Source organism: Helicobacter pylori (genome assembly GCF_014497725.1).
Lineage (GTDB): Bacteria > Campylobacterota > Campylobacteria > Campylobacterales > Helicobacteraceae > Helicobacter > Helicobacter pylori_DE.
Genome location: NZ_JACTGF010000005.1, coordinates 1 through 96,368, shown reverse-complemented (window position 1 = coordinate 96,368; position 96,368 = coordinate 1). Strand labels below are relative to the sequence as shown.

At 39.7% G+C, this 96,368-nt stretch carries 88 protein-coding genes, 2 tRNA genes and 1 pseudogene; 65 read left to right on the top strand and 26 right to left on the bottom strand.

All coding sequences use genetic code 11. From position 1 onward, the window contains the following. On the bottom strand, window positions 1-1,504 hold a 1,504-nt coding region (locus H7N69_RS05295), incomplete at its 3' end, for a SabA family sialic acid-binding adhesin (protein ID WP_232260209.1). Between the two features lie 255 nt (window positions 1,505-1,759). Between H7N69_RS05295 and H7N69_RS05290 the strand changes: the two genes are divergently transcribed. Continuing rightward, the gene (locus H7N69_RS05290; RefSeq protein WP_187885025.1) at window positions 1,760-2,917 is read left to right on the top strand and encodes a SulP family inorganic anion transporter; all 1,158 of its coding nucleotides are present in this window, start codon (window positions 1,760-1,762) and stop codon (window positions 2,915-2,917) included. A 35-nt stretch (window positions 2,918-2,952) separates the two neighbouring features. Here the strand turns inward: H7N69_RS05290 and H7N69_RS05285 are convergent. From H7N69_RS05285 to kdsB, 3 genes are all read right to left on the bottom strand, one after another. Beyond that, a tRNA-Asn gene (locus H7N69_RS05285) sits at window positions 2,953-3,027 on the bottom strand. Window positions 3,028-3,156: 129 nt separating this feature from the next. Continuing rightward, the gene (gene hopA / locus H7N69_RS05280) at window positions 3,157-4,608 is read right to left on the bottom strand and encodes a porin HopA (RefSeq protein WP_187885024.1); all 1,452 of its coding nucleotides are present in this window, start codon (window positions 4,606-4,608) and stop codon (window positions 3,157-3,159) included. Between the two features lie 192 nt (window positions 4,609-4,800). Then, window positions 4,801-5,526 (bottom strand): 3-deoxy-manno-octulosonate cytidylyltransferase, encoded by a 726-nt coding sequence (gene kdsB, locus H7N69_RS05275; RefSeq protein WP_187885023.1) that lies wholly within the window; start codon window positions 5,524-5,526, stop codon window positions 4,801-4,803. A gap of 106 nt (window positions 5,527-5,632) precedes the next feature. Here kdsB and dsbK point away from each other — a divergent pair, with 106 nt between their 5' ends. Genes dsbK through H7N69_RS05255 form a run of 4 tightly spaced genes read left to right on the top strand, consistent with a single transcriptional unit; the run spans window position 5,633 to window position 8,822 of the window. Further along, entirely contained in the window at window positions 5,633-6,430 is a 798-nt protein-coding gene (gene dsbK, locus H7N69_RS05270; RefSeq protein WP_187885022.1) for a protein disulfide-isomerase DsbK, read from the top strand. Window positions 6,431-6,445: 15 nt separating this feature from the next. Further along, a complete protein-coding gene (locus H7N69_RS05265; RefSeq protein ID WP_078248457.1) occupies window positions 6,446-7,096 on the top strand; it encodes a UPF0323 family lipoprotein in 651 nt (216 codons plus the stop codon). A gap of 23 nt (window positions 7,097-7,119) precedes the next feature. Beyond that, on the top strand, window positions 7,120-8,292 hold the full coding sequence (locus H7N69_RS05260) for a glutathionylspermidine synthase family protein (RefSeq protein ID WP_187885021.1): 1,173 nt from the start codon (window positions 7,120-7,122) through the stop codon (window positions 8,290-8,292). Beyond that, window positions 8,292-8,822, top strand: coding sequence for a hypothetical protein (locus H7N69_RS05255; protein WP_187885020.1), 531 nt, complete (start codon window positions 8,292-8,294; stop codon window positions 8,820-8,822). Before H7N69_RS05260 ends, H7N69_RS05255 begins: the two co-directional genes overlap by 1 nt. A 740-nt stretch (window positions 8,823-9,562) precedes the next feature. Here the strand turns inward: H7N69_RS05255 and hcpE are convergent. From hcpE to H7N69_RS05195, 12 genes are all read right to left on the bottom strand, one after another. Then, complete coding sequence (gene hcpE, locus H7N69_RS05250) at window positions 9,563-10,630, bottom strand: Sel1-like repeat protein HcpE (protein WP_187885019.1); 1,068 nt, start codon at window positions 10,628-10,630, stop codon at window positions 9,563-9,565. A gap of 92 nt (window positions 10,631-10,722) precedes the next feature. Beyond that, window positions 10,723-11,094 (bottom strand): c-type cytochrome, encoded by a 372-nt coding sequence (locus H7N69_RS05245; RefSeq protein WP_187885018.1) that lies wholly within the window; start codon window positions 11,092-11,094, stop codon window positions 10,723-10,725. After that, window positions 11,094-12,014 (bottom strand): hydroxymethylbilane synthase, encoded by a 921-nt coding sequence (gene hemC, locus H7N69_RS05240; protein WP_187885017.1) that lies wholly within the window; start codon window positions 12,012-12,014, stop codon window positions 11,094-11,096. The genes H7N69_RS05245 and hemC overlap by 1 nt, the downstream gene beginning before the upstream one ends. A 10-nt stretch (window positions 12,015-12,024) precedes the next feature. After that, window positions 12,025-13,758, bottom strand: coding sequence for a proline--tRNA ligase (gene proS, locus H7N69_RS05235; RefSeq protein ID WP_187885016.1), 1,734 nt, complete (start codon window positions 13,756-13,758; stop codon window positions 12,025-12,027). A gap of 3 nt (window positions 13,759-13,761) precedes the next feature. Next, complete coding sequence (gene hemA / locus H7N69_RS05230; protein WP_187885015.1) at window positions 13,762-15,111, bottom strand: glutamyl-tRNA reductase; 1,350 nt, start codon at window positions 15,109-15,111, stop codon at window positions 13,762-13,764. Beyond that, the gene (locus H7N69_RS05225) at window positions 15,111-16,034 is read right to left on the bottom strand and encodes a polyprenyl synthetase family protein (RefSeq protein ID WP_187885014.1); all 924 of its coding nucleotides are present in this window, start codon (window positions 16,032-16,034) and stop codon (window positions 15,111-15,113) included. The genes hemA and H7N69_RS05225 overlap by 1 nt, the downstream gene beginning before the upstream one ends. A 9-nt stretch (window positions 16,035-16,043) precedes the next feature. Next, window positions 16,044-16,439, bottom strand: a complete 396-nt coding sequence (locus H7N69_RS05220; protein WP_187885013.1) for a hypothetical protein — start codon at window positions 16,437-16,439, stop codon at window positions 16,044-16,046. Continuing rightward, complete coding sequence (locus H7N69_RS05215) at window positions 16,432-16,716, bottom strand: DUF2018 family protein (protein WP_180576678.1); 285 nt, start codon at window positions 16,714-16,716, stop codon at window positions 16,432-16,434. Before H7N69_RS05215 ends, H7N69_RS05220 begins: the two co-directional genes overlap by 8 nt. Before the next feature lie 20 nt (window positions 16,717-16,736). Further along, window positions 16,737-17,171, bottom strand: coding sequence for a DNA starvation/stationary phase protection protein (gene dps, locus H7N69_RS05210; RefSeq protein WP_000846460.1), 435 nt, complete (start codon window positions 17,169-17,171; stop codon window positions 16,737-16,739). A 158-nt stretch (window positions 17,172-17,329) separates the two neighbouring features. After that, window positions 17,330-18,475, bottom strand: coding sequence for an acid survival sensor histidine kinase (flgS, locus tag H7N69_RS05205; RefSeq protein WP_089086595.1), 1,146 nt, complete (start codon window positions 18,473-18,475; stop codon window positions 17,330-17,332). After that, window positions 18,472-18,789, bottom strand: coding sequence for a hypothetical protein (locus tag H7N69_RS05200; RefSeq protein ID WP_000609410.1), 318 nt, complete (start codon window positions 18,787-18,789; stop codon window positions 18,472-18,474). Before H7N69_RS05200 ends, flgS begins: the two co-directional genes overlap by 4 nt. Next, a complete protein-coding gene (locus tag H7N69_RS05195) occupies window positions 18,786-19,814 on the bottom strand; it encodes a flagellar basal body P-ring protein FlgI (RefSeq protein ID WP_187885012.1) in 1,029 nt (342 codons plus the stop codon). Before H7N69_RS05195 ends, H7N69_RS05200 begins: the two co-directional genes overlap by 4 nt. A 185-nt stretch (window positions 19,815-19,999) precedes the next feature. Here H7N69_RS05195 and H7N69_RS05190 point away from each other — a divergent pair, with 185 nt between their 5' ends. Genes H7N69_RS05190 through H7N69_RS05180 form a run of 3 tightly spaced genes read left to right on the top strand, consistent with a single transcriptional unit; the run spans window position 20,000 to window position 23,130 of the window. Beyond that, window positions 20,000-21,475: a DEAD/DEAH box helicase gene (locus H7N69_RS05190; RefSeq protein ID WP_187885011.1), complete on the top strand. Its 1,476-nt coding sequence runs from the start codon at window positions 20,000-20,002 to the stop codon at window positions 21,473-21,475. Window positions 21,476-21,495: 20 nt separating this feature from the next. Continuing rightward, complete coding sequence (locus H7N69_RS05185) at window positions 21,496-22,584, top strand: prohibitin family protein (protein WP_001121051.1); 1,089 nt, start codon at window positions 21,496-21,498, stop codon at window positions 22,582-22,584. Window positions 22,585-22,590: 6 nt separating this feature from the next. Further along, window positions 22,591-23,130 carry a DUF2393 domain-containing protein gene (locus H7N69_RS05180; protein ID WP_187885010.1) on the top strand — a complete coding sequence of 180 codons (540 nt, stop codon included), beginning with the start codon at window positions 22,591-22,593 and terminating at the stop codon, window positions 23,128-23,130. Window positions 23,131-23,212: 82 nt separating this feature from the next. Here the strand turns inward: H7N69_RS05180 and H7N69_RS05175 are convergent, their stop codons facing one another. The 3 genes from H7N69_RS05175 to H7N69_RS05165 all read right to left on the bottom strand — a co-directional run bounded on the left by H7N69_RS05175 (window position 23,213) and on the right by H7N69_RS05165 (window position 25,973). Then, the gene (locus H7N69_RS05175; protein WP_187885009.1) at window positions 23,213-24,763 is read right to left on the bottom strand and encodes a dipeptide ABC transporter ATP-binding protein; all 1,551 of its coding nucleotides are present in this window, start codon (window positions 24,761-24,763) and stop codon (window positions 23,213-23,215) included. A 9-nt stretch (window positions 24,764-24,772) separates the two neighbouring features. Continuing rightward, complete coding sequence (locus H7N69_RS05170) at window positions 24,773-25,795, bottom strand: ABC transporter permease (RefSeq protein WP_000116882.1); 1,023 nt, start codon at window positions 25,793-25,795, stop codon at window positions 24,773-24,775. A 102-nt stretch (window positions 25,796-25,897) separates the two neighbouring features. Beyond that, window positions 25,898-25,973: transfer RNA gene (locus H7N69_RS05165), tRNA-Ala, on the bottom strand. 158 nt (window positions 25,974-26,131) lie between these two features. Between H7N69_RS05165 and hopF the strand changes: the two genes are divergently transcribed. From hopF to xseA, 7 genes are all read left to right on the top strand, one after another. Next, window positions 26,132-27,589 carry a Hop family outer membrane protein HopF gene (gene hopF / locus H7N69_RS05160; RefSeq protein ID WP_187885008.1) on the top strand — a complete coding sequence of 486 codons (1,458 nt, stop codon included), beginning with the start codon at window positions 26,132-26,134 and terminating at the stop codon, window positions 27,587-27,589. A 12-nt stretch (window positions 27,590-27,601) separates the two neighbouring features. Continuing rightward, complete coding sequence (gene hopG / locus H7N69_RS05155) at window positions 27,602-29,011, top strand: Hop family outer membrane protein HopG (RefSeq protein ID WP_187885007.1); 1,410 nt, start codon at window positions 27,602-27,604, stop codon at window positions 29,009-29,011. A gap of 98 nt (window positions 29,012-29,109) precedes the next feature. Further along, window positions 29,110-30,345, top strand: coding sequence for an adenylosuccinate synthase (gene purA / locus H7N69_RS05150; protein WP_187885006.1), 1,236 nt, complete (start codon window positions 29,110-29,112; stop codon window positions 30,343-30,345). Continuing rightward, window positions 30,342-30,770 carry a flagellar FliJ family protein gene (locus H7N69_RS05145; RefSeq protein WP_187885005.1) on the top strand — a complete coding sequence of 143 codons (429 nt, stop codon included), beginning with the start codon at window positions 30,342-30,344 and terminating at the stop codon, window positions 30,768-30,770. Before purA ends, H7N69_RS05145 begins: the two co-directional genes overlap by 4 nt. Beyond that, complete coding sequence (locus H7N69_RS05140) at window positions 30,763-31,434, top strand: MotE family protein (protein ID WP_187885004.1); 672 nt, start codon at window positions 30,763-30,765, stop codon at window positions 31,432-31,434. The genes H7N69_RS05145 and H7N69_RS05140 overlap by 8 nt, the downstream gene beginning before the upstream one ends. Continuing rightward, on the top strand, window positions 31,434-32,480 hold the full coding sequence (gene rseP / locus H7N69_RS05135) for an RIP metalloprotease RseP (RefSeq protein ID WP_187885003.1): 1,047 nt from the start codon (window positions 31,434-31,436) through the stop codon (window positions 32,478-32,480). The genes H7N69_RS05140 and rseP overlap by 1 nt, the downstream gene beginning before the upstream one ends. A 12-nt stretch (window positions 32,481-32,492) precedes the next feature. After that, window positions 32,493-33,755, top strand: coding sequence for an exodeoxyribonuclease VII large subunit (gene xseA, locus H7N69_RS05130; RefSeq protein WP_187885002.1), 1,263 nt, complete (start codon window positions 32,493-32,495; stop codon window positions 33,753-33,755). Window positions 33,756-33,773: 18 nt separating this feature from the next. Here the strand turns inward: xseA and H7N69_RS05125 are convergent, their stop codons facing one another. After that, the gene (locus tag H7N69_RS05125; RefSeq protein WP_187885026.1) at window positions 33,774-34,928 is read right to left on the bottom strand and encodes a DNA methyltransferase; all 1,155 of its coding nucleotides are present in this window, start codon (window positions 34,926-34,928) and stop codon (window positions 33,774-33,776) included. Between the two features lie 10 nt (window positions 34,929-34,938). Next, window positions 34,939-35,385: a hypothetical protein gene (locus tag H7N69_RS05120; protein WP_187885028.1), complete on the bottom strand. Its 447-nt coding sequence runs from the start codon at window positions 35,383-35,385 to the stop codon at window positions 34,939-34,941. Between the two features lie 356 nt (window positions 35,386-35,741). On the opposite strand from H7N69_RS05120, the gene H7N69_RS05115 reads away from it, so the two are divergent. The 19 genes from H7N69_RS05115 to H7N69_RS05025 all read left to right on the top strand — a co-directional run bounded on the left by H7N69_RS05115 (window position 35,742) and on the right by H7N69_RS05025 (window position 53,373). Next, on the top strand, window positions 35,742-36,431 hold the full coding sequence (locus tag H7N69_RS05115) for a BsaWI family type II restriction enzyme (protein ID WP_187885027.1): 690 nt from the start codon (window positions 35,742-35,744) through the stop codon (window positions 36,429-36,431). Then, window positions 36,428-37,186 (top strand): DNA-methyltransferase, encoded by a 759-nt coding sequence (locus H7N69_RS05110; protein ID WP_187885001.1) that lies wholly within the window; start codon window positions 36,428-36,430, stop codon window positions 37,184-37,186. Before H7N69_RS05115 ends, H7N69_RS05110 begins: the two co-directional genes overlap by 4 nt. A gap of 73 nt (window positions 37,187-37,259) precedes the next feature. Beyond that, a complete protein-coding gene (locus H7N69_RS05105) occupies window positions 37,260-39,830 on the top strand; it encodes an ATP-dependent Clp protease ATP-binding subunit (RefSeq protein WP_187885000.1) in 2,571 nt (856 codons plus the stop codon). A 57-nt stretch (window positions 39,831-39,887) separates the two neighbouring features. After that, complete coding sequence (locus tag H7N69_RS05100; protein WP_187884999.1) at window positions 39,888-40,607, top strand: cytochrome c biogenesis protein CcdA; 720 nt, start codon at window positions 39,888-39,890, stop codon at window positions 40,605-40,607. Between the two features lie 9 nt (window positions 40,608-40,616). Further along, the gene (locus tag H7N69_RS05095) at window positions 40,617-41,750 is read left to right on the top strand and encodes an amidohydrolase family protein (protein WP_187884998.1); all 1,134 of its coding nucleotides are present in this window, start codon (window positions 40,617-40,619) and stop codon (window positions 41,748-41,750) included. Further along, window positions 41,738-42,964 (top strand): aminofutalosine deaminase family hydrolase, encoded by a 1,227-nt coding sequence (mqnF, locus tag H7N69_RS05090; protein WP_187884997.1) that lies wholly within the window; start codon window positions 41,738-41,740, stop codon window positions 42,962-42,964. Before H7N69_RS05095 ends, mqnF begins: the two co-directional genes overlap by 13 nt. A gap of 60 nt (window positions 42,965-43,024) precedes the next feature. After that, complete coding sequence (locus tag H7N69_RS05085) at window positions 43,025-43,267, top strand: nuclease (RefSeq protein WP_000780053.1); 243 nt, start codon at window positions 43,025-43,027, stop codon at window positions 43,265-43,267. A 9-nt stretch (window positions 43,268-43,276) separates the two neighbouring features. Next, window positions 43,277-44,590 carry a tRNA (N6-isopentenyl adenosine(37)-C2)-methylthiotransferase MiaB gene (gene miaB, locus H7N69_RS05080; protein WP_187884996.1) on the top strand — a complete coding sequence of 438 codons (1,314 nt, stop codon included), beginning with the start codon at window positions 43,277-43,279 and terminating at the stop codon, window positions 44,588-44,590. Between the two features lie 39 nt (window positions 44,591-44,629). After that, the gene (locus H7N69_RS05075) at window positions 44,630-45,283 is read left to right on the top strand and encodes a lysophospholipid acyltransferase family protein (RefSeq protein WP_187884995.1); all 654 of its coding nucleotides are present in this window, start codon (window positions 44,630-44,632) and stop codon (window positions 45,281-45,283) included. Continuing rightward, a complete protein-coding gene (locus tag H7N69_RS05070; protein ID WP_187884994.1) occupies window positions 45,276-46,259 on the top strand; it encodes a hypothetical protein in 984 nt (327 codons plus the stop codon). Before H7N69_RS05075 ends, H7N69_RS05070 begins: the two co-directional genes overlap by 8 nt. Continuing rightward, window positions 46,249-46,782, top strand: coding sequence for a hypothetical protein (locus H7N69_RS05065; RefSeq protein WP_001879085.1), 534 nt, complete (start codon window positions 46,249-46,251; stop codon window positions 46,780-46,782). The genes H7N69_RS05070 and H7N69_RS05065 overlap by 11 nt, the downstream gene beginning before the upstream one ends. Continuing rightward, the gene (locus tag H7N69_RS05060) at window positions 46,779-47,318 is read left to right on the top strand and encodes a hypothetical protein (RefSeq protein ID WP_000803099.1); all 540 of its coding nucleotides are present in this window, start codon (window positions 46,779-46,781) and stop codon (window positions 47,316-47,318) included. The genes H7N69_RS05065 and H7N69_RS05060 overlap by 4 nt, the downstream gene beginning before the upstream one ends. Before the next feature lie 15 nt (window positions 47,319-47,333). Continuing rightward, window positions 47,334-47,732 carry a YkgJ family cysteine cluster protein gene (locus H7N69_RS05055; protein ID WP_187884993.1) on the top strand — a complete coding sequence of 133 codons (399 nt, stop codon included), beginning with the start codon at window positions 47,334-47,336 and terminating at the stop codon, window positions 47,730-47,732. A gap of 35 nt (window positions 47,733-47,767) precedes the next feature. Then, entirely contained in the window at window positions 47,768-49,063 is a 1,296-nt protein-coding gene (locus tag H7N69_RS05050) for a tetratricopeptide repeat protein (protein ID WP_187884992.1), read from the top strand. Next, entirely contained in the window at window positions 49,051-49,608 is a 558-nt protein-coding gene (locus H7N69_RS05045; RefSeq protein WP_187884991.1) for a beta/alpha barrel domain-containing protein, read from the top strand. The genes H7N69_RS05050 and H7N69_RS05045 overlap by 13 nt, the downstream gene beginning before the upstream one ends. A gap of 56 nt (window positions 49,609-49,664) precedes the next feature. After that, the gene (locus H7N69_RS05040) at window positions 49,665-49,919 is read left to right on the top strand and encodes a YfhL family 4Fe-4S dicluster ferredoxin (RefSeq protein ID WP_187884990.1); all 255 of its coding nucleotides are present in this window, start codon (window positions 49,665-49,667) and stop codon (window positions 49,917-49,919) included. 9 nt (window positions 49,920-49,928) lie between these two features. Further along, window positions 49,929-51,383, top strand: a complete 1,455-nt coding sequence (locus tag H7N69_RS05035) for a Ppx/GppA family phosphatase (RefSeq protein ID WP_187884989.1) — start codon at window positions 49,929-49,931, stop codon at window positions 51,381-51,383. Further along, window positions 51,380-52,390, top strand: a complete 1,011-nt coding sequence (waaC, locus tag H7N69_RS05030; protein ID WP_187884988.1) for a lipopolysaccharide heptosyltransferase I — start codon at window positions 51,380-51,382, stop codon at window positions 52,388-52,390. Before H7N69_RS05035 ends, waaC begins: the two co-directional genes overlap by 4 nt. Then, window positions 52,387-53,373 (top strand): lipid A biosynthesis lauroyl acyltransferase, encoded by a 987-nt coding sequence (locus H7N69_RS05025; RefSeq protein ID WP_187884987.1) that lies wholly within the window; start codon window positions 52,387-52,389, stop codon window positions 53,371-53,373. The genes waaC and H7N69_RS05025 overlap by 4 nt, the downstream gene beginning before the upstream one ends. A gap of 71 nt (window positions 53,374-53,444) precedes the next feature. Here H7N69_RS05025 and tgt read toward each other — a convergent pair whose 3' ends face one another. Next, window positions 53,445-54,560, bottom strand: coding sequence for a tRNA guanosine(34) transglycosylase Tgt (gene tgt / locus H7N69_RS05020; RefSeq protein WP_187884986.1), 1,116 nt, complete (start codon window positions 54,558-54,560; stop codon window positions 53,445-53,447). A 56-nt stretch (window positions 54,561-54,616) separates the two neighbouring features. On the opposite strand from tgt, the gene H7N69_RS05015 reads away from it, so the two are divergent. The 13 genes from H7N69_RS05015 to H7N69_RS04955 all read left to right on the top strand — a co-directional run bounded on the left by H7N69_RS05015 (window position 54,617) and on the right by H7N69_RS04955 (window position 76,678). Beyond that, window positions 54,617-56,053, top strand: coding sequence for a COG3400 family protein (locus tag H7N69_RS05015; protein ID WP_187884985.1), 1,437 nt, complete (start codon window positions 54,617-54,619; stop codon window positions 56,051-56,053). A gap of 4 nt (window positions 56,054-56,057) precedes the next feature. Continuing rightward, entirely contained in the window at window positions 56,058-57,089 is a 1,032-nt protein-coding gene (aroB, locus tag H7N69_RS05010) for a 3-dehydroquinate synthase (RefSeq protein WP_187884984.1), read from the top strand. Further along, window positions 57,080-58,651 (top strand): mechanosensitive ion channel family protein, encoded by a 1,572-nt coding sequence (locus H7N69_RS05005; RefSeq protein ID WP_079362357.1) that lies wholly within the window; start codon window positions 57,080-57,082, stop codon window positions 58,649-58,651. The genes aroB and H7N69_RS05005 overlap by 10 nt, the downstream gene beginning before the upstream one ends. Further along, on the top strand, window positions 58,648-59,904 hold the full coding sequence (mtaB, locus tag H7N69_RS05000; RefSeq protein WP_187884983.1) for a tRNA (N(6)-L-threonylcarbamoyladenosine(37)-C(2))-methylthiotransferase MtaB: 1,257 nt from the start codon (window positions 58,648-58,650) through the stop codon (window positions 59,902-59,904). Before H7N69_RS05005 ends, mtaB begins: the two co-directional genes overlap by 4 nt. After that, a complete protein-coding gene (locus H7N69_RS04995) occupies window positions 59,891-61,543 on the top strand; it encodes an AAA family ATPase (protein WP_187884982.1) in 1,653 nt (550 codons plus the stop codon). The genes mtaB and H7N69_RS04995 overlap by 14 nt, the downstream gene beginning before the upstream one ends. A gap of 2 nt (window positions 61,544-61,545) precedes the next feature. Beyond that, window positions 61,546-62,064: a pimelyl-ACP methyl ester esterase BioV gene (gene bioV, locus H7N69_RS04990; RefSeq protein ID WP_187884981.1), complete on the top strand. Its 519-nt coding sequence runs from the start codon at window positions 61,546-61,548 to the stop codon at window positions 62,062-62,064. 12 nt (window positions 62,065-62,076) lie between these two features. After that, window positions 62,077-62,550: a DUF4149 domain-containing protein gene (locus H7N69_RS04985; protein ID WP_187884980.1), complete on the top strand. Its 474-nt coding sequence runs from the start codon at window positions 62,077-62,079 to the stop codon at window positions 62,548-62,550. A gap of 53 nt (window positions 62,551-62,603) precedes the next feature. Next, complete coding sequence (gene imaA, locus H7N69_RS04980; protein WP_187884979.1) at window positions 62,604-71,324, top strand: immunomodulatory autotransporter protein ImaA; 8,721 nt, start codon at window positions 62,604-62,606, stop codon at window positions 71,322-71,324. A gap of 47 nt (window positions 71,325-71,371) precedes the next feature. Beyond that, window positions 71,372-72,589, top strand: a complete 1,218-nt coding sequence (gene lysA, locus H7N69_RS04975) for a diaminopimelate decarboxylase (protein WP_187884978.1) — start codon at window positions 71,372-71,374, stop codon at window positions 72,587-72,589. Between the two features lie 4 nt (window positions 72,590-72,593). Continuing rightward, window positions 72,594-72,896: a chorismate mutase gene (locus tag H7N69_RS04970; protein ID WP_033585622.1), complete on the top strand. Its 303-nt coding sequence runs from the start codon at window positions 72,594-72,596 to the stop codon at window positions 72,894-72,896. Between the two features lie 12 nt (window positions 72,897-72,908). After that, on the top strand, window positions 72,909-73,781 hold the full coding sequence (locus H7N69_RS04965; protein WP_033585624.1) for a DUF2156 domain-containing protein: 873 nt from the start codon (window positions 72,909-72,911) through the stop codon (window positions 73,779-73,781). Further along, a complete protein-coding gene (locus tag H7N69_RS04960) occupies window positions 73,782-75,461 on the top strand; it encodes a bifunctional chorismate-binding protein/class IV aminotransferase (protein ID WP_187884977.1) in 1,680 nt (559 codons plus the stop codon). Window positions 75,462-75,658: 197 nt separating this feature from the next. Next, window positions 75,659-76,678: an aliphatic amidase gene (locus H7N69_RS04955; protein WP_001215709.1), complete on the top strand. Its 1,020-nt coding sequence runs from the start codon at window positions 75,659-75,661 to the stop codon at window positions 76,676-76,678. Between the two features lie 325 nt (window positions 76,679-77,003). Here H7N69_RS04955 and flgL read toward each other — a convergent pair whose 3' ends face one another. Next, window positions 77,004-79,490, bottom strand: coding sequence for a flagellar hook-associated protein FlgL (gene flgL, locus H7N69_RS04950; RefSeq protein WP_187884976.1), 2,487 nt, complete (start codon window positions 79,488-79,490; stop codon window positions 77,004-77,006). Window positions 79,491-79,731: 241 nt separating this feature from the next. Between flgL and rplU the strand changes: the two genes are divergently transcribed. From rplU to H7N69_RS04865, 17 genes are all read left to right on the top strand, one after another. Further along, the gene (gene rplU, locus H7N69_RS04945) at window positions 79,732-80,046 is read left to right on the top strand and encodes a 50S ribosomal protein L21 (RefSeq protein WP_187884975.1); all 315 of its coding nucleotides are present in this window, start codon (window positions 79,732-79,734) and stop codon (window positions 80,044-80,046) included. Between the two features lie 14 nt (window positions 80,047-80,060). Beyond that, entirely contained in the window at window positions 80,061-80,327 is a 267-nt protein-coding gene (gene rpmA, locus H7N69_RS04940) for a 50S ribosomal protein L27 (protein WP_000940618.1), read from the top strand. Window positions 80,328-80,443: 116 nt separating this feature from the next. Beyond that, window positions 80,444-82,093, top strand: coding sequence for an ABC transporter substrate-binding protein (locus H7N69_RS04935; RefSeq protein WP_187884974.1), 1,650 nt, complete (start codon window positions 80,444-80,446; stop codon window positions 82,091-82,093). Between the two features lie 10 nt (window positions 82,094-82,103). Then, window positions 82,104-83,108, top strand: a complete 1,005-nt coding sequence (locus H7N69_RS04930; RefSeq protein WP_000948002.1) for an ABC transporter permease — start codon at window positions 82,104-82,106, stop codon at window positions 83,106-83,108. Next, window positions 83,108-83,965, top strand: a complete 858-nt coding sequence (locus H7N69_RS04925) for an ABC transporter permease (protein ID WP_000443357.1) — start codon at window positions 83,108-83,110, stop codon at window positions 83,963-83,965. The genes H7N69_RS04930 and H7N69_RS04925 overlap by 1 nt, the downstream gene beginning before the upstream one ends. Window positions 83,966-83,976: 11 nt before the next feature. Next, window positions 83,977-84,840: an ABC transporter ATP-binding protein gene (locus tag H7N69_RS04920; RefSeq protein ID WP_000599846.1), complete on the top strand. Its 864-nt coding sequence runs from the start codon at window positions 83,977-83,979 to the stop codon at window positions 84,838-84,840. Next, window positions 84,837-85,643, top strand: a complete 807-nt coding sequence (locus H7N69_RS04915; RefSeq protein WP_000770449.1) for an ABC transporter ATP-binding protein — start codon at window positions 84,837-84,839, stop codon at window positions 85,641-85,643. Before H7N69_RS04920 ends, H7N69_RS04915 begins: the two co-directional genes overlap by 4 nt. Window positions 85,644-85,662: 19 nt before the next feature. Continuing rightward, on the top strand, window positions 85,663-86,745 hold the full coding sequence (gene obgE, locus H7N69_RS04910; RefSeq protein WP_187884973.1) for a GTPase ObgE: 1,083 nt from the start codon (window positions 85,663-85,665) through the stop codon (window positions 86,743-86,745). Between the two features lie 36 nt (window positions 86,746-86,781). Continuing rightward, entirely contained in the window at window positions 86,782-87,777 is a 996-nt protein-coding gene (locus H7N69_RS04905; RefSeq protein ID WP_187884972.1) for an alginate lyase family protein, read from the top strand. A gap of 264 nt (window positions 87,778-88,041) precedes the next feature. Then, on the top strand, window positions 88,042-88,596 hold the full coding sequence (locus H7N69_RS04900; protein ID WP_187840398.1) for a YceI family protein: 555 nt from the start codon (window positions 88,042-88,044) through the stop codon (window positions 88,594-88,596). A 9-nt stretch (window positions 88,597-88,605) separates the two neighbouring features. Next, on the top strand, window positions 88,606-89,898 hold the full coding sequence (gene hemL, locus H7N69_RS04895) for a glutamate-1-semialdehyde 2,1-aminomutase (protein ID WP_187884971.1): 1,293 nt from the start codon (window positions 88,606-88,608) through the stop codon (window positions 89,896-89,898). 5 nt (window positions 89,899-89,903) lie between these two features. Further along, on the top strand, window positions 89,904-90,167 hold the full coding sequence (locus tag H7N69_RS04890) for an AtpZ/AtpI family protein (RefSeq protein ID WP_000743082.1): 264 nt from the start codon (window positions 89,904-89,906) through the stop codon (window positions 90,165-90,167). A gap of 15 nt (window positions 90,168-90,182) precedes the next feature. Continuing rightward, window positions 90,183-90,587, top strand: a complete 405-nt coding sequence (locus H7N69_RS04885) for a hypothetical protein (RefSeq protein WP_000336521.1) — start codon at window positions 90,183-90,185, stop codon at window positions 90,585-90,587. Window positions 90,588-90,670: 83 nt separating this feature from the next. Then, on the top strand, window positions 90,671-91,549 hold the full coding sequence (locus H7N69_RS04880; protein ID WP_187884970.1) for a carbon-nitrogen hydrolase family protein: 879 nt from the start codon (window positions 90,671-90,673) through the stop codon (window positions 91,547-91,549). A gap of 12 nt (window positions 91,550-91,561) precedes the next feature. After that, on the top strand, window positions 91,562-92,443 hold the full coding sequence (locus H7N69_RS04875) for a polysaccharide deacetylase family protein (protein WP_187884969.1): 882 nt from the start codon (window positions 91,562-91,564) through the stop codon (window positions 92,441-92,443). Window positions 92,444-92,489: 46 nt separating this feature from the next. Next, window positions 92,490-92,852 carry a hypothetical protein gene (locus H7N69_RS04870; protein ID WP_042633469.1) on the top strand — a complete coding sequence of 121 codons (363 nt, stop codon included), beginning with the start codon at window positions 92,490-92,492 and terminating at the stop codon, window positions 92,850-92,852. Further along, window positions 92,852-93,817, top strand: a complete 966-nt coding sequence (locus tag H7N69_RS04865) for a CobW family GTP-binding protein (protein WP_187884968.1) — start codon at window positions 92,852-92,854, stop codon at window positions 93,815-93,817. Before H7N69_RS04870 ends, H7N69_RS04865 begins: the two co-directional genes overlap by 1 nt. 5 nt (window positions 93,818-93,822) lie before the next feature. Here H7N69_RS04865 and H7N69_RS04860 read toward each other — a convergent pair whose 3' ends face one another. Beyond that, window positions 93,823-94,968: a YbfB/YjiJ family MFS transporter gene (locus H7N69_RS04860; RefSeq protein ID WP_187884967.1), complete on the bottom strand. Its 1,146-nt coding sequence runs from the start codon at window positions 94,966-94,968 to the stop codon at window positions 93,823-93,825. Window positions 94,969-95,117: 149 nt separating this feature from the next. On the opposite strand from H7N69_RS04860, the gene H7N69_RS07900 reads away from it, so the two are divergent. Further along, complete coding sequence (locus H7N69_RS07900) at window positions 95,118-95,285, top strand: hypothetical protein (protein WP_001003039.1); 168 nt, start codon at window positions 95,118-95,120, stop codon at window positions 95,283-95,285. 175 nt (window positions 95,286-95,460) lie between these two features. Here H7N69_RS07900 and vapD read toward each other — a convergent pair. Together vapD and H7N69_RS04850 are read right to left on the bottom strand one after the other, a co-directional pair. Next, window positions 95,461-95,747 (bottom strand): annotated as a pseudogene (vapD, locus tag H7N69_RS04855) (endoribonuclease VapD). Next, window positions 95,728-96,117: a type II toxin-antitoxin system HP0895 family antitoxin gene (locus tag H7N69_RS04850; RefSeq protein WP_187884966.1), complete on the bottom strand. Its 390-nt coding sequence runs from the start codon at window positions 96,115-96,117 to the stop codon at window positions 95,728-95,730. Before H7N69_RS04850 ends, vapD begins: the two are co-directional and overlap by 20 nt. Window positions 96,118-96,368: the final 251 nt, after the last annotated feature.

Genomic DNA, 96,368 nt, shown 5'->3' with positions numbered 1-96,368 from the left:
TAAAGGGGTTTTTGCCTAATTCTTGCGTGATGGTTTGGAGCTGGTTGTATTTGTTGGTATCCAAAGAATAAGTGAGCAGACCTTCTGGGGAATTAGGGTTTTGAGTGGAATGCGTCATGTTTTGAAGAGATTTAGCGTTAGGCAAGTTAGAGATACCGCTATTGATCGCTTTTGAGTCGTTCCCTAAAGTGCTAAGGGCTTCTTTAAAATTCAAAATGGTTTGAGCCAAAGCCCTATCCTGATTGACCTGATTGCCATAATAAGCGGTGTGTTGCTCTAAGGAATTGAGAGTCTCTTTCACAAACGCGCAGCCTGAACCCCAAGTGTTATTAGTGATCACGCCAGCCGATCCTGCTTTACATTCTTCTAAATCCCCTTGAATAGGCCCTTGAATGCTGTGGAAATTGTCCGCAACTTGCTTAGCTAAATTTAAAATCTCTGCTTGAGCTTCAGCTCTATTGAGCATTTCTTGAGCGAATTGCTTATTTTTAGAAGTGTAGGGGTTGAAATTGTTGGGTTGCGTGATTTGGGCGTTTTCATTAGCGTTAAGCTGTTGGGTTTTTGCTAGGGCTGTTTGAGCGTTTTTAATCATCTCGTTAATAGCGTTAAAAGAAGGGCCAAAAATATCCACTACATTCCCAGGCGTAGAACTCAACCCCCACGCTTTACCGCCATTGCTCGTTTGCACATGCGGTTTTTGAGTGGTAAGGACTTGCATGATAGTGGCGGCTTGTTGCAAAAGGTATTCAGCGTTATTATTGAATGTGAATTTTATTGAGAGTGGGAGTGCTGATCCGCCTGAATAAGAGGTTGGGATCTCTTTCCCATTCTCTGTATAATAATGCTCTATGATATTGTTTTGTTTAGTGGTCTTATAATTGGTTTGTTGTATGTTGACTACCCCTGTTTTGGTGGTGTCATTCAAGGCAGGCATTCCGCCTCCTTGGCTTTGGTTTAAAGCGGTTTGGATAATTTGATAAGCTTGGTTGAGTTTTTGGTATTCGTCAATGGATAGAATGCCATTAGGGCCTGTCCCATACGCTTGATTGCAAGTGGTGGTTGTCTCATTAAGGGCTGGTGTGTTACCAAACGATTGGTAGCTTTGATTGTTGGTAGGGCCAGGGCCACAGCCAATAAAAAGGGCTATGACTTGCCACATGCCCACAGCCGCATTGAGCGCTAAAGCCACAGCTTGATAGGCTGGGGAAGTGGTGGTGGCGCTAGTGAGATTGATCGCGCTTGAGCTTAGATTGTCAATCGCACCCGTGATTGCACTCGGCGTGCTGGCTAGATTGACTAACGAATTTAAGTAATTGTATTGGTTTAAAAGGTTGCTTAAGTTATCGTATCTGTCCGCAAGATTTTGCAATGCTCCTGTGTTTTTCACTTTTTGAACCGCTTCACCGATCTGATAGCCCACGCTCATAAAAAATCCGTCATCTTCAGCCCTTGATAATGAGAGCATGAGAGAAAGAGAGAGTAAGAGAGATTTTTTGATTTTCATGTTTTCTCCTTTTAATAGATTTTTGTTGGTTTCGCATTCCCATGATAGTCATGTTTATGAAATTTCGCCATTTTACCATAAAATGCTTATTCTTAACTTAAAATTTATATTTTGAAAAAAAAAAAAAACAATTTTAAGTATTTTTTACAATAAAATATCATATAGCTTGATTTACAGAAAAGGAATTTTATCTGGTTTGAAATTGGTTTTTAAATCTTTGGTTACAATCAAGCCATTCTAATGGGAAAGAAAGGCATGTTGGAAAAGATACAAAAAGAATGGCTGAGCAACATTCAAAAAGATTTGTTGTCTGGTTTTGTGGTGGGGCTTTCTGTGATCCCAGAGACGGCCGGTTTTGCGATCATGGTGGGTTTAGATGTGGGCGTGGCGTTTTATACGACCTTTTACATGGCTTTTATTTTGTCTTTTTTTGGGGCTAGAAAGGCGATGATTAGCGCAGCGGCCGGCTCAGTGGCGCTCATTTTAGTGGGCGTGGTTAAAAACTATGGGCTTGAATACGCGGGCGTGGCGACTCTTATGGCAGGAATATTGCAAATTCTTTTAGGCTATTTGAAAATAGGGAATCTTTTAAGATTTATCCCCCAATCGGTGATGTATGGCTTTGTGAACGCGCTAGGCATTTTGCTTTTAACAGAGCAGTTCAAATTCCTTGAAAACCAAAATTTAGGGGTGTTTGTCTTGCTCGCTATTGGGATACTCATCATTTACCTCTTCCCTTTAATCACTAAAAAAATCCCCTCTAATCTGATTTGTATCCTTGCAGTGAGCGCGATCGCTTTAATTTTTGATATGCATGCGCCGAATTTGGGGAGCATTGAGCAAGGGGTTTCAGGCTTTCATTTCATCATTATCCCCAAAAATTTGGATTTTAAAATCGTTATAGAATTGTTGCCTTACGCTCTTTCTTTAGCGCTAGTAGGCACGATAGAAAGTTTATTAACCGCTAAAACTTTAGACGTTATTTTAAAAGACGGCGTGAGCGATAAAAATAAAGAAACTAAAGCGCAAGGCTTGGGGAATATCATCTCAGGGCTTTTAGGGGGAATGACAGGGTGCGCTTTAGTGGGGCAGTCTATCATTAACGCAAAATCCGGGGCCAAAACAAGGCTTTCTACTTTTTTTGCCGGCTTTTCGTTAATGGTGCTAATATTAGTGTTTAATGAATACGTGGTTAAGATCCCTATTGTGGCGGTTGTAGCGGTAATGGTGATGATTTCTTTCACCACTTTTAATTTCCAATCCATTATTAACATTAAAAAAATCAAGCTCTATGACACGCTGAACATGCTCTTAGTCGTGGCGGTGGTTTTATACACGCATAATTTAGCGATAGGGGTTGTGGTGGGGGTGTTAGTCAATGCGTTATGGATCAAATCTAAAGGGATTGCGTGAAGTTTTGCTATAAGAAAAAAGATGAGTTAAAAGTATGGCTCCAGATGTAGGATTCGAACCTACGACCAAGCGGTTAACAGCCGCCTACTCTACCGCTGAGCTAATCTGGAATTTCGCTCAAAAAATAAAAGTAAATTTTAGTGTGTTTTTTGTAAAAAGTCAAGTAAAATGATGCCATTATTCACTTGAGAGCCAAAAAGTTGGCTTTGTTCTCATTAGTAATGAGAACTGATTCAATATCAATAAGCCAAAACATAATTGAGATACAAGCTATAAAGTCTTCTATAGGCTAATTTAGCGCCCATGAAAGAATAGTAATTCGTGTTGATGGTGGGGATTTTCACGCCTAATTCAACGCCATGGTGAATCCCTTGAAGCCTTAAACCGGTGTTGAATAAGAATTGGAAATTGGTGTTGTTGATTTTGGCGTTGTAGATGCTAGTGGTGGTTTTTAAATTCACCAATTGGGAATTAAGCCATGTCGTGCCTGCTAGAGCGATGCCTCCAAAAATGCCAAAAGAGATTTTGCGGTTTTTATCGGATCCGCCATTGATGAAATTCAATAAAAGATCACTGCCGGCGCCATAAGTGAAAACATTGGAAGCGGAGTTGAAAAAGTTGGATTTGATATAGGCATGGTTGTAATCAAAAAAGGCATAATAACGGATCCCAAAAAATTTATTTTTCCCAAAGAATTGCTTATAGCCTAATTGCACGCCCACGCCATTCATCGCCCCGTTATTGCTTTGAGAGTTGATTAAACCCACGCTTCTAAAGGGGTTATGGCCAAACTCTTTGGTGGTGGTTTGGAATTCAGAATATTGGGTTTCGTTGAGAGAATAACTATAGCTAGATCGGCTCACCAAACTGTGAAACCCTTTAGAATCGGGCGTTTTTTGAAGGGTGTTATAGATGGTTGCTAAATTGTCCCCTTTGAGGTAAGAGATAGTGTCATTGATAACGCTTGAGACTTGATTAAGGTTTTTAGTGAAATCAGCGTTGGTAAACGCGCTTGGTTGGTTTGGACCTTCTGGGTCAGTTCTTCGGGCTTGCTCGGCGGCTTTTTTAGCGCTATCAATCATGCTATTAATGGCGTTAAAGGTGTTGCCAAAAATAGTGCATGCGTTCCCGCTTGCATTAATGCCCCATGGTTTGCCATTGCCTCCGTCTATGCTTGGGCATTGGCTTTGAAGGGTGGTAATAATGGTGCTAGCTTGAGTTAAAAGCTGGTCATAGTCATTTTCAATTTTAAGATCATTGTTTTTATTTTCTAGGGTATTTTGGAGCAATTGAGAAATCGCATTGATTTCGTTGTATTTATTAGTGGGTAGCGAGTTATTGGCTAAATTAGAGGCTACCACTTGCCACATGCCCACCGCAGAGCTGAGCGCTGAGGACACGGCTTGATTAGCGGTATTGGGGGTCGTTTTCAATCTACTAGCGCTCTCTTTTAGATTATTAATCGCTTGAGTAGTGCTTGAATCGGTGTTAGAGGCCGTTTGTTTGAGTTCGTTATAGCGGGTTAAAAGATTGTTCAAATTTTCATAAGCGTTGGAGACTTTTTGGATTTCGCCGGTGTTTTTCACCATTTGAGCGGCTTCGCCGATTTGATAGCCCACGCTCATAAAAACGCCGTCATCTTCAGCAAGGAGCGATGAAACCATAAGAGAAAGTAAAATCGTTTTTTTCATAAAATGTTCCTTAAAGTAATGTTTTATTTGCAAAATCGTATCAAATTGAAACTTTATTTACAATGCGTTTAATTGTTCCATAAATTTATTGAATTTTTAATAAAATTGAGCAAAAATTAACAAATTTTGCTTTTTATTGGATTTAAAAAGAGGTTTTTGATGGTGAAAAATGCTTTGAGTAAATTTTAGCGCTCAAAGGAGATTGGGGCTAAAAATTTTCAAAGCGTTTTGCAAATCTTCTTTGGTGTCAATGCCCACGCTTTGGCTTTGAACGATTTTTACTGCAATCTTTTTTTGGTAATACAAAGCCCTTAATTGCTCTAATTTTTCTATTTCCTCTAAAACGCAAGGTTTTAAAGCGCATAATTCTTCTAATATTTCTTTATTGTGGAAGCCATAAATACCGATATGCCCTAAAAGGGGGGTTTGGCGTTTCGCATCAAAATCTCGTAAAAAGGGGATAAGGGAGCGCGAAAAATACAAAGCGTTATTTTGGCTATCTAAAACCACCTTGACTAAATTGGGGCTTTTGGCCTGCTCTTCATCAATGACTTTAGCGCAAGTCGCCATGAAAGGGGCGTTTTGGGTGGCTTCTAATAAGGCTAAAATGACTTCTTTTTCTAAAAAAGGCTCATCGCCTTGCAAGTTTAAAACCCTTTCATCGTTTTTTAACCCTAAAATTCGCGCCGCTTCCAAACAGCGTTCCGTGCCGCTATTATGGTGTTTGGAGGTTAGCACCGCTTTAATGCGGAATTTTTGGCACGCTTTCATGATGCTTTCATCATCGCAAGCGACTACGCATTCATCTACTAGATTCGCATTTTTAGCGCAACGGATCACCATAGGCAAGCCAAAAATATCTTCTAGCACCTTGTTTTCAAAACGACTGGATTTTAATCTGGCAGGAATGATAATCATCTTTAAACCTTTTTAAGCCAAAATAGGGGATTTTATGGTATTATACCCATTAAAAGCTTATTCCTTTTATTGTAGGGATTTAGGCTATTGAACTTTAGGAGTTTTAATGATATTAAGAGCGAGTGTGTTGAGCGCGTTACTTCTTGTAGGCTTAGGGGCAGCCCCTAAACATTCAGTTTCAGCTAATGACAAACGGATGCAAGACAATTTGATTAAAGTGATTGAAAAACAAACCAATAAAAAGGTGCGTATTTTAGAGACTAAACCCTTGAAATCCAATCAGGATTTAAAAATGGTCGTTATTGAAGATCCGGACACTAAATACAATATCCCGCTTGTAGTGAGTAAGGATGGTAATTTAGTCATAGGGCTTAGCAATATCTTTTTTAGCAATAAAAGCGAAGATGTGCAATTAGTCGCAGAAACCAATCAAAAAATCCAAGCCCTTAACGCCACCCAACAAAATAGCGCGAAATTGAACGCTATTTTTGATGAAGTGCCGGCTGATTATGCGATAGAGTTGCCCTCTACTAACGCTGAAAATAAGGACAAGATCCTTTATATTGTTTCCGATCCCATGTGCCCGCATTGCCAAAAAGAGCTCACCAAACTCAGGGATCACTTGAAAGAAAACACCGTGAGGATGGTTGTAGTGGGGTGGCTTGGGGTCAATTCGGCTAAAAAAGCGGCTTTGATCCAAGAAGAAATGGCGAAAGCTAGGGCTAGGGGAGCGAGCGTGGAAGATAAAATCTCTATTCTTGAAAAGATTTATTCCACCCAATACGATATTAACGCCCAAAAAGAGCCTGAAGATTTACGCACTAAAGTGGAAAATACCACGAAAAAGATTTTTGAATCTGGCGTGATTAAGGGTGTACCTTTCTTATACCATTATAAGGCATAATATAAGGCTACTCTCATGAAAAAACCCTACAGAAAGATTTCTGATTATGCGATCGTGGGTGGTTTGAGCGCATTAGTGATGGTGAGCATTGTGGGGTGTAAGAGCAATGCTGATGACAAACCAAAAGAGCAAAGCTCTTTGAGCCAAAGCGTTCAAAAAGGCGCGTTTGTGATTTTAGAAGAGCAAAAGGATAAATCTTACAAGGTTGTTGAAGAATACCCTAGCTCAAGAACCCACATTATAGTACGCGATTTGCAAGGCAATGAACGCGTGTTAAGCAATGAAGAGATTCAAAAGCTCATCAAAGAAGAAGAAGCCAAAATTGATAACGGCACGAGCAAGCTTATCCAACCTAATAATGGGGGTGGGAGTAATGAAAGCTCAGGCTTTGGCTTGGGGAGCGCGATTTTAGGGAGCGCGGCGGGGGCGATTTTAGGGAGTTATATTGGCAATAAGCTTTTCAATAACCCTAATTATCAGCAAAACGCCCAACGGACCTACAAATCCCCACAAGCTTACCAACGCTCTCAAAATTCCTTTTCTAAAAGCACGCCTAGTGCTTCAAGCATGGGTGGAGCGAGTAAGGGACAGAGCGGGTTTTTTGGCTCTAGTAGGCCTACTAGTTCGCCTGCAATAAGCTCTGGGACAAGGGGCTTTAACTCATAATTTAATCTATTTAAGGCTAAAAAATGCAAGTGATTCCTTTAAAACCTTTAGACAATAAGACCTTAGAAGAAATCGGCTTAGATTGGCACACTAATGATGACATGTCATCTTATATCGCTGATGAAATGGTAGTCGTTTCTCAAAAAGAAGCGGACGCTTATTATGACGCTTGCAATGAGCTTTATGACATGTTTGTAGAAACGGCTGAAGAGGCCATTAAAAACGATCGCTTTTTTGAATTGGATATTCCTAACGCGCTCATTCCTATGATCAAACAGAGTTTTGAAGAAGAAGTGCATTGGCATATTTACGGGCGTTTTGATTTAGCCGGGGGGCTTGATGGCAAGCCGATTAAATTACTGGAATTTAACGCTGATACCCCCACCATGCTCTATGAAACTGCGCTGATTCAGTGGGCGTTACTCAAAGCCAATGGCTATGATGAAAACAAGCAATTCAATAACCTTTATGAAGCGCTTGGCGAGAATTTTAAACGCCTGGTTACTTTGGGCGAAGACACGAGCCGTTTTGAGGAAATGTATGAGGGGTGGAAAATCCTTTTTTCAAGCGTTAGGGGGAATATTGAAGAAGAGCGCACCATGCGTTTTTTGCAAGACGCTGCTCAGAGCGTGGGGTTTGAAACGGATTTTTCTTACATTGATGAGGTGGAATTTAATATAGAAGAGGGTGTGTTTAAAAACGGCTTGAATTATGAGTTTTTATTCAAATTGATCCCATGGGAAAACATTGCTATTGATGAGCCAGAATTAGCCCTTTTGATGCAAGGCATGATGGAAAACAAAAACACGATTTTTTTAAACCCGGCTTATACGATCCTTTTCCAATCCAAGCGTTTTTTAAAACTTTTATGGGACAGATACCCCAACCACCCCTTATTGCTAGAAACGAGTTATGAGCCTTTAACCCATAAAAAGCAAATCAAAAAAGTGGCTTTTGGTAGGGAAGGGGCGAATAGCGAAATCTTTGAAGCTTCCATGCAATCGCTTTTAAAGACGGATGGCGTTTATTCTAACCACAAACCCGTTTATCAAGAATTTTACGAGCTCAATTCGCATAACGGGTTGTATTATCAGCCTAATGTGTTTTTTGCTTATGAATCTTGCGCGTTAGGGTTTAGAAAAGGGGGGCTAGTCTTGGATAATTTTTCTAAATTCGTGAGCCACAGGTTGCAGTAATGACTGCAATGATGCGTTATTTTCACATTTATGCGACCACTTTTTTCTTCCCTTTGGCACTTCTTTTTGCGATTAGCGGGCTTTCATTGCTCTTTGGGGTGCGCCAAGACACTGGCGCTAACATCAAAGAGTGGGTTTTAGAAAAATCCTTAAAAAAAGAAGAACGATTGGATTTTTTAAAAGACTTTATAAAAGAAAACCATATCGCTATGCCTAAAAAGATAGAGCCTAGAGAGCATAGGGGAGCGTTAATCATCGGCACGCCTTTGTATGAAATCAACCTTGAAACTAAAGGCGATCAAACCAAAATCAAAACCATTGAAAGGGGCTTTTTAGGCGCACTCATCATGCTGCATAAGGCTAAGGTGGGCATCGTGTTTAAGGCACTTTTGGGGATTTTTTGCGTGTTTTTATTGTTGTTTTATTTGAGCGCGTTTTTAATGGTGGCTTTTAAGGACACTAAACGCATGTTTGTAAGCGTTTTGATAGGGAGTATCGTGTTCTTTGGAGCGATCTATTGGTCTTTGTAGGGTTTAAAATATCAGCTCTGTTTTGGATATTGTTTATGAAATCTAAAAAAGGCTTTTGAGTGTTTTTCACAACCAAAATAAAAAAACTTGCGAATTAAAAAAGGGGGTTGTAGGGGAATGATTTCAAAATACCCCTTATCCTTTTATGAGTTTTAAAAACCCCATTTTTTAAAAATTAAAGAATAACTAAACCAACACAAAAAACCCTTAAAACTCGCACCTATCTTTAAACTAAAAGCGTTTTTATCTGTCTCATCTAATAACAATTTTTAAAAGAACGCCTGAGATTTAACTATTTTTCGTTATTTTTATCAAGTCTTTTTATAGCGTGTGCATACCGCTCTGTTATCGTGTGATTCGTGTTTGTAGCGTGCTTATAATAGCAACACGCAAAGCCATAAATTAAAGCCATTGGAAAAACACAACCAAACGCATATCTATCCCATAGCGCAAAAACACGCTAAAACGTTTTTATTTCACAGGACTTTTAAACCTAAAGCCCACTTCAAGCTAACCTAACAAAAATTTATACTATAAAAACACGCTAACAAACACAACCAAACAACCGCAAAAAACATTCAAAAAGTTTTCTTTTTGAAAATAGACAAAGCCCTAAAAACACTAAAGATTGAAAAATTAATAGGGTGGGTTTCTGCTTTAGCTCTTAAAACAGAGCCAAATCTTTGAAAAGTTTTGAGTCAAATAACAGATGATGATTGGGGGGGGATTGATTAAAATTTTCAATACCCCCTAAGTTTGGTAAGGTTTTCGCATGCCTGTTTCATGCCTAGCTTACAGCCCTTGTCATAAATCATTATGGCGTTTTCTTTATCTTTCATGTTGTAATACATGCCCGCTAGAGCGAAGCAACCCACTTCATCGCCCATATCGCAACCCCTTTCATAATTATCAAGGGCTTTCCTCAAGTCTTTTGGAACAGCGTCCCCTTGGGAATACATAAAGCCCATTCTAGAGCAACTCACCGCGCTCCCCATATCGCATGCTTGTTTGAAATAATCAAAAGCCTTTTGGGGATCTTTTTTGACATACCTGCCTAACATATACATAGAGCCTAAACTCGCGCAACCACCAGAATTGTTTAAAGCACAAGCTTTTTGCAAATAATCAAACGCCACTTCAAAATCTTCATCAAGCCCTGCATCGCCATTTTCAAACAAACTCCCTAACGCGCGGCAAGCCTGCCCATCATCTAATCGGCACGCTTTCAAATAATAGATGACGGCTTTATGGTTGCTCTGTTTGACTTCTAAAAAGCCTTTTTCATAAGCCACGCCCAAAACATAACACCCCTTAGCCATATCAAAATTACAGCTTTTTTGGTAGTAAGTAACCGCTTGAGCGGCATTGCCTTTGATTTTTCTATCATAAATAATGCCTAAATTGTAGCAACTCTCAGGGTGTTTTAAAACGCACGCCTTAGCATAAGCGTCAATGGCTTCTTGATAATTTTGAGCCGTGCCTAAACCCTCATCATAAAGCCCCCCTAAACCAAAACACCCTTCCCTATCATCAGCCTGGCATGCGGTTTTATAATATTCTAGGGCTTTTTTATAATCTATTCTAGTGCCTTGCCCGTTTTCATAAATGATTCCTAATTGCGTGCAACCTTCACTCACCCCATCGTTGCATGCTTTTTTAAAATAAGATGCCGCTTTAGAATAATTCCCGCTTTTATAGGCTCTTTCAGCAACCCCCAAAAAGCTATTGTCTTGTTTCCCCCATAAATGGGCATTCAAGCACCAAAAAAATAACCCACAAACTAATATTTTTAAAATTTTGACACCCATTTCTACCTTCTTTTAAATTCTGATTTTTAGAACCCTCTTCAATCAAAACAAAAAATGCAACGCTCCATTTTAGCATAAATCAAGCGCTTTGATTAAGGCTTAGGAGAATCCTTATGCTCTTCTTTATGCTCTAAAGAGGTGATGTAAAGATAAATCGCTTGGATTTCTTCTAAATTGAGATTGTATTTAGGCATCATGCCTTTGCCCAAACTCAAGGCGTCTTTAAAGGTTTTAAAATCTAAATGGTTGATTTTAGGGGCGTAGAGGATTTTTTTTTCGCCTTTTTCATAATAAAAAGTGATTTCTTGTTGTTCGCCTTTAATGCCATGGCATTTCGCGCACGCAACACCCCTAGGGTTTTTATAAAGAGCCAGCCCGTATTCAAAATCAGAGATGAAATCCGCTTCCTTAGCGTTCAAGCTTAACCACCACCAAAACAAAACTAGTGCGATAAACAAACGCATTAAAACAACTGCGCCTTTTCTAAAATCTCTTTCGCCCCGCTTTGTAAAAATTCTTCTAAAAGCTCTTGAACTAAATCAAACGCCTTAGTTTTATCCCCTTGCTTTTCTTTAGTGATGACTTCTTTCCCATTAGGCAAGCCCAAAACCGCCTGGATTTTAACCCTATCACCCACTAAACTCGCATGCACGCCAATAGGGATCTGACACCCCCCATTAAGCCCTTTGATAAATTCCCTTTCTAAATGGCAGCAAAACGCGCTTTTTGCATCGTTGAGTTTTTGAAGCGTAATAAAATGCTTGTGGTTTTTGAGCATTTCTACCCCTAAAGCCCCCTGACCCATGCTAGGAATCATTTCTTCTACGCTAAAAGCCTTGCGGTATTTCGCTCCTTGAATTTCTAAACGCTGCAGTCCGGCTTCAGCTAAAATGATAGCGTCAAATTCTCCGCATTCAAGCTTTTTCAAACGGGTTTGGACATTCCCCCTTAAGCTTTCTGTGTCTAGATCCTGGCGCTTCAGTTTGAGCTGCATGGAGCGCCTTAAAGAAGTCGTGCCAACCTTTGATCCTTTAGGCAAGCTCATCAAATCAGGGAATTTCACGCTCAAAAAAGTGTCCCTCACATCAGCCCTTTTGGTGATGCATGCCAAGTCTAACCCCTTTTCAAACACAACCGGCACATCTTTTAAAGAATGCACCGCCAAATCAATTGCGCCTTTTAAAAGCAATTCTTCCAATTCCTTAGTGAATAGCCCCTTACCGCCAATCTTATTTAAAGGTGCGTCTAAAATCTTATCGCCTGTGGTTTTAACGATTTGAATCTCGCTTTCCATAGAGCATTCTTTTTTCAAGCGTTCTTTAATGTGATTCGCTTGCCATAAGGCCAATTCGCTCCCCCTAGAGCCAATCACTAATTTTCCCACTCAATCCCCCTTATTCGCTCGCTAACATTTCTAAAATTTTTTCTTCTAATTCGGTGTCTTTAAGCGTTTGTTTTTCTAAATTAGCGCGTTTGATGCATTCAAATTCTTTATTCTCTAAAGTTTGCTTCCCAACAATCAGCGCCAATCGTTCCCCAATCAATTCAAAATCCCTCATCTTCGCCCCAAAACGAGCGTCTCTGTCATCTAACAGCGTATCAACGCCCTTTTGGAGCAGCCTTTCATACACTTCAAAAGCGAGTTTTTTTTGCGCTTCATCTTTCAAATTAGAAACCACGATCACCACATCAAAAGGAGCGGTATTTTTCGTCCACACACAGCCTAGATCATCGCTTTTTTGCTCTAAAATCGCGCTGAGCAACCGGCTAATGCCTATCCCATAGCACCCCATTTCAAAAAATTGCTCCTTACCATTCTTATCCAAGAAACTCGCCTTCAAGCTTTTAGCATAGCCTTGCCCGAGTTTGAAAATATGCCCCACCTCCAAACTCTTATGGTATTTCAACGCTCCTTGACAATTAGGGCAACGATCGCTCTCTTTAACCTGGACAATATCCGCATAAACAAGGTTTTCAAACCCTTTTAAATCCACGCCCACCGCATGAAAATCCTTTTCATTAGCCCCAACAATCAAGCAATCGCTATCTTTTAAATCTTCATCAAAGATAATATAACAAACATGCTTTTTCAAGCCATAAGGCCCTATAAAGCCCGCTATTAACCCTGCGTGGTTTAAATCTTCTTCATTGGCTTCTCTTAATTCCAAAGCGTTCGCCCCCAAAAGATTCAAAGCGTTTAGGGCTTTAGTCTCTTCTAAATTGTCATCGCCCCTAACAAAAAAGCACGCCAAGGTTTCTTTATCTTTATGGATCACTTTTTTAACAAGCGCTTTTAAGACAAAATAAGGCTCTGTTTTAAAAAACTCCGCCACGCTTTGAGCGCTGGTGGTATTAGGGGTAGGGAATTTCGCTAATTGCGCTTTGGGGACATTTAAAGGCTCAGTTCTTTTAGAGCGTTTAGCGATTTCAATATTGGCGGCATAATCGCAATTTTGACACACCACGATCGTGTCTTCCCCGCATTCAGTTAAAACGACAAATTCCCTGCTTTTACTCCCTCCAATCGCCCCGCTGTCCGCTTCCACGATGCGAAAATCCAAACCCAAATCGCTTAAAATCTCTTTATAAGCGCTTTGCGTGTTTAAAAATTCCTTATCCAAGCTCTCAGCGTCTTCATGAAAGCTATAACCATCTTTCATGATAAATTCCCTCGCTCTCACCAGCCCAAATCTTGGGCGGATTTCATCACGGAATTTCGTGTGGATTTGATAGAGATGTATGGGTAATTGCTTGTAGCTTTTAATGAAATTAGCGGCAATTTCGGTGATATTTTCTTCTAAAGTGGGGCTTAAAACAAAATCATTGTCTTTTCGGTCTTTAAAAACCAATAATTCCTTGCCGTATTTATCCAAACGGCCTGATTTTTCCCACAAACTCGCCAAAACCACAAAACTCATTAAAATATTTTGCGCCCCATGCTCTTGCATGCGTTTGTGCGTGACATTTTCTATTTTGTCTAGCACTTTTTTAGCTAAGGGTAGGAAATTATAAATCCCACTGCCTATTTGATAAATGTATCCTGCTTGAGCTAAGTGCTTATGGCTTTTTAACACGGCGTCTTTTGGGGGTTCTTTGAGCGTTGGGGCAAAGAGTTTTGAAAATAGCATGCATTATTCCTCGTAATATTCGCATTTATAGAGATTCAAATTCTGGACATGGTTAGCGTTAGATTTGTCTAAATTAAACAAGTTTTTAATCGCGCCCACAAGCATATCGGATTCTTCTTTTTGGGCGTTCTTTTTTAAAGCGATGGTCGGGTGGTGCAAAAAGGTGTTGAAAGCGTTGTGCAAGATCTTTTCAATATTGCCTTCGTATTCTTTAGGCACGTAGCGTTTTTTGAGCGCCTTTTGCAATTCCTTTTGGGCTGAAATCCTAGCCAATTCCCTTAAATCCTTAATCAAAGGCTCTACTTCTAAGCTTTGGATCCATTGGTAAAACTCCATTGTGGCAAGCCCTACAATCTCATAAGCTTTCGTTCGGCTTTCTTGCCTGTTTCCCACATTTTCTTTCACCATAGGCTCTAAATCATCCACGCTGTATAAGAAAATATTATTTAGCGTCGGCTTTTCAATATTTCGTGGCACGGCCAAATCAAACCAAAAACGCCTGAAAATCGTTTCTTTTAACATGGAATTTCGCACGATAAAGTTCGGCGAAGAAGTGGCGCAAAAAAGCAGTTCGTATTCGTTGATATAAGCGTTTAAATTTTCTATATTTTGGAAGCCCACTTTTTTAGGCTCTTCTAATTCCTTGACAAAATCTTCAAATTTAGCCGCATTACGCCCTAAAATAAGCGCTTCAAATTGCTTGTTTAAAAGGTGCTTGATGACCAATTGAGCCATCTCGCCAAGCCCTATCACAAGGGCTTTTTTATCCTTAATCCTTTCTTTTTCAAAAATATTAAGCGCTTCTTTGACCGCCACTGAAGAGATGGAGACCCCTTGCTTGGAAATGCCGGTTAGATTGCGCACTTTAGCGGCGCATTTGAAAGCAAAATGGAGCAATCGGGTTAAATCTTTGGAGCAAAATTTCTCTTCAAAGGCGAATTTATAGGCGTTTTTCATCTGCCCTGTGATTTGAGTTTCCCCAACCACCAAGCTATCCAAACTGCTGCACACGCTAAAGACATGATGGACTGCGCTTTCATCAGTGCTCATTAAAACGCATTTTTCTAAATCAGACACGCTCATTTTTTTATTTTGAGCTAAGATTTTTAATAACGCGCTTTTTTGTTCATTAGCATGAGCGCCGTGCTTTAGGCTCGCATAGATTTCAAAGCGATTGCATGTGGATAACACCATGCACTCTTTGATGTTAGGGCAATGGTTTTTAATGGTTTGTAAAAATTCTTTAAGCGTTGCGTTCGAATTGATAGCGAGTTTTTCTCGCATTTCTAAGCTCATGCTTTTATGCGTAAAGGCTAGGGTGAAATATTTTGACAAATGAGTTTCTAACTCCATTAAAAAGTCCTATAAATGACATCTTGCGCTAGTTTTTCTAAAATCAAATTGTTTTCCCCCTTAATGGCTTCAAGGGCCTTTTTAGAATAAACTTGAGCGATTTTAAGGGTTTCTTCTATGATACCATGTTGCTTGAATTTTTCCTTAGTCCATTCTATGATTTCGTGGCTATCTTGTTTGAAATAGGAAATTAAAAGCCCTTGTTCATGCGGATTCAATTTTTCATATAAAAGCAAGTAGGGTAGAGTGGTTTTGCCCTCTTTAAAATCGCTAAAATTGGGCTTACCTAAAGTGTTGGCGTCTTGAGTGATGTCTAACAAATCATCAATGATTTGAAACGCCATGCCAAAATGCAACCCAAAATCCGCATATATTTTGGCGTCTTTATTTAAAAGAATCGCCATGCTTTTTAAGCTCGCTTCTATGAAATGGGCGGTCTTGTCTTCTAAAATACGCCAGTATTTTTGTTTGTCGCTATTAAAACTTTCCCCCACAAACACGTCTTCAATCTCGCCTCTAGAGAGCCTTAAAACCGCATTAGAGAGGGTTTGAGCGATAAATTCACCCATTTTAGAGAGTTCAAAAAAGGCTTTAGAGTAAAACACATCTCCAAGCATCACGGCGTTAAAATTACCAAAAAGAGCGTTAATGCTGGGGAGCTTTCGGCGCATGGTCGCCTTGTCAATCACATCATCATGCAATAAAGAAGCGGTCTGTATCATTTCTACAATCGCGCACAAATTGAATGCTTTATCCAATAAAATAGCGTCTGTTTTTCCATTTAATAAAGCGAGCATGAGTTTGGAGCGCAGCATTTTTGAAGGGCCAATCTTAGAAAACAATTCATCTATAAAGGCGCTTTCTATTCCTTTGATCCAAGAAGCGATCTTGTTTTGAATGGCTTTGAGTTGTTTTTCTTGCATGCAAATTCCTTAAGGCTCTTTAGGAGAAAAAACAAGGGGCATAAGGGCTAAAAGCCTTAAAGCGGCTTTATCTTCTTTAAAGTCTTTAAACACAAGCGACAGAGTGCTGTTAGAAGAAAATTTCTCTTCAAAAACTTTGAGGTTATAGGTGTTTCTCGCATGATCGGTGTATAAAATAAACTGGTAAGGGAAATGGTTAAAACGCATGTTGATGACTAAACCTTTATTTGCATATAGCGTCCAATAGAGCGTGATTTCTTTGGTTTGTTCGTTTGAAGTGTCTTTGATAATCGCTTTAAACACTTCATCTTTTTTTAATTCTAGCGTTTTATCTATCCCATAATCAAGCCCAAACGCCTTTAAAAAAAAGAGGGATATCAAGCCATAGCGGATAAGCTCATTCATTCCCACTAAGAATATTCGCCATGGATTGGATCACAATGTCTGTTTTTCTGCTCTCTATTTTTTGTTGCAACTCTTCATCAATTCTTAAAGTTTTAGCGAAAGATTCAAACTTTTCTTCTAAGTCTTCTTTTTCTATAAAAGTTTCCAAGAGAGCCAGAAGCTCTAAAAGCCTTTCTAGCTCTTTTTTAGAAAGCTTTTTGCTCGCATGAAAAATAATGTCATTCCACTTGTCTAAGGGGTTTCCTTCAAAAATTTCAAGCTCGCTGTAATCTCTCATGCTGGCTTCTTTTTGGTCGCTTAAGCCAAATGGGCTTGCAACATCCAAATGGATTTTTGCAACTTGGCCAATTGATCGTCCGCATAAGTTACGGTTACTTTATCGCCTTCTTTTTCAGCGGTGTTAGAAAGGGTTTTAAATTCTTTTTCTAGGTGTTTGTAGTCCTCTAGAATTTCTTTAAAGATGTCTTTGGAGTGGAAGCTCGTTTTAGTTTCTTCTTTAACGCGAGTGAGTTTGATCGCTTCGGATAAAGTGACTAAGGGGTGGTGTCCTAATTGAACAATCCTTTCAGCGAGATCATCAAACATGTCCGCAAACTCTTCATAAATTTCTTCAGTGGCTTTATGCACATTGAAAAAATCCGTGCCTTTCACATTCCAATGGAAGTTATGCACTTTCATAAACAACACGATCGCATCCGCTTGCAAATGTTTTAAAATTTCAAATGTTTTCATCAAAAGTCCTTTTTTAAAATTGTTTTAGGCTTTTATTTTCATAAAAACCTTGATCGCTATCCTACACCAAAAGAGTTAATGAAAAATTTTTTTTGATCTTATTTTCATTGAATATTGATAATAAAATCTAAAAAATGCCAAAAAGCGTTTTTTATCCATCAAGAAGCGTTAAGAATCTTAATTTCAAAGGTTTTTTCTTGATTTTCTAATAGCGCAATGCTCCCTTCATGGGCTTTAACCACTTGTAAAGACAGGGCTAACCCTAGGCCATTACCCTTTAATTTAGTGGTTTCAAAAGGTTCAAATAAAGCGCTTTTGTTTTCCACTTCCTTGCCATTATCAATAATGGTGAAGACAATAAATTCGTTTTGAATGAACGCTTCAATCTTCACTTGACCCTGCTCGCTCTCTTCTAAGGCTTCAATCGCATCAATAGCGTTATACAAGAAATTTTGTAACACAATCCCCATCAAATCAAAGTCAAAAAACCCTTCTTCATCGCTAAAATTAAAAAGAAAATCAATGTCTTTAGAGTAAGTGTAGCAATTTAGGGCTTCTTTGAGATCGCTCTCTAGCGTTTTTAAACTTTGCTTGGTGCGGTTGGCTTGAATGCCTTTAGAAAAAAGCAAGGTGGCTTTAATGATTCTTTCCACGCGCCATAAAGCTTTTTGCAATTCTACAACAATGGGTTTAGTTTTTTCGTTCGCATGCTTTAATAACACCGAAGCTAAAAGGGAGATAGAGCCTACAGGGTTTCTGATCTCATGGGCTAAATGCGCTGAGATTTTCCCCATAGAAGCGAGCCTCTCTTGGCGTTTTTGAGCGCTAATATCGGTTGCGGTGATGATTTGCTTGCCTTGAATGCTGTTTTGCTGGACTAAATAGCTTTTATTTTCATGTTCAATTTCGGTGTTAAAATTTCCTAATTTAGCCTTATTGAACACCTCATGGCTTTGATTGGCTAAAGAATTTTTATAAAAAAAGCTCCCGTTTTCATTCATCACCCAAATCGCTTGCGGTAAAATTTCTATGACCCATTCATAAAGGGCTTTATAATCCTTAAACTCCTTTTCCACCTTGTAGCTTTGTAGAATGAATTGGTTTAAAAGCTCTAATAACTCTTGCATGTCTTTTTTATTGGAAAAATTCTCTAATAAATCTTCGCTCTCTTTGGGTTTAAAATTTTCTAATGAAATCACATTATTTTCGTTTTCCAACAACCCCTTGAAAGAAGAAGCCTTATAAGAGCGTTTCAAAGGGGAGTTTTTTAAATAAGGGCGTTTCAAGCGCTTGGATTTTTTCATGGTTTTTGTTTTTCTTGCTCTTTTAAGAAATTAAACAGCATTTCGCTATAACCAAAATTCCCGCTCAATTCTTTAGAGAGGGTGTCCTTATACATGGACGCATAAATCTCATCGCCTGGGGCTTTAGGATACAAGGGGTTATCCATTTTCATAGCAGTATCTAGCATGAATTTTAAAAGCAACGCTTCAAAAGAATCGGTTTGCTCTTTGAGGAGCTTGTCGTTTTTATTTTGAGCCAACGCTTTTAATTTCTCTTCGCTCGCTAATTTAGAAACGTTGTATTGCTCTAACATGGCTTTATTGTTGTTTATCATAGTATCTCCATTTCAGCGCTAATCGCGCCGCTTTTTTTTAGGGCTTGCAAGATTGAAACCATCCCCTTAGCGCTCACGCCAATTTTTTGTAAGGCTTTTACCACCCCGGCAATGGTAATGCTTTTCCCGTTAGAACTCAGCGTGTTGTGAGCGGTGTCTAAGGACATGTTATTGTCTAAATCCTGCGTATTTTTAGAGTCATTTAAAGGCTCTTTAGTGATTTTAAGCGTGATGTCTTGGCTTGTAACCACTATAGGATGCACTATTATATCCACTCCTGAAACGATCGTGCCTGATTTTTCATCTACAATGATCTTATTTTTCGTGCTGTAATTAATAGGGATTTCTTGCACTAAGGCTAAAAACTCCACCATAGAAAGACGCTCTGGGCGAGTGATTTGAATGGTTTTAGGATCTAGTGCTATGGCTACTTTATTGCCAAATACCTTATTTAAAGTGTTTTGCACTTGGATAGCGTTTTTAAAATTGGGGTTTTTCAGGCTTAAAGTCATGGCGTTTTTGTGGAACAAATCATACGAAACTTCTCTTTCAATAGTCGCCCCATTGATGATATTGGCTGAGAGCAAGTTATTAGAATTACCCGAAATAATAGCCCCTTGAGCGAGGGCGTAAATATTCCCATCTACCGCATTTAAAGGGGTCATCACCAAAGTCCCTCCTTGAATGGATTTCGCATCTCCAATAGAAGAAATGTGAATATCAATTTTATCGCCCTGTCTTGCAAAGGGGGGTAAGGAGGCTGTAATCATCACGGCAGCGACATTTTTAGATTTAATATCATCTGCAGAGATTTTGACATTCACGCTCTCTAGCATGTTAGAAATGGATTGCATGGTGAATTTTGAGCCGGATTTATCCCCTGTGCCATTTAAGCCAATCACAAGCCCATAGCCAATCAGCTGGTTATCCCTTACGCCCACCACGCTCGCTATATCGCCTATTTTTTCGGCCAAAAGCTTGTGAAAGGCTAATACAAAAATAAGCCACAAAAACACCCGTTTCAATCAAACCCTTTCTTTAATTCCTTAAATTCTAATTATTTTAGCATAAGCCTTTTATAAAAACTTTAAACTTAATTGAGTGCATTTTTATGCTATACTCAAAAATCTTATAAACTTTAAATCAAAGATTTTAATTTTAGCCTTTTATCAGCTTAAAGTTTCAAATTAAATTGAGGTATGAATCTCCCATGGAATTGAATCAACCACCACTCCCTACAGAAATTGACGATGACGCTTATCATAAGCCGAGTTTTAATGATTTGGGCTTAAAAGAATCGGTTTTAAAATCCGTTTATGAAGCCGGCTTCACTTCCCCAAGCCCCATTCAAGAAAAGGCCATTCCGGCTGTTTTGCAAGGCCGAGATGTCATCGCACAAGCCCAAACAGGCACAGGAAAAACCGCCGCTTTCGCTCTACCCATTATCAACAACCTTAAAAACAACCACACCATAGAGGCCTTAGTGATCACGCCCACCAGAGAATTAGCCATGCAAATTAGCGATGAGATTTTTAAATTGGGCAAACACACCAGGACTAAAACCGTGTGCGTGTATGGAGGCCAGAGCGTTAAAAAACAATGCGAATTCATTAAGAAAAACCCCCAAGTGATGATCGCCACGCCAGGAAGGCTGTTGGATCATTTAAAAAACGAGCGCATCCATAAATTTGTGCCTAAAGTGGTCGTTTTAGATGAAAGCGATGAAATGCTGGATATGGGGTTTTTAGACGACATTGAAGGGATTTTTGACTACCTCCCTAGCGAAGCGCAGATTTTGCTTTTTTCAGCCACGATGCCAGAGCCGATCAAAAGGCTAGCGGATAAGATCTTAGAAAACCCTATTAAAATCCATATTGCCCCCTCTAATATCACTAACACTGACATCACCCAACGCTTTTATGTGATCAATGAGCATGAGAGGGCTGAAGCGATCATGCGCCTTTTAGACACTCAAGCGCCTGAAAAGAGCATTGTTTTCACGCGTACCAAAAAAGAGGCCGATGAATTGCACCAATTCCTTGCTTCTAAAAATTACAAAAGCACCGCCTTGCATGGGGATATGGATCAAAGGGATCGCCGCTCTTCTATCATGGCGTTTAAAAAAAATGACGCTGACGTGTTGGTGGCTACGGATGTGGCGAGCCGTGGGCTAGACATTAGCGGTGTAAGCCATGTGTTTAATTACCACTTGCCCCTAAACACTGAGAGCTATATCCATCGCATTGGGAGAACCGGGCGAGCGGGCAAAAAAGGCATGGCGATCACTTTAGTAACCCCTTTAGAATACAAAGAGCTTTTACGCATGCAAAAAGAAATTGATTCAGAGATTGAGCTTTTTGAAATCCCCACCATTAACGAAAATCAGATCATCAAAACCTTGCATGATGCTAAAGTGTCTGAAGGGACTATCAGTCTTTATGAACAGCTTACCGAAATTTTTGAGCCGTCTCAATTGGTTTTAAAACTTTTGAGTTTGCAGTTTGAAACCAGTAAAATTGGCTTGAACCAGCAAGAAATTGATGCGATTCAAAACCCTAAAGAAAAAACGCCAAAAACCCCTAACAAAAAAACGCAGCACGAGCCAGCGCACTCTTTTAAAAAGAGCCATCACAGAGACAGACACCCTAAAACAAACCACCATTCTAAAAAACCCAAACGCCGTTAAAATATTTAAAAAGGAAATTCATGCCCATTGATTTGAACGAACATTTAAAAAAGAAAAATCCTCAAAGAGAAACCCCCACGCCTAATACGCCTAATAATGGGGGGCGTTTCATCCCGCCGTCTAACTCTTTTAATTCTAAAAAACTATCGGTTTTAATTGTCATTGTCCTTTTAGGCGTTATCGCTTTTTTGGCCAAGCCTTTTGAAGTGATTAGCTCAGGAGAAATTGGCATTAAGATCACCGCCGGGAAATACGAGCCAACCCCCTTACAGCCAGGAATCCACTTCTTTGTGCCTATCATTCAAGACATTCTCATTGTGGATACAAGGATCAGGAATATCAATTTTTCACGCACCGAAGACATGGGCGTGGCGGGTAAAAACCAAGGGATTTTTAGAAACGACGCTATTAATGTGATGGATAGCAGGGGTTTGACCGTTTCTATTGAACTCACCGTGCAATACCGCCTAAACCCCCAAACCACCCCCCAAACGATCGCTACTTATGGCTTGTCTTGGGAGCAAAAGATCATCAACCCTGTGGTGCGCGATGTGGTGCGATCTGTCGTGGGGCGCTATCCGGCTGAAGATTTACCCATCAAGCGCAACGAAATCGCCGCTCTTATCAATAGCGGTATCAATAAGGAAGTTTCTAAGCTCCCCAACACCCCTGTGGAATTAAGCTCTATCCAATTGAGAGAAATCGTTTTGCCCGCTAAGATCAAAGAACAAATTGAAAAAGTCCAAATCGCGCGCCAAGAATCAGAAAGGGTGAAATACGAGGTGGAACGCTCCAAACAAGAAGCTCAAAAACAAGCCGCTCTGGCTAAAGGGGAAGCAGACGCTAACAGGATTAAGGCTCAAGGCGTGGCGGATGCGATCGTGATTGAAGCTAAGGCGAAATCTCAAGCCAATTTAAGCATTTCGCAAAGCTTGAGCGACAAGCTTTTAAGGCTGCGCCAAATTGAAGTTCAAGGCCAGTTTAATGAAGCGTTAAAAACGAATAATAATGCTCAAATCATGCTCACTCCAGGTGGGGCTGTGCCTAATATTTGGATTGACACTAAAAGTAAGGTTAAATCTAGCATTGCCGAGAGTAAAGAGCCTTAAAAACGCATGGCGTCTCTTGCCTTTATCCAAGCTTTTTTGGAGTCTTTTAAGGGATTTTTAAACCAAGCGACTTTAATCAGCGTTTTAATAGCGAGCGTTTTAATCCTTTTTTGCGCGATTTTGCTCCTTTTGGCTCTGCTTTTGAGAAACCGTTGGGCTAGCTATCTAGCGGCAGCAACTTTTTTGGGCGCGTTTTTAAGCATGCCTTTTGTTTTGAAGGTTTTACTCACTCAAGCGATTTACCCCATAGAAACACGCATCTTACACGCTAACCCTTTAAGTTATAGCAACGCCTTTTCTTTGCAAGTGGGAGTCAAAAACCATTCCAAATTCAGTCTAAACAAATGCGTTTTACGCCTAGAAGTCCTTAAAAACCCTCACAATTTTGTGGAAGAACATGCGTTTAAATGGTTTGTCAAAAAAAGCTATGAAAAAACTTTTAAAGAAAAGATTTTGCCTGAAGAATCCAAAGTCTTTTCATTCTTTATTGACGACTACCCTTATTCAAAAACAGCCCCTTATCAAGTTTCTTTGTTTTGTTTGTAGAAAACTAAAAGATAACACCCAAGATAACATTCATTAAAAAGCGATTAAAAACGCTTAAAGGCATGAATTTTAAAATAAAGCTTTAAAGCCTGGATTCTAACAAACGCTTCGTATAAGCGTGTTTGGGGTTATCAAACACCTCTTCAATAGCGCCTGTTTCTACGACTTTCCCCTCACTTATCACTAACACCTTATCGCAAAACGCTTTGATCACATCTAAATCATGGCTGATAAACAAATAGCTCAGATCCTGCTTTTCTTGTAAATCCAACAACAATTCCAACACGCTTTTTTGAATGCTTTTGTCTAAAGCAGAGGTTGGCTCATCTAAAAGAATGATTTTAGGTTTTAAGGCAATCGCTCTAGCGATCGCCACTCTTTGACGCTCCCCACCGCTGAGTTCATAAGCGTAAAAGTTAAGCGATTCAGGGTTTAAACACACTTCTTCTAAACAAAGTGTTGCGAGATGGTGCCATTCTTCTTTGGAAGCTTTAGGGTAAGCAAAGCGCAGAGCTTCTGTTAAAATGCTTTGAATGCTTAAGCGAGGATTTAATGATGCGTAAGGGTCTTGAAACACCATTTGCAAAATCTTGCGGTAGGGTTTGAACGCTTTAGAATTTAAAGGCCCCACGCTTTGGCCTAAAATCTTTTCTTCCCCGCTGTTTAAAGCGAGTTTTAAAAGCCCTAACGCTAGAGAGCTTTTCCCGCTCCCGCTTTCGCCAATGATGCCGATGTTTTCTTTAGCTTTGAGAGAAAAATTGACTGATGCGATAAGGGGTTTTTTTAAAGAAGACCTAAAGAAGCGTTTTTGCAAGTAATAAACGCTAAAATCTTTCACCTCTAAAAGCGTCTCATCTAGCGCTTTTAAGTTTTTAGCGGGCAAGTTTGAAGCCTGAATCAAGAGTTTTGAATATTCGTGCTTAGGGTCATTAAAAAGATCTTTAGTCAAATTGGTTTCTACGATCTCGCCTTTTTTTAGCACATAAACCCTATCAGCCAAGCGTTTGACCGCTTTTAAATCATGGCTAATGAATAAAAGGGCGATGTTTTTTTCCGCGCTCAATTGCTTGAGCAAGTCTAAAATCTGGTTTTGGATTTGCGCATCTAATGCGGTGGTAGGCTCATCGCAAATGAGCAGTTTGGGCGCATTAATAATGCCCATAGCGATACACACCCTTTGGCGCTGCCCTCCGCTCAATTCATAAGGGTAACGATCCAAAAATTTTTCGTCTAATTGGACTTGTTTCATGGCGTTTAAAACTTGTTCTTTAAGGAGAGTTTGAGAAGCGTTTTTATGGTGTAAAAGATAGGCTTCACTCATTTGCTTGCCGATTTTATGCAAGGGGTTTAGGCTGGATAGGGGATCTTGAGCGATATAAGCGATCGCATTACCCCTTAAATTTTGCATAAATTCTTCGCTTTCTTTTAAAAGGTTGGTTGTTTCAAACAGCACTTCGCCATTATGGGGTTTGAATCTGGGGTTTAAACGCATGATGATATTAGCGATAGAGCTTTTCCCGCTCCCGCTCTCGCCCACGATCGCCACCCTTTCACCATAACTTAAAGAAATATTAATATTTTGGAGCGAAAAATGCGCATTTAAAACGCAGTTCAAATTTTTGATTTCTAGCATGTAACCCCCTTATTTGAGCATGTTAGCGTTGAAAGCATCGCGCACTCCTTCGCCAATGAACACCAAAACAGAAAGCAACAAGCTAATGGCTACAAACGCAACGATGGCTAAATGGGGCGTGGTGAGGTTATCCTTGCCTTGATTGACCAATTCGCCCAAACTCGCGCTCCCTATGGGCATGCCAAAACCCAAGAAATCCAAAGACACTAAAGTAGAAATACTAGCCGCCATTAAAAACGGCACATAAGTGATCGTCGCCACTAAAGCGTTGGGTAACACATGGTAGAAAATGATTTTTAAATCATTCACCCCAAGCGCTCTAGCGGCTTTGGTGTAGTCCATATTCCTTGCTTTTAAAAATTCCGTGCGCACGACTTGAGAAAGCCCCATCCAGCTAAAGAGCAAGACTAAAAACAAGATGATCCAAAAATTAGAATTGAACGCGCTAGAAATCACAATGAGTAAAAAAAGCATGGGGATCGCGCTCCAAATCTCGCTCAACCTTTGCCCCAATAAATCCACTAGCCCTCCATAATACCCCTGAAACGCTCCCAAACTCACGCCAATAAGAACGCTAAAAAGGGTGAGTAAAATCCCAAACACTAACGAAACACGATAGCCATAAACCAGTCTGGCTAACACATCTCTGGCTTGATCGTCTGTGCCTAAAAGGTGTTTGAAGCTTGGGGGGGTGGGGGCAGGCGAGTCTAAATCCATAATGATCGTATCATAGCTATAAGGAATGAGCGCATGGATGATGAAAGCGTCTTTTAAAAGCGTGTTTTGCACATAAGGATCGTTATAATCCGTAGGGGTGAAAAAATCGCCTCCAAACTCCACTTCCGCATAGTTTTTAAACATAGGGAAATACGCTTTATTGTCTTTATAGATGAATAAAGGGCGATCATTCACCCACAAGGGGGCTAAAAGAGAAAGCGCTAATAAAGCGATAAAAAGATAGAGTGAAAACACCGCCCGCTTATTCTTTTTAAAACTAAGAATGCGCATTTTAAACAAACTGCTCACGCTCAAACTCCCTTGATAAAAAACAATTCCTAAGATTATAATTAATTATGGGTAATACTAGCAAGAAAATGGGTTTGATCAATTAAAGAAAGAGAATAAGCGTAATAATGGTGGAGTGTAGGGGGTTCGAACCCCTGACCTCAACGCTGCCAGCGTTGCGCTCTCCCAACTGAGCTAACACCCCAAATAAAATTAAGCGAGCATTATAACATTTTGCTTAAAAGATGTCAATTTGATGCTTTTTTGAAACACTTAATAGCAAATTAAGAATGATTATCTTAAAATTAGAAAGTTTCTTTTATGGATTAAGTAAAATCACTTATCAAAGCAAAAAGGATATTTTTGAAAAACCACTCCTTTAAAAAAACGATCGCTCTTTCCTTGCTAGCGGGCATGTCTTTGTGCAGGGCTGAAGAAGATGGGGCGTTTTTTGTCATAGATTACCAAACGAGTTTGGCCAGACAGGAATTGAAAAATCCAGGCTTTACCCAAGCGCAAGAATTAAAGCAGCTAATCAGAGATGGGGCTGTGAGGTTGCAAACTTCTGCCATTCCTTTATCCTACTACTTGGATATTTTAGGGAATAAAACAGCAGCTCTTTTGCGTGAAAGCCTGAAAAACAATGCGCAACCATCACAGCCAAACGTGCAACCACAAAACGGACCATCAAACCAAGCCTTAGTCAATTTAGAGCAATCTCTAGGGATTTTAGGAAAACTATTGGATCTATCCCAACAATACGCTAGTCAGGGTGTCATTAAGCCTTTGGTGGTGGATGTAGGGAACAAACAGATCGGTATCACGGATAGCATGCTCTTAGTGGCTCAAAACATCGTTTTAGCTTTAGGGCAAGTGGATTTGAGCAAAATCCAACAAAACAATAACGAACAGCTATACGAAAACATCATGAAAGTCACGCTTTTAGGTGCGGGCGGGACTAATGGAGCGTATAATGGCGTGAGTGTGGGCGATATCGCCACAGGCATGCAAAATTTTTCTTCGCAAACGGGCTTGATAGGGGCTAATTCTACGGTTAGCGAGCTCAACGCTTTGATTAAGAGCGGGATTTCTTTGGATCGTGAGACTTTGAGGTTAGGGAGTTTTATTGAAAAAAATATTTGTAGCAGTGCATCGTCTTGCTTTAGTGGGAGTCAGCTTATTTATAAGAAAGGGCTAGACAGAACCATAAACATCATTAATGCGGTATTAGGTCAGTTTGAATCTTCGGCTAGTTCTCTTTATAAGATTTCTTATATCCCTAACCTCTTTTCGCTCAAAGATTACCAGTCAGCGAGCATGAACGGCTTTGGGGCTAAGATGGGTTATAAACAATTTTTCACCCATAAGAAAAATATCGGCTTAAGGTATTACGGGTTTTTGGATTATGGCTATGCGAATTTTGGCGATACGAATTTAAAAGTGGGAGCGAATCTTGTTACTTATGGGGTAGGAACGGATTTTTTATACAATGTGTATGAACGCTCTAGAAGGAGGGAAAGGACTACAATCGGTCTTTTCTTTGGCACTCAAATTGCAGGGCAAACTTGGAGCACGAATGTAACGAACTTGTTGAGCGGGCAAAGGCCTGATGTCAAGTCCAGTTCGTTCCAATTCTTGTTTGATTTGGGCGTGCGCACCAACTTTGCAAAAACCAATTTCAATAAGCACAGGCTGGACCAAGGGATAGAATTTGGGGTGAAAATCCCTGTTATCGCTCATAAATACTTTGCAACCCAAGGCTCAAGCGCGAGCTATATGAGGAATTTTAGCTTCTATGTGGGCTATTCAGTCGGTTTTTAAGGAAGGCTCTTGATGAAAAATACTAATACAAAAGAGATAAAGAATACAAGAATGAAAAAAGGTCAATACCACGCGCTCAAAAAAGGGCTTTTGAAAACCGCTCTGCTTTTTAGCCTTCCTTTAAGCATGGCGTTAGCTGAAGACGATGGCTTTTATATGGGAGTGGGCTATCAAATCGGCGGTGCGCAACAAAACATCAACAACAAAGGCAGCACCCTAAGGAATAATGTCATTGATGATTTCCGCCAAGTGGGCGTAGGCATGGCGGGGGGTAACGGGCTTTTAGCTTTAGCGACAAACACGACCATGGACGCTCTTTTAGGGATAGGCAACCAAATTGTCAATACCAATACAACTGTTGGCAACAACAACGCAGAGTTAACCCAGTTTAAAAAAATACTCCCCCAAATTGAACAACGCTTTGAAACGAATAAAAACGCTTATAGCGTTCAAGCCTTGCAAGTGTATTTGAGTAATGTGCTGTATAACTTGGTTAATAATAGTAATAATGGCAGTAATAATGGAGTCGTTCCTGAATATGTAGGGATTATAAAAGTTCTCTATGGTTCTCAAAATGAATTCAGTCTCTTAGCCACGGAGAGTGTGGCGCTTTTAAACGCGCTCACAAGAGTGAATCTGGATAGTAATTCGGTGTTTTTAAAAGGGCTATTAGCCCAAATGCAGCTTTTTAATGACACTTCTTCAGCAAAGCTAGGCCAGATCGCAGAAAACTTGAAAAACGGTGGTGCAGGAGCCATGCTCCAAAAGGATGTGAAAACCATCTCGGATCGAATCGCTACTTATCAAGAGAATCTAAAACAGCTAGGAGGAATGCTAAAGAATTACGATGAGCCCTACTTACCCCAATTTGGGCCAGGCACAAGCTCTCAGCATGGGGTTATTAATGGCTTTGGCATTCAAGTGGGCTATAAGCAATTTTTTGGGAGCAAGAAGAATATAGGCTTACGATACTACGCTTTCTTTGATTATGGCTTTACGCAATTAGGCAGTCTCAGTAGCGCTGTTAAAGCGAATATCTTTACTTATGGCGCTGGCACGGACTTTTTATGGAATATCTTTAGAAGGGTTTTTAGCGATCAGTCCTTGAATGTGGGGGTGTTTGGAGGCATTCAAATAGCGGGTAACACTTGGGATAGCTCTTTAAGAAATCAGATTAAAAACTCGTTTAAAGAATACCCCACTCCCACGAATTTCCAATTTTTGTTTAATTTGGGCTTAAGGGCTCATTTTGCCAGCACCATGCACCGCCGGTTTTTGAGCGCGTCTCAAAGCATTCAGCATGGGATGGAATTTGGCGTGAAAATCCCGGCTATCAATCAAAGGTATTTGAAAGCGAACGGGGCTGATGTGGATTACAGGCGTTTGTATGCGTTCTATATCAATTACACGATAGGTTTTTAAGCTCTTTTTAGGGCTTATAAAGAGGCTCTTTACTTTTTTTTGGTATTCTAACAAGCTTTTAAACAATCCAATCTACTTTGTTTTAAGGATAATATTTTATGGCAGATGTCGTTGTGGGGATCCAGTGGGGAGATGAGGGGAAGGGAAAAATTGTTGATAGGATCGCTAAAGATTATGACTTTGTGGTGCGCTATCAAGGTGGGCATAATGCCGGGCATACCATTGTGCATAAGGGGGTTAAGCATTCTTTACATTTAATGCCCTCAGGGGTTTTATACCCCAAATGCAAGAACATCATTTCTAGCGCGGTGGTTGTGAGTATTAAGGATTTGTGCGAAGAAATCAGCGCGTTTGAGGATTTAGAAAATCGTTTGTTTGTCAGCGACAGAGCCCATGTGATCTTGCCTTATCATGCCAAAAAAGACGCTTTTAAAGAAAAATCTCAAAACATCGGCACGACTAAAAAAGGCATAGGCCCTTGCTATGAGGATAAAATGGCGAGGAGCGGGATAAGAATCGGGGATTTATTAGACGATACCATATTAGAAGAGAAACTAAAAGCGCATTTCAAAGCCATCGAGCCTTTTAAGGAAGCGTATGGTTTGGGCAAGGATTACGAAAAAGATTTGAGGGAGTATTTTAAAACTTACGCTCCAAAGATTTGCCCCTTTATCAAAGACACGACAAGCATGCTGATAGAAGCGAATCAAAAGGGTGAAAAAATCCTATTAGAAGGGGCGCAAGGCACGCTTTTAGACATTGATTTAGGGACTTACCCTTTTGTAACAAGCTCTAACACCACGAGCGCTAGCGCATGCGTGAGCACCGGCTTAAACCCTAAAGCGATCAATGAAGTGATAGGCATCGCAAAAGCGTATTCTACTCGTGTGGGTAATGGGCCTTTCCCTAGCGAAGACACTACACCCATGGGCGATCATTTAAGGACTAAGGGCGCGGAGTTTGGCACGACAACCAAGCGCCCAAGGCGTTGCGGGTGGCTGGATTTGGTGGCTTTAAAATACGCTTGCGCTTTGAATGGTTGCACGCAATTAGCTTTAATGAAATTAGATGTTTTGGATGGGATTGATGCGATTAAGGTGTGCGTGGCTTATGAAAGAAAGGGCGAAAGATTAGAGGCTTTCCCTAGCGATTTGAAAGATTGCATGCCTATTTATCAAACTTTTAAAGGCTGGGAAAAAAGCGTAGGCGTGAGAAAATTAGACGATTTAGAGCCAAACGCTAGAGAGTATATCCGTTTTATTGAAAAAGAAGTGGGGGTGAAAATTGGCCTTATTTCTACAAGCCCTGAAAGAGAAGACACGATTTTTCTATGAAAAAATTCGCTTCCGTATTGGTGCAATTAAAAACCCTTGCGTTAGAAAAAATAGAGCAAAAGCTTGAAAGCAAGCGTTTAGAATTGCAACAAAACGAGCGAGAAGTTTTGGACAAACAAGCCCAATTGAGCGCGTTTAAAAACCCTGAGTTGGGGGGAATGAGCCTTTTTTTACAAACCCAGCAATTAAAAAGCGTTCTAAGAATGGAGATAGAATATTACCAACAAGAGAGCGAGAATTTAACTAAGGATTTAAAAATTTTAGAAAAAGAGTATCTTTTGGCTAACCAGGAATTAGAAAAAGCTAAAATCATTTTAGAAAAGGAAAAACAAAAAGAAAAGGAAATTTTGGAAAAAAAAGAGCAGGCTCTTTTGGACGAAAACGCCATGATTTTACACTGGCAAAAAGAGGGCTTGCATGCGTAAAATCTTGTTAATGGGCTTGATTTTACAAGCGCTCTTTGGCGAAGAAGCTACGCAAGAATTGTTGCAATGCTCTGCGATTTTTGAATCTAAAAAAGCCGAATTGAAAGACGATTTGCGCCGATTGAGCGAAAAAGAGCAGTCTTTAAGGATCTTGCAAACCGAAAACGCCCGCCTTTTAGATGAAAAAACCGATCTGTTAAACAAAAAAGAAAAAGAAGTGGAAGAAAAACTGAAAAATTTAGCCGCTAAAGAAGAAGCCTTTAAAACCTTACAAACAGAAGAAAAGAAACGCCTTAAAAATTTGATAGAAGAAAACGAAGGCATTTTAAGAGAAATCAAGCAGGCTAAAGACAGCAAGATTGGCGAGACTTATTCTAAAATGAAAGATTCTAAATCGGCTCTGATTTTAGAGAATTTACCCACTCAAAACGCCTTAGAAATTTTAATGGCACTAAAACCCCAAGAATTAGGCAAAATTCTAGCCAAAATGGATCCTAAAAAAGCAGCGGCTTTGACAGAGTTGTGGCAAAAACCCCCACGAGAAAATAAAGAAAGCCAAAAAACCACAGAGCCTACACCAGCATCCGCGCCCCCTATAGCGCCCACGCCTTTAAAAGAGCCGACTATAAAAGATCCTAATGTAAAAGAGCCAACAGGGGTATGATGTTCATTGTAGCGGTTTTAATGCTGGCGTTTTTAATCTTTGTCCATGAGCTAGGGCATTTTGTTATCGCTAGGATTTGTGGGGTGAAAGTGGAAGTGTTTAGCATTGGTTTTGGCAAAAAACTCTGTTTTTTTAAGCTTTTTGGCACGCAATTCGCTTTGTCTTTGATCCCGCTTGGGGGCTATGTGAAATTAAAGGGCATGGATAAAGAAGAAAATGGAACGAATGAGACCGCGAATGACAGCTACGCGCAAAAAAGCCCTTCTCAAAAGCTATGGATACTATTTGGGGGGGCGTTTTTTAATTTTCTTTTTGCGGTTTTAGTGTATTTTTTTTTGGCATTGAGCGGGGAAAAAGTCTTACTGCCTATCATTGGCGATTTAGAAAAAAACGCGCTAGAAGCCGGGCTATTAAAGGGGGATAAAATCCTTTCTATCAACCACAAAAAAATAGCGAGTTTTAGAGAGATTAGAAGCGTAGTAGCGCATGCCAAAGGCGAGTTGGTTTTAGAAATAGAGCGCAACCATCAGACTTTAGAAAAACGACTGACACCTAAAATCGTGGCGGTGATAAGCGATTCTAACGATCCTAATGAAATCATCAAATATAAAGTAATAGGTATTAAGCCGGACATGCAAAAAACAGGCGTTATCTCTTATTCCTTGTTTCAAGCGTTTGAAAAGGCCTTGAGTCGGTTTAAAGAGGGCGTTGTTTTGATTATGGATTCTTTAAGGCGTTTGATTACAGGGAGCGCTTCAGTTAAAGAATTGAGCGGGGTGGTAGGCATTGTGGGAGCGTTAAGCCATGCGAGTAGTGTGAGCATGCTTTTGTTGTTTGGGGCGTTTTTGTCTATCAATTTAGGGATTTTAAATTTACTACCCATTCCAGCCTTAGATGGGGCGCAAATGCTAGGGGTCGTTTTTAAAAATATTTTTCATATCGCTTTGCCAACACCCATACAAAATGCGTTGTGGCTAGTGGGGGTGGGGTTTTTGGTTTTTGTCATGTTTTTAGGGCTTTTCAATGACATCACTCGTTTGCTATAAAAGGGGGAGTTGATGCATGTATTGAATGTGAGCGAAATCAATGCGCAGATCAAAGCCCTTTTAGAAGCGACTTTTTTGCAAGTTAGGGTTCAAGGGGAAGTGAGTAATTTGACTATCCACAAGGTGAGCGGCCATGCGTATTTTTCGCTCAAAGACAGCCAGTCAGTCATTAGATGCGTGCTGTTTAAAGGGAACGCTAACAGGCTTAAATTCGCTTTAAAAGAAGGGCAGGAAGTGGTTGTTTTTGGGGGCATTAGCGTGTATGTTCCAAGGGGGGATTATCAAATCAATTGCTTTGAAATAGAGCCTAAAGACATAGGTTCATTAACCCTAGCTTTAGAGCAATTGAAAGAAAAATTACGCCTTAAAGGCTATTTTGATGAAGCCAATAAATTGCCCAAACCGCATTTTCCTAAACGAGTGGCAGTCATCACTTCTCAAAATTCAGCCGCTTGGGCGGACATGCAAAAGATCGCTTCCAAACGATGGCCGATGTGCGAATTGGTTTGCATCAATACTCTAATGCAAGGGGAGGGCTGCATTCAAAGCGTGGTGGAGAGCATCGCTTATGCGGATAGTTTTCATGACACAAAAAACGCTTTTGATGCGATTGTAATGGCTAGAGGTGGGGGGAGCATGGAGGATTTGTATTCTTTCAATGATGAAAAAATCGCTGATGCTCTGTATTTGGCTAAAACTTTCAGCATGTCAGCTATTGGGCATGAGATCGATTTTTTATTGAGCGATTTAGTGGCGGATTTAAGGGCTTCTACGCCTTCAAACGCGATGGAGATTTTGCTCCCTAGTAGCGATGAATGGCTGCAAAGACTTGATGGGTTTAATGTGAAATTGCACCGCTCTTTTAAAACTTTGCTCCATCAAAAAAAGGCGCATTTAGAGCATTTAGCGGATTTTTTAAAACGATTGAGTTTTGAAAACAAGCACCATTTAAACACCTTAAAACTAGAAAAACTAAAAATCGCTCTAGAAAATAAAACCTTAGAATTTTTACGCTTTAAAAAAACGCTTTTAGAAAAAATCTCTATTCAAACATTAACAAGCCCTTTTTTACAAACTAAAACAGAGCGCTTAAACAGGCTAGAAAACGCTCTCAAACTCGCTCATGCAAATTTGAAATTACCCCAATTCGGGGCGTTTGTGAGTAAAAACCATCAAGCGGTAGAATTAGAGGCATTAAAAACGGGCGATAAAATTGAATTAAACAATGAAAAAGCCAGAGCGAGCGCTGAAATTTTGAGCGTGGATAGGGTATAGGGGTTTGAAAAATAAGATTTAAAATAAAATAGATTTTGTTTTTAAAATCTCGTATTCACTTCTTTTAATGATCTTTTCTAAACGCAATAGCATGATGTTTGAAATCGTGTTTTGATACCCCTTGTTCTTTAAAATGCTAGCAGCTTGCGGGTTATTTTTAATTCTTTCTTCTTTTTGGCACAAATAAAAAGACCAATTCAAACAATAATCCCTATTAGCTTCTATAACCGCTTGCGCTGTTGTCCCGCTGCCTGCAAAAAAATCTAAAATAATAGAATCTTTAGGGGTGGAGCATAGTAATAAATATTTAATCAATCCTACAGGTTTTGGCGTCTTAAAAAGCCCCTTTAAGCCTAATTTTTCTAAATCTTTTGTGCCTTGTCGGCTATAAAAATCCAACACGCTCAAACAATTATCTTGCGATTCTTTTAGGTAATATTTTTCATAAGGGCGATTATTCTTAAAAATAAGTCTGTTTTGATAATATAAATCCTTAAGCTTTTCATCGCTGCTCCACCCTCTGCTTTTTAAGGGTTCTAAAAAAAGATTGATTTCTTCTATCGCTACACTGCGTGGGTTTGAAGGCGTGGATAAATCTTTAGCGAAATAAATCTCACCTTTTTCATCCACTAAATTATAATTTTTTAAAAAATTAAAATGTTCTTTTTGAGATAACTCTTTGATTTGTTCTTTTAGGACAAGTTGGGCTTGAGCTTGTCCTTTTTGTCTAAAAACATTTTTAATCGTTCGCATTAAATCTTTTAATGCTTTAGCATAAATGGGCAAAAGCGTTCGTAAGATCTTAAAACCAGGAGCGAACGCTTTATTTTTGGCGTAGCTTAAAACATACTCATGGGTAATATTGATGTGTTTAGCGTTAGACCTTGTGGCTTGTTTAGTGATAAAAGTACCTAAAAAATTGCGCGTTCCAAAAATCTCATTGGCAATGATTTTAACTTCAGCCATTTTGTTATCGTCCATAGAAATAAAAATACAACCACTTTGTTTTAACACAGCCTTTGCTAAAACCAAATGTTCTTCAATCCATTTTTCATAGTCAGCATGAGCGTCTTCATATTCAAAGTTAGAATTCTTAGTGTTATAAGGGGGGTCTATATAGATAGTTTGGATGCTTTCTTTTTCTATCCTTTTCAAACACTCCAAAGCCTCCATAATAAAAACTTTATGCAAGATGGTTTTCCCAAGAAAAACGACCAAATTTAAGATTAAAAAGATTGATAAGCTCTTGTTCTTTTGAATCAATGGGTTTCATTTTAAAATTAAATTCTTTGATTAATTTACTAATTCCTATCGTTTGAGTTGAACGCCTGCTCTCATTATGACACTCTTTCACTTTTTGCTCTAAATACAATCCCATTTCAGGGTGCTTTCCATAAACAATGAATAAAAGATTAGAAATATTATTCCAAACACCCACGGCTAAAGTCGTTTTAATATCGCAAAAAACTTTGGCTTTTTCTAAAGTGGTGTCATTAAAAGTCGCACTCCAAGTTTTACTTTGAAAAGATACTTGTTTGATTTCTAAAAATTCATCGCTTGAACTTCTTTTAGCATCAAGGCCATGCTTTTGGGTATTGATGAGATCATAATCTAAATATAAAGCCACCATGCTATCTCTCAATTCATTCAAAAATGAATCGTTGTCATGTTTATTGTATTTATTTTGAATTTCTTCAATTGGCTTTAGTGCTTGATAGCTTTCTGTAATGAAATTTCTATCAATGGGCTCAAGTGCCCTTTATTAAAAAATCCCAAAGATTGATTTAAAAATTGCATATCTAGCCCTTTGATTAAATTCTTTCAATATTATTTTAGTGAAAATATATGATTCATTAGCAATACTTTTAAGCAGAATATCTAAAATTTGCATTTCATTATTTATCATAAGTTTGTTTTAAATGTGAGCCATTATCAAAAAGTTTTGTATTATAATTTGATGGATTTCTATGGATTAAGGTGTTTGGATTGGGTTTAGCCGATATTATTTTAGAGCGTTTTAAAGATTTTATGAGAGGACAACCTGAGCCTTACAAGTTTTTACAGGTTTTTTACGCGCAAGAAAAAGAACGCTTTTTGAATAGTAAGATTAGCGATTATATCAAGCAGAATAAAAGCAAGGAAGAGGCCAGCATTTTGGCCAGACAAGGCTTTGTCAGTACCATAGGAAGGGTGTTAGAAAAAATCATAGAACTTTTATTAAAAGATTTTTGTGTTAAAAACAATATCAAAATGACGAACGATAAAATCTTAAGGGCTAAGCGCATTAATGGCGAATTAGATAAAGTCAAACGGGCTTTATTGGTGCATTTTGGAGAGTATAGCGTTTTGCCAGATATTATTCTTTATCAAACCAACAAGGATAATGTCAAAATCCTAGCGGTTTTATCGGTAAAAAATTCGTTTAGAGAGCGTTTCACAGAAACGCCTTATTGGAAATTAAAACTCTTACAATCGCCTATAACTTCTCACATTAAAGTCTTTATGATAACGCCGGATAACGATGGTGAAATCAGCTTTAAAGACAAGCCTAAAAAAGCCAGGATCGTGATGGAGCATGAATTAGATGGCCTCTATTTAGCCAAAAGCCATTTTGATCAAAGCTCTAAAATTAAGGGTATAGAAAATTTGTTAGAAGATTTAAAAAGGCTTTTATGAAACCTTATTTCAGTTTGGAAAAATTGGATTTATACCATGGTGATGTCAGCGTTTTAGAGACTTTTGAAAAAGGTTTTTATGATTTATGTATCACTTCACCGCCCTATAATTTGAGTATTGAATATCAAGGGAGTAATGATTTTAGGGCTTATGATGACTATTTAAATTGGTGCAAAAATTGGCTTAAAAATTGTTATTTTTGGGGCAAGGAGCAGGCGAGATTGTGCTTGAATGTCCCTTTAGACACTAATAAACATGGAAAGCAAAGTTTGGGGGCAGATATTATCGCACTAGCTAAAGAATGCGGTTGGAAATACCAAAATACGATCATTTGGAATGAAAGCAATATCTCAAGACGCACGGCTTGGGGGAGTTGGTTGCAAGCGAGCGCGCCTTATGCGATCGCTCCTGTGGAGTTGATCGTTGTTTTTTATAAAAACGAATACAAGCGCCAAAAACAAACTTCTACAATCAGTAAAGAGGAGTTTTTGCTCTACACGAATGGGCTATGGAGTTTTAGCGGCGAATCCAAAAAACGCTTAAAACACCCAGCCCCATTCCCAAGGGAATTACCCAGGCGTTGCATTAAATTGTTTTCTTTTTTGGAAGACACGATTTTTGATCCCTTTAGCGGCTCTGGCACGACTATTTTAGAGGCGAATGCTTTAGGGCGTTTTAGCGTGGGTTTAGAGATTGAAAAAGAATATTGCGAGTTGTCTAAAAAGCGTATTTTAGAGAGTTTGTCGTTAGTGTGAGCGTTTTAAAAACCTTTGAGGGTTAAAATAGTGTAAAATAGTAAAGATTTTAAAACTCAAACAAGGATTGATAATGAATTTATTTGAAAAAATGACTGACCAATTGCATGAGACTTTAGACAGCGCGCTCGCTCTAGCTTTACACCATAAAAACGCTGAAGTAACGCCCTTACACATGCTTTTTGTCATGCTCAATAACTCCCAAGGCATTCTCATTCAGGCCTTACAAAAAATGTCTGTGGATATTCAAGCCTTAAGGCTTAGCGTTCAAAGCGAGTTGAATAAGTTTGCTAAAGTTTCACAAATCAACAAGCAAAATATCCAATTAAACCAAGCTCTAATCCAAAGTTTAGAAAACGCTCAAGGCTTGATGGCTAAAATGGGCGACTCTTTTATCGCTACAGATGTGTATCTTTTGGCGAATATGAATCTTTTTGAAAGCGTTCTAAAGCCTTATTTAGACACTAAGGAATTGCAAAAAACTTTAGAATCTTTAAGAAAAGGCAGGACTATTCAGGATAAAAACGATGATTCCAATTTGGAAAGTTTAGAAAAATTTGGCATTGATTTGACGCAAAAAGCCTTAGAAAATAAGTTGGATCCCGTGATCGGAAGAGATGAAGAAATCATTCGCATGATGCAAATTTTGATCAGAAAAACAAAAAATAACCCTATTTTATTAGGCGAGCCTGGAGTGGGGAAAACGGCGGTTGTGGAAGGGTTAGCCCAACGCATTGTGAATAAGGAAGTGCCTAAAACGCTTTTAAACAAACGGGTTGTCGCTTTAGATTTGAGCTTATTGGTGGCTGGGGCGAAATACAGAGGCGAGTTTGAAGAGCGCCTGAAAAAGGTGATTGAAGAAGTTAAAAAAAGCGCGAATGTGATTTTATTCATTGATGAAATCCACACGATTGTAGGGGCTGGGGCTAGTGAGGGGGGCATGGATGCGGCTAATATTTTAAAACCTGCGCTCGCTAGGGGGGAATTGCACACGATTGGAGCGACCACTTTAAAAGAATACCGCAAGTATTTTGAAAAAGACATGGCGCTACAAAGGCGTTTCCAACCCATTTTACTCAATGAGCCTAGCATCAATGAAGCTTTACAGATTTTGAGGGGGTTGAAAGAAACTTTAGAAACGCACCATAATATCACCATCAATGACTCCGCGCTCATAGCGAGCACTAAACTCTCCAGCCGTTATATCACCGATAGGTTTTTACCCGATAAAGCGATTGATTTGATTGATGAGGGGGCGGCTCAATTAAAAATGCAAATGGAATCAGAGCCGGCCAAACTCTCTAGCGTTAAGCGCTCCATTCAAAGACTAGAAATGGAAAAACAAGCCCTTGAAATGGAAAACAAAGAGAGCAACCACAAACGCATGCAAGAAATCCTTAAAGAATTGAGCGATTTGAAAGAAGAAAGAATCCAATTAGAAGCACAATTTGAAAACGAAAAAGAAGTGTTTAAAGAAATTTCACGCTTGAAAATGGAAATGGAGGGCTTGAAAAAAGAGGCTGAAAGGTTTAAACGCAATGGGGATTACCAGCAAGCGGCTGAAATTGAATACTCTAAAATCCCTGAAAAGGAAAAGAAAGAAAAAGAATTGCAGCATAAATGGGAAACGATGCAACAAAACGGGGCGTTGTTGCAAAACGCTTTAACCGAAAACAACATCGCTGAGATCGTGAGCCAATGGACGCATATCCCAGTCCAAAAAATGCTCCAAAGCGAAAAAAATAGGGTTTTAAACATTGAAAGCGAATTGCAAAAAAGGGTGGTGGGGCAAGAAAAAGCGATCAAAGCGATCGCTAAAGCGATTAAAAGGAATAAGGCTGGGCTTAGCGATAGCAACAAGCCCATAGGGAGTTTCCTCTTTTTAGGGCCAACAGGCGTGGGTAAAACCGAGAGCGCTAAAGCTTTGGCGCAATTCTTATTTGATAGCGATAAAAATCTTATACGAATTGACATGAGTGAATATATGGAAAAGCACGCTATAAGCCGTCTTATTGGGGCCGCTCCTGGGTATGTGGGCTATGAAGAAGGCGGGCAATTGACCGAAGCGGTGCGCAGAAAGCCTTATAGCGTGGTGTTATTAGATGAAGTGGAAAAAGCCCATCCGGATGTGTTTAATCTCTTGTTGCAGGTTTTAGATGAGGGGCATTTAACCGATAGTAAGGGCGTGAGGGTGGATTTCAAAAACACGATTTTGATTCTAACCAGCAATGTGGCTAGCGGTGTGCTTTTAGAAGAAAGTTTGAGTGAAGCCGATAAACAAAAAGCGATTAAAGAAAGCTTGAGGCAATTTTTCAAGCCGGAATTTTTAAACCGCTTAGATGAAATCATCTCCTTTAACGCCCTAGATAGTCATGCTATCATTAATATCGTGGGGATTCTCTTTGAAAACATTCAAAAAAAAGCGCTTGAAAGGGGCATTAATATAACCTTAGACGAAAAGGCAAAAGAATTGATCGCTGAAGCGGGATTTGACAGATTTTATGGCGCTAGACCCCTAAAGCGCGCGCTCTATGAAATGGTAGAAGACAAGCTCGCTGAACTCATTTTAGAGGATAAAATTAAAGAGAATGGCAGCGTGGCGTTTGTGGTAGAAAATAACGAGATTGTGCCTAAGATTAAGTGAAGTTTGGTTATCCTAAAAAATATTAAGAAATGATTATTTTTAAAAAAGGATTGAATGATGTTTGATAACACGCTTGTTAATCTCTTTGACACAGCGCCTCTTTTAACTTCGCTTTTAGCTGGGATTTTAACTTTTTTAAGCCCTTGCGTGTTGCCTTTGATCCCAGCGTATATGTCTTATATTTCTCAAATTTCTTTAGAGGATATTAAAGATGGTAAGGCTAAAAGGGTTTCGGTTTTTTTAAAATCCTTGATGTTTGTGGTGGGGTTTTCGCTCGTGTTTTTGGGCGTGGGCATGTCTATGGCCAAGCTTATCCATAGCTTTTCGTTTTCCTGGGTGAATTATATCGCTGGGGGGATTGTGATCCTTTTTGGTTTGCATTTTTTAGGCGTGTTTCGTTTTTCATTTTTGTATAAGACTCAAAGCGTTCGTTTAGCGAGCAAATCTAATAGCATGCAGCGCTTTTACCCCTTTCTTTTGGGCATGAGTTTCGCTTTAGGCTGGACGCCATGCATCGGGCCGATATTCACTTCTATTGTGATCATGAGCGCGAGTAAGGACGCTTATGGCTTAATGCTTATGGTGGTGTTTGTAATGGGCTTGGCGATCCCTTTTTTATTAGTGGCTTTAATGCTAGAAAGAGCGCTTTTGTTTTTAAAATCCTTAAAGAAATACAACCGCACGATTGAGATTGTTTCAGGGTTGGTGCTTATTTTAATGGGAATATTGATCATGACAAATTCTTTAGAAAGCCTGACTAACTTTTTACAAGAATAGGAGGGTTTGATGCTGTTAAAAAACGCTTCGTTTTATGATGATGAAATTTTAAAAAGAGCGGATATTCGCTTAAAAGATTCTCTCATTACAGAGATTGGAGAAAACTTAAGCCCTATTAATAATGAAGAAGTGGTTGAGTGCGGCAATTTATTCGTGTTGCCAAGCTTCATTGATTTGAGCGTTACTGGTTTGGAGGGTTATGAAAATTTAAAACAAAAGGCTTTTAAAGGGGGGGTAGGGTTACTCAATGTTTTTGATTGCGATCAAAGCGGCATTAAAAACATCATGGCGCTCAAAAACAACCAACTAGCCGACATCGCCACGCTTAAACATAAAGGGGGGGAAATTTTAATCGCGCAATCTGATGCTTTTTTAGAACTCATCAGCCACTACGCCAAATCCTACAACTTGCCTCTTTTAATTTCTTTAGAAAATTCTTTTGAAACCCTAAATAGTGGGGCATTAGCCTATGAATTGGGGCAAAATTTTGTAGAAAACGCGTTTGAAAACACGCGCTTGGTGCGTTTCATGGAAGTTTCTAGAGCGTTACAAATCCCCATGCTTTTAGATAAAGTGAATAGCATTGCCACGCTCAAACTCATCAAGGCCTTTAATGATTTAGGAGCAAAATTGCAAGCCCAAACGCCCTTAAGCCATTTGATCTTAGATGAGAGCGTGTATGAAGATTATGAACCCCGATTTAAAATCGCCCCTCCTTTAAGGGATAAAGAAGGTCAAAACGCCCTAAAAGAAGCCCTAAAAAATAACGAAATCGCCATGCTCACAAGCCTTCATGCTTCTAAAAATTCTAACGCAGAGCTTTTTGAAGAAAGTGCGTTTGGGTGTGAGAGCATAGAGGACGCTTTTAGCGTGGCTTACACCTTTTTAGTTCAAAAAAAGGTTATCAGCTTCCAACAGCTCATTAAAGTCATGGCAACCAATCAAGCGGAGTTTTTAAAACTCAATGCAGGCGAGGTTAAAGAAAACCAATTAGCCAATCTGATGATCGTGGATTTAAACGCTCAAACAAGAGTGAGTAATCAAAATTCGCCCTTTTATGGTTTGGAATTGTATGGCGAAGTGCAAAGAATGATTTTAAAAGGGCAAACCACATTTATTAAGGAGAATGCATGCAAATCATAGGAGCGTCTTTAGTTTTTTTATGCAATGAAAAATGCGAAGTGTTAGAAGATTATGGCGTGGTCTTTGATGAAAAGATTGTTGAAATAGGCGATTATCAAAGTTTAACGCTTAAATACCCCCACTTAAAGGCGCAGTTTTTTGAAAATTCCGTTCTGTTGCCCGCTTTTATCAACGCGCACACCCATTTTGAATTTTCCAACAACAAGGCGAGTTTTGATTACGGGAGTTTTTCTGGCTGGTTAAGGAGCGTGTTAAACAATGGGGGGGCGATTTTAGAAAATTGCCAAGGGGCTATTCAAAACGCTATCGCTGTGCAATTAAAAAGCGGGGTGGGGAGCGTGGGAGCGATTTCTAACCACCTGATAGAAGTTAATTTATTGAAAGAAAGCCCCTTGAGTGCTGTCGTGTTTTTAGAGTTTTTAGGGAGTAGCTATTCTTTGGAAAAATTAAAAGCGTTTGAGGCCAAATTTAAAGAGTTAAAAGATTTGGAAGATAAAAAACTTAAAGCGGCTCTCGCTGTGCATGCCCCTTATTCGGTCCAAAAAGACATGGCTTTGAGCGTCATCCAATTGGCCAAAGATTCACAAAGCCTGCTTTCTACGCATTTTTTAGAATCGCTTGAAGAACTAGAATGGGTAGAAAATTCTAAAGGGTGGTTTGAAAATTTTTACCAGCATTTTTTAAAAGAGTCTAATTTCAAATCGCTCTATAAGGGCGCGAACGATTACATTGACATGTTTGAAGACACGCACACTTTATTCGTGCATAACCAGTTCGCTTCTTTGGAAGCGTTAAAAAGGATTAAATCTCAAGTCAAAAACGCTTTTTTAATCACATGCCCCTTTTCTAACCGCCTATTGAGCGGGAAAGCGTTGGATTTAGAGAGAGTTAGAGAAGCTGGTTTGAGCGTGAGCGTCGCCACTGATGGCTTGAGTTCTAACGTTTCTTTGAGCCTTTTAGACGAATTGAGGGCGTTCTTGCTCACCCATAACATGCCGTTATTGGAATTAGCCAAAATAGCCCTTTTAGGGGCGACTAGGCATGGGGCTAAAGCTTTAGCTTTAAATAATGGCGAGATAGAAGCTAATAAGAGAGCGGATTTGAGCGTGTTTAGTTTTGATGAAAAATTCACTAAAGAGCAAGCGATCTTGCAATTTTTATTGCATGCTAAAGAAGTAGAGCGCTTGTTTTTAGGGGGGAAAAGGGTGATCTAATTTGTTTTAAAGACAGAATGCGTTAAAATGGGAAATCTAAATCAATTAAGGAAAGAGTCAATGAAATTAGTTTTAGCCAAGAATACAAGAAAATCAGACGCCAAGAGCGTGGAATTAGAGGATTTGTATAAAAAATTCAATGAAGACAAGCGTTCTATTTTTTATTTTGCCCCCACGAACGCCCATAAGGACATGCTCAAAGCGGTGGATTTTTTCAAAGAAAAAGGCCATACGGCTTATTTAGATGAGGTGAGGGTCAGCACTGATGAAAAAGATTTTCTTTATGAATTGCACATTATTTAAAGGCTTGTATTGAAAGTTTATATTGAAACAATGGGTTGCGCTATGAACTCTAGGGATAGCGAACATTTATTGAGCGAGCTCTCCAAACTAGACTATAGAGAAACTAGCGACCCTAAAGCAGCGGATTTGATTTTAATCAACACTTGTAGCGTGCGCGAAAAACCCGAACGGAAATTGTTTTCAGAAATCGGTCAATTCGCTAAAATCAAAAAACCCAACGCCAAAATCGGGGTTTGCGGGTGCACCGCAAGCCACATGGGAGCGGATATTTTGAAAAAAGCCCCGAGCGTGAGCTTTGTGTTAGGGGCTAGGAATGTGTCTAAAATCTCTCAAGTGATCCATAAAGAAAAAGCGGTTGAAGTGGCGATTGATTATGATGAAAGCGCGTATGCGTTTGAATTTTTTGAAAAAAAGGCTCAAATCAGATCGTTACTGAATATCTCTATAGGTTGCGATAAGAAATGCGCTTATTGTATTGTCCCGCACACTAGGGGGAAAGAAATTTCTATCCCTATGGATTTGATTTTAAAAGAAGCTGAGAAATTGGCGAGTAACGGCACTAAAGAGCTGATGCTTTTAGGGCAGAATGTGAATAATTACGGCGCGCGTTTCAGTAGCGAGCATGCGAAAGTGGATTTTAGCGATTTGTTGGATAAATTGAGCGAAATCCAGGGGATTGAGAGGATACGATTCACTTCGCCTCACCCCTTGCACATGAATGATGCATTTTTAGAGCGCTTTGCCAAAAACCCTAAAGTGTGCAAGAGTATCCACATGCCTTTACAGAGCGGATCTAGCACGGTGTTAAAGATGATGCGAAGGGGTTATAGTAAGGAGTGGTTTTTAAATAGGGTGGAGAGGTTAAAAGCGTTAGTGCCTGAAGTGGGCATTAGCACGGACATTATCGTAGGCTTCCCTAATGAGAGCGATAAGGATTTTGAAGACACGATGGAAGTGCTAGAAAAAGTGCGCTTTGACACGCTCTATAGTTTCATTTATTCCCCACGCCCTTTCACTGAGGCGGGAGCTTGGAAAGAAAGAGTGCCATTAGAGGTTTCATCTTCAAGGCTAGAGAGGTTGCAAAACAGGCACAAAGAAATTTTAGAAGAAAAAGCCAGGCTAGAAGTGGGTAAAACGCATGTGGTGTTGGTGGAAAATAGGCGTGAAATTGACAATCAAATCGTGGGTTTTGAAGGGCGCAGCGATACGGGGAAATTCATTGAAGTGGCGTGTAAAGAAAAAAGAAATCCGGGCGAGCTTGTAAGAGTGGAGATTATCTCTCATTCCAAAGGGCGCTTGATGGCAACCACTAAAGGCAACTAATAAAAATAACCAATGAAAAAGCGGGTTTAAAGGCGAGAATTGAGCTTAAAATTTTTCAGAAAAAATATCGTTTTAAAGGTTGTCCCACGCTTGGCGTTTGGAGTCCTTTGGTTGTTGCATAAAACTTGTAAAAACCGCTATTTTTTAGCTCAAAATTTAAAAGAAAAACCCTTTATTGTAAGTTGTTGGCATGGGGAGCTTGGCATGATCGGGTTTGCGTATTTAAGGCTTCAAAAACCTTCTATTTATGTGATTGCAAGCCAGCATTTTGACGGCTCTATTGCGGCGGGTTTGTTTGAAAGCTTTGGTTTTAAAAATATTAGAGGTTCTAGCAAAAAAGGGGGGGTTAAGGTTTTGATAGAAGGGCTTAAGCGTTTGAAAGAAGGTTGCGATGTCGCTATCACTCCTGATGGCCCCAAAGGTCCACGACACAGCATAGCGGATGGGGTGATCGCTTTGGCTCAAAAATCAGGCGTGGGGATTAGCGTTTGTCGGGTGGTTTGTAAAAACGCATGGCGGTTGAACACTTGGGATCAATTTGAAATCCCTAAGCCTTTTAGCGAAGTGCATTATTACATGCTAGAATCTGTGATCATCCCTAAAGAATGGGAACTTTCAAGGGCTAAAGAATATTTAAAGACGCACATGGATTCTGTTGGGTTTGAAGAACCTCAAAGGGGTTTGGGTGCTTAAAGGGTTAAAAAAAGCGTTTAAAGAGAAATTTTGCTCTCAAGTGTATATCTCTTTTAATGTGGATCACAATCTTTTATCCACTCAAGTCATAAGGATCAAAAACGATCGCATTAAAGAGAAATTTTTTAAAACTTTTGAGACTAAAGTGGAGACTAAAAATGGTGAAGTCCCTATTCAAGCCTTAAAAATCGCCAGAACTTATAGCCAAAAATACCCCTACACTTATTTCAGTGCGATGAGTAAAGCTAAAGAGGTTTTATGCGAAAAGCAGGCGTTTGAACAAATCAAACAAGAAAATCAAGATTATCAGGCTTGTGAAGTCAATCAAAAGTATTGCGTTTATGTGGAATCTAAGGATTTTCTAAAGGATTTCAAGCGTTTTAAAATCCAGGATGTGGATTTTTTGTTTTCGCCCTTTAGCCTTATTTATGATTTTGTGCGCGATCATTTAGAAAATAAGCCGTTGTTGTATCTGCTTTTAGAGCGTTCAAGGTTTTATTTTTTGATTGCGGATAAAAAAGAGATTTTTTTAGCCAAATCCGTGTTTTTAGAAGAGCAACCTGAAGAATTTATAGAGAGCAAAGAAGAAGATTCTATGGGAATGAGTAATGAAGCTGTGAATTTGTTTTTGAGCGAAATCCAAGAAGATATTGACAGCCTTGAAGAAGCGATAGGCCTAGACAGCAGTAAGGATAATAGCGAAAAAATAACAGAGGACGCTTATAGTTTGATTGAAGGCATGACGAATATCCCCTTAATTGCAGATGTTTTGCAAGAGGGATTGCGTGGCGTCTATCATTCTAGAGAGATAGACTTTGTAGAAAAAGTGGTTGTTTTAGACAGCTGTCAAATCCACCAAAAGGCGTTAATGCATCTGCAAGAAACTTTGATGATAGAAGTGGATAGGCTTGATTTTTCTTTAGTGGAGCGGTTGAATATTTTAGCACGCATGGAGAATGAAAAGCATGCGTTTTAGTTACATTGAGCCAAGAGCGAAATACTTAATCAGCAAGCTTTCTAAGATTTGGGTTTTTTACATTTTTTTATCTTTTGCGCTAATAGGGGGGTTAGTGTGGTTTATGCACAACGCCATTAAACGCGCTCAAGACAACGCGTCTGATTTAACGATCCAAGAAAGGCTTTACCGCCATGAAATCAGCCGCTTACAGGTAAAGACTGATGAAACCTTAAAACTCATTAAAGAAGCTAAAAAGCGTTTGAATTATAACGATGATATACGAGATGTTTTGCAAGGGCTTTTAAACATTGTGCCGGATCTTATCACTATTAATAGCATTGAAATAGACCAACAAAGCGTGGTGGTTAGCGGTAAAACCCCTTCTAAAGAAGCCTTTTACTTTTTGTTTCAAAACAAACTAAACCCCATGTTTGATTATTCTAGGGCGGAATTTTTCCCTTTAAGCGACGGGTGGTTTAATTTTGTCTCCACCAACTTTTCTAATTCCTTACTGATAAAAAACCCGGAGTCTATTAAATGAAGCCATTGCATTTTTCACACCTGGACAGAGAGCAATCAGGCGATGTAGGGTTTATCATCAAAAACCTTATTTTTTTAGGGGTTTTTTCCTTATTGGGTTGGCTCAATACCGAGTATTTTCTATGGCCTAGCATGCTGGAATTAAAAAAAATCCTTTTAGAAGAAAATCGTAAAAAAAGCGTTTTAGAATACGCGCAAAGGCATTTTGAAACAGCTCTAACAAACTATCGTAATCAAAAAGAAACAAGCGAATCCTTGTTAAAGATTTTTAATGATGAAGAGTCCAGGCGGATTTTAGAAAAGATTTTAAAAAAATGTTTTGATGCCTATAAAATCAAACCCTTGCTCTCTCAAAACCCTCTTCAAAAAACCCAGTTTTTTATCATGGCCAGAGCGAGCGAATTGGAAAAAACCTATCTTTTTTTCACCTTAATCAACAAATATTTACCGAGCGCTCAAAGCCAATTGCCCTTAAAAATTTCTAAAGATGATGAAGGGCTGTTGGTGCAATTTAGCGTGAGTATTGATCTCCAATAGGATAGGGGTAGTTTAATGCAAGATTTTGATTTCAGTTTTAATCCTAAGGCATGCGAGGGTTGTGGGGCAAAGTGTTGCGTGGGGGAAAGCGGGTATATTTTTTTGAATATCCAAGAAATGCAACAAATTAGCGCTTTTTTAAAATTAGAACTAGAAGAATTCAGTCAAAAATACGTTAAAAAGGTGGGGTATAAGTTTTCTTTATTAGAAAAAGACGCTAAAGAGTTGGGTTTGGCGTGCGTGTTTTTGGATTTAGAAACCAAAAAATGCCAGATTTATAGCGTACGCCCTAAACAATGCCAAACTTTTCCTTTTTGGGAGAGCGTGAAAACTTTTTCTAAAGAGCGAAAGGAAGCTTTTTATCAAAGCTGTCCGGGCATCACACAAAAAACCAAAGAAACTAAAGTGCGCTAAAATTCACTTTAGTGATACAAAAAAGGAAAAAAATAATGGATATTCAAATAAAGAAAAGGTTTTTAGCAAATTTGTTGCTTTTTAGTCTGTTTTCTTGCCTTAAGGCTGAAACCCTTTCAGAAGATCATCAAATCCTGTTGAGTTCAGACGCTTTCCATAGAGGGGATTTTGCCGCCGCTCAAAAAGGCTATATGAATCTCTATAAGCAAACCAATAAGGTGGTGTATGCTAAAGAAGCGGCCATTTCAGCGGCGAGTTTAGGGGACATTAAAACCGCTATGCATTTAGCCATGCTCTATCAAAAAATCACCAATAATCGTAACGATGTTTCTATCAATAAGATTTTAGTGGATGGCTATGCGCAAATGGGGCAGATTGATAAGGCGATTGAACTATTACACAAAATCCGTAAAGAAGAAAAAACCATAGCCACAGACAATGTGTTAGGGACTTTGTATTTGACGCAAAAGCGTTTGGATAAGGCTTTCCCTTTGTTGAATAAGTTTTATAACCAAGTGCATGATGAAGACAGCCTAGAAAAACTCATTACGATTTATTTTTTACAAAACCGCAAAAAAGAAGGCTTAGACTTGTTGCAATCCCATATAGACAGGTATGGTTGCTCAGAGCAATTGTGCCAAAAAGCGCTCAACACCTTCACGCAATTTAACGAGCTTGATTTGGCTAAAACGACTTTTGCTCGTTTGTATGAAAAAAACCCTATTGTTCAAAACGCCCAATTTTACATAGGGGTATTAATCTTGTTAAAAGAGTTCGATAAGGCCCAGCAAATCGCAGAATTATTCCCCTTTGACAGGCGCTTATTGCTAGACTTATACACCGCACAAAAAAAATTTGATCAAGCTTCCAAACAGGCTTCTTTAATCTATCAAGAAAGAAAAGACCCTAAATTTTTAGGATTAGAGGCCATTTATCATTATGAGAGCTTGAGCGCGAAAGATAAAAAACTCACCAAACAAGAGATGCTGCCTATCATTCAAAAATTAGAGCAAGCCACCAAAGAGCGCCAAGCTTGGCTTGCTAAAACTAAAGATAAAGAAGACGCACAAGACGCTTTCTTTTATAATTTTTTAGGGTATTCCTTAATAGATTATGACATGGATGTTAAAAGGGGCATGGATCTTGTGAGGAAAGCCTTAGCGTTAGATTCTAACTCAGTGCTTTATTTGGATTCTTTAGCATGGGGTTATTACAAATTGGGGAATTGTTTGGAGGCTAAAAAAATCTTTTCTAGCATCGCTAAAGAGTCTATCCAAGCCGAACCCGAATTGAAAGAGCACAATAAAATCATTCAAGAATGCAAGAAATAGGGATTTTAGAAAATTTACAAAAAAGCTTAGCCTTAAAAGAGGGCATGCTTTCTTATGAAATGTTAGGTAAAAGCCTGTCGTATAACCCTTACTTGCCTAGAATCATTCCTCAAACCAAAGATTGTGTTTTTGTAACCCCTGATGAGGTTTTAGAAAAGCTTTTGAAAGAAAACACCCACACCGATTGCGTCATTGTCAATTTCAAAGGATTATACGAAATAGGCGCACCAAGCGTGTTTGATTTAGAAGTTTTAGGGTTGTTGCGCCGCCATGCGAGCTCTTTGATTGTCCATCAAGATCTTTTCATCAGCCATTACCAGCTTTTAGAATCGCTTGTTCAAGGCTCTGATGGGGTCATTTTAGACGAAGAGCTTTTGAAAGAAGATTTAAAGGGCATGGTAGAATTTGCTTGGCGTTTGGGCTTGAGCGTGTTTGTAGAAACCCACAAGCCAAATTATACTCATTTAAAAGATTTAGGGGTTTTAGGCGTGCTAGAAAATAGCCCTTATTCTTATAATCAAAAAAAAATAGTCTTTTTAGATTGAATTTTAAGCTAATTTAGAGTAAAAATCGTATTCAAACTTTTTAAAAGGAGTTAGTCATGTCATTATTGGTGAATAATGAATGCATTGCATGCGATGCTTGCAGAGAAGAATGTCCTAGTGAGGCGATTGAAGAGGGCGATCCTATTTATAATATTGATCCAGACAGATGCACGGAGTGTTACGGGTATGATGATGATGAGCCTCGTTGCGTGAGCGTATGCCCTGTAGATGCGATTTTGCCGGATCCTAACAATGCAGAGAGCAAAGAGGAATTGAAATACAAATACGAAAGCTTAAAAGAGCAAAACTAAAGGCTAGCAATGGCTAAAATCACAACCGTGATTGATATAGGCTCTAATTCAGTGCGTTTGGCTGTCTTTAAAAAGACGAGCCAGTTTGGGTTTTACTTGCTTTTTGAAACCAAATCTAGGGTTAGGATTTCAGAGGGCTGTTATGCGTTTAATGGAATCTTACAAGAAATCCCCATGCAAAGAGCCGTTAAAGCCTTGAGCGAATTTAAAGAAATCGCCCTCAAATACAAAAGCAAAAAAATCTTGTGCGTGGCGACCTCAGCGGTGCGCGATGCCCCTAATCGGTTAGAGTTTGTAGCGAGGGTGAAAAAGGCTTGCGGTTTGCAAATCAAAATCATTGATGGGCAAAAAGAAGCGCTCTATGGCGGGATTGCGTGCGCGAATTTGTTGCATAAAAATTCAGGGATCACGATAGATATTGGAGGGGGTAGCACCGAGTGTGCGTTGATTGAAAAAGGCAAGATTAAGGACTTAATCTCGCTTGATGTTGGGACGATTCGCATTAAAGAAATGTTTTTAGACAAAGCCTTAGATGTCAAACTGGCTAAAGCCTTTATCCAAAAAGAAGTCTCTAAACTGCCCTTTAAACACAAAAATGCCTTTGGGGTGGGGGGGACGATTAGGGCGTTGAGTAAGGTATTGATGAAACGCTTTTGTTACCCTATTGATTCTTTGCATGGTTATGAAATAGATGCACATAAAAATTTAGCGTTTATTGAAAAGATTGTCATGCTTAAAGAAGATCAATTACGGCTTTTGGGGGTGAATGAAGAGCGTTTAGATAGCATCAGGAGCGGGGCGTTGATTTTATCAGTCGTTTTGGAGCATTTAAAAACTTCTTTAATGATCACTAGTGGCGTAGGGGTGAGAGAAGGCGTGTTTTTGAGCGATTTATTGCGCCACCATTATCATAAATTCCCCCCCAATATCAACCCCTCTCTCATCTCTCTAAAAGATCGCTTTTTACCCCATGAAAAGCACAGCCAAAAGGTCAAAAAAGAATGCGTGAAATTGTTTGAAGCCTTATCGCCTTTGCATAAAATAGATGAAAAATACCTTTTCCATTTAAAGATTGCGGGGGAATTAGCGAGCATGGGTAAGATTTTAAGCGTCTATTTAGCCCACAAGCACAGCGCGTATTTTATTTTAAACGCTTTGAGTTATGGCTTTAGCCACCAGGATAGAGCGATCATTTGCTTATTAGCGCAATTCAGCCATAAAAAAATCCCTAAAGACAACGCTATCGCCCACATGAGCGCGATGATGCCAAGCCTTTTAACCTTACAATGGCTGAGTTTTATCCTTTCTTTAGCCGAAAATTTGTGCCTAACAGACAGCCACCATTTAAAATACACGCTAGAAAAAAACAAGCTTGTGATCCATTCTAATGATGCGCTTTACTTGGCTAAAGAAATGCTCCCCAAACTCATTAAGCCCATTCCCTTGACGATAGAGTTTGCTTGAAAATAGCGATTGTCAGGCTTTCAGCGCTCGGGGATATTATCGTGAGCGCGGTGTTTTTGGTGGCTATCAAAGAGTGTCTGCCTAACGCCCAAATAGAATGGTTCGTGGATGAAAGATTTAGTGCGATTTTAGAGCATTCCCCCTATATTGATAAATTACACCCCATCGCTTTAAAAAGCACTCTTACGACCTTTAACCCTTTGAAGATTTTCAAACTTTTTAAATCTTTAAGGGCTTATGAATACGATATAGTCATTGACATGCAAGGCCTAGTCAAATCCGCCCTCATCACTCAAATGTTAAAAGCCCCTAAAAAAGTCGGCTTTGATTACGCTTCGGCTAGAGAGGGTTTGAGCGCGTTTTTTTACTCGCAAAAAGTTTCCATCGCTTATGATGAGCCTATTTTAAAGCGCAATTCCACGCTCCTTTCTCAAGCCCTAAACTTGCCAGAAAAAGAAATTTCAGAGGGTTTAAGCTCTAGATTTAAAGTGTTTTCTTACCAAGATTCTCCAAAAATCAATGCGTTAAATTTGAATCAAAATAAACCAAAAATCCTTTTTGTTTTAGAAACTTCTAAAATCAATAAAACTTACCCTATAGAGCGTTTTAAAGAGTTGGTGTTAGCGTTAGAAAATTTTCAAATTTGCTTGTTATGGCATGCTGATGAAAAGAAGGCCACTACGCTTTATCACGCTTTAAAACACCAGTGCGATGTGTTATTGCTCCCCAAACTCACTTTAAACGAGGTTAAGGCGTTGCTCTTTAAAATGGATGTGATTATTGGGGGCGATACGGGTATCACGCATTTAGCATGGGCGTTGCAAAAAGCCAGCATCACCCTTTATGGCAACACGCCCATGGAGCGTTTTAAATTAGAAAGCCCGATCAATGTTTCGCTCACCGGTAATTCAAACGCCAGCTACCATAAAAAGGATTTTTCTATCCAAAACATAGATCCTAAAAAAATTAAAGAATGCGTTTTAAACATTTTAAAGGAAAAAGAATGACTTATAAAGAACGACTCATACACGAAAAAATATTAAACAAAGACGACAAGGGTTTTAAAACAGAACTGCGCATTTTGAGCATTTTTATCGTGGAATCTTTAGTAAATATTCTAGGGTTTATGTTGGCTAAAATGCCCCATTTTTGGTTTTTAAGGTGCATTAAAGCTTTAGCGTGGCTGATGAGAACCTTTGATAGGCGCCGTTATTTTGACGCTAAAGCCAATTTGGATTTTGTGTTTGGGGATTCTAAAAGCGAAGAAGAGAAAAAAAGGATCATTAAAAAGGGGTATGAAAATTTTGCTTTCATCATTTTAGAAACCATTAGAGTGATCTTTATCCCTAAGGCTGAATACGACGCTCGTTTCACGCTCATCAATGAAGAAAACGTGTGGAAGTCCTTAAACAAGGAAGGTCAAGCGATCACTTTATGCATGCATTTTGGCTACTGGGAAGCGGTAGGCACGACTTTAGCGCAATATTATAAGGATTATGGTAGGGGGTGTTTGGGGCGTTTGACTAAATTTGCCCCTATCAATCACATGATCATGAGCAGGCGAGAAGCGTTTGGGGTGCGTTTTGTCAATAAAATAGGGGCGATGAAAGAACTCATTAAAATGTATAATCAAGGCAATGGCCTTGTGGGGATTTTAGTGGATCAAAATGTCGTGCCTAAAGATGGGGTGGTGGTGAAATTCTTTAATAAAGACGCTACGCACACCACGATCGCTTCTATTTTATCGCGCCGTTACAATATAGACATTCAGCCGGTATTCATTGATTTTAATGACGATTATTCGCATTACACAGCGACTTATTACCCAAGTATCCGCTCTCAAATCACTGATAACGCTGAGAATGATATTTTAGAATGCACGCAAGCCCAAGCGAGTTTGTGCGAAGAAGTGATTAGAAACCACCCGGAAAGTTATTTTTGGTTCCACAGGCGTTTTAAAAGCACCCACCCTGAGATTTATCAAAGATAGGGTTTTGTTTTACTGAATACTGATCACAAAATGTAAAAAAATACTTTTTAGTATTTTTTACATTTTACCACTCAATGCGAACAAGAGTGGTATTTCTCCAAAAACTCTTTTTTAAAATTCAAAAACCGCTTTTCTAAAATGGCGTTTCTGGCGTTTTTAACCAACTCTAAATAAAAATGCAAATTGTGCAAGCTGGCTAAACGAGCGTAAGTGAGTTCTTTAGCCCTAAAGAGATGGTGCAAATAGGCTTTAGAATAGCGTTTGCAAGCATAACAAGCGCAATTTTCTTCAATAGGGGTATCATCCAATTTATAGGGCGCGTTTTTGATAGAAATCTTTCCAGAATGCGTGAAAAGGGTGGCATTTCTGGCGTTTCTGGTGGGCATCACGCAATCAAACATGTCTACTCCTAAACTGATAGCGTCTAAAATATTTTCAGGCGTGCCTACGCCCATTAGGTAGCGAGGCTTGTCTTTAGGGAGCAAGGGGGTGGTGTGCGCGATCGTTTCTAGCATTTCATCTACACTTTCCCCCACCGCTAAACCGCCTATAGCGTAGCCATCAAAACCCCCATGCGTCAATCCCACGCTAAGGCTTCGCATTTTCAAATGCGTGCCGCCCTGAATAATGGCAAAAAGGTTGTTGTTGGGGCGGTTTTTTTCTTTATGGTATTCTAGGCTAAGATTCGCCCATTTAGCGCTTCTTTTAATGGATTCTTCAAGGCGTTTTAAGGGAGCGGGCAAGCCCACTAAATCGTCTAAAACCATCATAATATCGCTATTTAAGGCGTATTGAATGTCTAAAACTTTAGCGGGCGTGAATAGATGCTTGCTCCCATCAATATGGGATTTAAAAATAATCCCGTCTTCTTGCAATTTGACGTTATCGCTCAAGCTAAAGGCTTGAAACCCTCCACTATCGGTTAAAAAACTCCCATGAAATTGAGTGAAACGATGCAAGCCCCCTAACTCCTCAACGACCTTTTCGCCCGGCCTTAAATACAAATGATAGGTGTTGGCTAAAATGAGTTTAGCGCCTAAAATTTCTTGCATGTCAGTAGCGTCTAAAGATTTGATGCAGCCTTGCGTGCCTACTGGCATAAAAACAGGCGTTGCCACTTGAGAATGGGCTAAATTTAAAAGACCAGCTCGCGCGTTATTGTCCGTCGCTTGGAGTTGAAAATCCATCGTTTAAGCCTTAATCTTGGATATAATGGCGTAATCATTTTTTAGGAAGTTTGGAATTGAAAAAAATCGCCCTTATTTTAGATGGCATTGTAGCAAAAAATTTTTTAGACTTGGTGCTAAGGCATTATTCTAATCATAATTTTTATATAGTGGTTGTCAAAAATGAGAGCCTTATCCCTAAAAACTACCCAAGCACTTTCGCTTTTCATTGTTTTGATGCGACTTCTAGTTTTAGGCTTTTGCAAGTGTTAAACGATGAGGTGAGCGATGCGTTTTTAATCATACAAGATTTTAAAGAACAGCGCATCATTCACAAAATCATTCAAACCCATTTCAAACGCATGCGCGTGGTTTTTGGCGTGAAAAGAGATGGTGAAAAAACCTTAGAAAACAATGAAGAAAATAAAGATGAAAAGCTTATTTTGATTGATGAATTTGAAGTTTTAGCCAATAAATTCATTTCTCGTTTGCCCAATATCCCTAGCACCCCTAGAGAGTTTGGGTTAGGCAAGGGCGAGATCATGGAGATTGATGTGCCTTTTGGGAGCATTTTTGCTTACAGGCATATTGGCTCTATCAGGCAAAAAGAATACAGGATTGTAGGGCTTTATCGCAACGATGTTTTGTTACTCTCCACTAAATCTTTAGTCATCCAGCCACGAGACATTCTCTTAGTGGCGGGCAATCCGGAAATTTTAAACGCAGTGTATCTCCAGGTTAAAAGCAATGTGGGGCAGTTTCCAGCCCCCTTTGGTAAGAGCATTTATTTATACATTGATATGCGCTTACAAAGCCGAAAAGCGATGATGCGCGATGTGTATCAAGCCTTGTTTTTGCACAAGCATTTAAAGAGCTACAAGCTCTACATTCAGGTTTTACACCCCACTAGCCCTAAGTTTTACCATAAATTTTTAGCGCTAGAAACCGAAAGCATTGAAGTGAATTTTGATTTTTATGGGAAAAGTTTTATCCAAAAACTCCATGAAGACCACCAAAAAAAAATGGGTTTGATTGTGGTGGGCAGAGAGCTTTTTTTCTTCAAAAAACACCGAAGAGCCTTGCATAAAACAGCCACCCCGGTTTATAAAACCAACACTTCTGGCTTGTCTAAAACCACTCAAAGCGTGGTGGTTTTGAATGAAAGTTTAAGCATTAATGAAGACATGTCTTCAGTGATTTTTGATGTGTCTATGCAAATGGATTTGGGCTTGTTGCTCTATGATTTTGACCCTAACAAGCGCTATAAAAATGAGATTGTCAATCATTACGAAAATTTAGCCAACACCTTTAACCGCAAGATTGAGATTTTTCAAACCGATATTAAAAATCCTATCATGTATCTCAATTCTTTAAGAAATCCCATTTTGCATTTCATGCCTTTTGAAGAGTGCATCACGCAAACGCGCTATTTGTGGTTTTTATCCACTAAAGTGGAAAAATTAGCGTTTTTAAACGACGACAACCCTCAAATTTTTATCCCTGTAGCGGAGTGAAAGAATGCAAGAAATTGTAATCCCTTTAAAAGGAAAAAGCTATAAAGTGTTTTTGGGGGAACTGCCTGAAATAAAATTGAAACAAAAAGCGCTCATTGTTAGCGATAGCATCGTGGCCGGGTTGCATTTATCGTATTTATTAGAGCGCTTGAACGCCTTAGAAGTCAGAGTGTGCGTGATAGAGTCCGGGGAAAAATACAAAAATTTTCATTCATTAGAGCGGATTTTAAACAACGCCTTTGAAATGCAATTGAACCGCCATTCTTTAATGATAGCCCTTGGTGGGGGAGTCATAAGCGATATGGTGGGGTTTGCGAGCAGTATTTATTTTAGGGGGATTGATTTTATTAATATCCCTACGACTTTGCTCGCTCAAGTGGATGCGAGCGTGGGAGGGAAAACAGGGATTAACACGCCTTATGGCAAGAATTTAATCGGATCGTTCCACCAGCCTAAAGCGGTTTATATTGATTTAGCTTTTTTAAAAACCCTTGAAAAAAGGGAATTTCAAGCAGGGGTTGCTGAAATCATTAAAATGGCGGTGTGTTTTGATAAAAGCTTGGTAGAAAGATTGGAAACAAAGGATTTAAAAGATTGTTTAGAAGAAGTAATCTTTCAAAGCGTCAATATCAAAGCTCAAGTCGTTGTTCAAGATGAAAAAGAGCGAAATATCAGGGCTGGGTTGAACTATGGGCATACCTTTGGGCATGCGATAGAAAACGAGACTGATTATGAGCGATTTTTGCATGGCGAAGCGATCGCTATTGGCATGTGCATGGCTAATGATTTAGCCCTTTCTTTAGGCATGCTCACTCTAAAAGAATGCGAACGCATAGAAAATTTATTGAAAAAATTTGATCTGATATTCAATTACCAAATCACCGATATTCAAAAATTTTACGAACGCTTGTTTTTAGACAAAAAAAGCGAGAATAAGACAATCAAATTCATTCTGCCCAAAGGCATTGGAGCGTTTGAAATGGCCTCTCATATCCCTAAAGAAACGATTTTAAAGGTGTTAGAAAAATGGCATTAAGGGTATTGTTATTCTTTTGTTTTTTGTTTTTGCAAGCAGAAGATAAGAGCCAAGAATTATCATCTATACAAAAACAAATGGCTTTGGTGGATAAAAAACTCGCCAAAGACGATAACGTGTGGTTGAAAAAATTTGAAAACTACAAGATCTACAATCAGATTTATACCGAAAAAGAGAGCGTGAGGCAGGAATTAAGGCGCTTAAAAAATAAAAAAAGCAAGGATTTATTAAAGATTAGCACCTTAGAGCATACCTTAAAGGCTTTAGAGTCCCAGCAAAAAATGTTTGAAAGCTATGGGGTCAATCCTTTTAAGGACTTGATAGAGCGCCCCAATATCCCCAATATCCCTAATATCGCCAACCCTATTGCGATCATTGATGGCATTTCTTTCATTAAAAGCATGCGTTTAAAGCATGAAAGTCTCAAAAGTAATCAGACTGCTTTAGAAGAAGTTTTAAAGCTTTTAGATCAAAAACACCAGCTTTTAAATCAGTGGCATGCTTTGGATAAAAGCGCGAAACTAAGCGATGAGATTTATCAAACTCAAGCCAAACGCCTGGAATTGCAAGGGGCTCAAAACATTCTAAAAACCACGATCGGGATTTTCCAAAAAGACAGCGATGAAGCCATAAGCATTGTCAAATCTCAAGTTAAAAACCAGCTTTTTAAACTGGTTTATGTGTTTTTAGCGGCCCTTTTGAGCGTGGTGTTTGCGTGGATTTTAAAAATCATTTCCAGTAAATACATTGAAAATAATGAGCGCGTCTATACCGTGAATAAAGCCATTAACTTCGTGAATGTGAGCGTGATCATTTTAATTTTTCTTTTTTCTTATTTAGAAAACGTTACTTACTTGGTAACGGTTTTAGGCTTTGCGAGCGCGGGCTTAGCGATTGCGATGAAGGATTTATTCATGAGCTTGCTTGGGTGGTTTATCATTTTGATTGGGGGGAGCGTGCATGTGGGCGATAGGGTGCGTATCGCTAAGGGGACGGATATTTTTATTGGCGATGTGTTGGATATTTCTATGTTGCACATTACGATTTTAGAAGACGTAACCTTTACCACTTACACGAACAACAGGAGAGCGGGCCGGATTATCTTTGTGCCTAATAATTATATTTTCACCACCATGTTCGCTAATTACAGCCATTTTGGGATGAAAACGGTTTGGGATGGCGTGGATTTTTGCGTTACATTTGATTCTGATTTTAAAAAAGCTTCTAAAATTGCGCTCAACATCGCTACAGAATTGTCTAAAGAATACACGGATATTACCTATAAACAGCTCAATAAAATGCGCGACCGGTATTCTTTAAGGAGTTTGAGTGTGAAGCCTCGATGCTTTTTGATGCCTGAAAATAACGGGATAAAAATCTCGGTGTGGTATCAAACCAATTCGTATGCGACCTTGTCTTTAAGGAGCAAGATTGTGGCTGAAATCGTTGAAGCCTTTTTGAAAGAAGAAAATATTCATATCGCTTATACGACCAGCAAGCTGCTTAAAGTGGATGCTGACGCTCTAGGCGATGGTTTTGGGAATAAAAGGGAACAAAAATGAAAAAAGTCTATTTCAAAACTTTTGGGTGCAGGACGAATCTTTTTGACACGCAAGTGATGGGCGAGAATTTGAAGGATTTTAGCGCGACTTTAGAAGAACAAGAAGCCGATATTATTGTGATCAATTCTTGCACCGTGACTAATGGAGCTGATAGCGCGGTAAGGAGTTACGCTAAAAAAATGGCGCGATTGAATAAAGAGGTGCTATTTACCGGTTGCGGGGTGAAAACCCAAGGCAAAGAGCTTTTTGAAAAAGGGTTTTTAAAGGGCGTTTTTGGGCATGACAATAAAGAAAAGATTAACGCGCTTCTACAAGAAAAAAAGCGTTTTTTTATAGATGATAATTTAGAAAACAAGCATTTAGACACCACGATGGTGAGCGAGTTTGTGGGAAAAACCAGGGCGTTTATCAAGATCCAAGAAGGCTGTGATTTTGATTGCAATTATTGCATTATCCCAAGCGTGAGAGGGAGGGCTAGGAGTTTTGAAGAGAGGAAAATTTTAGAGCAAGTGGGCCTTTTATGCTTTAAAGGGGTTCAAGAAGTGGTTTTAACCGGCACCAATGTGGGGAGCTATGGGAAGGATAGAGGAAGCAATATCGCAAGGTTGATTAAAAAATTAAGCCAGATTACTGGATTAAAACGCATAAGGATTGGGAGCTTAGAGCCTAATCAAATCAACGATGAATTTTTAGAGCTTTTAGAAGAGGATTTTTTAGAAAAACATTTGCATATCGCTTTACAGCACAGCCATGATTTCATGTTAGAGAGAATGAATCGAAGAAACCGCACTAAAAGCGATAGGGAATTATTAGAGATAATCGCTTCTAAAAATTTTGCTATCGGCACGGATTTTATTGTGGGGCATCCGGGCGAGAGCGAAAGCGTTTTTGAAAAGGCGTTTAAAAATTTAGAGGGCTTGCCTTTAACGCACATCCACCCTTTTATTTACAGCAAACGAAAAGACACCCCCTCTAGTTTGATGCGTGATAGCGTGAGTTTGGAAGTTTCTAAAAAGCGTTTGAATGCGATCAAAGATTTGATTTTTCATAAAAATAAGGCGTTCAGGCAATTGCAGTTTAAGCTCAACACGCCCCTAAAAGCCCTAGTGGAAGCGCAAAAAGACGGCGAATTTAAAGCTTTAGATCAATTTTTCAACCCCATTAAAATCAAAAGCGATAAGCCTTTAAGGGCTAGTTTTTTAGAAATCAAAGAGTATGAAATTAAGGAGAGGGAAAACCATGCCGTTTTCTAAATTTTTAGAAAACCTCACCGCTCCCTTTAAACGCATCAAAAACCGCTCGCTTGTTTTGGCGTTAGGGTTTTTGATGCTTACTTTTTGCTTGTTGCTTTTTTTAATCTTAAGCGATGTTTCTAGGCTCATATCCAGTAAGGACTTTTTTTATGTGATCCAGTCTCACCCTAAGCAAACTCTAACAGAAGATGAAAATTATTTTTATGCTAACAAGGGTCTTTATAAAACCAACAAAGAAGCCTTTTTAAGGGTTTATAAAATCCCAGAGAGCATGCCCATAGAAAAACGAGAAAGTTTAAACAAGGTTTCTAAAATCTTTTTAGCGTTGCTTTTTTTCATTTCTAGCATGCTTTTTGGGATCTTTTGGCGCTTGCCCAAACGATTGGACACTAAAATGAGTTTAGAGAGCGCTCACAAAAACGAATTAGAAAATGCATTCCAGCGATACGATGCGCTAGGGGTGCGTTTTGAAGACATTGCAGGGGTGGATGAAGTCAAAGAAGAATTATTAGAAGTGATAGATTATTTAAAAAACCCTAAAAAATACCAGGATTTAGGGATTTTCCTCCCTAAAGGCGTGCTTTTAATCGGGCCTCCTGGAGTGGGGAAAACCATGATCGCTAAAGCCTTAGCGAGTGAAGCCAGAGTGCCGTTTTTTTATGAAAGCGGGAGCGCGTTTTCTCAAATTTATGTGGGGGCTGGGGCTAAAAAAGTGCATGAACTTTTCATGCACGCTAAAAGGCATGCCCCCTCTATTATTTTTATTGATGAAATTGACGCTTTGGGTAAGGCTAGGGGAGGGCATAGGAGCGATGAAAGAGAGGCCACGCTCAATCAGCTTTTAACCGAAATGGATGGGTTTTTACAAAACGATGAGGTGGTGGTGATAGGAGCGACTAACCAAATGGAAGTGATGGATGAAGCGCTATTAAGGAGCAAGCGTTTTGATCGGCGCATTTTCATTTCTTTACCGGATTTACTAGAAAGACAGAGCATTTTAGAAAAGCTTTTAGAAAATAAAAAGCATGCGCTCAATTATCTTAAGATCGCTAAAATTTGCGTGGGTTTTAGCGGGGCGATGTTGGCGACTTTGATCAATGAAAGCGCTCTAAACGCCCTCAAACACCAACGAAACGAAATCACTGAGAGCGACATTTTAGAAGTGAAAGACAAGATCGCTTACGGCAAGAAAAAGCCCCAAACTTTAGACGAAAACCAAAAAGAATTAGTCGCTTTGTATCAAAGCGCGAAAGCCTTAAGCGCGTATTGGCTAGAAATTGAATTTGATAAAGCGCCAATATTAGGGGAATTTATCGCTTTTAATGAAAATAAAATCCATAGCGAGAGCGAGATTAAAAATTACATTAAAGTGTATTTGAGCGGGACGATTATTTTAGAGTTGCTCTATAAGGAGCGTTATAGTCTGTCTAAACAAGACTTGCAAAAAGCGAAATTTTTGAATGAATTTATGGCTAGTGAGCTTCTTTTAGCCCCTACAAAAGAGTCTTTAAGCGTTCTTTATGAAGAGCAATTGGAGTTTTTAAAGCCACAAATTGCAGCTTGCAAGCGATTGAGCGTTTTATTGTTAGAGCAAGAATGTTTAGAGCATGCAAACTTCTATGATTTGTTGAACGGGTGAAAATGCGTTTTTTTAGTGGTTTTGGGTTTGTTAATGAAAGCGTTTTGTTTGAAGAGTGGCTTTTAAAAGGGGCTTATGATGTGTCAGGCTTTTCTATGGGGGCGATTAAGGCGATAGAATACGCCTATAATGAAGTCTTGCAACAACGGCGCATCCATTCCTTATTGTTGTTTTCGCCTTGCATGCTAGCGCATAAGAGTTTGGCGTTCAAACGCTTGCAACTTTCTTCGTTTCAAAAAGATCCGCAAAGCTACATGGATAACTTTTATAAGGAAGTGGGCTTGAACGCCCAATTGGAGCGTTTTAAAAGAGAGGGTTCTTTAGAAGAATTAGAATTTCTATTGGATTACAAGCATAGTGATTCTATAATTAGATTTTTATTAGAAAAAGGCGTGAAGATTGAAGTGTTTATCGGTTTAAAAGATAAAATCACTGACGTTCAAGCCCTTTTAAAATTTTTTATGCCATTAGTTCAAGTGTGGCAGTTTAAAGACTATAACCATTTGTTGCAAAAATCTTAAAAAAGGTGGAAGATGAAAAAATTTGGTTTAGGGGTGTATTTGCTTCTTTTAGGCATTTTGGGCGGCTCTTTGATCACTTTAGGGATGATGGTCGCACCCATTGTTTTCAAAGCTTCAAGCATTTTACCCGAATTGAATCTAACTCCCTTTGAGAGCGGGAAACTCATGGCGCAAATCTTTGTGCGTTTCAATTATCTTTTAGGCGCGATCGGTTTTGTGGTGTTACTTTATGAAATCATTTCGTTTATTTATTATAAAAGATCGTTAGTGTATTTGATCCTTGGCGTGGCGATAGGGGCGTTGTGCTTGCTCTTTGTTTTTTATTACACGCCTTATATTTTAAACGCTCAAAAAGTGGGTGAAGCCGCGCTTCAAAGCGCTGAATTTGCCCGCTCGCACGCTCAAAGCGAATGGCTGTTTAAGGAATTGCTTGTGCTGGTGTGCGCTTTGTTTTTCTTGCGTTTGTTTGGGAAAAACTCGGTTTGATTAAAGGGGAGAGTTTTTAGTTACTATTTAGAGAAAAAGAAAGTAGCGTTTAAATGAAAAAGTTTAAAAAGAAACCAAAAAAGATAACACGCAAGCAAAAAACCATCTTAAAGCGTCCTTTATGGCTTATGCCTTTACTGATTGGTGGGTTTGCTAGTGGGGTGTATGCGGATGGAACGGATATTTTGGGGCTTAGTTGGGGGGGAAAAAGCCAAAAGGTATGCGTGCATCATCCATGGTATGCTTTATGGAGTTGCGATAAATGGGAGGAAAAAACCCAACAATTCACAGGAAACCAACTCATCACAAAAACTTGGGCAGGGGGCAATGCGGCTAACTACTACCACTCTCAAAACAACCAAGACATCACAGCCAATTTAAAAAATGATAACGGCACTTATTTTTTAAGCGGTCTGTATAACTACACGGGAGGGGAATATAATGGGGGGAATTTAAATATTGAATTAGGCAATAACGCTACTTTTGATTTGGGCACTCATAGTGGGAATAGCTTCACTTCTTGGTATCCTAATGGGCATACTAATGTTACTTTTAGTGCTGGGACTATCAATGTGAATAACAGCGTGGAAGTGGGCAATCGTGTGGGATCGGGAGCTGGCACGCACACCGGCACAGCCACTTTAAACTTGAACGCTAATAAAGTCAATGTCAATTCCAATATCAACGCGTATAAAACTTCGCAAGTGAATATAGGCAACGCTAATAGCACCATTACTATTGGTTCGGTTTCTTTAAGTGGGGATACTTGCAGTTCTTTAGCTAAAGTTGGCAGTGGGGCTAATTGCTCCACTTCTGGGCCTAGCTATTCTTTTAAAGGCACGACTAACGCTACTAATACGACCTTTAGCAATGCAAGCGGCAGTTTCACTTTTGAAGAGAACGCCACTTTTAGTGGGGCGAAATTAAATGGGGGGAGTTATACTTTCAATAAAGAGTTTAGCGCTACCAATAACACCGCCTTTAATAGCGGTAGCTTCACTTTTAAAGGCACAAGCTCTTTTAATGGCACGAATTTTAGTAACGCTTCCTATATTTTTAACAATCAAGCCACTTTCCAAAACAGCTCCTTTAATGGGGGGACTTTTACTTTCAATAACCAAACTAATCCAGATAACAGCGCTCAGCACCCCCAAATTCAAAACAGCTCTTTTAGTGGCAGCACTACCACTCTTAAGGGCTTTGTGAACTTTCAGCAAGCCTTTAACAACTCAAACCACCAACTAACAATCCAAAACGCTTCGTTTGATAACGCCACTTTCAATAATACCGGTAAAATCACTATAGAAAAAGATGCGAGTTTTAACAACACGACATTCAACACTTCTATTAATACAAACAACATGAGTGTTACCGGTGGCGTTACTTTAAGCGGTAAGAATGATTTGAACAATGGTTCAACCCTTGATTTTTGGAGTTCTAAAATCACTCTCACTCAAGGGACGACTTTCAACCTTACAAGTTTAGGGGATAAAAAGAGTGTAACGATTTTAAATTCTAGCGGTGGGATCACTTATAATCATCTTTTAAACCATGCAATCAACAGCTTAACAAACGCCTTAAAAACGAATGAAAGCTCTTCAAATCCGCAAAGTTTCGCTCAAGGTTTATGGGAGATGATCACTTACAATGGGGTTACCGGACAGCTTTTGAGCGGAAACGCTACAACATCTAAAAACACTGACTCTTCGCCCCCTAAATCCTCTTCAAACTCTACGCAAGTCTATCAAGTGGGCTACAAAATAGGGGATACTATCTACAAACTGCAAGAAACTTTTGGCCCTAATTCCATTATCATCCAAGCTTTAGAGAGCGGGACTTACACGCCACCCCCTGTCATTAGCGGCTCCAAATTTGACTTATCCGCTTCAAATTATATTAATGCTGACATGACTTGGTATGATCATAAACATTACATCCCCAAATCTCAAAATTTTACAGAGAGCGGGACTTATTACTTGCCGAGCGTTCAAATATGGGGGAGTTACACTAACTCGTTTAAACAAACCTTTAGCGCTAGTGGTAGTAATCTGGTGATTGGGTATAACTCAACATGGACTGGAAATAGCGTTTCTTCTAGCGACACGGTGTCTTTTGGGGACACTTCAGGGAGCGCTCTTAATGGGCATTGCGGGCCTTGGCCCTATTATCAATGCACAGGCACGACTGATGGCACTTATAGCGCTTATCATGTGTATATCACAGCGAATCTGCGTTCTGGCAATCGTATAGGCACCGGTGGGGCAGCCAATCTCGTCTTTAATGGGGTAGATAGTATCAATATCGCTAACGCTACCATCACGCAACATAACGCCGGGATTTATTCAAGCTCTATGACTTTTTCCACGCAAAACATGGATAGTTCGCAGAATTTGAGTGGTCTAAACGCTAATGGCAAACTTTCCGTGTATGGTGCAACTTTCACTAACCAAGCCAAAGACGGGAAATTCATTTTCAATGCGGGGCAAGCGACTTTTGAAAACACCAACTTTAATGGAGGGAGTTACCAATTCAGCGGCGATAGCTTGAATTTTTCAAATAACAACCAGTTCAATAGCGGTTCGTTTGAGATTGGTGCAAAAAACGCTTCGTTCAATAACGCTCACTTCAACAATAGTGCTTCTTTTAATTTCAATAATTCTAACGCAACCACTTCGTTTGTGGGGGACTTCACTAACGCTAATTCAAATTTGCAAATCGCCGGGAACGCTGTTTTTGGGAACTCTACTAATGGCTCTCAAAATAACGCTAATTTTAATAATACCGGCTCTGTTAATATCTCAGGGAATGCAACTTTTGATAATGTGGCTTTTAATGGCCCTACGAATACGAGCGTGAAAGGGCAAGTTACTCTCAATAACATCACTTTAAAAAACCTGAACGCCCCTTTGTCTTTTGGCGATGGAACGATTGCTTTTAGCGCTCATTCGGTTATCAATATTGATCAGGCTATCACTAATGGCAACCCTATCACCCTTGTAAGCTCTTCTAAAGAAATTGAATACAACGACGCTTTTAGTAAAAACTTATGGCAGCTCATCAACTACCAAGGGCATGGGGCAAGTAGTGAGAAACTCGTCTCTAGCGCGGGTAATGGTATTTATGATGTGGTGTATTCTTTCAATAACCAAACCTATAATTTTCAAGAGGTTTTTTCACCCAACAGCATTTCTATCCGGCGTTTGGGCGTTGGCATGGTGTTTGATTACATGGATATGGAAAAATCGGATCGTTTGTATTATCAAAACACTCTTGGTTTTATGACCTACATGCCTAACAGTTATAACAATAATTTAGGGAATCCAAACAACACCATTTATTATTACGACAACAGCATTGATTTTTATGCGAGCGGGAAAACTTTATTCACTAAAGCGGAATTTTCTCAAACGTTCACCGGGCAAAACAGCGCGATCGTTTTTGGGGCTAAAAATATATGGACGAGCGTAAGCGATGCGCCGCAATCTAATGTGGTCATTCGCTTTGGGGACAATAAGGGAGTAGGGAGCAATGATGCGAGCGGGCATTGCTGGAATTTGCAATGCATAGGCTTTATCACAGGGCATTATGAAGCGCAAAAGATTTACATCACCGGCAGCATTGAAAGCGGGAATCGCATTTCTAGCGGTGGGGGCGCGAACCTTAATTTTAACGGGCTTCAAGGCATTCTTTTAACGAACGCGACTTTGTATAACCGCGCCGCTGGCACACAAAGCTCTTCTATGAATTTTGTTTCTAACAGCGCGAACATTCAAGCCCAAAACTCCTATTTTATAGACGATACCGCGCAAAATAAAGGCAACCCTAATTTTAGTTTCAACGCTTTGAATCTGGATTTTTCTAACAGCTCTTTTAGAGGCTATGTGGGGCAAACGCAGTCCGTTTTTAAATTCAATGCCACTAATGCGATCAGTTTCACCAACAGCACGAATTTAAGCTCTGGTTTGTATCAAATGCAAGCTAAAAGCGTGTTGTTTGACAATTCCAATTTAAGCGTTTCAGTGGGGACAAGCAGCATTAAAGCCAATGCGATCAATCTTTCTCAAAACGCCTCTATCAATGCGAGCAACCATTCAACCTTGGATCTTCAAGGCGATTTGAATTTGAACGACACCAGCTCGCTCAACCTCAACCAAAGCGCCATCAATATTTCCAACAACGCCACGATCAACGATTATGCGAGCTTGATTGCGAGTAATGGCTCTCACCTTAATTTTAACGGGGCGGTTAATTTCAATTCAGCGAATATTACTACGAGTTTGAATGATTCTTCTATCGTGTTTAAGGGAGTGGTCTCTTTAGGAGGGCAGTTTAATTTAAGCAATAACTCTTCTTTAGATTTCCAAGGCTCTAGCGCCATTACCTCTAACACGGCGTTTAATTTCTATGATAACGCTTTTTCTCAAAGCCCCATCACGTTCCATCAAGCCCTTAACATTAAAGCACCCTTGAGTTTGGGAGGCAACCTCTTAAACCCTAACAACAGTAGCGTGCTGAATTTAAAAAACAGCCAGCTTGTTTTTAGCGATCAAGGGAGTTTGAATATCGCTAACATTGATTTATTAAGCGATCTAAACGATAATAAAAATCGTGTGTATAACATCATTCAAGCGGACATGAATAGTAATTGGTATGAGTGCATCAACTTCTTTGGCATGCGCATCAATGACGGGATTTATGATGCTAAAAACCAAACTTATAGTTTCACTAACCCCCTTAATAACGCCCTAAAAATCACCGAGAGCTTTAAAGACAACCAACTAAGCGTTACGCTCTCTCAAATCCCGGGCATTAAAAACACGCTCTATAACATTGGCTCTGAAATCTTTAACTACCAAAAAGTCTATAACAACGCTAATGGCGTGTATTCTTATAGCGATGACGCAGAAGGCGTGTTTTATCTCACTAGCAGCGTGAAAGGCTATTATAACCCCAACCAATCCTATCAAGCCAGTGGCAGTAACAACACCACGAAAAATAACAATCTAAGCTCTGAGTCTTCTGTCATCTCGCAAACCTATAACGCGCAAGGCAACCCTATTAGCGCGTTGCACATCTATAACAAGGGCTATAATTTCAATAATATCAAAGCGTTAGGGCAAATGGCACTCAAACTCTACCCTGAAATCAAAAAGATATTAGGGAATGATTTTTCGCTTTCAAGTTTGAGCAATTTAAACTCTAATGCACTAAACCAGCTTACCAAGCTCATCACGCCTAGCGATTGGAAAAACATTAACGAGTTGATTGATAACGCAAACAATTCGGTGGTGCAAAATTTCAATAACGGCGCTTTGATTATAGGGGCGACTAAAATAGGGCAAACAGACACCAATAGCGCGGTGGTTTTTGGGGGCTTGGGCTATCAAACACCTTGCGATTACACTGATATTGTGTGCCAAAAATTTAGAGGCACTTATTTAGGGCAGCTTTTAGAGTCTAGCTCGGCTGATTTGGGCTATATTGACACGACTTTTAACGCTAAAGAAATTTATCTTACCGGCACTTTAGGGAGTGGGAACGCATGGGGGACTGGGGGGAGCGCTAGCGTAACTTTTAACAGCCAAACTTCGCTTATTCTCAACCAAGCGAATATCGTAAGCTCACAAACCGATGGGATTTTTAGCATGCTAGGCCAAGAGGGCATCAATAAGATTTTTAATCAAGCCGGGCTCGCTAATATTTTGGGCGAAGTGGCGGTGCAATCCATTAATAAAGCCGGGGGATTAGGGAATTTGATAGTAAATACGCTAGGGAGTGATAGCGTGATTGGGGGGTATTTAACGCCTGAGCAAAAAAATCAAACCCTAAGCCAGCTTTTAGGGCAGAATAATTTTGATAACCTCATGAATGATAGCGGTTTGAACACGGCGATTAAAGATTTGATCAGACAAAAATTAGGCTTTTGGACCGGGTTAGTGGGGGGATTAGCCGGACTGGGGGGCATTGATTTGCAAAACCCTGAAAAGCTTATAGGGAGCATGTCCATCAATGATTTATTGAGTAAAAAAGGGTTGTTCAATCAGATCACTGGCTTTATTTCCGCTAACGATATAGGGCAAGTGATAAGCGTGATGTTGCAAGATATTGTCAAACCGAGCGACTCTTTAAAAAACGATGTAGCCACTTTAGGCAAGCAAATGATTGGCGAATTTTTAGGCCAAGACACGCTCAATTCTTTAGAAAGCTTGCTGCAAAACCAACAGATTAAAAGCGTTTTAGACAAAGTCCTAGCAGCTAAAGGCTTAGGGCCTATTTATGAACAAGGTTTGGGGGATTTGATCCCTAATCTTGGTAAAAAGGGGCTTTTCGCTCCCTATGGCTTGAGTCAAGCGTGGCAAAAAGGGGATTTTAGTTTCAACGCGCAAGGCAATGTTTTTGTGCAAAATTCCACTTTCTCTAACGCTAATGGAGGCACGCTTTCTTTTAACGCAGGAAATTCGCTCATTTTTGCCGGAAACAACCACATCGCTTTCACTAACCATTCTGGAACGCTCAATTTATTGTCTAATCAAGTTTCTAACATTAGCATCACCACGCTTGATGCCAGCAACGGCCTTAAAATTAATGCTGCTAATAACAATGTTTCCGTGTTTCAAGGCAATCTGTTTATCAACGCTAGTTGCGCGCAACAAAGCGATCCAACGACAGCTAGCGCTACAAACCCTTGTACGCTCACCACTCAAAATAACACTTATTCTAGTAATGCGTCAAGTAACGCGCCAATCGCCTTGAACAATAACGATGAGAGCTTGGTGGTTGCGGCGAATGGTTTCAATTTTTCAGGCAATATTTACGCTAACGGGGTGGTTGATTTTTCAAAGATTAAAGGCTCTGCAAACGTTAAAAACCTGTATCTTTACAATAACGCTCAATTCCAAGCCAACAACCTCACGATTTCCAACCAAGCGGTGTTAGAGAAAAACGCCAGCTTTGTAACGAATAACTTAAACATTCAAGGCGTATTTAACAACAACGCCACGCGCAAAATAGAGGTACTTCAAAATTTAGTGATCGCTTCAAACGCTTCTTTAAGCACCGGGATTTATGGGTTAGAAGTAGGGGGGGCTTTGAATAATTTGGGAACGATCCATTTTAATTTAGAAAATTCTCAAACGCCTACAAATCCGCTCATTCAAGCAGAGGGGATCATTAATCTCAACACCACCCAAACGCCTTTTATAAATGTCAATAACAGCATGGCCAATAACACGACTTACACTTTATTAAAAAGCAGCCGTTACATCAATTACGATATCAGCCCCGATAGCTTGCAATCGTATTTAAAGCTCTATACCTTAATCAATATCAACGGAAACCACATAGAGGAAAAAAACGGCGTATTGACTTATTTGGGCCAACGGGTTTTATTGCAAGATAAGGGGTTATTATTGAGCGTAGCGCTGCCTAACTCAAACAACGCTTCTCCAAACAACATTTTAAGCCTTTCTGTCCTTCATGACCAGATTAAAATGTCTTATGGCAACAAGATCATGGATTTTACCCCCCCTACCTTACAAGATTACATTGTGGGCATTCAAGGACAAAGCGCACTCAATCAAATTGAAGCGATAGGGGGGAATAGCGCTATCAATTGGCTTTCAACATTGATGATAAAAACCAAAGAAAACCCGCTTTTTGCGCCGATTTATTTAGAAAACCACTCTTTGAATGAAATCTTAGGCGTAACAAAAGATCTTCAAAACACCGCAAGCTTGATTTCTAACCCTAATTTTAGGGATAACGCTACCAACCTTTTAGAATTGGCGAGTTACACCCAACAAACCAGCCGTTTGACAAAACTCTCTGATTTTAGGGCTAGAGAGGGAGAGTCTGGTTTTTCTAATCGTTTACTAGAGCTTAAAAACAAGCGTTTTAGCGATTCTAACCCTAGCACTTTAGAGGTTTTTGTCAAATACTCTCAACTCAGCAAACACCCAAATAACCTTTGGGTTCAAGGGGTGGGGGGAGCGAGCTTTATTTCTGGGGGCAATGGCACGCTTTATGGCTTGAATGTGGGCTATGACAGGTTAGTTAAAAATGTGATCCTTGGGGGTTATGTGGCTTATGGCTATAGCGACTTTAATGGGAACATCATGCATTCTTTGGGTAATAATGTGGATGTGGGGATGTATGCGAGGGCTTTTTTAAAAAGGAACGAATTCACTTTGAGTGCGAATGAAACTTATGGAGGCAATGCAAATAATATCAATTCTTCTAATCCCTTGCTTTCTGTGTTGAACCAACGCTATAGTTATAACACTTGGACAACGAGCGTGAACGGGAATTACGGCTATGATTTCATGTTCAAACAAAAAAGCGTGGTGCTAAAACCTCAAGTGGGCTTGAGTTATTATTTCATAGGCTTGAGCGGGATGAAAGGCAAAATAAATGATGCCGCTTACAAACAATTTCTCATGCATTCAAACCCCTCTAACGAATCGGTTCTAACGCTCAACATGGGGCTAGAGAGCCGTAAATATTTTGGTCAAAATTCCTATTATTTTGTAACGGCGAGACTGGGTAGGGATCTTTTGATCAAATCTAAAGGCGGCAATATGGTGCGTTTTGTGGGTGAAAACACTTTATTGTATCGCAAGGGGGAAGTTTTCAACACTTTTGCGAGCGTGATCACAGGAGGCGAAATGCATTTGTGGCGTTTGGTGTATGTGAATGCGGGGGTGGGGCTTAAAATGGGCTTACAATACCAAGACATTAATATAACCGGGAATGTGGGCATGCGAGTGGCGTTTTAGCTTTTTTGCTATAATGCTTCGTTCAAATTTTATGGTTAGGTTTTTCTATGTTTAATTATGAAGAGCTGTTTCAAACTTATAAAACCCCTTTTTACCTCTATGATTTTGACAAGATCAAACAGGCTTTTTTGAATTATAAAGAAGCGTTTAGGGGGCGTAAATCTTTGATTTGCTACGCTTTAAAGGCGAATTCTAATTTGAGTATCCTCTCTTTATTGGCGCATTTAGGGAGCGGGGCGGATTGCGTTTCCATAGGCGAGATACAAAGGGCCTTAAAAGCTGGGATCAAGCCTTATAAAATCGTGTTTAGCGGGGTGGGTAAGAGCGCATTTGAAATAGAGCAAGCCCTAAAACTCAACATTTTATTTTTGAATGTGGAAAGTTTTATGGAATTAAAAACGATTGAAACAATCGCTCAATCTTTAGGGATAAAGGCTAGGATTTCCATTAGAATCAACCCTAACATTGACGCTAAAACGCACCCCTATATTTCTACCGGTTTGAAAGAAAATAAGTTTGGCGTAGGAGAAAAAGAAGCTTTGGAAATGTTTCTTTGGGCTAAAAAAAGCGCGTTTTTAGAGCCTGTTAGCGTGCATTTTCATATCGGATCGCAGCTCTTAGATTTAGATCCGATTATAGAAGCGAGTCAAAAGGTGGCTAAAATCGCTAAATCTTTGATAGCTTTAGGGATTGATTTGCGTTTTTTTGATGTGGGTGGAGGCATTGGCGTGAGCTATGAAAATGAAGAGACTATCAAGCTTTATGATTACGCGCAAGGGATTTTAAACGCACTTCAAGGCTTGGATTTGACCATTATTTGTGAGCCGGGCCGATCCATCGTGGCTGAGAGTGGGGAATTGATCATGCAGGTTTTGTATGAAAAAAAGGCTCAAAACAAGCGCTTTGTAATCGTGGATGCGGGCATGAATGATTTTTTACGCCCCAGTTTGTATCATGCTAAGCATGCCATAAGGGTCATAACGCCTTGTAGGGGGCGTGAGATTTCGCCTTGCGATGTGGTAGGGCCTGTGTGCGAGAGCAGCGACACTTTTTTAAAAGACGCCAATTTGCCAGAATTAGAGCCAGGCGATAAATTAGCCATAGAAAAGGTTGGGGCTTATGGCTCTAGCATGGCCAGTCAATACAATTCGCGCCCCAAACTCTTAGAATTAGCCCTAGAAGATCACAAAATCAGAGTGATAAGAAAAAGAGAAGCTTTAGAAGATTTATGGCGGTTAGAAGAAGAAGGCTTAAAGGGGGTTTGATTAGATGCAAAAGAATTTGGATAGTCTTTTAGAAAATTTAAGGGCTGAAATTGATTTATTGGATAATGAATTGAGCGATCTTTTAGACAAACGCTTAGGAATCGCTTTAAAAATCGCTCTTATCAAACAAGAAAGCCCCCAAAAAAGCCCCATTTATTGCCCTAAAAGAGAGCAAGAGATTTTAAAACGACTCAGCCAAAGGGATTTCAAGCATTTGAATGGAGGAATCCTTGCAAGTTTTTATGCAGAGGTTTTTAAGATTTCTAGAAATTTTCAAGAAAACGCCCTAAAAGAGTTAAAAAAATAAAAGAGAGTTGCCATGTTTGAAAAAATTACCCTAGAACATAAGGACCTGTTTTCAAGGTTTTTACAAACTCAAAAAATCGTTTTATCGGACGTGAGCTTTACCAATTGCTTCTTATGGCAGCACGCAAGGCTCATTCAAGTGGCGGTGATTAAGGATTGTTTGGTCATTCAAACCACTTATAAAAACCAAAAACCCTTTTATTTCTATCCTATCGGTAAGAATACGCATGAATGCGTGAAAGAGCTTTTGGAATTAGAAAAAAATTTAAGATTCCACTCCCTGACTTTAGAGCAAAAAGACGATTTGAAAGACAATTTTGTAGGGGTGTTTGATTTCACTTACAACAGAGACAGGAGCGATTATGTTTATTCTATTGAAGAACTGATCGCGCTCAAAGGGAAAAAATACCATAAGAAAAAAAACCACCTAAACCAGTTTTTAACCAATCATGCGAATTTTGTTTATGAAAAAATTTCTCCTCAAAATAAAAAGGAAGTTTTAGAAGCCTCTAAAGAGTGGTTTTTAGAAAGCCAAACCGATGATATAGGGCTAATCAATGAAAATAAGGGCATTCAAAGCGTGTTAGAAAATTATGAAAGCTTGGATGTGAAAGGGGGGCTTGTTAGGGTTAATGGGGAAATAGTCTCGTTTAGTTTTGGAGAAGTTTTAAACGAAGAGAGCGCGCTCATCCACATTGAAAAAGCCCGCACAGATATTGCAGGCGCATATCAAATCATCAACCAGCAATTGCTTTTGAATGAATTTAGCCATTTGACTTACGCTAACAGAGAAGAAGATCTAGGATTAGAGGGTTTGAGAAGGTCTAAAATGAGCTATAACCCGGTGTTTTTGATAGACAAATACGAAGCCGTTGCTAGAAATTAAATGATTTTTGGGGATTTTAAATATCAAAAAAGCGTTAAAAAACTCACAGCCACTAATCTTAATGAGCTTAAAAACGCCCTGGATTTCATCTCTCAAAATAGGGGGAAGGGGTATTTTGTGGGGTATCTTTTGTATGAAGCGCGTTTAGCGTTTTTAGATGAAACTTTTCAAAGCCAAACCCCTTTTTTGTATTTTGAACAATTTTTAGAAAGAAAAAAATATTCTTTAGAGCCTTTAAAAGAGCATGCGTTTTACCCTAAAATCCATAGTTCTTTAGATCAAAAAACTTATTTCAAGCAGTTTAAAGCCGTTAAAGAGCATCTCAAAAACGGTGATACCTATCAAGTGAATCTCACGATGGACTTATTTTTAGACACTAAAGCCAAGCCAAAGCGCGTTTTTAAGGAAGTGATACACAACCAAAACACGCCTTTTAAGGCTTTGATAGAAAATGAGTTTGGGAGCGTTTTAAGCTTTTCGCCGGAATTGTTTTTTGAATTAGAGTTTTTAGACACAGCGATTAAGATTATCACAAAACCCATGAAAGGCACGATCGCTCGCTCAAATAACCCCTTGATAGATGAAAAAAACCGATTGTTTTTGCAAAATGACGACAAAAATAGAAGCGAAAATGTGATGATTGTGGATTTATTGCGTAACGATTTGAGCCACTTGGCCTTAAAAAATAGCGTGAAAGTCAATCAATTGTTTGAAATCATCAGCTTGCCGAGCGTGTATCAAATGATAAGTGAGATTGAAGCTCAATTGCCCCTAAAAACAAGCTTGTTTGAGATTTTTAAGGCGTTGTTCCCTTGCGGCTCTGTGACCGGATGCCCTAAAATCAAAACCATGCAAATCATTGAAGATTTAGAAAAACGCCCTAGGGGGGTGTATTGCGGGGCGATAGGCATGGTTGGAGGAAAAAAAGCCCTTTTTAGCGTGCCTATCCGCACTTTAGAAAAAAGAGCATGCGAAGATTTTTTGCATTTGGGGGTAGGGAGTGGGGTAACTTATCAAAGTAAAGCGCTAAAAGAATATGAAGAGAGCTTTTTAAAAAGCTTTTTTGTGATGCCTAAAATAGAATTTGAGATTATAGAGACGATGAAAATTATCAAAAGGGATCAAAAATTAGAGATTAACAATAAAAACGCCCATAAAGAACGCTTAATGCATAGCGCTCGATATTTTAACTTTAAATACGATGACAATCTTTTAGACTTTGAATTGGAAAAAGAAGGGGTTTTAAGGGTTTTACTCAATAAAAAGGGCAAGCTCATTAAAGAATACAAAACCTTAGAGCCTTTAAAAAGCCTAGAAATCCGTTTGAGTGAAGCCCCCATTGATAAACACAATGATTTTTTATACCATAAGACCACTTACGCCCCTTTTTATCAAAACGCTCGAGCGCTCATTAAAAAAGGCGTTATGTTTGATGAAATCTTTTATAACCAGGATCTAGAACTCACTGAGGGCGCTAGGAGCAATCTTATTTTAGAAATCCATAACAAGCTTTTAACCCCTTATTTCAGCGCGGGCGCGTTAAACGGGACGGGTGTTGTGGGGTTGTTAAAAAAGGGTCTTGTTGAGCATGCTAGCTTAAAATTACAAGACTTGCAAAGAGCGGCTAAAATCTATTGCATTAATGCGCTATATGGTTTAGTGGAGGTGAAAATCAAATAACCATAAAAATAGAAGCGCCTAAAACCTCATTTTTCTAGAAATAGGTTACCCAATGGAGCAAAAAAGTTAAAACTCGCCTATAATAATTATAATGATTAAAGTTTTCACATTCATTATGAATCCATTTACACAATTATTTTATAAATTCAATAGAGGGTTTTTAGGAACTTTCATCAAAAAAAAACAAGGAACATAATATGAGACATGGAGATATTAGTAGCAGCCCCGATACTGTGGGTGTAGCGGTAGTCAATTATAAGATGCCTAGACTCCACACTAAAGAACAAGTGTTGGAAAATTGTCGCAATATCGCTAAGGTGATTGGTGGGGTCAAACAAGGTTTGCCCGGATTGGATCTGATTATTTTCCCCGAATACAGCACGCATGGGATTATGTATGACAGACAAGAAATGTTTGACACAGCTGCAAGCGTTCCTGGAGAAGAAACCGCAATCTTTGCTGAGGCTTGTAAGAAAAACAAGGTTTGGGGAGTGTTCTCTTTGACTGGGGAAAAACACGAGCAAGCCAAAAAGAATCCCTATAACACTTTGATTCTTGTCAATGATAAGGGTGAGATCGTGCAAAAATACCGCAAAATCTTGCCTTGGTGTCCTATTGAATGCTGGTATCCTGGGGATAAAACTTATGTGGTTGATGGGCCTAAGGGCTTGAAAGTTTCTTTGATCATTTGCGATGATGGGAACTACCCTGAAATTTGGCGCGATTGCGCGATGCGTGGGGCAGAGCTTATTGTGCGCTGTCAAGGTTACATGTATCCTGCTAAGGAGCAACAAATTGCGATAGTGAAAGCTATGGCGTGGGCTAATCAATGTTATGTAGCGGTAGCGAATGCGACCGGTTTTGATGGGGTGTATTCCTATTTCGGGCATTCTAGCATTATTGGTTTTGACGGGCATACTCTGGGCGAATGCGGGGAAGAAGAAAATGGTCTTCAATACGCTCAACTTTCTGTGCAACAAATCCGTGATGCGAGGAAATACGACCAAAGCCAAAACCAACTCTTCAAACTCTTGCACAGAGGTTATAGTGGGGTTTTTGCTAGTGGCGATGGGGATAAGGGTGTGGCGGAATGCCCTTTTGAGTTCTATAAAACTTGGGTTAATGACCCCAAAAAAGCTCAAGAAAATGTAGAAAAATTCACTCGCCCAAGCGTGGGCGTGGCCGCTTGTCCTGTAGGCGATTTGCCCACGAAATAAAGGGCAAAAGGAGGGGGGTTTTGTAGATGCTTTAAAGCGATGAGAGAGTGAAAATTTAAAAAATGCTAAAAAGCGTTTTTTACAATATAGATATAAAAAAGCTTGACGCTAGTTGGGCGATATTTTCTTGTAATGCGTTCTTTTGGGGTTAGGGGATTTAGTTGGGAGCTGTAGAGGAGGTATTCAAAATACCCCCTATCCCCTTAAGAAAATGAGCTTAAAGCAAAATAACCAAAATCCCATTATAAGGCTTGTTTATGCTTAATAGAACAAAGCCTTTAATTTATTTTTCTCTTCAATAAAACGCTTAAAAACCACCAAAAGACTATAAATACTTCGTTAAAGACAGATTATTGATTTTGTTCGTGGAAGCCAGAACGGCGTTATAATTGTTAGTGAGATTGGAAAACTTGTTATAAGTTTCTGCCATATCCGTGCCGGTCGTTTCCCCACGAATGCTTTGAACTTGCGTTTTTAAAACTTCATTACGCCTGATAATGTTCTCAAACGCCTTGCCATGAGCGCCGTTTTTAGCGATCATTTTTTCTATGTGATCGCTCAAGTGATCTATAAGGGTGATGCCGTTTTGAATGCCTAAATTACGCATGTCGCTAGAATAAGTATCCCCTAAAGCGTCCGGGCGATAAATCCCTTTTCTTACAGAAGTGATGGTATTTTCTAATTGATCAAAAAAATTCACGCTGGGCTTGTCAATAATGAGGGCGTTATTAGCGTTTAATTTAAGGCTTGGTTTGTCGCTGTGCAAGGCGTTTTGAGAAAAATCATTCGCGTCTTTATCAAAAAGCATGAACTGCATTTTGGTGTTTGAATGCATGTTGTCTTGGATAATAACTTTACCCTCTTCATTCAAATTGACAGAAAGGTTGTCTTTAGCTTGTTTTAACAATTCAATAAAGCGCTCCTTGCTTTCTTTTGAAGTGGGGTTATCGCTGATTTGTTGGTAGATTGCAGGGTCAGTGTTGCTGTAATTGAGCGCGATACTCATCGCATCCATGAGCTGCCTGTAAGTTACTTCATTGGGTTTAGACGCTTGAATATCAGCGGTTGTGGGGTCATAAAGCGGGATTTTAACGCCATTAGGCAAACTCAAAAAAGCCCCATTAGGATCCAAGTTTATTTGCGCTTCTAAAAACGAACCATTCACATCGTTTAATTTTATGTTAAAAACGCTATTTTCTAAACTCCCCTTAGAGACTTCACTCAGTTTAGTAGAGCCATTAGCCGCGCCATTTTGAGCGATTTGAGCGACATTGCTTTCTAATTTCGCCCCTTCTTTATTGAAGTAGGTTTTTTGGTATTCGCTCGCGTTATTAGTGGGGATACCGGCCACTTCTAGCCCTTTTTGATCCAGGGTGCTTAAGGCAAAAGAGATAGGCGATTCTTTAGAAGAATTGTCAATAATCCTCAAACGCCCGTTGGTTTCAATTTCCACATCCACTTCATTGTTAAAGCGTTCTTTAATCGCGTCTTTCAAATCTTTAATCGTAGAATTTTTCACATCTAAAAGAATGGGAATATCCAAATAAACAGGGAGATTTGGGATTTTAATAGCGCTTGAATTATCCAAACGGCTGGCGTTGATTTTTAAAGTTTCCACCTTATCGCCAAAAATCTCGCTCAATTTGGTGTTTTTGTTGGCTAAAACATTGTCTTTAGTGACAAACACGCTAGGGATTTCAAGCACCTTGGGGTTATACATGCTAGGCACCGCTTTAACTTGGCTCAAACTCCTATCCGTTACAAACGCGCTTTTGACGTATTCAGTAACCCTTTTAGCGCTAGATCGTAAGGCGTCTAAATCATCAAAATCCCCATCGCTAGAAATCAAATGAAAATCCAAATTTTCACTGCCGGGGGTTAGGTTTTTAATCTCAATTTGCCCCCAATTGTTCAAACTCACATCCACGACTTTATTTTGCGAAGTGTTCCCGTAAGCATGAGCGATTTTATCCAACAGATCGCTCACTTTAGTCGCGCTCTCTTGATTTTGATAGGCTTTAGAGAGCGCGAATTTTTCTTTAAAACTAGAGCCATCAGGCCTAATGCCTTGCAAATAAAAAAACTCTTTAGGGTCATTGGTTGGGTCTTTATCGTTATCGCCGATGAGTTCTCTTAAGGTATTGCTGGGTTTAATAAAAACTTCTTCAGGCAATGAAGAATGCTCTAAAGCGTCCATCACATCAGGGTGGAGCTTGTTTTGATTGAGTAGTTTAATGTTGGTGGTGATGAGTTTGTGTTTGTCTTTATCGGTGCCTAAAAACAAATCTTGCCCGCTGATATTATAAGGCACAAGGTTATCAGAGCTGATGAGCGCGTTTAAATCTTCGCCATTGCCATGGTATTTCCCCTCGCTATCAATGGGGGGTCTATCCACCTTACTGCCCCCAAATAAAAATTCCCCTCCTATAGAGGTGTTAGCAACATTCATCATATGCTCTCTCAAGCGTTCCAAATCGTTAGCGATAGCGGCGCGAGAAGTTTCTGAATGCACATCGTTAGCGGATTGGATGAGCTTGGTTTTAAACGCCTCCATCGTTTTAGAAAATTCTTGCAAGGCTTTATCGGTATTGAGCGTTGAAGTGTAAGCGTTTTTGGCCACATCAATGCCTTGATTTAAGGTGTTTTCTTCGTATTGGAATTTTAAATTCTGGTTGTTAATGTCGCTGTTTTGATAGCCATAACGGATTTTTAGCCCTGAAGCGATCTGCGTGTTAGCGTCGTTGATTTTATTTTGTAAAGCGTTTTGGTAGTGATTCATTTGGTTGTATTTTGAGCCAAAGGTAACGCGCATGATCAAATCCTTATTGGTTTTTTAACAAACAAGCTAAAAGTATTCCAAAACAAGTTAATAGCAATTGCGAATGGTTTGAGTGGGGCAATGCGGGTTAATAATGGCGGGTTAAATGGGGTGTTTTTGAGTAAAAAAATTCTTTTAATGTGGATTTAATCTCAATTTAAAGTTAAATTTTAGCAAATACTCACTATAATAAGCGTTTATTTTAAAAAGAGCGTTCAATTTTTAAGGAATAGAAATGTCATACGCAATATTCAAGCATGGCGGTAAGCAATATAAAGTCGTTGAAGGCGATATTGTTTTATTGGACAAAATGGATAAAGAGCCTAAGGCTTTAGTGGAATTAGTGGAAGTGTTAGCCGTATCCAAAGAGGGCAGGCTCTCTTGCGGGAAACCCTTTGTGAATGGGGCTAAAATTGAAGCGGAAGTGATCAATGAAGGGCGTGGCAAAAAAGTCATCACTTTCAAAAAACGCCGCCGAAAAGACAGCAAAACCAAGCGTGGTTTTAGAAGAGATTTCACTCGTGTGAGAATCACTAAAATTGTAGCATAAAGGAGTATTAAACAATGGCACACAAGAAAGGTCAAGGGAGCACGCAGAATAACAGAGATTCTGCAGGAAGACGCTTAGGCGTGAAAAAATTTGGCTCAGAGTTTGTGAGAGCAGGGAATATTATCGTGCGCCAAAGAGGCACTAAAATGCATCCTGGTAATAATGTGGGCATGGGGAAAGACCATACCTTATACGCGCTCATAGATGGCGTTGTGAAGTTTGAGCATAAAGACAGAAATCGCAAGAAGGTTTCTGTGGTTAGTCAAAATTTTGGGGAGTAGGGTAACCTTTAAAGGTTAATTAGACTTTTGGGTGTTTGTTAAACGCCTATAAACGCCATAAAATATTTATAATTTAGATCTCTATCCTTTATAGAATTTGTTGTGGAGATTGGCTTATGAATAATGTTTTTGTTAAGGGTTTGTTTTTTTTTCTTTTATTGTTTGGGTCTTTTTTGAAAGCTTCAGAAAGCCCAAACGCTACTCTTAATCCATCTAAAGAAAATATTTCTGTTGAAGAGCAAAAGCGTTTTGGAGGCGTTTTGGTTTTTGCAAGAGGCGCTGATGGCTCGAGCATGGATCCGGCCTTAGTGACTGATGGCGAAAGCTATGTGGCAACGGGCAATATTTATGACACGCTCGTGCAATTCAAATACGGCACGACAGAAATTGAACCCGCCTTAGCGACAAGTTGGGAAATATCCCCAGATGGTCTTGTATATACCTTTCATTTACGCAAAGGGGTTTATTTCCACCAGACGAAATACTGGAATAAAAAAGTAGAGTTTAGCGCTAAAGACGTGCTGTTTTCGTTTGAGCGTCAAATGGATAAAGCTAAACGATATTATAGCCCGGGGGCTAAAAGCTATAAGTATTGGGAAGGCATGGGCATGTCTCATATTATTAAGAGCATTGAAGCTTTAGATGATTATACCATTAGATTCACGCTTAATGAGCCAGAAGCCCCGTTTTTAGCGAATTTGGGCATGGATTTTTTGAGCATTTTGAGTAAGGATTACGCTGATTATTTAGAACAAAACAATAAAAAAGACGAGTTGGCTAAAAAACCTGTTGGGACGGGGCCTTTCAAATTCTTTTTGTGGAATAAAGATGAGAAAATTATTTTGGTTAAAAATCAGGATTATTGGGGGCCTAAAGCTTATTTAGACAAAGTGGTGGTGCGCACCATTCCTAACTCTTCCACTCGCGCCTTGGCGTTAAGAACCGGCGAAGTCATGCTAATGACCGGACCTAATCTCAATGAAGTGGAGCAATTAGAAAAAGTCCCTAATATTGTGGTGGACAAAAGCGCTGGGTTGTTGGCGAGTTGGCTTTCGTTGAACACGCAAAAAAAGTATTTTGACAACCCTTTGGTGCGTTTGGCTATCAATCATGCCATTAATGTTGATGATTACATCAAAGTGCTTTATGAAGGCTTTGCTCAAAAAATGGTCAATCCCTTCCCGCCCACTATATGGGGTTATAACTATAATATCAAACCCTATGAATACGATTTGAAAAAGGCTAAGGAGTTACTGAAACAAGCGGGCTATCCTAACGGCTTTAAAACCACCATTTTTACCACTTCCACTCGTAACCCAAAAGGAGCGGTGTTCATACAAGCGAGCTTGGCTAAAATTGGCATTGATGTGAAAATTGAAGTGTATGAGTGGGGGGCTTATTTGAAAAGAACGGGTCTGGGCGAGCATGAAATGGCGTTTTCAGGCTGGATGGCAGACATTGCGGATCCGGATAATTTTTTATACACCTTATGGAGCGAGCAAGCGGCATTAGCTATACCCACTCAAAACCATTCCTTTTATAAGAATAAGGAGTTTTCCAATTTGCTCATAAAGGCTAAACGCGTTTCGGATCAAAAGGAGAGGGAAGCCCTTTATTTAAAGGCTCAAGAAATTATCCATAAAGACGCGCCCTATGTGCCTTTAGCTTATCCTTATTCAGTGGTGCCGCATTTGTCTAAAGTCAAAGGCTATAAAACGACCGGAGTGAGCGTGAATCGCTTCTTTAAGGTGTATTTAGAAAAATGAAAGGGGTTGTATGCTGAGTTTTATCATTAAGCGTATTTTGTGGGCGATCCCCACGCTGTTTGGAGTGAGTATCATCGTGTTTATGATGGTGCATTTAGTGCCAGGAGATCCGGCGTTAGTGATTTTAGGCGAAAAGGCCAATCAAGCCGCTATTGACGCTTTAAGGGAGCAATTTGGATTGAATAAGCCCTTGATAGAGCAGTATTTTTTCTTTATCAATAACGTGTTGCATGGCAATTTTGGCACTTCTATCATGACTGGTGAGCCTGTGATGCATGAGTTTTGGCAACGCTTCCCGGCTACGGTGGAATTAGCCTTGATCGCTCTGTTTATGGCTCTTGTTTTGGGTATTAGCGTTGGCGTGTTAGCTGCGATCAAACGCTATAGCGTGTTTGATTATTCTAGCATGACTTTCGCTTTAGCCGGGATTTCTATGCCGGTGTTTTGGCTAGGGCTCATGCTGATTTATATCTTCAGCGTGCAATTGGGGTGGTTGCCTGTTTTTGGGCGTTTGAGCGATGTGTATTATTTAGATGGCCCCACAGGTCTTTATTTAATAGACAGCCTGATCGCAAGGGATTATGGGGCGTTTGTGGATACGATCAAGCACTTGATTTTGCCTAGCATTGTGTTAGCCACGGTTTCTACCGCTGTTATTGCGAGGATGACTCGCGCGAGCATGGCAGAAGTGTCTAAAGAAGATTACGTACGCACCGCTAAAGCTAAGGGGTGTAGCTCCTTTAGGGTGATTTTTGTGCACACTTTGCGTAACGCTTTAATCCCTGTAACGACTATCGCAGGCTTGATGCTGGCCGGGCTTTTAGGGGGGAGCATGATAACTGAAACGGTTTTCTCATGGCCTGGGATTGGCAAGTGGATCGTTAATGCACTCAACCAGCGCGATTTCCCCATTATCCAGTCCATGTCTTTGATTATTGCCATGATGTATATTGGGGCTAATCTCTTAGTGGATATTTTATACGCTTTTATTGATCCTAGAATAAGGTTGTCATAATGGAGTCTTTTAGAGAATTTATCCAACAATTCAAAAAAAATAAGGCAGCGGTCGTTGGGGCATGGATTGTGCTTTTATTGGTAATTTGCGCGATTTTTGCGCCCCTTTTAGCCCCGCATGATCCTTATGTGCAAAATGCGCAAGATCGCCTTTTAAAGCCTATATGGGAGCATGGAGGGAACGCTAAATACCTTTTAGGCACCGATGATTTGGGGCGCGATATTTTGAGTCGCTTGATCTATGGGGCCAGGATTTCTTTAACCATAGGGATTGTTTCTATGGGGATTGCGGTCTTTTTTGGCACGATATTAGGGCTAATAGCGGGGTATTTTGGAGGGAAAACAGATGCAATTATCATGCGTATCATGGACATCATGTTCGCTTTGCCCTCTATTTTATTGATCGTGATTGTGGTTGCGGTGTTAGGGCCTTCACTCACTAACGCCATGCTCGCTATTGGGTTTGTGGGGATTCCTGGGTTTGCAAGATTGGTGCGCAGTTCTGTGCTAGGCGAAAAAGAAAAAGAATATGTGATCGCTTCTAAAATCAATGGCTCTTCGCATCTTCGTTTAATGTGTAAGGTGATCTTCCCTAATTGCATTATCCCTTTGATCGTGCAAACGACAATGGGTTTTGCTTCCACGGTTTTAGAAGCGGCCGCGCTGAGCTTCTTAGGTCTTGGGGCCCAACCTCCTAAACCCGAATGGGGAGCGATGCTGATGAATTCCATGCAATACATCGCTACCGCTCCTTGGATGCTTGTTTTCCCTGGGGTGATGATTTTTTTAACGGTCATGAGTTTTAATCTGGTAGGCGATGGCATCATGGACGCTTTAGATCCTAAACGGGCCTCTTAAAAGGAGCTTGCATGATTTTAGAAGTTAAAGATTTAAAAACTTATTTTTTCACCGATAAGGGCGTGAATAAAGCGGTGGATGGCGTGAGTTTTGGCTTGAAAAAGTCTCAAACGCTTTGCATTGTAGGGGAGAGCGGGAGCGGGAAAAGCATCACTTCGCTTTCTATTCTAGGGTTGATTGAAAAGCCCGGGAAAATTGTGGGGGGGAGCATTCAATTTTTAGGGCAGGATTTGTTGCAATTCAAAGAAAAGCAGATGCAAAAAGAAATCAGAGGCAAGAAAATTGGCATGATCTTTCAAGAGCCTATGACGAGCCTAAACCCTTCCTACACGGTGGGGTTTCAAATCAATGAAGTGCTGAAAATCCACCACCCAAGCCTTAATAAAAAAGAACGCTTAGAAAGGGTGGTCTATGAGTTAGAGCGCGTAGGCATTCCCCATGCCGGGGATAAATACCATGAATACCCTTTCAATCTCAGCGGAGGGCAACGCCAAAGGGTGATGATCGCTATGGCTATGGTGTGTGAGCCTGAAATCTTGATCGCTGATGAGCCGACGACGGCGCTAGATGTAACCATTCAAGCGCAAATCTTGGAATTGATGAAAGAATTGCAACAAAAAAAAGGCACTTCTATTTTGTTTATCACCCATGATTTAGGCGTGGTGGCACAGATCGCTGATGAAGTGGTGGTGATGTATAAAGGGCATGTGGTGGAGCAAGCGAGCGCCAAAGAGCTTTTTGCTGACCCAAGACACCCCTATACCAAGGCTCTTTTAAACGCCATCCCTAAACCGGGCAAAGAATACCGCAAAAAACGCTTAGAAACCGTGGATGAAAATATAGATTATTTGAGTTTTCCAAAGGAGTTGCGATGAAGCTCTTAGAAATTAAAGAATTGAAAAAATCCTATGCGATAGACAGGGGGTTATTCAAACCCAAGAGGATCATCCATGCGCTCAATGGGATCAGTTTTGAAGTGGAACAAAATGAAGTTTTAAGCATTGTGGGGGAGAGCGGTTGCGGGAAAAGCACGACAGCCAAAATTTTAGCCGGGATTGAAAGGCAAGATAGCGGGGCGATTTATTTCAATGGCAAGCGCCATTTGCATTTTAGCAAACAAGATTGGTTTGATTACCGCAAAAAGGTGCAAATGATTTTTCAAGACCCTTATTCTAGCTTAAACCCTCGGTGGAAAGTGGGCGAGATTATCGCTGAACCCTTGCTGTTAAACTCTCATTTTTCAAAAAAAGAAATCAAAACAAAAGTGCTAGAGATCATGCAAAAAGTAGGCTTGAAATTAGAATGGATCGATCGTTACCCCCACCAATTTTCAGGCGGTCAAAGGCAGCGAATCGGCATTGCTAGGGCGCTCATTTTGCATCCTAGCGTGGTGATTTGCGATGAGCCTGTGTCTGCGTTAGACGTGTCCATTCAAGCGCAAGTGCTGAATTTGCTCTTGGATTTGCAAAAAGAAATGGGGCTGACTTATATTTTTATCAGCCATGATTTAGGGGTGGTGGAGCATATTAGCGATAAAATCATCGTGATGAATCAAGGGCAAATCGTAGAAACCGGGGATGTGGATAGCGTGATAAGCGCTCCAAAGCACCCTTATACGCAGAAATTACTCAATGCGGTGCCGCATTTGGAAAAATCCATGCAAAGATTTGCTGAATAAAAGAAAGGATCTTTAAGCTGTGTTTGTAGATAGCGTGGAAATCATCATCGCTTCGGGTAAGGGGGGGCCTGGAATGGTGAGTTTTAGGCGAGAAAAGTTTGTCATCAAGGGAGGCCCTGATGGGGGCGATGGGGGCGATGGGGGCGATGTGTATTTTGAAGTGGATAACAATACCGACACTTTAGCGAATTTTAGAGGCACCAAACACCATAAGGCTAAAAATGGGGCTCCAGGAGGCACACGGAATTGCGCGGGCAAAAAGGGCGAAGATAAGATCATTGTCGTGCCGCCAGGAACGCAGGTTTTTGTAGGTGATGAGTTGTGGCTTGATTTGATCACGCCTAAAGAAAAGGTGTTAGCCTTAAAAGGAGGCAAGGGGGGGTTAGGGAATGCGCATTTTAAAAGCGCGACTAAACAACAACCCACTTACGCGCAAAAAGGCTTGGAGGGGGTTGAAAAATGCGTGCGTTTGGAATTAAAGCTCATCGCTGATATAGGGTTGGTGGGCTTCCCTAATGCGGGTAAATCTACGCTCATTTCCACCATCTCTAACGCTAAGCCTAAAATCGCTAATTATGAATTTACGACTTTAGTGCCTAATTTAGGGGTTGTGAGCGTGGATGAAAAAAGCGGATTTCTAATGGCGGATATTCCTGGCATTATTGAAGGGGCTAGTCAAGGAAAAGGCTTAGGGATTAGCTTTTTAAAGCATATTGAGCGCACTAAGGTTCTAGCCTTTGTTTTAGACGCTTCCAGGCTGGATTTGGGTATTAAAGAGCAATACCAACGCTTGAGATTGGAGTTGGAAAAATTTTCACCCGCTTTAGCCAATAAGCCTTTTGGGGTGTTGCTCAATAAATGCGATGTTGTAGAAAACATTGATAAGATGACTAAGGATTTTTGCACCTTTTTAAACTTAGAAGTGCAAAAATTAAACGCGTTTGGTTTAGAGCCGTATTTGGGGTTTTTGCACCCCAATTTAACCAGCGATTTTGAAAATAACCCTAATGAAAAATCAGCGCTCTTTGTCTTGCCCCTTTCAGCGGTTAGCGCTCTTAATACGCATGCGCTTAAATTTGTGTTGTTAAAAGCGTTACCCTAAAACGCTATTTTTAAACCATTCAAATAAAGGCGTGGAATGAAAAGATTTGTTTTGTTTTTATCATTCATGTTTGTTTGCGTTTGCGTTCAAGCTTACGCCGGGCAAGATTACTTTTTTAGGGATTTTAAATCTAGAGATTTGCCTAAAAAACTCCATCTTGATAAAAAGCTCTCCCAAACAATACAGCCATGCATGCAACTTAACGCATCAAAACACTACACTTCTACCGGGGTTAGAGAGCCTGATGCCTGCACAAAGAGTTTTAAAAAATCCGCTCTCATGTCTTATGACTTAGCGCTAGGTTATTTGGTGAGTAAGAATAAGCAATACGGCTTAAAAGCTATAGAAATTTTAAACGCTTGGGCTAAAGAGCTTCAAAGCGTGGATACTTATCAGAGCGAGGATAATATCAATTTCTACATGCCTTATATGAACATGGCTTATTGGTTTGTCAAAAAGGCATTCCCTAGCCCAGAATACGAAGATTTCGTTAAGCGGATGCGCCAATATTCTCAATCAGATCTTAACACTAACCATGGGGCGTGGGGCATTCTCTTTGATGTGAGCTCTGCGCTAGCGTTAGATGATCATGCCCTTTTGCACAATAGCGCTAATCGGTGGCAAGAGTGGGTGTTTAAAGCCATAGATGAGAGTGGGGTTATTGCTAGCGCGATCACTAGGAGCGATACGAGCGATTATCATGGCGGCCCTACAAAGGGCATTAAGGGGATAGCTTATACCAATTTCGCGCTTCTTGCGCTAACTATATCAGGCGAATTGCTTTTTGAGAATGGGTATGATTTGTGGGGCAGTGGAGCCGGACAAAGACTCTCTGTGGCGTATAACAAAGCCGCAACATGGATTCTAAACCCTGAAACTTTCCCTTATTTCCAGCCTAACCTTATCGGGGTGCATAACAACGCCTATTTCATTATTTTAGCCAAACATTATTCCAGTCCTAGTGCGGATGAGTTGTTAAAACAAGGCGATTTGCATGAAGATGGTTTCAGGTTGAAACTCCGATCGCCATGAATTGTTCTGTATTCAAGATCATAGCGTAGAGGTTGTTCCCTTTTCTTAAGTCATGCGCTCCAATAAAAATATTTTTTTTACTGATTCAGAAAGTTTGGTTCAGTCAGCATTATTTACAAAAAGAGTTTAAAATAAACGCAATTGTATCTCTAGGCTGTATTTAGAGTGCAAATGATTATCAAAATGAATCGTTTTAGTTGTAAGCGTGCTTGTTTACACTAAAATAATAAGCGTTATTGATAAGACCACATTAAAGGATAATGAATGAAAAAAATGGTTTTGGTATCGGTTTTACTAGCAGGGTTTTTGCAAGCGGTGAATTTGGATTTATCTTCGGCTAAGCTAACATGGACAGCCTTTAAAACTAAGGCTAAAACGCCAGTAAATGGGAGTTTTGAAAGCATCACCTATAAATTGGGTAAATCTCAAGATAGTTTAAAAACCCTTTTAGAGGGAGCGAGCGCGAGCATGGATAGCTTGAAAGTCAATTTAGGCGATGACACTAAAAACAAAAATGTGAAAGAAGCTTTTTTCGCTCTTTTTAAAAACACTAATATTAAAGTAACTTTTAGAAATGTGATAGAAGGCGATCATGAAGGTTCTCTTACGGCTTATGTGAGGATGAATGAAAAGCTGGTAAAAGTGCCTATGCAATACACGATTGCCGAGAATAAGCTCGTGGTTAAAGGGGTTTTGGATTTGTTGAGTTTTGGCTTGAAAAACGAATTAGCGAGCTTGGCCAAACGATGCGAAAGCTTTCATGAGGGCTTGACTTGGTCGCAAGTGGAAATCCAATTTGAAAGCATGATTAAGGGATGATTTAAAATCATGGAGTTGTTGCACAGCATTAATGATTTTAATGAAGCCAAGCAGGTGATCGCTGGGGGGGTCAATTCACCTGTGAGGGCGTTTAAGAGCGTTAAAGGCACTCCCCCCTTTATTTTAAAAGGTAAGGGGGCGTATCTTTATGATGTGGATAACAACCATTATATAGATTTTGTGCAAAGCTGGGGGCCTTTGATTTTTGGGCATGCTGATGAAGAGATTGAAGAAAATATTATTAATGCATTAAAAAAAGGCACTTCTTTTGGCGCTCCCACAGAATTAGAAACCACTTTAGCTAAGGAAATCATTTCTTGTTATGAAGGCTTAGATAAGGTGCGTTTAGTGAGTAGCGGCACGGAAGCGACCATGAGCGCGATACGACTCGCTAGAGCTTATAGCCAAAAAGACGATTTGATCAAGTTTGAGGGGTGCTATCATGGGCATAGCGACTCCTTATTGGTGAAAGCGGGTAGTGGGTGCGCTACTTTTGGATCGCCTTCTTCTTTAGGCGTGCCGAACGATTTTAGCAAACACACTCTAGTGGCTCGTTATAACGACTTGAACTCCACAGAAGAATGCTTTAAAAAAGGCAATGTGGGTTGCGTCATCATTGAACCCATTGCCGGGAATATGGGGTTAGTGCCGGCTCAAAAAGAGTTTTTACTGGGCTTAAAGGCCTTGTGTGAAAAATACCAAGCGGTGCTGATTTTAGATGAAGTGATGAGCGGGTTTAGAGCGAGTTTGAGCGGTTCGCAAGAATTTTATGGCGTGGTGCCGGATTTGGTAACCTTTGGTAAGGTGATAGGCGCGGGGCTTCCTTTGGCGTGTTTTGGGGGGCGTGCAGAAATTATGGACTTGCTTTCGCCCATTGGAAGCGTGTATCAAGCAGGCACTTTGAGCGGTAACCCCCTAGCGGTGTGCGCAGGGTTGAGTGTGCTTTATAAAATCAAAAGAGACAAAACCCTTTATACCCGCTTGAACGCTTTAGCCGTTCGTTTGACTCAAGGTTTAAAAAAGAGCGCTCAAAGCTATAATATCGCTTTAGAGACGCTCAACAGAGGGAGCATGTTTGGCTTTTTCTTTAACGAAAATGCGGTGCGTGATTTTGATGACGCTTTAAAAAGCGATACGGAGATGTTTGCAAAATTCCATCAAAAAATGCTTTTTAAGGGCGTGTATTTGGCATGTTCAAGCTTTGAAACCGGCTTTATTTGTGAGCCTATGACTGAAGAGATGATTGATTTAGTGATCTCAAAAGCCGATGAAAGTTTTGATGAAATCATAAAGGGCGTGTGATTTTTTTGAAAAAGCCAAAGTATTATAAATTCATAGAGGGGGCGAATTATTTGAGCTTAGGGCTGTCTATGGTGGTAGCGATCCTTATGGGCGTGGCTATAGGCTATGGGCTTAAAGAGCTCACTCATATTTCGTGGCTTTTTTGGCTTGGGGTTATTTGGGGCGTGTTAGCGAGTTTTCTTAATGTCTATAAAGCTTATAAAAACATGCAAAAAGACTATGAAGAATTAGCCAAAGACCCTAAATACACACAAAACAAAACAAAATAAATACCATAAAAGCCCATGTGCCAAATCCAATGCTTGCTTGTTTTACTTTCTATCAATATAGTTAGCGCGATCATCGTTTATTTTTTCCAAGCATTTCAAGGGGTTTTGAATTTTGAGGGGGGGTTTTTGGGGTTTTTTATCGTGGCGTTGTCTTCGTATTACGGCGTTAAAAAGCGTTTGGATTTAAGGAAACAAAATTCAGGAGAAAAAGAAGAAAAGCAAAAATTTCAAAAATTCGCCCTGGGTTTGGAAATGTCTTTCAATGTGTGGCGTTTAGGGGGGTATGGGGTTTTACTAGGCATTTTAGGAGCGCTTTTATTCTTGCATCTTTTTAATGGGTTAATCTTTCTTATCGGCGTGTTTGTGAGCTCGCTCTCTAGCGCGTTATTACGATTTTTAAACAATAATGGTAAGTTTTGACACAAACTCACATGGATTTTAACCCCTTTAATTCTCTTTTAATTTTTAATCCTATACAATAAAAACAAAAATGGGAGTGGATCTTGAAAACAAAAAATTCCGCTAAAAGAATCCTAAAAACCGCCGTGATTCAAATGCAATCCAAACCCTACGCCTTAAATGAAAACCTGCAATTAGCGCTCAACCTAGCCAAAGAAGCCCATAACAAAGGCGCGAATCTCATTATTTTACCGGAATTGTTTGATAGCGGTTATTGCGTGAATGATAAAGACGCAGAGTTTGGGATAGATTTTAAAGCGATAGAGCATAGCGAGCTAAAAAGCGAGACTTTGAGCGCGTTAAGTAATTTTGCAAAGTCTAATAAGGTGCATCTAGTGGCGTGCAGCATTGAAAAAACGGATAAAAAACTCTACGACAGTGCTTATATCATTCCACCAAAAGTCGGGATCGTTGGCAAGCATCGTAAAATCTATTTGTGGGGCGATGAAAAATCGCGCTTCAAAAGGGGCAAAAAATACGAGGTTTTTACGCTGGATTTTGGGGATTTTAGCGCGAAAGTGGGTTTGCAAATTTGCTATGAAATCGGCTTTGGCGTGGGTGCGAATTTGCTTGCGTTACAAGGAGCAGAGGTTTTAATCTATCCTAGCGCGTTTGGCAAAGCCAGGGCTTATAATTGGGATTTATTGAGCAAGGCTAGAGCGTTAGAAAATGGCTGTTTTGTGTGCGCGTGCAATCATAGTGGGGAAGAAACTAACGCTCAATTAAAACAAACGCTAGAATTTGCCGGCGATTCAAGAATCATCGCGCCCAATGGGAAAATCATCGCGCAAGCCACTAAGCTTAATGAAGTCATTATCGCCGAAATGGATTTAAACGAAGTGGCGTTGCAACGCCAAAAAATCCCTTATTTACAAGATTTTGACACCAAACTCACCAAAAAGGGGTTTGGAAAACTCACTTAAAAAGGAGCGATTATGGCAAAAGAAATTTTAGTGGCTTATGGCGTGGATATTGATGCGGTGGCTGGTTGGTTAGGGAGCTATGGTGGGGAGGATTCGCCTGATGATATTTCGCGTGGGCTTTTTGCGGGGGAAGTGGGGATCCCACGGCTTTTGAAATTGTTTAAAAAATACCATCTCCCGGCGACTTGGTTTGCACCTGGGCATTCTATTGAAACTTTTCCAGAGCAAATGAAAATGATCGTGGATGCAGGGCATGAAGTGGGTGCGCATGGGTATTCGCATGAAAACCCTATCGCTATGAGCGCCAAGCAAGAAGAAGATGTTTTGTTAAAAAGCGTTGAATTGATTAAAGATCTCACCGGCAAAGCCCCTACAGGCTATGTGGCGCCGTGGTGGGAGTTTTCTAATATCACTAATGAATTGCTTTTAAAACACGGCTTCAAATACGACCACTCGCTCATGCACAATGATTTCACGCCCTATTTCGTGCGCGTGGGGGATAGTTGGAGCAAGATTGATTATAGTTTGGAGGCTAAGGATTGGATGAAGCCTTTAATCCGTGGGGTGGAAACAAATTTGGTGGAAATCCCTGCAAACTGGTATTTGGACGATTTACCGCCGATGATGTTTATCAAAAAATCCCCCAATAGTTTTGGTTTTGTAAGCCCGCGCGATATAGGGCAAATGTGGATCGATCAATTTGATTGGGTTTATCGTGAGATGGATTATGCGGTATTTAGCATGACAATCCACCCTGATGTGAGCGGACGTGCGCAAGTGTTGCTCATGCATGAAAAAATCATTGAGCATATCAACCAGCACGAGGGCGTGCGTTGGGTAACATTCAATGAAATCGCTGATGATTTCTTAAAACGAAACCCCAGAAAAAAATAGCAATAACGCCAAAAAGATTTTTGGCGTTTGATTAAAAGGTTGGAAGATGTGCGTTTTATGCGGGGAGCTTATCAGTTCTTTTCACTGGAGTGATGAAAATTATGGGAGTGATGAAAATTTGAAAGATCCAAATGCGCTTATTAGCACAAATGAAAATGCTAGAGAACGCAAAAGAGCGAGACTCAAACGAGTAAGATTGCTCAATCAAATCCTGGCGTTTTATGGGCTAAAAATTGATGATTGGCAAGGTGCGAAATTTGTGCTGTGCGATAAAAAAGGGCAGAGCGTGATCGTGAATGATTTAGGCGATTTGTGGGATAAGGCGCAAAAATTAGCCAAAAAAGAGATGGACGCGCTAGATTCTAATCTGTTAGCGTTTTTAAATCAAAACCCACACGCCACTCACTGATGCCTAAAATCCCTATCACGCTCATCACAGGTTTTTTAGGCAGCGGTAAAACGAGTTTTTTAAGCGAATATTTAAACCAAATAGATCACCAAGGCGTTGCCCTTATCATCAATGAAATCGGGCAAGCCGCTTTGGATCAACGCATCTTAAGCGTTCAATATTGCGGTGAAAAAATGCTCTATCTTAACGCAGGGTGCGTGTGTTGTAACAAACGCTTAGATTTAGTGGAGTCTCTAAAAGCCACGCTCAATAACTATGAATGGCGCGGCGAAATTTTAAAGCGCGTCATCATTGAAACCACCGGTTTAGCCAACCCGGCACCGATTTTATGGACGATTTTGAGCGATGTTTTTTTAGGGGCGCATTTTGAGATTCAAAGCGTGGTGGCTTGCGTGGATGTTTTGAATGCTAAAACGCATTTAACAAACAACGAAGCTAAAGAGCAAATCGTTTTTGCTGATAGCGTTTTATTGACCAAAACGGATTTGCAAAACGATAGCGTGGCTTTAATGAAAATAAAAGAGCGGATACAATCCCTTAACCCTAGTGCAGAAATTTTTGACAAGAAAAGTATAGATTACGAAAGCTTTTTTTCACGCAAAAATGGGGCACGAAATTTTATGCCAAGAATGCCAAAAGATTCGCACTCGCAAGGCTTTGAGACTTTAAGCATCAGGTTTGAAGGCGCGATGGAATGGAGCGCGTTTGGGATTTGGCTGAGTTTGTTGTTGCATCAATACGGCACGCAGATTTTACGCATAAAGGGGATTATTGATATTGGAAGCGATCTTTTAGTGAGCATTAACGGCGTGATGCATGTGATTTATCCGCCCAAGCACATTTTAAAGAATCAAAACGGCTCTAATCTCGTTTTTATCATGCGCCATTTAGAGCGTGAAAAAATCTTAAATTCCTTAAAGGGTTTTAAGCATTTTCTCGGCATTAAGGGTTTTGAAACCCCATAATTTTTCTATTTATTGCTAGCTGTTTGCATTTTGATGGGGAAAAGAACGATGAAGCTTAAAACCAAACACACCCCACAAATAACAAAAATCAAAACATAGCCCAAATCCCCTAAAAAGATCGTAAAAAGATACGAAAAAAGCGCTTGGAAAATGCCAAAAGAAAACACCACCCACGAAGACGCTTTAGCGAAATGCTTCGCGCCTGCAATTTTTAAAGCCATCATGCTGAATAAATTGATATTGGCGGTTGTGGCCGCTCCCATTATGAAGATGCTTAAATTGAGTAAAGAGATTTGGTGGAAAAAAATGGGCAAAAAGCATGCGATAGATTTTAAAATGAGGATAAAGATATTGGCTTCTTTAGCCCCTAGCTTTTGAGCCATGGGACCGCTGATTAAAGAGCCAAGCGTGGCTCCAAAACCAAAAAACGCCCATGAAGTCCCAGCGACAGTGGGGGAGATATTTAAATGACGGATCAAATAATCCACCCAAAAAAGCGTGTGCGGTAAAAAACCAATCGCATTGAGCGCGCAAGAAATGAGCAATAACCACAAATGAAAGGGGATTTTAAACGCGCTTTCTTCTTTTTTAACGGATTTTTTCCTTAAAGAACGGGTTTTTAACCCCACTAAGGAAAGGATGAAGGCTATCAAACAACTGCCCCCTAAAAAAATCCATGCCCATTTGATATTATAAGAGCTAATCCATGGCAGAACGAACCCGCTAAAGACAGATCCAATGCCTACAGCGCTAAAAATAAGCCCTCCCACTAAGGCTTTTTTATGTTCTTTGACATAGGGCAAAGAGAGAGGGGCGACTAAAATCATTAACGCACTGCTAGCCACACCGGCGATAAAACGCCAGATCCAAAGCCAAAAGAAAGGGATACTATCAAAATAACAGACTAAAAAACTCAAAGCGATCAAGCCAAAACTGATTTTAGCGATGCTTTCTAATGACATTAACGGGCTTAAAAATTGGATTAAAAAACTCCCAAAAACATAGCCCATTAACACCGCAATCCCTAATTGGAAGCTTTGGTGTGGGGTTAAACTCCCTGATAAAATGAGTAGGGGGATTAAAACCACATAGCCAAAACGAGCCAAGCCGTTAGACACAAAAACCCCTAAAAAGCAAACAAACACACGCATTTTAATCCTTAACAAAGTTATAAAAAAACAAGATCTTATATTATATTGAAACTTGTTAATTGATAGTGCATAATGGGAGCGAGATGAGAATAAATTCAAGGAGCGTTCATGCTATTTAGTGAGCGTGTATCATTAAAGAGACCCCACGATTGAATGAAAAAGAGTTGGTTATTAGCGTTACAGAGCTTGTTTCAAAAGCGCTTCATAAAAACAAGGCTTCTACTAGAATAAGGCTTCTTTGCGGTGGTGATCAATTGATGAAACAGAGATTTAACTATGGGCTAGGCTTAAAGGAGAGCATCACTGAGAAAAAGTAGAGTTGAACGCTTAAGTTATTTTTTATAGCGGTTTAGAGTTAACTGCGATTGTTGTGTTCTTTTTAAGCGTTATGGGTAGTTTATAAAACAGCTCGCTATGACTGCCTAGTCTTACTAAAAAAAGCGTTGCTTTTCACTCTATAAGTGCCAAGAATCTTAAAAATTTGGCTAAACACTAGGATTTCACAATCTCAGTGAAATCGCTAAAGTCCTCTACCTTAAACGCTCTAATATCCCTAACAGACTTTTTAAACCACTCAATTTGAGAGAGTTTATTGATCGCTTTATAGACTTGCACTAGAGTGTTTTCTTTAGAATAATTAACATAAACGCTCCCTTGAGTGTTTTCAAACCCTAATAGCTCTAATTCTTACCTTAAATCATCATAGGCTTTATTGTAGGGTTCTTCCGTATTCTTTTTTTTAAAATCTCAATCTTTAAATCAAACGCTAAAGCATACATTTTCAAAACCTTTATTATTTTCTCTTTTTAACTCGTTTGTAAGATCATCTAAACTATCAATTTGAGTGAGATTAACCCCATTTAACGCATCTCTCATGGCTTGTTGCGTTTGAATGTTTGGGATCTTGCGCCCCAAACAGCAATCTCTTTTATCATCAAAAGCTTGGCTGATTTTTTGCAAGAGTTCATTTAATGCGTCTATTTTATCCTTAAAGTTTTGATCCCTTTTTTCCAATTCTTTAGCCATTTTTTCTTTAAAAGAAACTCTATCATTTTGCATCTTTTTGATTTTTCGCTCTAATTGATGGATTAAATTAAAAAGCTGTCTTTGGCTGTATTTTGTGTAGTCTTTGTTGGTGGTGTTTGGCATGCTTATCCCTTTTTTTAAAAATACCAATTCATTATAGCGCAAGCGATAGAGCGAGATTAAAAAGGTTAGAAAAATAAAACTTAAAGATTAAAAAGCAGAGTGGAATATCAGTGAAATGTCAGTGAAAAGATTAAAAGAAAAAAGATTAAAAGAAAAAAGATTAAAAGATTAACCCCCCTAAAGAAGCGCTTTTTTAAGAGATTACCGCTTGAATTAGCGTCAAGTTTCCCACTAACTAATCATCAAAAACG

Bases quoted from the DNA above. Each gene is read 5' to 3' on its own strand.
- H7N69_RS05040 (WP_187884990.1), top strand. From the start codon at position 49,665: ATGTCATTATTGGTGAATAATGAATGCATTGCATGCGATGCTTGCAGA.
- H7N69_RS05025 (WP_187884987.1), top strand. From the start codon at position 52,387: ATGACTTATAAAGAACGACTCATACACGAAAAAATATTAAACAAAGAC.
- xseA (WP_187885002.1), top strand. From the start codon at position 32,493: ATGCATGTATTGAATGTGAGCGAAATCAATGCGCAGATCAAAGCCCTT.
- H7N69_RS05245 (WP_187885018.1), bottom strand. From the start codon at position 11,094: ATGCGTTTGTTTATCGCACTAGTTTTGTTTTGGTGGTGGTTAAGCTTG.
- kdsB (WP_187885023.1), bottom strand. From the start codon at position 5,526: ATGATTATCATTCCTGCCAGATTAAAATCCAGTCGTTTTGAAAACAAG.
- H7N69_RS04915 (WP_000770449.1), top strand. From the start codon at position 84,837: ATGAAGCTCTTAGAAATTAAAGAATTGAAAAAATCCTATGCGATAGAC.
- rseP (WP_187885003.1), top strand. From the start codon at position 31,434: ATGTTCATTGTAGCGGTTTTAATGCTGGCGTTTTTAATCTTTGTCCAT.
- H7N69_RS05180 (WP_187885010.1), top strand. From the start codon at position 22,591: ATGGCGTCTCTTGCCTTTATCCAAGCTTTTTTGGAGTCTTTTAAGGGA.
- H7N69_RS04885 (WP_000336521.1), top strand. From the start codon at position 90,183: ATGTGCCAAATCCAATGCTTGCTTGTTTTACTTTCTATCAATATAGTT.
- aroB (WP_187884984.1), top strand. From the start codon at position 56,058: ATGCAAGAAATTGTAATCCCTTTAAAAGGAAAAAGCTATAAAGTGTTT.
- H7N69_RS05215 (WP_180576678.1), bottom strand. From the start codon at position 16,716: ATGAGAGATTACAGCGAGCTTGAAATTTTTGAAGGAAACCCCTTAGAC.
- H7N69_RS04920 (WP_000599846.1), top strand. From the start codon at position 83,977: ATGATTTTAGAAGTTAAAGATTTAAAAACTTATTTTTTCACCGATAAG.
- H7N69_RS04995 (WP_187884982.1), top strand. From the start codon at position 59,891: ATGCCGTTTTCTAAATTTTTAGAAAACCTCACCGCTCCCTTTAAACGC.
- purA (WP_187885006.1), top strand. From the start codon at position 29,110: ATGGCAGATGTCGTTGTGGGGATCCAGTGGGGAGATGAGGGGAAGGGA.
- H7N69_RS05055 (WP_187884993.1), top strand. From the start codon at position 47,334: ATGCAAGATTTTGATTTCAGTTTTAATCCTAAGGCATGCGAGGGTTGT.
- dps (WP_000846460.1), bottom strand. From the start codon at position 17,171: ATGAAAACATTTGAAATTTTAAAACATTTGCAAGCGGATGCGATCGTG.
- H7N69_RS05190 (WP_187885011.1), top strand. From the start codon at position 20,000: ATGGAATTGAATCAACCACCACTCCCTACAGAAATTGACGATGACGCT.
- H7N69_RS04930 (WP_000948002.1), top strand. From the start codon at position 82,104: ATGCTGAGTTTTATCATTAAGCGTATTTTGTGGGCGATCCCCACGCTG.
- H7N69_RS04985 (WP_187884980.1), top strand. From the start codon at position 62,077: ATGAAAAAATTTGGTTTAGGGGTGTATTTGCTTCTTTTAGGCATTTTG.
- H7N69_RS04925 (WP_000443357.1), top strand. From the start codon at position 83,108: ATGGAGTCTTTTAGAGAATTTATCCAACAATTCAAAAAAAATAAGGCA.
- H7N69_RS05220 (WP_187885013.1), bottom strand. From the start codon at position 16,439: ATGAATGAGCTTATCCGCTATGGCTTGATATCCCTCTTTTTTTTAAAG.
- H7N69_RS05200 (WP_000609410.1), bottom strand. From the start codon at position 18,789: ATGATAAACAACAATAAAGCCATGTTAGAGCAATACAACGTTTCTAAA.
- mtaB (WP_187884983.1), top strand. From the start codon at position 58,648: ATGAAAAAAGTCTATTTCAAAACTTTTGGGTGCAGGACGAATCTTTTT.
- H7N69_RS04905 (WP_187884972.1), top strand. From the start codon at position 86,782: ATGAAAAGATTTGTTTTGTTTTTATCATTCATGTTTGTTTGCGTTTGC.
- H7N69_RS05105 (WP_187885000.1), top strand. From the start codon at position 37,260: ATGAATTTATTTGAAAAAATGACTGACCAATTGCATGAGACTTTAGAC.
- H7N69_RS05175 (WP_187885009.1), bottom strand. From the start codon at position 24,763: ATGCTAGAAATCAAAAATTTGAACTGCGTTTTAAATGCGCATTTTTCG.
- hcpE (WP_187885019.1), bottom strand. From the start codon at position 10,630: ATGGGTGTCAAAATTTTAAAAATATTAGTTTGTGGGTTATTTTTTTGG.
- H7N69_RS05185 (WP_001121051.1), top strand. From the start codon at position 21,496: ATGCCCATTGATTTGAACGAACATTTAAAAAAGAAAAATCCTCAAAGA.
- H7N69_RS04970 (WP_033585622.1), top strand. From the start codon at position 72,594: ATGCAAAAGAATTTGGATAGTCTTTTAGAAAATTTAAGGGCTGAAATT.
- flgS (WP_089086595.1), bottom strand. From the start codon at position 18,475: ATGAAAAAATCCAAGCGCTTGAAACGCCCTTATTTAAAAAACTCCCCT.
- H7N69_RS05255 (WP_187885020.1), top strand. From the start codon at position 8,292: ATGACTGCAATGATGCGTTATTTTCACATTTATGCGACCACTTTTTTC.
- proS (WP_187885016.1), bottom strand. From the start codon at position 13,758: ATGCTATTTTCAAAACTCTTTGCCCCAACGCTCAAAGAACCCCCAAAA.
- H7N69_RS05085 (WP_000780053.1), top strand. From the start codon at position 43,025: ATGAAATTAGTTTTAGCCAAGAATACAAGAAAATCAGACGCCAAGAGC.
- H7N69_RS05045 (WP_187884991.1), top strand. From the start codon at position 49,051: ATGCAAGAAATAGGGATTTTAGAAAATTTACAAAAAAGCTTAGCCTTA.
- H7N69_RS05110 (WP_187885001.1), top strand. From the start codon at position 36,428: ATGAAACCTTATTTCAGTTTGGAAAAATTGGATTTATACCATGGTGAT.
- flgL (WP_187884976.1), bottom strand. From the start codon at position 79,490: ATGCGCGTTACCTTTGGCTCAAAATACAACCAAATGAATCACTACCAA.
- rplU (WP_187884975.1), top strand. From the start codon at position 79,732: ATGTCATACGCAATATTCAAGCATGGCGGTAAGCAATATAAAGTCGTT.
- H7N69_RS05225 (WP_187885014.1), bottom strand. From the start codon at position 16,034: ATGCAAGAAAAACAACTCAAAGCCATTCAAAACAAGATCGCTTCTTGG.
- dsbK (WP_187885022.1), top strand. From the start codon at position 5,633: ATGATATTAAGAGCGAGTGTGTTGAGCGCGTTACTTCTTGTAGGCTTA.
- bioV (WP_187884981.1), top strand. From the start codon at position 61,546: ATGCGTTTTTTTAGTGGTTTTGGGTTTGTTAATGAAAGCGTTTTGTTT.
- H7N69_RS05260 (WP_187885021.1), top strand. From the start codon at position 7,120: ATGCAAGTGATTCCTTTAAAACCTTTAGACAATAAGACCTTAGAAGAA.
- H7N69_RS04960 (WP_187884977.1), top strand. From the start codon at position 73,782: ATGATTTTTGGGGATTTTAAATATCAAAAAAGCGTTAAAAAACTCACA.
- H7N69_RS05060 (WP_000803099.1), top strand. From the start codon at position 46,779: ATGAAGCCATTGCATTTTTCACACCTGGACAGAGAGCAATCAGGCGAT.
- H7N69_RS04935 (WP_187884974.1), top strand. From the start codon at position 80,444: ATGAATAATGTTTTTGTTAAGGGTTTGTTTTTTTTTCTTTTATTGTTT.
- hemA (WP_187885015.1), bottom strand. From the start codon at position 15,111: ATGGAGTTAGAAACTCATTTGTCAAAATATTTCACCCTAGCCTTTACG.
- H7N69_RS04860 (WP_187884967.1), bottom strand. From the start codon at position 94,968: ATGCGTGTGTTTGTTTGCTTTTTAGGGGTTTTTGTGTCTAACGGCTTG.
- H7N69_RS05265 (WP_078248457.1), top strand. From the start codon at position 6,446: ATGAAAAAACCCTACAGAAAGATTTCTGATTATGCGATCGTGGGTGGT.
- hemL (WP_187884971.1), top strand. From the start codon at position 88,606: ATGGAGTTGTTGCACAGCATTAATGATTTTAATGAAGCCAAGCAGGTG.
- rpmA (WP_000940618.1), top strand. From the start codon at position 80,061: ATGGCACACAAGAAAGGTCAAGGGAGCACGCAGAATAACAGAGATTCT.
- mqnF (WP_187884997.1), top strand. From the start codon at position 41,738: ATGCAAATCATAGGAGCGTCTTTAGTTTTTTTATGCAATGAAAAATGC.
- H7N69_RS04850 (WP_187884966.1), bottom strand. From the start codon at position 96,117: ATGCCAAACACCACCAACAAAGACTACACAAAATACAGCCAAAGACAG.
- H7N69_RS04965 (WP_033585624.1), top strand. From the start codon at position 72,909: ATGTTTGAAAAAATTACCCTAGAACATAAGGACCTGTTTTCAAGGTTT.
- H7N69_RS04865 (WP_187884968.1), top strand. From the start codon at position 92,852: ATGCCTAAAATCCCTATCACGCTCATCACAGGTTTTTTAGGCAGCGGT.
- H7N69_RS04900 (WP_187840398.1), top strand. From the start codon at position 88,042: ATGAAAAAAATGGTTTTGGTATCGGTTTTACTAGCAGGGTTTTTGCAA.
- lysA (WP_187884978.1), top strand. From the start codon at position 71,372: ATGTTTAATTATGAAGAGCTGTTTCAAACTTATAAAACCCCTTTTTAC.
- H7N69_RS05290 (WP_187885025.1), top strand. From the start codon at position 1,760: ATGTTGGAAAAGATACAAAAAGAATGGCTGAGCAACATTCAAAAAGAT.
- H7N69_RS05035 (WP_187884989.1), top strand. From the start codon at position 49,929: ATGGCTAAAATCACAACCGTGATTGATATAGGCTCTAATTCAGTGCGT.
- H7N69_RS05140 (WP_187885004.1), top strand. From the start codon at position 30,763: ATGCGTAAAATCTTGTTAATGGGCTTGATTTTACAAGCGCTCTTTGGC.
- hopA (WP_187885024.1), bottom strand. From the start codon at position 4,608: ATGAAAAAAACGATTTTACTTTCTCTTATGGTTTCATCGCTCCTTGCT.
- H7N69_RS04870 (WP_042633469.1), top strand. From the start codon at position 92,490: ATGTGCGTTTTATGCGGGGAGCTTATCAGTTCTTTTCACTGGAGTGAT.
- H7N69_RS05005 (WP_079362357.1), top strand. From the start codon at position 57,080: ATGGCATTAAGGGTATTGTTATTCTTTTGTTTTTTGTTTTTGCAAGCA.
- hopG (WP_187885007.1), top strand. From the start codon at position 27,602: ATGAAAAATACTAATACAAAAGAGATAAAGAATACAAGAATGAAAAAA.
- H7N69_RS05050 (WP_187884992.1), top strand. From the start codon at position 47,768: ATGGATATTCAAATAAAGAAAAGGTTTTTAGCAAATTTGTTGCTTTTT.
- H7N69_RS05145 (WP_187885005.1), top strand. From the start codon at position 30,342: ATGAAAAAATTCGCTTCCGTATTGGTGCAATTAAAAACCCTTGCGTTA.
- H7N69_RS05095 (WP_187884998.1), top strand. From the start codon at position 40,617: ATGCTGTTAAAAAACGCTTCGTTTTATGATGATGAAATTTTAAAAAGA.
- H7N69_RS05125 (WP_187885026.1), bottom strand. From the start codon at position 34,928: ATGGAGGCTTTGGAGTGTTTGAAAAGGATAGAAAAAGAAAGCATCCAA.
- H7N69_RS05100 (WP_187884999.1), top strand. From the start codon at position 39,888: ATGTTTGATAACACGCTTGTTAATCTCTTTGACACAGCGCCTCTTTTA.
- H7N69_RS04875 (WP_187884969.1), top strand. From the start codon at position 91,562: ATGGCAAAAGAAATTTTAGTGGCTTATGGCGTGGATATTGATGCGGTG.
- imaA (WP_187884979.1), top strand. From the start codon at position 62,604: ATGAAAAAGTTTAAAAAGAAACCAAAAAAGATAACACGCAAGCAAAAA.
- H7N69_RS05120 (WP_187885028.1), bottom strand. From the start codon at position 35,385: ATGGTGGCTTTATATTTAGATTATGATCTCATCAATACCCAAAAGCAT.
- tgt (WP_187884986.1), bottom strand. From the start codon at position 54,560: ATGGATTTTCAACTCCAAGCGACGGACAATAACGCGCGAGCTGGTCTT.
- H7N69_RS04955 (WP_001215709.1), top strand. From the start codon at position 75,659: ATGAGACATGGAGATATTAGTAGCAGCCCCGATACTGTGGGTGTAGCG.
- H7N69_RS05065 (WP_001879085.1), top strand. From the start codon at position 46,249: ATGCGTTTTAGTTACATTGAGCCAAGAGCGAAATACTTAATCAGCAAG.